100 protein-coding genes, 1 tRNA gene and 1 pseudogene are annotated in these 113,831 nt (G+C 68.5%); 53 read left to right on the top strand and 49 right to left on the bottom strand.

Annotated features, from left to right (window positions below):
- Positions 1–107: 107 nt before the first annotated feature.
- A complete protein-coding gene (locus VGU65_RS08235) occupies positions 108–662 on the bottom strand; it encodes an NADPH-dependent FMN reductase (protein ID WP_327474546.1) in 555 nt (184 codons plus the stop codon).
- Complete coding sequence (gene apbC / locus VGU65_RS08230; protein ID WP_327474544.1) at positions 659–1,753, bottom strand: iron-sulfur cluster carrier protein ApbC; 1,095 nt, start codon at positions 1,751–1,753, stop codon at positions 659–661. Before apbC ends, VGU65_RS08235 begins: the two co-directional genes overlap by 4 nt.
- Before the next feature lie 154 nt (positions 1,754–1,907).
- On the opposite strand from apbC, the gene VGU65_RS08225 reads away from it, so the two are divergent.
- Positions 1,908–2,351 carry a DUF2147 domain-containing protein gene (locus tag VGU65_RS08225; protein WP_327474542.1) on the top strand — a complete coding sequence of 148 codons (444 nt, stop codon included), beginning with the start codon at positions 1,908–1,910 and terminating at the stop codon, positions 2,349–2,351.
- A 43-nt stretch (positions 2,352–2,394) separates the two neighbouring features.
- On the opposite strand, the gene panC is transcribed toward VGU65_RS08225, so the two are convergent.
- The 4 genes from panC to pcnB form a co-directional block, all read right to left on the bottom strand.
- A complete protein-coding gene (gene panC / locus VGU65_RS08220) occupies positions 2,395–3,243 on the bottom strand; it encodes a pantoate--beta-alanine ligase (RefSeq protein ID WP_327474540.1) in 849 nt (282 codons plus the stop codon).
- Between the two features lie 10 nt (positions 3,244–3,253).
- Entirely contained in the window at positions 3,254–4,084 is an 831-nt protein-coding gene (panB, locus tag VGU65_RS08215) for a 3-methyl-2-oxobutanoate hydroxymethyltransferase (protein WP_327474538.1), read from the bottom strand.
- 107 nt (positions 4,085–4,191) lie between these two features.
- On the bottom strand, positions 4,192–4,674 hold the full coding sequence (gene folK / locus VGU65_RS08210) for a 2-amino-4-hydroxy-6-hydroxymethyldihydropteridine diphosphokinase (RefSeq protein ID WP_327474536.1): 483 nt from the start codon (positions 4,672–4,674) through the stop codon (positions 4,192–4,194).
- A gap of 4 nt (positions 4,675–4,678) precedes the next feature.
- Complete coding sequence (gene pcnB, locus VGU65_RS08205) at positions 4,679–6,019, bottom strand: polynucleotide adenylyltransferase PcnB (RefSeq protein WP_327474534.1); 1,341 nt, start codon at positions 6,017–6,019, stop codon at positions 4,679–4,681.
- Positions 6,020–6,197: 178 nt separating this feature from the next.
- On the opposite strand from pcnB, the gene VGU65_RS08200 reads away from it, so the two are divergent.
- Together VGU65_RS08200 and fdxA are read left to right on the top strand one after the other, a co-directional pair.
- A tRNA-Glu gene (locus VGU65_RS08200) sits at positions 6,198–6,273 on the top strand.
- 183 nt (positions 6,274–6,456) lie between these two features.
- Positions 6,457–6,780, top strand: coding sequence for a ferredoxin FdxA (gene fdxA, locus VGU65_RS08195; RefSeq protein WP_327474532.1), 324 nt, complete (start codon positions 6,457–6,459; stop codon positions 6,778–6,780).
- Positions 6,781–6,885: 105 nt separating this feature from the next.
- Here the strand turns inward: fdxA and VGU65_RS08190 are convergent, their stop codons facing one another.
- Both VGU65_RS08190 and dapA read right to left on the bottom strand, forming a co-directional pair.
- Positions 6,886–7,461: a hypothetical protein gene (locus VGU65_RS08190; RefSeq protein ID WP_327474530.1), complete on the bottom strand. Its 576-nt coding sequence runs from the start codon at positions 7,459–7,461 to the stop codon at positions 6,886–6,888.
- Positions 7,462–7,502: 41 nt separating this feature from the next.
- The gene (gene dapA, locus VGU65_RS08185) at positions 7,503–8,396 is read right to left on the bottom strand and encodes a 4-hydroxy-tetrahydrodipicolinate synthase (RefSeq protein ID WP_327474528.1); all 894 of its coding nucleotides are present in this window, start codon (positions 8,394–8,396) and stop codon (positions 7,503–7,505) included.
- A 143-nt stretch (positions 8,397–8,539) separates the two neighbouring features.
- Here dapA and VGU65_RS08180 point away from each other — a divergent pair, with 143 nt between their 5' ends.
- The 5 genes from VGU65_RS08180 to mfd all read left to right on the top strand — a co-directional run bounded on the left by VGU65_RS08180 (position 8,540) and on the right by mfd (position 16,046).
- Positions 8,540–9,139: a glycine cleavage system transcriptional repressor gene (locus VGU65_RS08180; protein ID WP_414655806.1), complete on the top strand. Its 600-nt coding sequence runs from the start codon at positions 8,540–8,542 to the stop codon at positions 9,137–9,139.
- Positions 9,140–9,275: 136 nt separating this feature from the next.
- Complete coding sequence (locus VGU65_RS08175) at positions 9,276–9,737, top strand: peroxiredoxin (RefSeq protein ID WP_327474524.1); 462 nt, start codon at positions 9,276–9,278, stop codon at positions 9,735–9,737.
- Positions 9,738–9,858: 121 nt separating this feature from the next.
- Entirely contained in the window at positions 9,859–11,241 is a 1,383-nt protein-coding gene (locus VGU65_RS08170) for a PhoH family protein (protein WP_327474522.1), read from the top strand.
- 296 nt (positions 11,242–11,537) lie between these two features.
- On the top strand, positions 11,538–12,140 hold the full coding sequence (locus tag VGU65_RS08165; RefSeq protein ID WP_327474896.1) for a GNAT family N-acetyltransferase: 603 nt from the start codon (positions 11,538–11,540) through the stop codon (positions 12,138–12,140).
- 240 nt (positions 12,141–12,380) lie between these two features.
- A complete protein-coding gene (mfd, locus tag VGU65_RS08160; RefSeq protein ID WP_327474520.1) occupies positions 12,381–16,046 on the top strand; it encodes a transcription-repair coupling factor in 3,666 nt (1,221 codons plus the stop codon).
- Positions 16,047–16,198: 152 nt separating this feature from the next.
- Here the strand turns inward: mfd and VGU65_RS08155 are convergent, their stop codons facing one another.
- Positions 16,199–17,206 (bottom strand): integron integrase, encoded by a 1,008-nt coding sequence (locus tag VGU65_RS08155; RefSeq protein WP_327474518.1) that lies wholly within the window; start codon positions 17,204–17,206, stop codon positions 16,199–16,201.
- A 172-nt stretch (positions 17,207–17,378) separates the two neighbouring features.
- Here VGU65_RS08155 and VGU65_RS08150 point away from each other — a divergent pair, with 172 nt between their 5' ends.
- From VGU65_RS08150 to VGU65_RS15635, 9 genes and pseudogenes are all read left to right on the top strand, one after another.
- Positions 17,379–18,107 (top strand): GIY-YIG nuclease family protein, encoded by a 729-nt coding sequence (locus tag VGU65_RS08150; RefSeq protein WP_327474516.1) that lies wholly within the window; start codon positions 17,379–17,381, stop codon positions 18,105–18,107.
- A 115-nt stretch (positions 18,108–18,222) separates the two neighbouring features.
- Positions 18,223–18,432: a hypothetical protein gene (locus tag VGU65_RS08145; protein ID WP_327474514.1), complete on the top strand. Its 210-nt coding sequence runs from the start codon at positions 18,223–18,225 to the stop codon at positions 18,430–18,432.
- A 54-nt stretch (positions 18,433–18,486) separates the two neighbouring features.
- Entirely contained in the window at positions 18,487–18,849 is a 363-nt protein-coding gene (locus VGU65_RS08140) for a hypothetical protein (RefSeq protein ID WP_327474512.1), read from the top strand.
- A 66-nt stretch (positions 18,850–18,915) separates the two neighbouring features.
- Positions 18,916–19,206, top strand: coding sequence for a hypothetical protein (locus tag VGU65_RS08135; RefSeq protein ID WP_327474510.1), 291 nt, complete (start codon positions 18,916–18,918; stop codon positions 19,204–19,206).
- 551 nt (positions 19,207–19,757) lie between these two features.
- Positions 19,758–20,186, top strand: a complete 429-nt coding sequence (locus VGU65_RS08130) for a hypothetical protein (protein WP_327474508.1) — start codon at positions 19,758–19,760, stop codon at positions 20,184–20,186.
- A 1,630-nt stretch (positions 20,187–21,816) separates the two neighbouring features.
- A complete protein-coding gene (locus tag VGU65_RS08125; RefSeq protein WP_327474506.1) occupies positions 21,817–22,113 on the top strand; it encodes a hypothetical protein in 297 nt (98 codons plus the stop codon).
- Positions 22,114–23,358: 1,245 nt separating this feature from the next.
- On the top strand, positions 23,359–23,598 hold the full coding sequence (locus tag VGU65_RS08120; protein ID WP_327474505.1) for a hypothetical protein: 240 nt from the start codon (positions 23,359–23,361) through the stop codon (positions 23,596–23,598).
- Positions 23,599–23,676: 78 nt separating this feature from the next.
- Positions 23,677–24,198, top strand: a complete 522-nt coding sequence (locus VGU65_RS08115; protein WP_327474503.1) for a COG3650 family protein — start codon at positions 23,677–23,679, stop codon at positions 24,196–24,198.
- Positions 24,189–24,416, top strand: a pseudogene (locus VGU65_RS15635) (transposase); the annotation flags it as partial. The gene VGU65_RS08115 and the pseudogene VGU65_RS15635, both read left to right, overlap by 10 nt.
- A gap of 453 nt (positions 24,417–24,869) precedes the next feature.
- Here the strand turns inward: VGU65_RS15635 and VGU65_RS08110 are convergent.
- Positions 24,870–25,862 (bottom strand): LLM class flavin-dependent oxidoreductase, encoded by a 993-nt coding sequence (locus VGU65_RS08110; protein ID WP_327474501.1) that lies wholly within the window; start codon positions 25,860–25,862, stop codon positions 24,870–24,872.
- A 199-nt stretch (positions 25,863–26,061) separates the two neighbouring features.
- Here VGU65_RS08110 and VGU65_RS08105 point away from each other — a divergent pair, with 199 nt between their 5' ends.
- Positions 26,062–27,012: an HDOD domain-containing protein gene (locus tag VGU65_RS08105; protein WP_327474894.1), complete on the top strand. Its 951-nt coding sequence runs from the start codon at positions 26,062–26,064 to the stop codon at positions 27,010–27,012.
- A 7-nt stretch (positions 27,013–27,019) separates the two neighbouring features.
- Here the strand turns inward: VGU65_RS08105 and VGU65_RS08100 are convergent, their stop codons facing one another.
- The 4 genes from VGU65_RS08100 to VGU65_RS08085 form a co-directional block, all read right to left on the bottom strand.
- Entirely contained in the window at positions 27,020–27,544 is a 525-nt protein-coding gene (locus tag VGU65_RS08100; RefSeq protein WP_327474499.1) for a hypothetical protein, read from the bottom strand.
- A gap of 114 nt (positions 27,545–27,658) precedes the next feature.
- On the bottom strand, positions 27,659–28,786 hold the full coding sequence (locus VGU65_RS08095; RefSeq protein WP_327474497.1) for an FAD-dependent oxidoreductase: 1,128 nt from the start codon (positions 28,784–28,786) through the stop codon (positions 27,659–27,661).
- Positions 28,787–28,859: 73 nt separating this feature from the next.
- Entirely contained in the window at positions 28,860–31,160 is a 2,301-nt protein-coding gene (locus VGU65_RS08090) for an EAL domain-containing protein (RefSeq protein ID WP_327474495.1), read from the bottom strand.
- Positions 31,161–31,212: 52 nt separating this feature from the next.
- The gene (locus VGU65_RS08085) at positions 31,213–31,389 is read right to left on the bottom strand and encodes an oxidoreductase-like domain-containing protein (protein ID WP_414655804.1); all 177 of its coding nucleotides are present in this window, start codon (positions 31,387–31,389) and stop codon (positions 31,213–31,215) included.
- Between the two features lie 114 nt (positions 31,390–31,503).
- Between VGU65_RS08085 and VGU65_RS08080 the strand changes: the two genes are divergently transcribed.
- The 9 genes from VGU65_RS08080 (at position 31,504) to VGU65_RS08040 (ending at position 38,525) form a co-directional block, all read left to right on the top strand.
- Positions 31,504–32,001, top strand: a complete 498-nt coding sequence (locus VGU65_RS08080; protein WP_327474491.1) for a hypothetical protein — start codon at positions 31,504–31,506, stop codon at positions 31,999–32,001.
- 144 nt (positions 32,002–32,145) lie between these two features.
- A complete protein-coding gene (locus VGU65_RS08075) occupies positions 32,146–32,565 on the top strand; it encodes a CBS domain-containing protein (RefSeq protein ID WP_327474489.1) in 420 nt (139 codons plus the stop codon).
- A 24-nt stretch (positions 32,566–32,589) separates the two neighbouring features.
- Positions 32,590–32,874, top strand: a complete 285-nt coding sequence (locus VGU65_RS08070) for a hypothetical protein (RefSeq protein WP_327474488.1) — start codon at positions 32,590–32,592, stop codon at positions 32,872–32,874.
- Positions 32,875–33,064: 190 nt separating this feature from the next.
- Entirely contained in the window at positions 33,065–33,847 is a 783-nt protein-coding gene (locus VGU65_RS08065) for a class I SAM-dependent methyltransferase (RefSeq protein ID WP_327474486.1), read from the top strand.
- Between the two features lie 58 nt (positions 33,848–33,905).
- Complete coding sequence (locus VGU65_RS08060; RefSeq protein WP_327474484.1) at positions 33,906–34,628, top strand: DUF72 domain-containing protein; 723 nt, start codon at positions 33,906–33,908, stop codon at positions 34,626–34,628.
- 137 nt (positions 34,629–34,765) lie between these two features.
- Entirely contained in the window at positions 34,766–35,503 is a 738-nt protein-coding gene (locus tag VGU65_RS08055; protein WP_327474482.1) for a DNA-formamidopyrimidine glycosylase family protein, read from the top strand.
- A gap of 3 nt (positions 35,504–35,506) precedes the next feature.
- Entirely contained in the window at positions 35,507–36,466 is a 960-nt protein-coding gene (locus VGU65_RS08050; protein WP_327474480.1) for a cation diffusion facilitator family transporter, read from the top strand.
- A 7-nt stretch (positions 36,467–36,473) separates the two neighbouring features.
- On the top strand, positions 36,474–37,058 hold the full coding sequence (locus VGU65_RS08045) for an alpha-ketoglutarate-dependent dioxygenase AlkB (protein WP_327474479.1): 585 nt from the start codon (positions 36,474–36,476) through the stop codon (positions 37,056–37,058).
- A gap of 93 nt (positions 37,059–37,151) precedes the next feature.
- Positions 37,152–38,525 (top strand): hypothetical protein, encoded by a 1,374-nt coding sequence (locus VGU65_RS08040; RefSeq protein WP_327474478.1) that lies wholly within the window; start codon positions 37,152–37,154, stop codon positions 38,523–38,525.
- A 143-nt stretch (positions 38,526–38,668) separates the two neighbouring features.
- Here the strand turns inward: VGU65_RS08040 and VGU65_RS08035 are convergent, their stop codons facing one another.
- From VGU65_RS08035 to VGU65_RS07990, 10 genes are all read right to left on the bottom strand, one after another.
- Positions 38,669–39,655, bottom strand: a complete 987-nt coding sequence (locus tag VGU65_RS08035) for a malate dehydrogenase (RefSeq protein WP_327474477.1) — start codon at positions 39,653–39,655, stop codon at positions 38,669–38,671.
- Between the two features lie 72 nt (positions 39,656–39,727).
- Positions 39,728–40,927, bottom strand: coding sequence for an aminotransferase class I/II-fold pyridoxal phosphate-dependent enzyme (locus VGU65_RS08030; RefSeq protein WP_327474475.1), 1,200 nt, complete (start codon positions 40,925–40,927; stop codon positions 39,728–39,730).
- Positions 40,928–41,148: 221 nt separating this feature from the next.
- Positions 41,149–41,658 carry a peptidylprolyl isomerase gene (locus VGU65_RS08025; protein WP_327474473.1) on the bottom strand — a complete coding sequence of 170 codons (510 nt, stop codon included), beginning with the start codon at positions 41,656–41,658 and terminating at the stop codon, positions 41,149–41,151.
- Positions 41,659–41,749: 91 nt separating this feature from the next.
- Positions 41,750–43,429 (bottom strand): trehalase family glycosidase, encoded by a 1,680-nt coding sequence (locus VGU65_RS08020; RefSeq protein WP_327474471.1) that lies wholly within the window; start codon positions 43,427–43,429, stop codon positions 41,750–41,752.
- Positions 43,430–43,454: 25 nt separating this feature from the next.
- The gene (locus VGU65_RS08015) at positions 43,455–44,507 is read right to left on the bottom strand and encodes a GCSAG motif subfamily hormone-sensitive lipase (RefSeq protein ID WP_327474469.1); all 1,053 of its coding nucleotides are present in this window, start codon (positions 44,505–44,507) and stop codon (positions 43,455–43,457) included.
- The gene (locus VGU65_RS08010) at positions 44,504–46,810 is read right to left on the bottom strand and encodes a glycoside hydrolase family 65 protein (RefSeq protein ID WP_327474467.1); all 2,307 of its coding nucleotides are present in this window, start codon (positions 46,808–46,810) and stop codon (positions 44,504–44,506) included. Before VGU65_RS08010 ends, VGU65_RS08015 begins: the two co-directional genes overlap by 4 nt.
- Positions 46,807–49,056 (bottom strand): glycosyl hydrolase family 95 catalytic domain-containing protein, encoded by a 2,250-nt coding sequence (locus VGU65_RS08005; protein WP_327474465.1) that lies wholly within the window; start codon positions 49,054–49,056, stop codon positions 46,807–46,809. Before VGU65_RS08005 ends, VGU65_RS08010 begins: the two co-directional genes overlap by 4 nt.
- Positions 49,057–49,133: 77 nt before the next feature.
- Positions 49,134–51,659, bottom strand: coding sequence for a TonB-dependent receptor (locus VGU65_RS08000; protein ID WP_327474463.1), 2,526 nt, complete (start codon positions 51,657–51,659; stop codon positions 49,134–49,136).
- Positions 51,660–51,864: 205 nt separating this feature from the next.
- On the bottom strand, positions 51,865–52,875 hold the full coding sequence (locus tag VGU65_RS07995) for a LacI family DNA-binding transcriptional regulator (protein WP_327474461.1): 1,011 nt from the start codon (positions 52,873–52,875) through the stop codon (positions 51,865–51,867).
- Positions 52,876–52,974: 99 nt separating this feature from the next.
- Positions 52,975–54,810: a 3-hydroxybutyrate oligomer hydrolase family protein gene (locus tag VGU65_RS07990; protein WP_327474459.1), complete on the bottom strand. Its 1,836-nt coding sequence runs from the start codon at positions 54,808–54,810 to the stop codon at positions 52,975–52,977.
- A gap of 113 nt (positions 54,811–54,923) precedes the next feature.
- On the opposite strand from VGU65_RS07990, the gene VGU65_RS07985 reads away from it, so the two are divergent.
- On the top strand, positions 54,924–55,595 hold the full coding sequence (locus VGU65_RS07985; RefSeq protein WP_327474457.1) for a response regulator transcription factor: 672 nt from the start codon (positions 54,924–54,926) through the stop codon (positions 55,593–55,595).
- A 9-nt stretch (positions 55,596–55,604) separates the two neighbouring features.
- Here the strand turns inward: VGU65_RS07985 and VGU65_RS07980 are convergent, their stop codons facing one another.
- Positions 55,605–56,483, bottom strand: a complete 879-nt coding sequence (locus tag VGU65_RS07980; protein WP_327474455.1) for a pseudouridine synthase — start codon at positions 56,481–56,483, stop codon at positions 55,605–55,607.
- Between the two features lie 80 nt (positions 56,484–56,563).
- Between VGU65_RS07980 and VGU65_RS07975 the strand changes: the two genes are divergently transcribed.
- A complete protein-coding gene (locus VGU65_RS07975) occupies positions 56,564–57,118 on the top strand; it encodes a YaeQ family protein (protein ID WP_327474453.1) in 555 nt (184 codons plus the stop codon).
- Positions 57,119–57,139: 21 nt separating this feature from the next.
- On the opposite strand, the gene VGU65_RS07970 is transcribed toward VGU65_RS07975, so the two are convergent.
- The 3 genes from VGU65_RS07970 to VGU65_RS07960 form a co-directional block, all read right to left on the bottom strand.
- On the bottom strand, positions 57,140–60,442 hold the full coding sequence (locus VGU65_RS07970; protein ID WP_327474451.1) for a hybrid sensor histidine kinase/response regulator: 3,303 nt from the start codon (positions 60,440–60,442) through the stop codon (positions 57,140–57,142).
- A 46-nt stretch (positions 60,443–60,488) separates the two neighbouring features.
- Positions 60,489–61,514, bottom strand: a complete 1,026-nt coding sequence (locus VGU65_RS07965; RefSeq protein WP_327474450.1) for an extracellular catalytic domain type 2 short-chain-length polyhydroxyalkanoate depolymerase — start codon at positions 61,512–61,514, stop codon at positions 60,489–60,491.
- A 173-nt stretch (positions 61,515–61,687) separates the two neighbouring features.
- On the bottom strand, positions 61,688–63,910 hold the full coding sequence (locus tag VGU65_RS07960; protein WP_327474448.1) for a TonB-dependent receptor: 2,223 nt from the start codon (positions 63,908–63,910) through the stop codon (positions 61,688–61,690).
- A gap of 262 nt (positions 63,911–64,172) precedes the next feature.
- Between VGU65_RS07960 and VGU65_RS07955 the strand changes: the two genes are divergently transcribed.
- The 3 genes from VGU65_RS07955 (at position 64,173) to VGU65_RS07945 (ending at position 68,129) form a co-directional block, all read left to right on the top strand.
- Entirely contained in the window at positions 64,173–65,570 is a 1,398-nt protein-coding gene (locus tag VGU65_RS07955; protein ID WP_327474446.1) for a GntP family permease, read from the top strand.
- Positions 65,571–65,883: 313 nt separating this feature from the next.
- Positions 65,884–67,713, top strand: a complete 1,830-nt coding sequence (gene typA, locus VGU65_RS07950; RefSeq protein ID WP_327474444.1) for a translational GTPase TypA — start codon at positions 65,884–65,886, stop codon at positions 67,711–67,713.
- Positions 67,714–67,847: 134 nt separating this feature from the next.
- Positions 67,848–68,129 carry a hypothetical protein gene (locus VGU65_RS07945; RefSeq protein ID WP_327474442.1) on the top strand — a complete coding sequence of 94 codons (282 nt, stop codon included), beginning with the start codon at positions 67,848–67,850 and terminating at the stop codon, positions 68,127–68,129.
- A 49-nt stretch (positions 68,130–68,178) separates the two neighbouring features.
- Here VGU65_RS07945 and VGU65_RS07940 read toward each other — a convergent pair whose 3' ends face one another.
- On the bottom strand, positions 68,179–69,231 hold the full coding sequence (locus VGU65_RS07940) for a mechanosensitive ion channel family protein (RefSeq protein ID WP_327474440.1): 1,053 nt from the start codon (positions 69,229–69,231) through the stop codon (positions 68,179–68,181).
- A gap of 202 nt (positions 69,232–69,433) precedes the next feature.
- Here VGU65_RS07940 and VGU65_RS07935 point away from each other — a divergent pair, with 202 nt between their 5' ends.
- The 4 genes from VGU65_RS07935 (at position 69,434) to VGU65_RS07920 (ending at position 75,100) form a co-directional block, all read left to right on the top strand.
- Positions 69,434–70,714, top strand: a complete 1,281-nt coding sequence (locus tag VGU65_RS07935) for a phospholipase D-like domain-containing protein (protein WP_327474892.1) — start codon at positions 69,434–69,436, stop codon at positions 70,712–70,714.
- A 24-nt stretch (positions 70,715–70,738) separates the two neighbouring features.
- Entirely contained in the window at positions 70,739–71,542 is an 804-nt protein-coding gene (gene xth, locus VGU65_RS07930; RefSeq protein WP_327474438.1) for an exodeoxyribonuclease III, read from the top strand.
- A gap of 232 nt (positions 71,543–71,774) precedes the next feature.
- Positions 71,775–74,495: a M14 family zinc carboxypeptidase gene (locus tag VGU65_RS07925; RefSeq protein ID WP_327474436.1), complete on the top strand. Its 2,721-nt coding sequence runs from the start codon at positions 71,775–71,777 to the stop codon at positions 74,493–74,495.
- A gap of 182 nt (positions 74,496–74,677) precedes the next feature.
- Positions 74,678–75,100: a PepSY domain-containing protein gene (locus VGU65_RS07920; RefSeq protein WP_327474434.1), complete on the top strand. Its 423-nt coding sequence runs from the start codon at positions 74,678–74,680 to the stop codon at positions 75,098–75,100.
- A 3-nt stretch (positions 75,101–75,103) separates the two neighbouring features.
- On the opposite strand, the gene VGU65_RS07915 is transcribed toward VGU65_RS07920, so the two are convergent.
- Both VGU65_RS07915 and thpR read right to left on the bottom strand, forming a co-directional pair.
- Positions 75,104–75,283 (bottom strand): hypothetical protein, encoded by a 180-nt coding sequence (locus VGU65_RS07915; protein ID WP_327474432.1) that lies wholly within the window; start codon positions 75,281–75,283, stop codon positions 75,104–75,106.
- Positions 75,284–75,340: 57 nt separating this feature from the next.
- Positions 75,341–75,925, bottom strand: coding sequence for an RNA 2',3'-cyclic phosphodiesterase (thpR, locus tag VGU65_RS07910; RefSeq protein ID WP_327474430.1), 585 nt, complete (start codon positions 75,923–75,925; stop codon positions 75,341–75,343).
- A gap of 117 nt (positions 75,926–76,042) precedes the next feature.
- Here thpR and VGU65_RS07905 point away from each other — a divergent pair, with 117 nt between their 5' ends.
- The gene (locus VGU65_RS07905; RefSeq protein ID WP_327474428.1) at positions 76,043–76,492 is read left to right on the top strand and encodes a cupin domain-containing protein; all 450 of its coding nucleotides are present in this window, start codon (positions 76,043–76,045) and stop codon (positions 76,490–76,492) included.
- Between the two features lie 175 nt (positions 76,493–76,667).
- Here VGU65_RS07905 and VGU65_RS07900 read toward each other — a convergent pair whose 3' ends face one another.
- On the bottom strand, positions 76,668–77,255 hold the full coding sequence (locus VGU65_RS07900) for a YceI family protein (protein ID WP_327474426.1): 588 nt from the start codon (positions 77,253–77,255) through the stop codon (positions 76,668–76,670).
- A 192-nt stretch (positions 77,256–77,447) separates the two neighbouring features.
- Here VGU65_RS07900 and VGU65_RS07895 point away from each other — a divergent pair, with 192 nt between their 5' ends.
- A complete protein-coding gene (locus VGU65_RS07895; protein WP_327474424.1) occupies positions 77,448–80,354 on the top strand; it encodes a PAS domain-containing protein in 2,907 nt (968 codons plus the stop codon).
- Positions 80,355–80,462: 108 nt separating this feature from the next.
- Positions 80,463–82,673, top strand: coding sequence for a putative bifunctional diguanylate cyclase/phosphodiesterase (locus tag VGU65_RS07890; RefSeq protein ID WP_327474422.1), 2,211 nt, complete (start codon positions 80,463–80,465; stop codon positions 82,671–82,673).
- Here the strand turns inward: VGU65_RS07890 and VGU65_RS07885 are convergent.
- Both VGU65_RS07885 and VGU65_RS07880 read right to left on the bottom strand, forming a co-directional pair.
- Positions 82,670–83,932: a diguanylate cyclase domain-containing protein gene (locus VGU65_RS07885; RefSeq protein ID WP_327474420.1), complete on the bottom strand. Its 1,263-nt coding sequence runs from the start codon at positions 83,930–83,932 to the stop codon at positions 82,670–82,672. The genes VGU65_RS07890 and VGU65_RS07885 overlap by 4 nt on opposite strands.
- Before the next feature lie 257 nt (positions 83,933–84,189).
- The gene (locus VGU65_RS07880) at positions 84,190–86,787 is read right to left on the bottom strand and encodes a PAS domain-containing hybrid sensor histidine kinase/response regulator (RefSeq protein WP_327474418.1); all 2,598 of its coding nucleotides are present in this window, start codon (positions 86,785–86,787) and stop codon (positions 84,190–84,192) included.
- Positions 86,788–87,132: 345 nt separating this feature from the next.
- On the opposite strand from VGU65_RS07880, the gene VGU65_RS07875 reads away from it, so the two are divergent.
- Entirely contained in the window at positions 87,133–88,032 is a 900-nt protein-coding gene (locus VGU65_RS07875) for an NAD(P)/FAD-dependent oxidoreductase (protein ID WP_327474416.1), read from the top strand.
- Between the two features lie 29 nt (positions 88,033–88,061).
- On the opposite strand, the gene VGU65_RS07870 is transcribed toward VGU65_RS07875, so the two are convergent.
- The 6 genes from VGU65_RS07870 to VGU65_RS07845 form a co-directional block, all read right to left on the bottom strand.
- The gene (locus tag VGU65_RS07870; RefSeq protein WP_327474414.1) at positions 88,062–88,904 is read right to left on the bottom strand and encodes a DUF3014 domain-containing protein; all 843 of its coding nucleotides are present in this window, start codon (positions 88,902–88,904) and stop codon (positions 88,062–88,064) included.
- 77 nt (positions 88,905–88,981) lie between these two features.
- Positions 88,982–89,680 (bottom strand): VIT1/CCC1 transporter family protein, encoded by a 699-nt coding sequence (locus VGU65_RS07865; RefSeq protein WP_327474412.1) that lies wholly within the window; start codon positions 89,678–89,680, stop codon positions 88,982–88,984.
- Positions 89,681–90,292: 612 nt separating this feature from the next.
- Positions 90,293–90,742, bottom strand: a complete 450-nt coding sequence (gene rplI, locus VGU65_RS07860) for a 50S ribosomal protein L9 (RefSeq protein WP_327474410.1) — start codon at positions 90,740–90,742, stop codon at positions 90,293–90,295.
- Positions 90,743–90,866: 124 nt separating this feature from the next.
- Positions 90,867–91,097, bottom strand: a complete 231-nt coding sequence (gene rpsR, locus VGU65_RS07855) for a 30S ribosomal protein S18 (protein ID WP_008434437.1) — start codon at positions 91,095–91,097, stop codon at positions 90,867–90,869.
- 17 nt (positions 91,098–91,114) lie between these two features.
- Positions 91,115–91,537: a 30S ribosomal protein S6 gene (gene rpsF / locus VGU65_RS07850; RefSeq protein WP_327474403.1), complete on the bottom strand. Its 423-nt coding sequence runs from the start codon at positions 91,535–91,537 to the stop codon at positions 91,115–91,117.
- A 172-nt stretch (positions 91,538–91,709) separates the two neighbouring features.
- Positions 91,710–92,036, bottom strand: coding sequence for a HesB/IscA family protein (locus VGU65_RS07845; RefSeq protein ID WP_327474401.1), 327 nt, complete (start codon positions 92,034–92,036; stop codon positions 91,710–91,712).
- A gap of 124 nt (positions 92,037–92,160) precedes the next feature.
- Between VGU65_RS07845 and asnS the strand changes: the two genes are divergently transcribed.
- The 7 genes from asnS (at position 92,161) to VGU65_RS07810 (ending at position 98,198) form a co-directional block, all read left to right on the top strand.
- A complete protein-coding gene (gene asnS / locus VGU65_RS07840) occupies positions 92,161–93,561 on the top strand; it encodes an asparagine--tRNA ligase (protein ID WP_327474399.1) in 1,401 nt (466 codons plus the stop codon).
- Positions 93,562–93,579: 18 nt separating this feature from the next.
- On the top strand, positions 93,580–94,368 hold the full coding sequence (locus VGU65_RS07835) for a hypothetical protein (protein WP_327474398.1): 789 nt from the start codon (positions 93,580–93,582) through the stop codon (positions 94,366–94,368).
- Positions 94,365–94,697 (top strand): hypothetical protein, encoded by a 333-nt coding sequence (locus VGU65_RS07830; protein ID WP_327474396.1) that lies wholly within the window; start codon positions 94,365–94,367, stop codon positions 94,695–94,697. The genes VGU65_RS07835 and VGU65_RS07830 overlap by 4 nt, the downstream gene beginning before the upstream one ends.
- 36 nt (positions 94,698–94,733) lie before the next feature.
- Positions 94,734–95,522: an SDR family oxidoreductase gene (locus VGU65_RS07825; RefSeq protein ID WP_327474394.1), complete on the top strand. Its 789-nt coding sequence runs from the start codon at positions 94,734–94,736 to the stop codon at positions 95,520–95,522.
- 109 nt (positions 95,523–95,631) lie between these two features.
- The gene (locus tag VGU65_RS07820; protein WP_327474392.1) at positions 95,632–97,098 is read left to right on the top strand and encodes an aldehyde dehydrogenase; all 1,467 of its coding nucleotides are present in this window, start codon (positions 95,632–95,634) and stop codon (positions 97,096–97,098) included.
- Between the two features lie 12 nt (positions 97,099–97,110).
- Positions 97,111–97,779 (top strand): carbonate dehydratase, encoded by a 669-nt coding sequence (gene can / locus VGU65_RS07815; RefSeq protein ID WP_327474390.1) that lies wholly within the window; start codon positions 97,111–97,113, stop codon positions 97,777–97,779.
- Complete coding sequence (locus VGU65_RS07810; protein WP_327474388.1) at positions 97,776–98,198, top strand: RidA family protein; 423 nt, start codon at positions 97,776–97,778, stop codon at positions 98,196–98,198. The genes can and VGU65_RS07810 overlap by 4 nt, the downstream gene beginning before the upstream one ends.
- Positions 98,199–98,270: 72 nt before the next feature.
- Here the strand turns inward: VGU65_RS07810 and VGU65_RS07805 are convergent, their stop codons facing one another.
- The 3 genes from VGU65_RS07805 to VGU65_RS07795 form a co-directional block, all read right to left on the bottom strand.
- The gene (locus tag VGU65_RS07805; protein WP_327474386.1) at positions 98,271–98,546 is read right to left on the bottom strand and encodes a hypothetical protein; all 276 of its coding nucleotides are present in this window, start codon (positions 98,544–98,546) and stop codon (positions 98,271–98,273) included.
- A gap of 183 nt (positions 98,547–98,729) precedes the next feature.
- Positions 98,730–99,512, bottom strand: a complete 783-nt coding sequence (gene hutG / locus VGU65_RS07800) for an N-formylglutamate deformylase (protein WP_327474384.1) — start codon at positions 99,510–99,512, stop codon at positions 98,730–98,732.
- A 125-nt stretch (positions 99,513–99,637) separates the two neighbouring features.
- Complete coding sequence (locus tag VGU65_RS07795; protein ID WP_327474382.1) at positions 99,638–99,772, bottom strand: hypothetical protein; 135 nt, start codon at positions 99,770–99,772, stop codon at positions 99,638–99,640.
- A 148-nt stretch (positions 99,773–99,920) separates the two neighbouring features.
- Between VGU65_RS07795 and VGU65_RS07790 the strand changes: the two genes are divergently transcribed.
- Both VGU65_RS07790 and VGU65_RS07785 read left to right on the top strand, forming a co-directional pair.
- Positions 99,921–101,360: a hypothetical protein gene (locus tag VGU65_RS07790; RefSeq protein ID WP_327474380.1), complete on the top strand. Its 1,440-nt coding sequence runs from the start codon at positions 99,921–99,923 to the stop codon at positions 101,358–101,360.
- Positions 101,361–101,431: 71 nt separating this feature from the next.
- Entirely contained in the window at positions 101,432–101,986 is a 555-nt protein-coding gene (locus tag VGU65_RS07785; protein WP_327474378.1) for a C40 family peptidase, read from the top strand.
- 140 nt (positions 101,987–102,126) lie between these two features.
- Here VGU65_RS07785 and VGU65_RS07780 read toward each other — a convergent pair whose 3' ends face one another.
- Together VGU65_RS07780 and VGU65_RS07775 are read right to left on the bottom strand one after the other, a co-directional pair.
- Positions 102,127–102,612 (bottom strand): FKBP-type peptidyl-prolyl cis-trans isomerase, encoded by a 486-nt coding sequence (locus tag VGU65_RS07780; protein ID WP_327474376.1) that lies wholly within the window; start codon positions 102,610–102,612, stop codon positions 102,127–102,129.
- A 35-nt stretch (positions 102,613–102,647) separates the two neighbouring features.
- The gene (locus tag VGU65_RS07775; protein WP_327474375.1) at positions 102,648–103,877 is read right to left on the bottom strand and encodes an MFS transporter; all 1,230 of its coding nucleotides are present in this window, start codon (positions 103,875–103,877) and stop codon (positions 102,648–102,650) included.
- Between the two features lie 373 nt (positions 103,878–104,250).
- Between VGU65_RS07775 and VGU65_RS07770 the strand changes: the two genes are divergently transcribed.
- Positions 104,251–104,892, top strand: a complete 642-nt coding sequence (locus tag VGU65_RS07770) for a class I SAM-dependent methyltransferase (RefSeq protein ID WP_327474374.1) — start codon at positions 104,251–104,253, stop codon at positions 104,890–104,892.
- A 170-nt stretch (positions 104,893–105,062) separates the two neighbouring features.
- The gene (locus VGU65_RS07765) at positions 105,063–106,370 is read left to right on the top strand and encodes a DEAD/DEAH box helicase (protein WP_327474373.1); all 1,308 of its coding nucleotides are present in this window, start codon (positions 105,063–105,065) and stop codon (positions 106,368–106,370) included.
- 37 nt (positions 106,371–106,407) lie between these two features.
- Here VGU65_RS07765 and VGU65_RS07760 read toward each other — a convergent pair whose 3' ends face one another.
- Positions 106,408–106,956 carry a GNAT family N-acetyltransferase gene (locus tag VGU65_RS07760; protein WP_327474372.1) on the bottom strand — a complete coding sequence of 183 codons (549 nt, stop codon included), beginning with the start codon at positions 106,954–106,956 and terminating at the stop codon, positions 106,408–106,410.
- On the bottom strand, positions 106,953–107,801 hold the full coding sequence (fghA, locus tag VGU65_RS07755; protein WP_327474370.1) for an S-formylglutathione hydrolase: 849 nt from the start codon (positions 107,799–107,801) through the stop codon (positions 106,953–106,955). Before fghA ends, VGU65_RS07760 begins: the two co-directional genes overlap by 4 nt.
- Positions 107,802–107,955: 154 nt before the next feature.
- On the opposite strand from fghA, the gene VGU65_RS07750 reads away from it, so the two are divergent.
- Entirely contained in the window at positions 107,956–109,815 is a 1,860-nt protein-coding gene (locus VGU65_RS07750; RefSeq protein WP_327474368.1) for a DEAD/DEAH box helicase, read from the top strand.
- Between the two features lie 123 nt (positions 109,816–109,938).
- On the opposite strand, the gene cysN is transcribed toward VGU65_RS07750, so the two are convergent.
- Both cysN and cysD read right to left on the bottom strand, forming a co-directional pair.
- Positions 109,939–111,756 carry a sulfate adenylyltransferase subunit CysN gene (gene cysN, locus VGU65_RS07745; protein ID WP_327474366.1) on the bottom strand — a complete coding sequence of 606 codons (1,818 nt, stop codon included), beginning with the start codon at positions 111,754–111,756 and terminating at the stop codon, positions 109,939–109,941.
- A gap of 11 nt (positions 111,757–111,767) precedes the next feature.
- Positions 111,768–112,670 carry a sulfate adenylyltransferase subunit CysD gene (cysD, locus tag VGU65_RS07740; RefSeq protein ID WP_327474364.1) on the bottom strand — a complete coding sequence of 301 codons (903 nt, stop codon included), beginning with the start codon at positions 112,668–112,670 and terminating at the stop codon, positions 111,768–111,770.
- Between the two features lie 324 nt (positions 112,671–112,994).
- Here cysD and VGU65_RS07735 point away from each other — a divergent pair, with 324 nt between their 5' ends.
- Positions 112,995–113,777 (top strand): dioxygenase family protein, encoded by a 783-nt coding sequence (locus VGU65_RS07735; RefSeq protein ID WP_327474362.1) that lies wholly within the window; start codon positions 112,995–112,997, stop codon positions 113,775–113,777.
- Positions 113,778–113,831: the final 54 nt, after the last annotated feature.

Raw genomic sequence — 113,831 nt, 5'->3', positions numbered from 1 at the left:
CAAAGCGGGAAAAATACACGGTACGGCGGTAACGGCGCCAGTTGCCGGGCTGCAATGCGGAACCGCAGGGCAGGCTTCAGCCAACCTGGGCGGCCACCTGCACGGGGCTACCCGGCGGCCTGGGCGGCGAGCGCGCGCTCCAGCGCCCCCAGCAAGGCGCGCAGTTCAGCGCAGCGCTCGGCACTGGCGAGTACCTCCTCGCGGCTGCAGCCGGCGCCCGGCAGCGCCACGGCGCCCGACGCGCCGCCCAGCACGCGCGCCGACATGGTCCGGAGGATTTCCCCCAGCGCATCCTGCGCGTGATACGAGCCGCGACCGGAAGCGTTGAACAGCGCCACCGGCTTGCCCGGAAATTCCAGGCTGCCGACCAGCCAGTCCAGCAGGTTCTTGAAGACGCCAGGCACCCCGTGGGCGTATTCCGGGCAGGCGATCAGCAGTGCATCCGCCTGCCCCACCGCCTCGCGCAGTGCGCACACCGCCGGCGGCACGGCGATGGCCTCCACGTCCGGGTTGAACGGCGGCAGGTCGCCCAGGCCGTCGTAGAGCATCAGTTCGAGCGTCGATGGCGCCAGCGCCTGCGCTGCCTGCAAGGCCGCGGTGTTGGCCGAGCGCTGGCGCAGGCTACCGGAAAGGCACAGCACCCGCCGGCGTGGGTCGTTCATGCCGAAGGCGCGTTCTGCACCACGATCTTGCCCAGCCCCAGCGACTTGTTGCGCGGCTGGCGCGAGAGGCGCCCCGTGGCGTTGCGGGCGATCTCGCGGTAGCGCGCGGCCAGGTCCGAATCGGGCATCGCCGCCACCGTCGGCGTGCCGCCGTCCGCCTGCTCGCGGATGCGGATGTCCAGCGGCAGCGAGCCCAGGTACGGCACCGCGTACTTCTCCGCCATCCGCTCGCCGCCACCGGCACCGAACACGTGTTCCTCGTGGCCGCAGTTAGAGCACACGTGGGTGGACATGTTCTCGACCAGGCCCAGCACCGGCACCTCGACCTTCTCGAACATCTTCAGCGCCTTGATCGCGTCGAGCAGGGCGATGTCCTGCGGCGTGGTCACGATCACCGCACCGGCCACCGGTACCTTCTGCGAGAGCGTGAGCTGGATGTCGCCAGTGCCGGGCGGCAGGTCGACGACAAGGTAGTCCAGCGCGTCCCAGCGGCTGTCGGTCAGCAGTTGCATCATCGCCTGGGTGACCATCGGGCCGCGCCAGATCATCGGCGTCTCCGGGTCGACCAGGAAACCGATCGACATCGCCTGCAGCCCGTGGGCCTGCATCGGGATGATGCTCTTGCCGTCAGGCGATTGCGGCTTGCCCTCGATGCCCAGCATGCGCGGCTGGCTGGGACCGTAGATGTCCGCGTCCAGCACGCCGACGCGCGCGCCCTCGGCCTTGAGCGCCAGCGCAAGGTTCGCCGACACGGTGGACTTGCCTACGCCACCCTTGCCGGAGGCCACCACGATGATGTTCTTGACGTTGGGCAGCGGCGCCAGCACGCCCTGCACCTTGTGCGGCTGGATGCGGCTGGAAACCGACACGCTCGCCGCCTCGATCGCCGGATCGGCTTCCAGCGCCTGGCGTACACGCGCGGTCAGCTGCTCGATCATCGTCGCGGCCGGGTAGCCGAGCTGGATATCGACCGACACCCGCGCACCGTCGACGCCCACCGCGCGCACGGCATCGGCCACCGGGGCGCCGGTGTGGGGATCGGGCAACGCGCCGAGCAGCTGGCGTACGCGCGCTTCGTTCACTTCGGTCATCGGAAGACACTTGGACTCGTGGGCCGCTGATTATGCCAGCGGTGACCCATGCCGGCCTGATGCAGATCAGCGCGGGACGTTGCGCAACGCAGCTTGACGGCCCCGTGGCCGCTCGTCAGGCTCCTACCGTACGCTTTCGTTCGGGGAGGGAAACATGAAGCCACTGTTCTGCCTGGCACTGGCCGCCGGCCTGCTGTTCGGCTCCGCCGCCCATGCCGCCAACGACACCCCGGTCGGCACCTGGAAGACCATCGACGACACCACCGGCAAGCCCAAGTCCATCGTGCAGATCACCGAGCAGGACGGGCAGCTGCAGGGCAAGGTGCTCAAGGTGCTGCAGTCGGACGAAGGCCCGCACCCGGTCTGCCGCAAGTGCGAAGGCGCGCGCAAGGACCAGCCGGTGGAAGGCATGACTATCATGTGGGGCGTCACCCGCGACGGCGACGTCTGGGACGGCGGCAAGATCCTCGACCCGCACAACGGCAAGACCTACAAGGTCAAGCTGAGCATGCTGGACAACGGCAACAAGCTCGACGTACACGGCTACATCGGCTTTGCCCTGCTCGGCCGCAGCCAGGTGTGGGAACGGCAGGAGTGATGCGCCGCTCCGCGCGCGGGCCCGCGCCCGCCGCAGACACGCCTCAGTCGAACGGCAGGTTGTCGATCAGCCGCGTGGCGCCCAGCCGCGCGGCGATCAATGCGACCAGGCCCGCGCGCTCGTCGTCGGCCGGTTCGGCCAGGTCCTCCGCGCGGCGGATCACCGCGTAATCCGGCTGGAAGCCCGCACGCTCCAGCGTCGAGGCAGCCACCTGCTCGATCACCCGTCGCGCGTGCCCTTTCTCCAGCAGCAGCTCGCGCATCTTCAGCAAGGTCTGGTGGATCTGCGGCGCGATCGCGCGCTCGGCCTCCGACAGGTACTGGTTGCGCGAGCTCAGCGCCAGGCCATCGGCGGCGCGCAGGGTCGGCCCCGGCAGCACCTTCACCGGCAGCGACAGGTCGCGCACCATCCGCTCGATCACCTTGAGCTGCTGGAAGTCCTTCTGGCCGAACACCGCCACGTCCGGCTGCACCAGGTTGAACAGCTTGCACACCACGGTGGCGACGCCGTCGAAATGGCCGGGCCGGTGTGCGCCCTCCAGTGTGTCGGTGATGCCCGGCACGTGCACGCTGACGCTCTGCGCAGCGCCGAAGGGATAGATCGTCGTCACGTCCGGGGCGAACAAGAGGTCGCAATCCATCTCGGCCAGGCCGGCCTGGTCCTGCGCCAGGGTGCGCGGATAGCGTTCGAAATCCTCGCCGGGGCCGAACTGGGTCGGGTTGACGAACACGCTGGCAACCACCCGGTCGGCGCGCGCACGCGCGAGTTTCACCAGCGAATGGTGGCCTTCGTGCAGGTTGCCCATGGTGGGCACGAAACCCACCGTCTGGCCCTGGCCGCGCCATCCGCGGATGGCCGCGCGCAAGCCGGCGGCGTCATGAACTGTCTGCATGAGAGGCTCTTCAGTCGAAACAATGTTCCGGCGCCGGGAAGGCGCCGCTGCGCACGTCCTCGGCGAAGGCGGCGATCGCTTCCGCGACGGATCCGCGGCCGGCGAGGAAGTCCTTGCTGAATTTCGGCCGCCGCCCCGGCGTGATGCCCAGCATGTCGTAGATCACCAGCACCTGGCCGTCGCACTGCGGCCCTGCGCCGATGCCGACGACCGGAATCTCCACGGCGCGGGTGATGCGCTCGCCGAGCGCACTGGGCACGCCCTCGAGCACCAGCAGGTCCGCACCCGCGGCCTGCACGGCGAGCGCCTCGGCCAGCATGCGGTCGGCCGCTTCCTGCTCGCGGCCCTGGATGCGGAAACCGCCGAACTTGTGCACCGACTGCGGCGTAAGGCCCAGGTGCGCGCACACCGGCACGGCGCGCGCGGCGAGCGCGCCGATCGCTTCCAGGATGTGCGGGGCCGCGCCCTCGATCTTCACCGCCGCCGCGCCGGCTTCGCCGACCAGCCGCGCGGCCGCCTCCAGCGTGTGCGCCACGTCGCGGTCGGCCAGGAACGGCAGGTCGGCGATCAGCAGCGTGGCATGGAGCCCGCGCGCGACGATGCGCGTGTGATAGACCATGTCCTCCAGCGTCACCGGCAGCGTGCTGCGGCGGCCCTGCACCACCATGCCGAGCGAATCGCCGACCAATGCCACGTCGACGCCCGCCGCCTCCACCTGCGCGGCAAAGCTCGCGTCATAGGCGGTCAGCATCACGATCTTGCGCCCCTGCGCCTTCATGGCACGCAGCCCAGGCACGGTGACCGGCTTGCGGGCGGGAACGCTGGCGTTGTCCACGTACACGGCGGTTCCTTGGGGCTTGGGCGAGCGGCCGATTATCCGGCGCGCCGACCGCCAGGCCAAGCACGCGCACGGGCGGCGGTAGGGTGGGCTTCAGCCCACCGCGGCGGCTACGGTTCGGGGACGCAACCGGAAGTGTCCAGCGCACCCAGCAACTCGTCCACCTGGCCCTGTCCGGGCAGATCGAGGTCAGGCGCCAGTTCGGCCAGGGGCAGCAGCACGAAGGCCCGTCCGGCGATGCGCGGATGCGGCAGCGTAAGGCGATCGTCATGCAGTCGCACGCCATCGATGTGCAGCAGATCCAGATCCAGCGTGCGCGGCCCCCAGCGCTCGCCCTCGCGCACGCGTCCGGCCGCACGCTCGATGCCGAGCAGCGCGTCGAGCAGTTCGTGCGGAGTCAGTGCGGTATCCAGGGCGGCCGCGGCATTGAGGAACGGCGGTTGCTCGAGCATGCCCCAGGGCGGCGTGCGATAGAAGCGCGAGTGGGCCAGCAGCCTGGTCTGCGGCAGTGCCGCCAGCGCCACGAGCGCCTGGCGCAGGGTCGCGTGCATGTCGCCCAGGTTGCCGCCGAGCGCGACGAAAGCCCGCGCCATGAGGTCAGACCAACCCGGACTTGCCCGAAGGCCGGCGCCGCCGGCGCTTGCGCGGCACGCCTGGGGCCGATTCCACCGCGACCGCCATGCTGGCCGGCAACGCCGACGCCAGCACGTCCTGCGGCAACTGCTGGGCGTGTGCCCACCACTGGCCGAGCTCGCGGATGGCCGGCGACTCGGCGGCGCGCAGCAGCAGGAAATCGAATGCCGCACGGAAGCGTGGGTGCGCCATCAGGCGGAACACCCGCTTGCGCTGGATCTGCTCGAAGCGCGGCTGCAGCGACCAGATTTCTTCCATGGTAAGGGTGAAGCGCCGCGGGATCGCCACGCGCTGGCATTGCTCGCCGACCACGTGTGCAGCCGCGCGCGCCCAGGCCTCGTTGCCGTCCACGCCCTTGGCCATCCAGCCGTGCGCCAGGTCGCGCACCTCGCCCCACAGCAGCACCGCGAACAGGAACGCCGGGGTGACCGACTTGCCCTCGGCGATCCGCTGGTCGGTGTTGGCCAGGCCCTGCTCGATCAGCGAGCGCAAGGCCTCGTCGCCGCGCTTGAGCGCACGCGCCGTGGCCGGGAACAGGAACCTGAGCAGGCCGCACTGCTCGAGCATGCGGAAGCTTTTCAGGCCGTTGCCTGCAAGGAACATCTTCAGCGATTCGTCGAACAGGCGCGCGGGCGCGGCGTCGGCCAGCAGCGGCCCGAGCTCCTCGAACGGGGCGGCCGCTTGCGGGTCGATGGTGAACCCGAGCTTGGCCGCCAGCCGCGCGGCACGCAGCATGCGCACCGGGTCTTCGCGGTAGCGCGTGGCCGGGTCGCCGATCAGCCGCAGTACGCGGTTCTCGAGGTCGCGCATGCCACCGACGTAGTCGCGCACCGAGAAGTCGCCGATGTCGTAGTAGAGCGCGTTGACGCGGAAGTCGCGGCGTACCGCGTCCTCTTCGATGGAGCCCCACACGTTGTCGCGCACGATCAGGCCGTCGACGATGTGCCGGTCGCCCTCGCCGCCGTCCTCGTCACCGGTGCCGCGGAACGTGGCCACCTCGATGATCTCCGGCCCGAACACAACGTGCGCCAGGCGGAAGCGCCGGCCGATCAGGCGGCAGTTGCGGAACAGCTTCTTGACCTCGTCGGGCGTGGCGTTGGTGGCCACGTCGAAGTCCTTGGGATGGCCACCGAGCAAAAGGTCGCGCACGGCGCCGCCGACCAGGAAGGCGGCGTAGCCGGCGTCGTGCAGCCGGTAGAGCACGCGCAGCGCGGCCTTGCTGATGTTCTTGCGGGAGATCACGTGCTGCTCGCGCGGAATGAGCGCGGGCACGGGCGTGACGGAAGTCCTTGCTTCTGGATTCAAGCGGTCTGGGTCCTTGGCGGCGCACGGCGCCGGTGCAACAAACGCCGCGCTGTGCGCTGCGGTCCGTCCGGGCGGCATGGCGGCCGCCGGATCTGTTCCGGACGGCGGCACGAGACACCTCGCGCAGGCATTGCCGGGCGAAACAATTTCGCTATACTAGCGCGCCTCGCAGCTCTGCGCTCCCTTCGTCTAGTGGCCTAGGACACCGCCCTCTCAAGGCGGGAACACGAGTTCGAACCTCGTAGGGAGCGCCACTGTTTTTGCGATTCGTCCAGAATCGCCGCTGTTTGGATGGTTGTGGCGAATGGGTGGCCTACGCCGCCGGCCAGATCAGAAGCGGCCATCCATGGCCGCACTCTTCACAAGAGCTGCGCCCTGGCTGGTAGTCTCAGAGCCGCCTGACGTACTTCCCTACTAGCCGATCAAAGTCGCCGCCCATGACCTTTGTCGTCACCGACAACTGCATCAAGTGCAAGTACACCGATTGCGTCGAGGTCTGCCCGGTCGACGCCTTCCACGAAGGCCCGAATTTCCTGGTGATCAATCCGGACGAGTGCATCGACTGCACGCTGTGCGAGCCGGAGTGCCCGATCAACGCGATCTACCCGGAGGACGACGTGCCGGCCGGGCAGGAGGCGTTCGTCGCCATCAATGCCGAGCTGTCCAAAGCCTGGCCGGTGATCACCGAGCGCAAGGACGGCCTGCCCGACGCCAAGGAATGGGAAGGAAAACCGGACAAGCTCCGGCTGCTCGAGCGCTGAGCACAACACGCCGCCTCCGGGCGGCGTTTTTATATGCGAGCTCGCAGGCGTACAGACAAGAACGCCGCCCGAAGGCGGCGTCGCAATGCAACTTCGAACTTGCGATCAGCTTCCGAGCTTGGACTTGAGCGTATCGACCACCTTGGCGACCGCGGCGGCCGGGCCCTGCGCGCGCACTTCGCTGGCGCTCCCGCTGCTGCTGACCGTGACCTGCACTTCGCGCGCGGCCGTGCCGGCTTCATCCGCGTTGCCGTTGCGGTGGAACAAGCGGCCGAAGAAACCACGCTTCTTGGCCGTCCCGGCAACCACGCTAAGCGTGTAGGTGTGCGAGGCATCGTCGCGGGCGGTCACCTTGCCGACGTCGCCGCCATCGAGCACCTGGCCAACGCGCCGATAGGTGTTGTCGACGTTGTCGGACAGCACGAAGCCATCGGCGATCACGCCGCTTGCGCCGCCGACGCTGGCAGTCGCGCCGCTGGCCGTCGGATTGTTGGCGCCCGGCGGCGGGATCACCAGCGCGTCGCTGGCGGCGGGCGTATCCAGGCCCGGCGGGATTTCCAGCGGCGATTCCTGTTTCGCCGCATCCCAGGACTTGTGCGAGCGGAACATGCCGCAACCGGAAAGCAGCAGGCCGCTCAGGACCAGGGCCGGCAGGGCGACGACGAGCGAGGATTTCTTCATGGAGTGGATTTCCAAAGAGGGATCAAGCGGCAGCCAAAAGATCAGGCGACGGCCGCCAAGGATGCCAGAGCGGACAGTGCTTCGTGCAGGCGCGCGCGGTCGGGGCCGTCGGCCAGTTCGAGCAACGGCAAGCGCAACTGCGCCGAACCCAGCCGCAGTGCGGGCAACATGGCCTTCACCGCGATCGGGTTGGGCACGCAGTTGAGCGCCTGCACCAGCGGGTCGAGCCGTTCGTGCGCCCTTGCCGTGGCCTCCCGGTCGCCCGAGGTGGCCGCGTCGCACAACGCACGGAACGCCTGCGGCACCAGGTTCGCCACCACCGACACCGTACCGGCGGCGCCGGCCAGCATGGCCTTGCCCGCGGTGCCGTCGTCGCCGGACAGGTAGACGAAATCCGCGCGCGCAAGTTCCGCAAGCGCGTGAATGCGCTCGCCCGTGGCGACGGCCTCCTTGATGCCGACGATCGCCGGGTGGTCGCGCAGCGGTCGCACCGTGTCCGGCAGCAGGTCGCAGGCCGTGCGCGTGGGCACGTTGTAGAGGATCACCGGCAGGCCGCCGTGTTCGGCCACTTCCAGGAAGTGCCGGCGCAGCCCTTCCTGGGTCGGGCGCACGTAGTAGGGCGCGACCACCAGCGCGGCATCGGCGCCGAGCGCTGCAGCGCGGCGAGTCTGCGCCACGGTGCGCGCCGTGCCCGCTTCGCCGGTGCCGGCGATCACCGGCACGCGGCCGGCCACGCGCTCGACCGCGAAGGCGAGCAGGCGCTCGAATTCGTCCTGCTCGAGCATGTGCGCCTCGCCGGTGGAGCCGGCCACCACCACCGCCTGCGTGCCGCCAGCGAGCTGGTGGTCGAGCAGACGGCCGAACGAGGGCAGGTCGAGCGAGCCGTCGTCGCCGAACGGCGTCGCCAGAGCGCAGATGCTTCCACGAATGTCCAAGACGCGATTCCGGCCTGAAGGCAAGCGAAGGATGTTACTGGCGCCCCGTGCACAGGGGAAGGGACGCATGCGCGGAGCGGCCTGAACCGGCCGCGCGCACCCGGCGGCCTGCGTGACTTGCCCGGAGCATCCCGGGTAAGCTCATCCGGTTCCCGCATCGCGGGACTCCCGAAGGTGGTCTTCCCTTGAATCGTTCCCCCGCGCGCGCCGGCACCGACAACCAGTTGTTGATCCACACGCTCACCCCCGCGCCGCGCGCGCCGCTGCTCACGCTGACCAAGCGCATCGCCGACGCCGGCTGCAGCCTGGTCGATGCGCGCGTCTCGACCATCGGCAACGACACCTCGCTGGTGATGCTCGCCGCCGGCGCCTGGGACGCCATCGCCAAGCTCGAGACGGCGCTGGCCAAGCTCGGCCGCGACGAGGAACTGCGCCTGTCCCATTACCGCACCGGCCCGCGCGAACAGAACGGCACGCTGCTGCCTTACCTGGTCGAAGTGGTAGCGGCCGACCGCCCCGGCATCCTGGTGAAGGTGGTGGAGTTCTTCAGCCGCCACGACATCCGCGTGGAGCAGCTGAGCTCGATGCGCTACCAGGCCATGCAGACCGGCGCGCAGATGTTCCAGGCGCAGATCACCATCGGCATCCCCGCGCAGATCCACCTGGCGACGCTGCGCGACGACTTCCTGGAGCTGTGCGACGGGCTCAACCTCGACGCGATCATGGATCCGGTGAAGTTCTGAGCATCGCGCGTCGCAAGCCGGGCGACAAGCCTTTTGCTTGTCACCTGGAGCGCGCTAGTCTTTCCCCCGAGGGCCGAGGCGACGCCACGCAGGCGCGCTTCGCCAAGCGATTCCTGATCGACCTCGCGGAGACCCCATGCCCGAACTCGGCAAACCGCTTCCCCACCTGATCGGCACCACCGGCGACGACACCGAACTGGAGCTTTCCGAACTCAAGGGCCGCTGGGTGGTGGTGTACTTCTACCCGAAGGACGCCACCCCGGGCTGCACCACCGAGGCGCAGGATTTCCGCGACCTCTACGACGACTTCAGGAAGCGCAACGCCGAGATCGTCGGCGTCTCGCGCGACTCGGTGAACTCGCACGCCAGCTTCGCCGACAAGCAGGCCCTGCCCTTCCCACTGATCGCCGACACCGACGAGACCTGGTGCAAGGCCTTCGACGTGATCCACGAGAAGGTGCTCTACGGCAAGAAGCACATGGGCATCGTGCGCAGCACGTTCCTGATCGATCCCAAGGGCCATCTCGCGCAGGAGTGGCGCGGCGTGAAAGTCCCGGGCCATGCCCAGGCCGTACTGGACGCCATCCCCGCCAAGTGAAGCCCTCCGGCGCATCCGAGCATCCCCTTCGCATGGCATGCAGCCATGCAATCCGGCGGCCCGCGACCTTCACGGTCGGGGCCGCTTTTCTTTTGTCCGACCCAAGCGAGGCCTCTTCCGCATGACCGGAAGCAAGCGTATCTATGCGCTCGACACCAACGTGCTGCTGCATGACCCGACTTCGCTGTTCCGCTTCGAGGAACACGACGTCTTCATCCCGATGACCGTGCTGGAGGAACTGGACGAGAAGAAGAAAGGCGGTTCGGAGGTCTCGCGCAACGGCCGCCAGGTGAGCCGCTTCCTCAACGAACTGATCGAGCGCGGCAACGGCCACGGCATCAGCAACGGGCTGGAGCTGTCCAACCCCAAGGGCGTCAACCTCAAGCGCGGCGGCGCGGTGGGCCGCCTGTACTTCCAGCAGCGCACCACGGCCAACGGGCACAGCAAGGCGGACAACCTGATCCTCGCCGCGGTGATCGAGCTGCGCGACCAGAACCCCGACCGTGCGGTGATCCTGGTCACCAAGGACATCAACCTGCGCATCAAGGCCAAGATCTACGGCATCGATGCGGAGGACTACGAGAACGACCGCGCGCTGGACGATTTCGCGCTGCTCTACACCGGCTCGACCGGGCTGCCCGAGAATTTCTGGGACCGTCATCCGGAAGTGCAGTCCTGGACCGAGCGGGGCCGCACCTTCTACAAGCTCGATCGCCATGACGACGAGGACTGGCATCCCAACCAATGCCTGTTCCTGCCCGGCGACAACAGCGTCGAGCTGCGGGTGCTTAGCCTGGACGAGCGCCAGACGACGCTGGTGCTGCTGGACGACCACAGCCATCCCAACCACAGCGTGTGGGGCATCGCCGCGCGCAACCGCGAACAGAACTTCGCGCTCAACGTGCTGATGGACCCGGACGTGGATTTCGTCACCCTGCTCGGCACCGCCGGCACCGGCAAGACGCTGCTCGCGCTCGCCGCCGGTCTGGCGCAGGTGATGGACCAGCAGCGCTACCGCGAGATCATCATGACCCGTGCCACGGTCTCGGTCGGCGAGGACATCGGCTTCCTGCCCGGCACCGAGGAGGAGAAGATGACGCCGTGGATGGGCGCGCTCACCGACAACCTGGAAGTGCTCGCCAACCCCGAGGAAGGCGGCTCGTGGGGGCGCCAGGCCACCAACGACCTGCTCGCCTCGCGCATCAAGATCCGCTCGCTCAACTTCATGCGCGGCCGCACCTTCCTCAGCCGCTACCTGATCATCGACGAGGCGCAGAACCTCACGCCCAAGCAGATGAAGACGCTGATCACCCGTGCCGGTCCCGGCACCAAGATCATCTGCCTGGGCAACGTGGAGCAGATCGACACGCCCTACCTCACCGAGACCACCTCCGGCCTCACCTACGCGGTGGACCGCTTCAAGGACTGGGAGCATTCGGCGCACATCACGCTGCGCCGCGGCGAGCGTTCGCGGCTGGCCGACTTCGCCTCCGAGGCGCTCTGAGGCAACGGTGGGCGGGCCGCCCGCGGCCCGCCCGGACCTCCGATCGACGATCCTGCCGGTGGCCGGCCTGCCGGCTGCGCATACCGGCATCGCATGAAGCCGCCGGCGCGCGTCCCCGCCGACGACGCTGAAGGGCGCGACCAGGCCCCGCGTCTGCCGCACTGCCGCAAGCCGCACCCCACACACCCGCCTGCCTGTTCACGCCAATTGCGCACCGCCTGGGGGATAAACCGCATCCTCTTGCGCCGCCCGTTCATGCCGCAGCGCACCAAATACGCTAGAGTATGGACATGACTATCCAGCCCGTCGTCGACTTCGCCACGCCCATCCGCAATGCGGCGCTCCCGCCACCGAGCCATCGCCGCTTCGCCCGCGAGGAAGCCGTGCCGCCCGCCGGCGAGCCGGTGACGACCCGCGACGGACGCACGCTGCGCCTGCGCCCGATCGAGCCCGGCGATGCCGAAGCCCTGCGCCGCTGCTTCAAGCGCCTGCCCGCGCAGGACATCCGCCGTCGCTTCATGCACATGCTCACCGAGCTGCCCGAGCCGATGGCCCAGCGTTTGTGCCGCCTGGATCCGGCGACCGAGGTGGCCTACGTGCTGGTCGACGACACGGTCACGCCCGCCGAGGTGCGCGGCGTGGGCCGGATCTTCATCGACGAATCGAGCGACAACGCCGAATTCTCCGTGCTGGTCGAGCGCGACTGGGCACGCGTTGGCCTGGGTGCCTTGCTCATGCACCGCCTGGTCGAGGCCTGCCGCCAGCGTGGCCTCGCCGAGTTGTGGGGCTACGTGCTGGTGGAGAACCGCCCGATGCTTCGCCTGTGCAGCGAGCTGGGTTTCACCTCGCGCATGGTTCCGGACGAGCCCGGGACGGCGCAGATCACCTTGCGGCTGTGACGCGAGCGACAGGCTGAGGCGAAGGCGCCCCATCCGCCTGCCGAGCACCTCCCCTGTGGAAAGTGCGCAGGAATCCATCAAGCTTCCGCGCGGCACCTATCGAGCCATCCCCGCAACGCGGGGAAGTTGCCCGATAGGGCGGATGGAGCGCTCTAGGGCGCGGTCTCCCGCCCTCGCTTATCGCACGCGCTAAACTCCCCCGTTTCACCGCCGCGGCATCCCCGCGCGACGTGCGTGCCCATGTCCCGAGTCCCCCATCCGCCCCTGCCCTCCAGCCCCAAGCAACGCCGCTTCTGGACGCCGCCGCACGGCTCCTCGCGCGCCCTGCTGATCGCCGAAGCGGCACGCGACCACGCCGGCCTGCTGGTGGCGGTCACGCGCGACACCCAGCGCGCCTCGGCACTGGAAGACGAGCTGCGCCTGTTCGCCGGCGATCTGCCGGTGCTGCATTTCCCGGACTGGGAAACGCTGCCCTACGACATCTTCAGCCCGCATCCGGAGATCGTCTCCCAGCGCATCGCCACGCTCTATCGGCTGCCGTCGGTGCAGCGCGGCGTGCTGGTGGTGCCGGTGGCGACGCTGATGCAGCGCATCGCGCCGCGCTCGCACATCACCGGCTCGGGGCTGGTGCTGGCCAAGGGCCAGAAGCTGGACCTGGCCGCCGAGCAGCGCCGGCTGGAAGCGGCCGGCTACCGCCACGTGCCGCAGGTGGCCGAGCCGGGCGACTACGCCGTGCGCGGCGCGCTGATCGACATCTTCCCGATGGGTACCGCCGAGCCCTACCGCGTCGAGCTGTTCGACGACGAAGTGGATTCGATCCGCAGCTTCGATCCGGAGACCCAGCGCTCGCAGCAGCCGGTGGACAAGGTCGAACTGCTGCCCGCACGCGAGTTCCCGCTCACCGAGGACGCGGCCAGGGACTTCCGCAACAACCTGCGCGAGCGCTTCCCGATCGATGTCCGCCGCTGCCCGCTCTACCAGGACATGAAGGAAGGGGTGACGCCCGGCGGCATCGAGTACTACCTGCCGCTGTTCTTTCCTGTGAAGAGTCCGCACATGGATGTGCGGGGTGTTGCGGAGGATCCGCATACAGGTACGGCCACGCTGTTCGACTACCTGGGCGACGGTGCGCTGTTCGTGCTGGGCGAAGGCGCCGGCGAGGCGTCCGAGGCGTTCTGGGCGAACACCGCCGAGCGCTACGAACAGCGCGCGCACGACATCGAGCGCCCGGTGCTGCCGCCGGCCGAGATCTATCTTTCGCCCGAGCAGCTGCGCGAGCAGCTGAACAAGCGCTTGCGCGTGGAAGTGGTGCCTGCGGGACACGAACACGCCGTCGACTCGGGCACCCTGCCCGCGCCCGAGCTGCCGCTCAACCGCAAGGGCGAGGAACCGGGCACCTCGCTGCGGCATTTCCTGGGGAGCTACCCCGGCTGCGTGCTGATCGCCGCCGATTCGGCGGGCCGTCGCGAAGCGTTGGCGGAGACGCTCGCCGCCGCCGGGCTCAGGCCGCAGAACGTCGACGGCTGGTCCGCTTTCCTCGGCAATCATCAAGGCGCCGCCGGATCTGCTCCCTCTCCCCCGGCAGCGCCGGGGGAGAGGGCTGGGGAGAGGGGGGCTCTTGCTTCTCCTTCCGCAGCACACGGACAAGACACAGGCAAAGGCCTCCCCCTCTCCCCAACCCTCTCCCCCGGCGTTGCCGGGGGAGAGGGAGCTGCCTTGCGCTTCGCCATCACCGTCGCGCCGCTGGAGCAGGGCTTTGCCCTCAAACAGCCTGCGCTCACCGTGCTCACCGAGCGCGAGCTCTACGGCGAGCGCGTGCGCACCGAGCGCAGGCGCCGCCGCGGCGCCGCGCGCGATCCCGACGCGATCATCCGCGACCTCACCGAGCTTTCGGTCGGCGCGCCGATCGTGCACGTCGACCACGGCGTGGGCCGCTACCAGGGCCTGGTGTCGATGGAGCTCGGCGGCATGCAAGGCGAGTTCCTGGTGATCGAGTACGCCAAGGGCGACAAGCTCTACGTGCCGGTGGCGCAACTGGGCCTGGTCAGCCGCTACTCCGGCACCGCGCCCGAGCTTGCGCCGCTGCATTCGCTCGGCGGCGACGCCTGGGAGCGCGCGCGCAAGAAGGCCGCCGAGAAGGTGCGCGACGTGGCCGCCGAGCTGCTCGCCATCTACGCCCAGCGTGAGGCGCGCGGCGGCGAGTCGATCAACATCGACCGCGGCATGGTGGAGGAATTCGGCGCCAGCTTCCCGTTCGAGGAGACGCCCGACCAGAGCCAGGCCATCGACGCGGTGCTCGGGGACCTGGCCGCCCCACGCGCCATGGACCGCGTGATCTGCGGCGACGTCGGCTTCGGCAAGACCGAGGTCGCCCTGCGCGCCGCCTTCGCCGCCGCCACCGCCGGCAAGCAGGTGGCCGTGCTGGTGCCGACCACCCTGCTCGCCCAGCAGCACTACCGCAACTTTGCCGACCGCTTCGCCGACTGGCCGGTGAAGGTGGACGTGCTCTCGCGCTTCAAGTCCACCAAGGAAGTGAACGAAGCGCTCAAGCGCCTGGCCGATGGCCAGATCGACGTGATCGTCGGCACCCACAAGCTGCTGCAGTCAGACATCAAGTTCAAGAACTTAGGGCTCGTCGTGGTCGACGAGGAGCAGCGCTTCGGCGTGCGCCAGAAGGAGCAGCTCAAGAAGCTGCGCGCCGAGGTGGACCTGCTCACCATGACCGCCACGCCGATCCCGCGCACGCTGAACATGGCAATGGCCGGCCTGCGCGACCTCTCGCTGATCACTACCCCGCCCGCGCACCGCATGGCGGTGCGCACCTTCATCAGCGCGTGGGATCCGGCGACCATCCGCGAGGCCTTCCAGCGCGAGCTCTCCCGCGGCGGCCAGGTGTACTTCCTGCACAACGAGGTCGACTCGATCGAGCGCACCGCGCGCGAGCTGGAGGAACTCATCCCCGAGGCACGCATCGGCATCGCCCACGGCCAGATGCCCGAGCGCGAGCTCGAACGCGTGATGGCCGACTTCCACCGCCAGCGCTTCAATGTGCTGGTGTGCACGACGATCATCGAAACCGGCATCGACATCCCGACGGCCAACACCATCATCATCGACCGCGCCGACCGCTTCGGCCTGGCCCAGCTGCACCAGCTGCGCGGACGCGTCGGCCGCTCGCACCACCGCGCCTACGCCTACCTGATCGTGCCCGACCGCAAGGCGATCACCGCCGATGCCGAGAAGCGGCTGGAAGCGCTGGCCTCTCTGGAGGAGCTGGGCGCCGGCTTCACCCTGGCCACGCACGACCTGGAAATCCGCGGCGCCGGCGAACTGCTGGGCGAAGAGCAGTCCGGCCAGATCCAGGAGATCGGCTTCGGCCTCTACACCGAGCTGCTCGATCGCGCCGTGCGCGCCCTGAAGAGCGGCAAGGTGCCCGACTTCGACCTGTCTTCCGAGCACGAGACCGAGGTCGAACTGCATCTGCCTGCGCTGATCCCGGACGACTACCTGCCCGACGTGCACACCCGGCTGACCCTCTACAAGCGCATCGCCAGCGCGAGGAACGAGGACCATCTGCGCGACCTGCAGGTGGAGATGATCGACCGCTTCGGCCTGCTGCCGGAACCGACCAAGACGCTGTTTGCGCTGTCCAGCCTCAAGCTGATGGCCACGCCGTTGGGCATCCGCAAGCTCGACCTGGGCGCCAGCGGCGGCCGCATCACCTTCCGCGACAAGCCCGACATCGACCCGATGGCGCTCATCCGCCTGATCCAGGGCCAGCCGCGCGTCTACAAGCTGGACGGCCAGGACAAGCTCAAGATCGCCCTCGACCTCCCCGGCGCCGCCGAGCGCATCCGCGCCGCGCAGGAAGTGCTGGTCCAGCTCGGCGCTCGCCGCCCGGCCTGACGCTGCCAGTTCCCCGCCCCGCCTGGCGCCGAAGCCGATCCTCCCCCGCCTGACCCCGAAGCCGATCCTTCCCCCGCCCCGCGGGGGAAGGTGCCCGAAGGGCGGATGGGTGCACCCGGAGCGCGCACTACACGCACCTCCCCAAAAGCGCCCTACCGATCCAACGGACTGACCACCCCCAACCCACCCCGATTCAACACATGCGTATAGATCTGCGTGGTCGCCACGTCCTTGTGCCCCAGCAGCTCCTGCACGGTACGGATGTCCTGGCCGGCCTCCAGCAGATGCGTGGCAAACGAGTGCCGCAACGTATGCGCGCTCACCGGCTTGGCCACGGCCGCATCCAGGCAAGCGCGCTTGAGTGCCCGCGAGAGCAAGGCATCGTCGAAATGGTGCCGCCGCTCGATGCCATCGCGCGGATCGCGCGAGCGCCGCGGGGCCGGAAACACGTATTGCCAGGCCAGTTCCCGCGGCGCATTCGGATACTTCCTCGCCAGCGCATGCGGCAGCCAAACCGCTCCGAAGCCGGCAGCCAGGTCGGCGAAGTGCAAGGCGGCCGCCCGCTCGACCTCGCGCCGCAGCGGCTCGACTAGCGCGCGCGGCAGCATGGTGTGGCGGTCCTTCCCACCCTTGCCGTCACGAACGGTGATCTCCTTGCGGTCGAAGTCCACGTCCTTCACCCGCAACCGCAGCGCCTCCATCAGTCGCATCCCGGTGCCGTAAAGCAGGCTCGCGAGCAGCCATGGGCGCCCCTCCATGCACGCCAGCACGCGCGTGACTTCCTCGCGCGAAAGCACCGTCGGCACGCGCTGCGGGCGTTTGGCCCGCACCACGCCCTCCATCCATGGAAGCTCGATGCCCAGCACCTGCCGGTAGAGAAACAACAGCGCCGAGAGCGCCTGGTTCTGCGTGCTCGCCGAGACCTTGCCCTGCACCGCCAGCCCCGAAAGAAAACCCTCGACCTCCGCCGCGCCCAGGTCGCGCGGATGGCGACGTCCGTGGGCAAGCACGAAGCGCCTGATCCAGCCGAGGTAGACCTCCTCCGTGCGCAGGCTGTAATGCTTCAGCCGCAACACCCGCCGCACCTCCTCGAACAACCGCGGCGCCGGCCTGCCCTCAACCGTACGGTTTATTCCCCCATTTCCGGGTGGATAAGACATAGGGCCTCGTTCCGTGAGATATGTACCGGCAGCGTGGGCCACGCAGCACGGTCGCGGTAGGAGCCAAACCCCTGATGGCGTGTAGGTTTTTCTTCCTTGACGCGTGCACGACGGCTACCCCACCATCGGCGCATATGCCCCGGTTTGGGGTCTACTTAGCGTTAGGCCTCTTATGAGCTTTACTCGCGATCACATTCTTGCGGAGATCAAACGGACGGCCGCAGCAAATGGCGGGAAGCCGCTTGGTCGCCTGGCTTTCCTTGGGGAGACGGGCATCAGAGAATCCGACTGGCGCGGTCGCTTTTGGGCGCGCTGGAATGAAGTGCTTAAGGACGCTGGCTTCGGCCCCAACAAATTGAACGAAGGCCGCGAAGACTCCGTTCTCCTCGATCGCTTCGCTGGTCTCGCAATTGAGCTCGGTCGCCTTCCTGTATATAGCGAGATTCGCCTACGGAAACGCACCGATCCAACGTTTCCTAACGATAAGACCTATGCGCGTTTTGGCACAAAGGCCCAACTGCTAAGCAAGTTGTATGAGCACTGCTCATCCGATCCGCTCTATGCGACGCTTCTGCCACTTATCGAGGCAGAGCTCAATGTAGAAGACTCAACATTGGGTCAACCACCTCCCGCAACGGAAGCTGTCGAAGGCTTTGTCTACTTGGTGAAAATGGGCAAGCATTTCAAGATCGGCAAGACATTTTCCGTTCCCCGCCGTCACCGCGAGATAGAGCTGCAGCTCCCGGAGAAGCTCAAGCCGGTTCATGTCATTCGCACCGATGATCCAAGTGGCATTGAGGTCTACTGGCACAATCGTTTCAAGGCCAAATGCACAAACGGCGAATGGTTCTCTCTGTCAGCCGAGGATGTGCGCGTTTTCAAGAAGCGAAAGTTCATGTAGAGCGGCCTAACTAGGCGCTCAAGCGGACCGTGCGGGAGGAAGTTTCCCGTGCAATCATGCGTTGCGGCCCGCACGGCCGCTTAGCTTAGACGTTAGACGTCACAGGGAGCTTCAAGTGAATATTGGAATCGCATTGGTGCTCGCAGGCCTTGTACAGAGTTTTTCCGGGTTCATATTTTTCCGCCAACCTGGGGTTTCATTCCTGTTCTTTGGTCCGGTGTGGCGTGCCAGCAAGTACCTCACGCCTCCTGGTGTCGCTCTGTGGGTCGGCGGCTCATCGGTTGGCTTCGTCGGCGTTCTCATCATGGCGCTTCAGCACGTCTAACATTTCGTTCAAGGCGGACGGCTACGCCGCCGCTTAACTCCAGCGTTAGGCATCATGAAATCAGTCTGTCTGGCCTTACTAGTTGCTCTTCTCAGCCTCATTGTGGCGTGCAGTGGCCCAGAGTCGCTCGGCAGTAAAGCCGAGTACGCGGCCTTGCAGGGCGCCGAGGTCACTTATCGAAATCAGCCAATCTCTGGTCCAGAAATCCGCACGATGCAGGGTTATGAACTGTTGGCACTTCCAAGCACCGAAGGACGCACTTGGATCATGCTCAAGGCCAAACATGATCCGTACTGGAAGCAAATGCCTCAAACGGACACCTTCTCTATACCCAAGTCGCTGCTCGACAAACTAGTCCGCGAAAATCGAGCTTCCCCGGACGTGCAAAAAGTGCTTAGCTCCCATGTCACAAAGTAGGCCGCAGCCTAACAACTCGTTCAAGGCGGACGGCTTCGCCGCCGCTTAACTCAGGCGTTAGAGCGCATGAAGCAGACTACGGCGGCAAATCTGGCTTTGGTTCTCGTTGTGGCCGGTTGGCTGCTAGCCTTCTATGGCGTGATGTCGCAACTCGGCGACCCGTCACCATCCGTTCCGCGCGCACAAATCGAAGCTGCTCGGCATCTGTCACTTGCAGTACTTGGCGTCGGTGTTGTGTGTATCCTCGCCGCCCTCTGTCTATCCGGCTTTAGTTTTACTGCAGCCAAAGTTCGTGCAAGTGTTTGCGCAGCGCTCGGCTTCCTGCCTGCAATCGCTGTTATCTTGAGCATGCTGTGAGTGGCAGTGCGCTCTAACTACTCGTTCAAGGCGGACGGCTGCGCCGCCGCTTAACTCAAGCGTTAGGGCCTATGGTGCAATTTGGTCGCTACCTTGCGTATTCACTGCTAGCGACCTTGGCAGGCCTGCCGGTCGGCGCTTTTGCCGGCAGCCTTATCTTCGGCCTCTATGGACAGCTCGAATCGGGCGATGCACAAGCTTTGTGGCCCAGCCTGGGGGCCGCGCTTGGTTTCTCGGTTCCCGCAGTTTTGTTTGGCCTCGTACCGGCCCTGCTTTGGGGGGCTCCCGCCTATGCGGCTCTTGCCATGCAAGGTCGTGCCACCTGGCTCGGGGCTGTCGCAATCGGCGTAGCACCCGGAGCCGTTACTCTAGCCGTCGCAAATGAATGGGGTACTGTGCTAATCATGTTTGGCGCTCCAGTAGCAATTGCAACTCACCTGTTCGCACGCAACCGCGTTCGGGCCCTGCATGGCAGCGGCCCTAACCATTCGTCCAAGCGGACGCGCGAAAAGCCGCGCGCCGCTTAACTCCAGCGTTAGGCACCGAAAAGCATGAGCATCTGGGTAGTAGTGCGGTGGGTCATCATGCTCACGGCGGCAGCCGGCGAGCTTTTTGCACCGCTCCACCCTTTGGCGCACCCACCTATTGGTTGGGTTGCTTTGCTGGCAATCTTTGGCGGGTGCTCTGTCGGCATGGTGCTTGTTCTCGGGCTACAGGCAGCCAATCCCTTTTCGGCAAAGCAATGGTTGCGCCCTTCATGGCGATCGAATCCCCTCAACTTCCGCCAGCCAATGCAGTTCTTCCACTTGGGTGCCTACGTTTGCCTGGCTCAGGGGTTGGTACTTTTGCTTCGCCTCGTGTTCTCGCATGTGCCTTTCTACCTTGAAGCCCTGGTGCCTATGGTCATGGCGCTTGGCATACTCGTAGGGCTCGAACTTGTCAGCTTGTTGTTCCGCGCCAAGGTCGAAAGTCGCGCCTAACAACTCGTTCAAGGCGGACGGCTTCGCCGCCGCTTAACTCCAGCGTTAGGCATCTTTGGCAATGAGCGACGTGTCATCCGTAGAAACAGACATCCCAGTATCCGCATGGCCGGAGTGGAGCTACTTCGATAAGGTTACTGCCGCCTTAGTGAAGTCAGCGAAGCAGCCAAAGACGCTGGCTCTAGCAAAGTTGGCGCGCTCTACCCATTACTCGATTCGATTGAGGAGTCGGTATCCTCTCTACGAACTCTGGCGAGAATACAAGCGCTGCGTGACTCATACGTCATTTCAAGAGTGATCTATGAAACCTCGATAAATGCATGCTTCCTACTTACTTCACCAGCTGAGCTCACAAAACGAGCCAACATTCATGCGAAACAGAAAGCGCTTCGCAACCTTGTGAGACGCATAGAGATAGCGGGCTCTCAACTGTTTGAGTTCAAGGTCTCAGGAGCTGAAGAAATCCTGCAAGATCCAGAGCATAAGCTCTGGATCTTGCAGGATTTACTTCCAAGTCTGGTCGAGAAATAACATCGTGGACACCCGAGAACGTTCAGCAACGCCTTGAGGCCATTTACCAGACATTCGGCAACGAAGCTGCGAAGGGCTTGGCCTTTGGGTTGCTTCTGTATAGACATGCGTCCGAAATCGCTCATGGAACCTTGTACGGAACACTGTTCTCTTGGGGAGCAATGGAGCCAGGCAGGCCATTAAAGTCGCCAGAAGACTTGGCGATCTTCTGAAGAGCAGAACTACGGCATGTTTTGAAACTCATCAGCTTCACGCTTGAATCATTGGTTCACGTATGCGCTCAAGTTCTTTCCTTACAGCCGCTATCTGAGTTGGCAACTAAAGCTCGGGTGAACTATTACGAAAGTAGAGGGAAAAATGCCTAACTGGGGGTTCAACGCGGACGCCAACATGGGCAATGCCTTCGGCATTCTCATGGCCCATGTCGGTACCCTCCGCACTTCGTGCTCCGGCGCCGGTTAACCAAGGCGTTAGCTGCCAAGGATAGCCATGAGGAATGTTGTAGCTCTTGTTTTCGCTGCATTACTGCTCTGCGCCGGATGCGCATCAATTCCACTGTCCACTGCGCTGAGTCTTTCGTCACTCTCGCCAGGTGACCTCGCGCAGGTGGATCCCACGCAGGTGCGAGTGAGGCTCTCCGTTCCTGCGGGCTACGAGCTGAACATCCCCGCAGCCCGGCTCACGCTAAGCCTCTCTGGCCCCGCCGGCGCCCGATCGGCCGCGATGGGGCTTGTGCCACTGCAGGTGGGGCCCGGCACCCGCTCTGGTGGTGTCTTTAGCTCGGACATCCCTGTATTGACCTATATGTTGGCTCTTAGCCCACGTGGCGCACATGAGCTGGCCGCGCTTCAAAGGTTCGTACTTTCGAACAATCCCAAGAGCTTTACCTTTTCGGTCAATGCCCCATTCGCAAAGCTTCCGGCACAAGCACGCGAAGTCACGTTCTGGGCGGATCTCAGGCTGCGACAAAGCGACCCGTTTATGCGGCTCATTGATGGCGCCAGGATCCGATTCGAGGAATCACGTGTTGGTAGCTAACAATTCATTCGAGGCGGACGGCTTCGCCGCCGCTCAATTCCAGCGTTAGGCATCAAAAACCATGCTCAAGCGCGTCCTCGTGGCATTCGTCGTTGGCCTGTTCGCTACGGGCCTGCTCATGGGCTTGTCGTTCGTGGCCGACTCCTTCGGCTTTCCCAAAATCGCGAGCGCCTTGTTCTGGCAAAACACGCTGCTTCAAAGTTACGCCCCACTAGGCAACATAGGCACCGCAGCGCACCCCGTCTACGAGGGCTCACCCCTTAACTTCCTTGCCTTCCTTGCTAGCATCTCCCTTGGGTTCATTGTTTACGGTGTGTTGGCGTATGCAGCACTCACTTGGGCGCGTCGGCGTGCCTAACATCTCGTTCAAGGCGGACGGCTTCGCCGCCGCTTAACTCAGGCGTTAGGCCGCATGACACACGACGAATACGTGCTTTCAGTCCGTCGGCGAGCCACCGAGATCGCGGCGGGCATGCTCGCGGGCGAGGTACCCATTCTTGAAGGCTGCCACTCGCTCACCGCACTTCGCTGGGAGGTCGAGGTCGAAGAGCGTGATCCAGACTTTGTCACGTTTGCCATGATCTCTTCGGAGACTGATGCGCTTCCTGTCGGGTCAGTTCGTGCCCACTGGGCATCCGAGGCGCTGGCAAGGCTGGAGCCAGACATACAATCAGCAACCGCATGGGCAACACCGCAAGCACTTCCAGCATGTCAGTCCTTAGTGCAGCGGTTTGGGGCCTAACCACTCATTCAAGCGGACGGCTTCGCCGCCGCTTAACTCAAGCGTTAGGCCGCATGGGCTGCGTCGACACACTCGAAATCAAGCAGGCGTTAGCGTCACCGCCACGGCTGGTTCTGTACTCGCACCGCCGTGGCACTGAGATCGTCTGCCCGGTGGATGGCGCTTGTTGCGCAGCCTTGGGCATCCTTGTTCGAGAGCCGGAGGCCTCTTTCTGGTTACGGTCCGTTAGCCACACGCTCGTTCCGTTCTTTGTGTTCTGGCGGCGCAGCGGGGACTTCACGCTCGTAGTGCGGGTTAAGCACGGACCATCTCGGCGGGAGGTACGTGTTCCTTGCAGCAGGCAGTCGGGTCGCGTGCTACTTGCGGTGTCACGCGAGGAATGGTCGTATGCGGCCTAACAACTCGTTCAAGGCGGACGGCTTCGCCGCCGCTTGACTCCAGCGTTAGGCGGAAAAAGATGAGATTTGGCAGGTTGGCCATCTTCCTCGGTTGCGCACTGCCTGGCTTTGCTCTGGCTAGTGGATCGCAGCTTAAGAAGCTTCCCGTGCCATCCACGGAGACTGCTTGCGTGGCGCGAGGTGGTGAATGGACCCTCGCTGGCCCGCAGAACGTCACGAAGTACTGTTTCCTCCGAACCACTGACGGCGGCAAGTCCTGCAGGACCTCGCGCGACTGTCAGAGCGAATGCATAGAAGCCCCAAAGGGCAACCAATGCGCCAGCACGTTTAGTGGTTGCTTCGAGCCAACCGGACGCGGCACAGTCACCCAATGCGTAAACTGACTTTGCCTAACAACCCGTTCAAGGCGGACGGCTTCGCCGCCGCTTAACTCCAGCGTTAGGCCAAAAAAGCATTGAGCCGCATGCTCGCCATGATTCCCGGTCACCTGCCCAAGGCTTGGGTCACTGGCCTCTTACTCTGGTGCGTCGAGGCGCTCCTCTTCGTGCCGGGCATTGTTTTTGCCTTGCTTCACTGGCAACCGGCTCTTTTGGCGGTCCTGGCGCTTATGTTTCTCGCCTTTCTCTGCTTCATGGGCTGCATCGTATGGTTTATGGTAGAGCGCATGCTTGGCCGGGTTACTCCTTGGCGTCGGCATGCCTAACTACCCGTTCAAGGCGGACGGCTTCGCCGCCGCTTAACTCCAGCGTTAGGCCAATGAGGGCGTATCTTGCGACGAGCCTTGCTCTCCGTCTTCCTGTCGTTCTTCCTTGTTACCCCGACCCTGGCGTCCGACTGCCTGACGACACCCGCAAGCTTGCAGCAGTTCCTGGGGCAAGGCGGCTGGGGCGTGCCAGGCAGCTATGTGGTTTCGCTCCATGACCTCAACGGTGATGGCATCCAAGAGGCTGTGATCCTGCTTACCGACGCGGGTTGGTGCGGTAGCGGCGGCTGCACCTTGCTGGTCGCTCAACAACGAGGGGAGGCATGGCACATGATCAGCAAAACCACTCTGGTCCATCCACCCGTGGTCGCCCTGGAGCGCAAGCGTTCCGGTTGGCAATCCCTTAGTGTCATCGTAGGCGGGGGCGGCGCGGCCACACATCCGGTCACCCTGGATTTTCGGCAAGGGCGCTACCCCTCCAACCCCACCGTGCTGCCTGCATTGCCCGGCCCATCCCCTTCTTACGGCGAGCCGCTCATCAATGGTCTGCAGTGCCAGCGTGGCACGGCAAGACCTGACTTCTCGTCCAAGTGGACGTGATAGTTCCCACGGTTTGGTTGGCACCCTCATCTAACTTTTCAGGCGTGCCTCCTGCCAAGCCAAGCCCCAGAACGACTACGCGCTACAGCAAGCAATTCATGGCCACGGCCGTGCGCCTCAACCAACTCCCAGGCGTCCATGTGCGAGACGTCGCCGCCTCGCTTTACTTCCATCCCTTCATGCTGTCTCGTTGGCACCAGCAGGCGCGAGGCGCGACTTCGCCGCCTAACACCCACACCAGGGTCAAAGGGGAAATGAAGTGTCGAGCTCCCGGTATTCAAAGCGCAGTGGCTATCTTTTCATCGCGGCAGGCTGCATGTTTTTCCTTGCCGCATACCTCGGCAAGCAAGTGGCGTTTTGCGGTGTGGGCGCGGCTTTCGTCGTCATCGGCGCTTTGTATCTGGCACGCGCCGGGCGTGCTTGACGGCTCTTCCGGGGGCGACATCGACTAAGCGCTGGTCGAAGCCAGGACCCTTGCCCAGCTCGAGGAAGAGCCGAGCGTGAATCCGGCTCCCTGGCACCCGCGAATTCGCCCTCCGCGATCCGGCAGCTACTACGTGGCGGTGAGCTCGCTGGCTGAGGCGGGTCTTTCGTTCGCCGGGCCGAGCCGGCCGCTGGAGTGGGGGCCGAGCGGCGCCGTGCGGCATGCCGCCGGCGCCGTGCACGCTCGATCAGCCGGCCTCGTCACCCCTGGCCTGCATCGCCAGCTCGAAGGAGCGCCGGCGCAGCCCGTGGTCGTAGATATTGGCAGTGAGCATGAGTTCGTCGGGGCGGTGGCGGGCGATGAAATTGGCCAGGCCGGCTCGCACGGTGTCAGGGCCGCCCACAACGGCGCAGGCGAGCGCGCGCTCGACGCCGAGCTTCTCCACGGGCGTCCAGTAGGCCTCGATGTCGTCGATCGGCGGCGGCACCAGCCCGGGCCGGCCGCGGCGCAGGTTGATGAAGCTCTGCTGCTGGGTGGTGAACAGCCGGCGGGCGTCGGCGTCGGTGTCGGCCGCGACCACGTTGAGGCCTAGCATCGCGTAGGGTTGCGCCAGACGGCGCGAGGGCCGGAACTCGCGCCGGTAGATCTGCAAGGCCGTATCCATCGCGTCCGGCGCGAAATGCGAGGCGAAGGCGAAGGGCAGGCCCAGCGCGGCGGCCAGCCGCGCGCTAAAGAGGCTGGAGCCGAGCAGCCATACCGGCACCTCCAGCCCGGCGCCGGGCACCGCGCGCACGGCCTGGCCAGGCTGCGCCGGCTCGAAATAGTGCAGCAGTTCCAGCACGTCGTCGGGAAAGGTCTCGGCAGCGTCGGCATAGCGGCGTAACGCACGCAGGGTGGCCTGGTCGGTGCCGGGGGCGCGGCCCAGGCCCAGGTCGATGCGGCCGGGATGGAGCGCCTCCAGGGTGCCGAACTGCTCGGCCACCTGCAGCGGCGAGTGGTTGGGCAGCATGACGCCGCCGGCGCCGACGCGGATGGTCGAGGTGCCGTCGGCCACGTGGCCGATCAGCACGGCGGTGGCGGCGCTGGCGATCCCCGGCATGTTGTGGTGCTCGGCCAGCCAATAGCGCCGGTAACCCAGGCGCTCGCCCCAGCGGGCCAGGTCGAGGCTGTTGCGGAAGGCCGCCGTGGCATCGCTGCCTTCGGTGATCGGGGCCAGGTCCAGTATCGAGAAGGGGATCATGCGCGGCTCCTTCGGGGAAGCTCTCGATCTGGGGTTGGCGGCACGTCTTTGCCAGCGGTTGCGCTACATTTCCCCCGGGCCAGGCCGATACAGCGCAAAGCACGCAACCGGGATCTGTACCAGGATGAGAGCCTTGTGGCGGCGGCTCTTCGCCGCACGGACAGCACCACCCCGCCCTGCCCCGGCGCCGCCGTTGGCAGTGGTCGCGGCCGCCCCGGCGGCGCGCGATGCGGGGCCGCCGCTGGCCGTGGTGGCCGACCGTTTCCACCGTTTCGTGCTCGGCCTTCCCAAGGCGGCCGACGACGCAGCCACCGCGAGCGCTGCCGAGCAGGCCACCCTGCGGCGGCTGGAAGCCATCGGCGAACGCTTCGACGTGGGCGGCCTGCCGCGCCTGCCCAGCGTGCTGCCGCAACTGCTGCGCGCGCTCAAGAACGACAACCTCGGCGGCAACCAGCTGGCGGCCATGATCGGCCGCGATCCGGTGCTGGTGGGCGAGGTTATGCGCGTGGCCGGCAGCGCGCATTTCCGCACCGCGCAGCCGATCCACAGCCTGCAGCACGCGGTCGTGCTGCTCGGCCGCGACAGCCTGCGCCGGGTGGCCACCCAGCACGTGATGAAGCCGATCCTGCAGGCCAGCGCCGGCATGCACGGGCACATGGCCGGCCCGCTGCTGTGGGAGCACGCCGAACGCTGTGCGCATGCGGCGGCGTTCCTGGGCCGCCATGGCGGCTGCGATCCGTTCGAGGCGTTCCTCGCCGGCATGGTCTGCCATACCGGCACCGGCGCGATCGTGCGCCTGCTCGACCAGGAGGCGCCGCCGTCGCTGGGGCCATTCTCGCCCCCGTTCCTGGCCGGCTGCATGCGCATCGGCGCGCGGCTCTCACTGCGCGCGGTGCGCCACTGGGAGATGCCCTCCAACGTGATCGGCGCTCTGATGGAGCGGGTGGACGAGCAGGCGCCGCCCGCCTCGGCGCTGGGCAAGTCCCTTGCCTGCGCCGATGCGCTGGCCATGGTGCAGATGCTTGCCGAGCGCGGCCTGCTCGATCCGGAGCTGGACTATGCCGGCACCTGGCCGACGCTCTATCCGGCGCCGGTGATGCTGCGCGGACAGCACGACCTGCGCCGGCAGTTCGCGCCGGGGCAGGCCTGAAACCCGATCAACGCCGCTGGATGCCGGCCTGCACGTCGGCGCGCAACTGCGCGGCGATATCGTCCGCGCCGGTGGCCAGCAGCGAGGCGAAGGCCTTGGCGTAGTCGCCGCCGGCCGGCGCCGGCAGCGAGGGCTGCACGTGGTAGGCGTGGTTGGAGACCAGCCCGCGCGCGTTGATGGTGCAGCGCGTGCCCAGCTCCAGCGTGACCTTGGGCGGCGTGGCGTCGGCGTCCACGCGCATCTCGGTGAACACCTGCTCGCAGTGGACCACCAGGTCGGTGAAGTACACCGGTTGCAGCGCATGGCGCAGGCGCGCCTGCAGCACTTCGGACACCGGCGGCGCGGGGGTCAGCGTGATCGATTGGTCCAGGCCGCGCACTTCCACGTCCTTGGCCTGCTGGTCCACCTGCAGCCAGGGCGCCGAGGAGGGCAGCACCAGGTTTCCCAGCGCGACCGGCACACGCACGTCCTGCGAGCCTCCGCAGGCGGCCAGCAACATGGCGCTCCCGGCGACCCATGCGAACTTCTTCATCGCGATTCCCCCTCGACCATGGCAGGCCCCGGGAATCTACAGGGCCGTGCCGGGCCGATCAACGCAAGAGGCGGACAAGTTGCTGGCCAGTGCACGTTTGGACGTCCATCCGCCTCAGCAACGCGTCCGCACCGGGTGATCCAGCCCGCCGGCCACGCGCAGGAATTGCCGCCGCGCCGGCCCGAAGTGCATCAGCCGCGGCACCAGCGCGTTGCGCAGCTCCCGCAGCGCGGCCGGCTGGCCGCGCATCAGGCGGGTCAGCGCCTCGATGCGGCGAACAACTTGCCGATGCACCGGGTGGCGCAGCTGCGCGTAGTTGACCAGGCGCGAGCGCTGCCCGGCCAGCGCGTCGGCGGCGCAGTCGGCGAACACGTAGGCGTCCTCTATCCCCAGGTTCATGCCGCGTGCGCCTAGCGGCGAGTGGATGTGCGCCGCGTCGCCGCCGAGCAGCACGCGGCCCACGCCGGCACGCTCGGCGACCCGATGGGCGATGTGGAAGTGGGACTGCCACGCCACTTCGCCGCAGACGGTGCCGGCCGGCAGCGCGGACAGCGGAGCTGTGCCGTTGCCGATCACGCGCCACAGGTCGCCTTGCACACGCAACGCGAACAGGAAGCCATCGGGCAGCAACATCAGGTGCACGCGATCCGGGTCCAGCGGCGTGGCGAGGCGCAGGTCCCACAGCTGCCAGGGTTCGGGCAGCTCGTCGCCGGGGAAGGCCAGGCCGAGCGCCTGGCGCACCGTGCTGTGCGCGCCATCGGCGCCGAACAGGATCGCCGCCCGCGTCCGCTCGACGCTGCCGTCCGGATGCACCAGCCCCAGGTCCACGGCGTCGTCGGCCTGGGTCAGGCTGTCCAGTTTCACGCCGCGCTCGACCGTCACGCCCTGCCCCTGCAGCACCTCGGCCAGCAGGGCCTCGGTGCGCGATTGCGGCAGCGAGAGCAGCGAGCGGTCGGTATCCAGCAGCGGCGAGAGCGGCACGGCCAGTTCGTCATGCCCGTCCCGGTGGAGGGTGACGCCGCGGACCGCCCAGCCCTCGGCGAGCATGCGCCGGGTGACTCCGCTGTCCTCCAGCAGTTCCTGCGTGCGCGGGTTGACGGCCAGCGCCTTGGACGTGCGGCTTGGCGCCGGCGCCTTGTCGACGATGCGTACCGTCACACCGCGCCGGGCCAGCAGCAGGGCCGCCGCCAGCCCGGTGGGACCGGCACCGGCGATCATCACGGGCAAGGTGCGGGAAGGCATGACGCAAGGCCGGCGGGGGGAACGGCGCAAGCCTGGCAGCCGCGGCGGCAACCGGTTGTGAGGACGCGACCGCCTACGCGCCGTCACCGACCATCCGGAACGCGCCGGCGCCCTGCTGCAGCACCCGGTCGATCGGCGCGGCGCGACCGACGTGGTCGCCCTGCATCCAGTCCACCTGCAGGCCGCGCAGCAGCCCGGCGGTGACCGCATCCTCCACGAACTCGGCCGCGGTCTGCGCGCCGAAGGCGCGGGCCACCTGCACCGAGGCGCGCACCAGCTCCAGGTCGCGCGGCGAGTGGCGCATGTCGCGCACGAAGCTTCCGTCGATCTTGATCAGGTCCGCCGGGATCTGCTTGAGCCGGTCGAAGGACTGGTAGCCCATGCCGAAGTCGTCGATGGCGAGGTGGCAACCGCGCTCGCGCAGTTGCGCGAACAGCCGCGCCGAATCCTGCGCGTGGGTGATCGCCGCGGTCTCGGTGATCTCGAAGCACAGCTGGCGCGCGGGCAGCGCCAGGCCGTCGACCAGCGCCAGCAGCTCGGTGGCGAACCCGCGCGAGGCCAGCGACTGCCCGGCGATGTTGACGCTGAAGTAGCCGATCGGCGGCAGCCGCGCGCGCTGCTCGTCCATCCAGCGGCCGAGCCGGCGCAGCACGGCCAGGTCCAGTTCGGCCATGCGCCCGTCCTCCTGCAGTTCGGGCATGAACTGGCCGGGCAGCAGCAGGCGACCGGCGTCATCGCGCAGGCGGCAGAGCACCTCGCCGCTGAGCGCGCGGGTCAGGCCCGCGGCCAGCGGCGCGATCGGCTGGAACCAGAGCTCGACCTCGCCGGCACGGATGCGCGAGAACACCACGCTCAAGAGCGACAGGCCACGTTGCCGCGAAAGCCGGGCATCGCCGCCCCCGCCGGTTTCCTGCTCCGCGCGCAGCCAGTGCATCTCGCCGCGCTGCTTGGCTTCGATGGCCGCCTGCGAGGCGGCCTGCAGGCGCTCGTCCAGGCTGTCGCCCGCGGCCACCACGCCGAGGTAGGGCAGCACGCGCACGCGCTGGCCGCCCCAGGTGAAGTCGGATTGGTGCAGCCGTTCCAGCGCCTGGTCCCAGTCCACCGTGCCGTGAGGATCGGCGCTGGCCAGCACCAGTTGCCCGGTGCCGATGCAGTAGACCTCGGCCACGCCACGCAGGCGCCCGGCGACCCAGCGCATCAACGCCGCCTGCGCGATCAGGCCCAGGCAGGCGGTGATCTTTTCGGTGCGGTCCAGCAGCAACAGTCCCAGCACGGGCGGTTCGGGCGCGCAGCGGCGGCGCAGCGCCGCCAAGTTGGGCAGGCCGGTGAACGGATCGGTCAGGCTGTCGCGCTCGTGCCGGATGGCGGCCGCCTCGCGCTCGTTGCCGTAGAGCATCACCAGCACCACCAGCAGCTGCAGCACGGCGCACTCCAGCGCGGTGCGCAGCAGGCCGAACTCGTCCGGCAGGCGCACCGTCTCGCTGGCATGCCGCGCCAGGCCGACGGCGAACAGCAGTTGCACCAGCACCAGCAATGGCATGCTCCAGCGCGGGCGCAGGTGCAGAGCCGCCCACACCAGCGCCGCGGCGATCAGCAGGCGGTTGTCCAGCAGCACCCCCGGCAGCATGTCCGGATACGGGCCCATCCGCGGCGCCCACTGCAGCAGGCCCAGCGGCAGCAGCACGCCTACCACCAGCAATCGCCACGGCACGCCCCGCCACCAGAGCGCACGGCCGTTGCCATGCGTGGCGAGCACCAGCATGGGCAGCGCCAGCACCAGCACGCCGAACAGCTCGGCGAACAGCACCTGCAACTGGTCGTTGGCGAGCAGGCGCCAGTCGGGCACCGGCCAGGCCAGCACCGCCTCGAGCAGCAGGTTGCCCACGGCCATCGCCAGGGGCAGCAGCACCAGCCCGTAGAGCACGAAGCCGGACACGTCGGCCACGCCGAACGGCCGGCCGGCGCGCGGCCAGCCCATCCGCCGCGCGGCCAGGCGCAACAGGCCGTAGGTGCCCGCAGCGGAGCACACGCCGAACAGGTAGGCCGCCGGTGGCGGATGCCCGGCCTGCACCACGGCCAGCCACATGCACGCCATGGCCAGCACGCCCAGGCGCAACGGCAGCCGGTCGCGATAGAGCATCGCCAGCGCCAGCAGATAGCCAAAGTGCAGATGAACCAGCGAGGCGTTGACGCGGATGCCGAAGAAGCCCGCGCGGTAGGGGATGTTCACCCAGTAAAGCAGGGCGCACGGCGACGCGAGCAGCAGGCTGCGCGCCCAACGTGTCCCCCGCTCGACCATGCGTCCCCCTTGCAGCCCCCATGCGGCGGCGGTCGCTGCGGCGGCCGCCGTCGCCGCCCGCGAGGGCGGCTCCATGGCTTATCGGTCGCGCGGGCGAAAAATGTAACGGCCGTTGGAATCCACGGGATCAAGCCCGCGGTGCGCCGGGATGGCGCGCCCGCCATGCGGCCAACGCCGCGCGGTAACGCTCCATCGCCGCGTCGTAGCGGTCGAGCACGCAATTGACGCAGCCCTCGCCGCAGCAATCGCCTGGATCCGGTTCCGCGGGCGGCACCGGCGGCGGGTCATCGGGAAACGCGTTCATGGCGGCCATGGTACGGCGCCCCTCACACCATGGACACCCGCAGGCGACGCTCCGCCAACCCGCGCTCCACAACGATTGCGCCGGGCACCGCGCCCGCCGACCGCCAGGAGCGCCATGAAAACCCGCCACGTGTTGAGCACCCCCGACCTGCCGACGGCCAGGGCGGTCATGCAGGCCGCCCGAGCCGCCGGCGTACCCGAGCAGGACATCTCGCTGATCGCCCGCTCGGACATCGAACTGGAAGCAGCGCCGGAGCAGCACAAGGAAGCCGGCAGCGATTTCTACCCCGCCGCCGTACGTGGCGTGATCGGCGGCGGCGCCACCGGGCTGCTGGCCGGGCTGGTGGCGGTGGCGATCCCGCCCGTCGGCATCACCCTGGCAGGCGTGGCAGGACTGGCCATCGCCGGCGCGCTCACCGGCGGCTGGACCAGCGCGATGGTCGGCGCCTCGGTGCCCGATCCGGTGCGGCGCAAGTTCGAGGACGAGATCGAGGCCGGCCGCATCCTGGTCGTGCTCGATGCCGACAAGGAACTGCTCGCGCGCGCCGAGCCGGCGCTCGTTCGCGCCGGCGCCACGCCGCTGCCGTTCGACCAGCCCACCGTGCTGACCTGATTTCCCGGCCGGCGGCCCGCACAGATGAGCATGAGGCAACCCGCACACCAGCCTTGCACGCCTCTTTCATGGTCCACCGACACCGTGTTCAACCGTGCGCGAGGAACATCCCATGCGTTCCCGCCGACCGCCGCCGGAGGCCCCATGGATCTCGACCGCCTGATGACCCGCAATCCCAAGTTCTGCCTGGCCACTTCGCTGCTGGAGGAAGTGGCCCGGGCCATGCGCGACGAGGACGTCGGTGAGCTTCCGGTGGTCGACCTGGACCGGCACCCGATCGGCGTGATCACCGACCGCGACATCGTCGTGCGCACGCTCGCGGCCGGCCGCAATCCGCTGGAAGTGCGCGTGCAGGACTGCATGACCGCGCCACCGGTCACCATCCAGGAAGACGCCACCGTGGAGGAATGCGCCCGGCTGATGCAACGCCAGCAGGTGCGGCGCATCCCGGTGGTCGACGGCAAGGGTGCGCTGTGCGGCATCGTCGCGCTGGCCGACCTTGAGCGTTCGGACGCCCGTTCGCTGCAGAACGACGTCACCCGCAGCGTGTCCCGGCCGCACTGACCCATTACCCCGAAGGAGACTGCCATGAAGATCCGCCTGTTGTGCTGGAGCCTGCTGCTGGCTTCCTCGTTCGCACTGACCGCGTGCAACCGCCACGCCAACGACGAGACTGGCCAGACCGGTGCCGCGACCCCGGCGACTGCGCCAGCCACCACGCCGAGCACCACCCCGGCGACCACGCCGGCCACGACGCCGCCCAGCGGCTCGACCGCCATGACGCCGCCGGCCACCATGCCGCCGCCCTCCTCGACGGCGGCGATGCCGGCCCCGACCTCGACCCGGCCCAACTCCTCGGGCGGCGCGCACTGACGCGCCTGCGGCACCAACAGAAGGCACGGATGCGGGCCGGCCAGGGATGGCCACGGCAGGTGGAACGATCCGAGCCTGGCCCGTGCCGGGCTCGTTCGCGTGATTGGCATATGGCATACCTGCCGAAGGTCACGCCCTCCGCGGTGCCGCGGGGGCGCACAATCGCAGCCCCACCCCGTAGGAGCCTGACATGCGCACACTCGTCCTCGCCGCGACGATAGCCCTCGCTCTGCCCACCGCCTTCGCCCACGCCGCGCCTTCCGCCCGCAACGTCGGGCACCAGGCGCAGCCGCCCTATCTCACCGCGGCCATCGACGATCCGGCGCGTCAGGCCGACCGTACCGACGACGCCCGACGCAAGATCGCGCAGGTGATGGCCTTCGCCCAGGTCAAGCCAGGCGACAAGGTGCTCGAGCTGATTCCCGGCAGCGGCTACTTCACCCGCGTGTTCAGCGGGGTGGTCGGTCCCCATGGCCACGTCTACGCGCTGTGGCCCAACGAGTACGCCGCCGAGTCCGCGTCGGACGTGGCCAACCTGCGCAAGCTCGCCAAGCAGCCGCACTACGCCAACGTCAGCGTGCTCACTCAGCCGGCCGCGCAGCTCAGTGCGCCCGAATCGGTCGACGTGGTGTTCACCTCGCAGAACTACCACGACTACCCGGACAAGTTCATGGGCCACGTCGACCCGGTGGCGCTGGACAAGCAGGTCTTCAGGGCGCTCAAGCCCGGCGGCGTGTTCGTGGTGATCGACCACGTGGCGCCGTCCGGCTCGGGCATGAGCGACACCGACACGCTGCACCGCATCGACCCGGCCATCGTCAAGCAGCAGGTCGAATCGGCGGGCTTCGTGTTCGACGGCCAGAGCAGCGCGCTGCGCAATCCGGCCGATCCGCACACCATCAAGGTGTTCGACAAGTCGATCCGTGGCCACACCGATCAGTTCATGTACCGCTTCCGCAAGCCGGCCAAGTGACACGGCCCGGGAATCGGTGACGTTGGGCAAACCCGTCCATCCCGAGCGTAGGAAGGCGATGGACGGGATCCACGTCGGCAGCGCCGGCTGGTCGGTTCCCAAGGCGCATGCCAGCGCTTTCCCACCCGATGGCAGCTCGCTGGAGCGCTACGCGCAGGTGTTCGACTGCGTGGAGATCAACTCCAGCTTCTACCGGCCGCATCGCCCGGCGACCTGGCGCCGCTGGGCGGACAGCGTACCGGCGCATTTCCGTTTCGCCGCCAAGATGCCCAAGGCGATCAGCCACGAGTGCCGGCTGCGCGACTGCGACGAGGCGGTCGCCGCGTTCCTCGAACAGGTAGGTGAACTGCGCGGCAAGCTCGGCTGGCTGCTGCTGCAGCTGCCTCCCAGCCTGGCCTTCGACTCGTCGGTGGCGCTGCCCTTCTTCGAGCAACTGCGCCGTCGCTACACGGGCGCTCTGGCGTGCGAGCCGCGACATCCGTCCTGGTTCCGCGCGGGCGTCGATCGTGCGTTGCGCCAGCTGCACGTCGCGCGCGTGGCCGCCGACCCTGCGCGCGTGCCGCGTGCCGCGCTGCCCGGCGGCGATCGCAGCCGGGTCTACCTGAGGCTGCACGGCTCGCCGCGGATGTACTACGACGCGTATGCGCCGCAGGTGCTCGAACGGGTGGCCGAGAGGCTGCGGCGAGCACCGGAGGGGTGGTGCATCTTCGACAACACCACGCTGGGGCATGCGACGGGGAACGCGCTTTTGCTGAAGCGGATGTTGGAAGCCGAGGCGTAAGCGACCCCTTTCATCCTGCGGAAGCCTTCTCCGCGTGGAACGGGAAAGACCGGCGTCACGGCGCTAGTTGGCCTCGTTCACCTGCCCATGCCCGGGCCCCGCCCAGAATGCGGCCAGTCAGCCACGACGGACGACCCATGCCCGAAGGCCCTTCGATCGTCATCCTGCGCACGGAGGCGGCGCCCTTCACCGGCCGCACGATTCGCCGCGCGGAAGGGAACGCGAAGATCGACATGGATCGGCTCGCCGGCCAGCAGGTGGCCGCCTTCCGCAGCTTCGGCAAGCAGTTCCTGATCGAGCTGCCCGACGTCACCGTCCGCATCCATCTGCTGATGTTCGGCAGCTACCGCATCGACGAGCGCAAGGATGCCCCGCCACGCCTTCGCCTGGTCTTCGACGAGGGCGAGCTCAACTTCTACACCTGCTCGGTGCGCCTGCTGGAAGGCGACCTGGACGAGCTCTACGACTGGCGCACCGACGTGATGTCCGACGCCTGGGATCCGGCGCTCGCCCGCAAGCGCCTGCGCGCCATGCCCGACACGCTGGCCTGCGACGCGCTGCTGGACCAGACCGTGTTCGCGGGCGTGGGCAACATCATCAAGAACGAGGTGTTGTTCCGCATCCGCACGCATCCGCTTTCCACCATCGGTGCGCTGCCGGCGCGCAAGCTCGGCGAGCTGGTGCAACAGGCGCGCCAGTACAGCTTCGAGTTCCTCCAATGGAAGCGCGCCTTCGTGCTGCGCAAGCACTGGCTGGCGCACAACCGGAGCATCTGCCCGCGCGACCACGTGAAGTTCCACCGCGCCTACCTGGGCCGCACGAACCGGCGCAGCTTCTTCTGCGAGCTGTGCCAGCGGCGCTACGTGGAAGCCTGAGCCGTGGCCTCGTCGAACCCGCGCCGGGTCGTCTATGCCGCGCTGGCCGGCAACCTGGCGATCGCCGTGGCCAAGTTCGTCGCGGCCGACTTTTCCGGCAGCTCGGCGATGCTCAGCGAAGGCGTGCATTCGCTGGTGGACACGGCCAACGAGCTGCTGCTGCTCTACGGCATGCATCGCGCGTCCAAACCGCCGGATGCGATCCATCCGTTCGGCCATGGTCGCGAGCTGTATTTCTGGAGCTTCATCGTGGCCCTGCTGGTGTTCGCGCTGGGCGCGGGCGTGTCGCTGTTCGAAGGCGTGGGCCACCTGCACCGACCCGAGCCGATGAGCGACCCGCTGATCAACTACCTCGTGCTGGGCGTGTCGATGATGTTCGAAGGCGGCTCCTGGTATCTCGCGGTGCGCGAGTTCCGCTCGGTGAAGGGCGCGATGGGCTACTTCGAGGCCTTCCGCAAGAGCAAGGACCCGAGCACCTTCACCGTGCTGCTGGAGGATTCGGCCGCGCTGATCGGCCTGCTGATCGCGTTTGCCGGCGTGGCCTGTGCCCAGGCGCTGGACATGCCCCGGCTCGACGGCGCCGCCTCGATCGGCATCGCCGTGGTGCTGGCGGTGGCCGCGGGCCTGCTCGCGCGCGAGAGCAAGGGCCTGCTCATCGGCGAGCCGGCGCATCCGAAGTTGCGCGATTCGCTGCTGGAGATCGCCGCCGCCGATCCGGGCGTGGGCCACGTCAACGGCGTGCTCACCGTGCAGATGGGGCCGCATACGGTGGTGGCCGCGCTCAGCGCCGAATTCGAGGACGGTTTGACCACGCCGCAGATCGAGGAGTGCATCAACCGCATCGAACAGGCGATCAAGTCGCGGCACGCCGAGGTCACCTCGCTGTTCATCAAGCCGCAGACCACCGAGACCTGGCGCGCCCGGCGCCGCGCGATCGAGCGCGCCAACCTGGAGCCGGACTGAGGCCGCCATGGCGCAGTTCTCACTGTTCGGCCCGGGCCCGCGGGTGTTGTTCGACGACGCGAGCGGCAAGGTCGTCTACACCCCGGAGCTGGTGTCCGCCGCCACCGCGCAGGCTTGGTTCGAGCAACTGTTCGAATCCATCGCCTGGCGCGGCGGGCGCCGCCTGATGTACGAGCGCGAGGTGGACGTGCCGCGGCTGCGCGCGCACTTCGACCTCGACGATCCTGCCCTGCCCGCGCCGTTGCGCGAAGCGCTCGTGGCCGTGCGCGGCGCGGTGGACGCGCCCTTCACCAGCGTGGGCCTGAACCTCTACCGCGACGAGCGCGACAGCGTGGCGCCGCACAACGACAAGCTGGAAGACCTGGTGCAGGGCCAGTCGATCGCGCTGCTCTCGCTGGGCGCCACGCGCGAGATGGTGATCCGCGCCAAGCGCCCTCCCCGGCGCGTGCTGCACCTGGACCTGGAAGCGGGCAGCCTGCTGCTGATGGATTACTCGAGCCAGTTCCACTACGACCACGGCATCCCCAAGCAGCGCGCGCCGATGGGTCCACGGATCAGCCTGGCGTTCCGGGTGCGTCCGCTCGCCCCCTGATGCGGCAGGCCTGACGGCGGGTGACGTCCAGCACGGTTGCACCCGCACCGGATCGGCGCAGACTCCGGCTCGTGCCGCACTGGAGCATCCGCGATGCCTGGTCCCTGGACACCCGTCGTCTGCCTCGCCGCCTGCCTGCTGTCCGGCTGTGCCGCCGGCGCCATGCCCAAGCAGGCGCCGCCGTCGCCCACGCCCGCCCAGTGGCAGGCCATGCAGCTGCGGGCCGCCGACAAGGCCGACGGGATCATGCGCCAGGCCAACACCCACAAGGACATGCTCGGGCGCTACGAAACCATGGTCGCGGCGGCATCGGTCGGCGACGCCAACCCGGCCTTTCACGTGATCATCGGCCAGTACCTGAGCTGGTACGAGACCTTCATCGGCGACTACCCGAACGCGGCGGCCAACTTCTCGATCCAGGAGCTGCTGCAACCGGGCGACAATCCCTCGCCACTGGATGAGCCGGCGCGGCCGCGCCCGGCCATCGACGCGATCGCGGAACTGGCGCGCGGCCGCCAGGCGGTGTTCTTCAACGAGGCGCACCACCTGCCGCTCACCCGCACCCTCACTGTCCAGCTGCTGGCCAGGCTGCGCGCCGAAGGCTTCGATACTTTCGCCGCCGAAACCCTCTACGCCAGCGACGACAAGCTGGCCACGCGCGGCTACCCGGTGGAAGGCACCGGCTTCTACACCGAGGAACCGATCTGCGCGGAGATGGTGCGCACCGCGCTGAAGCTCGGCTATCGCGTGGTCGCCTACGAAGCGCAGCAGGAGGTCGGCGGCGACGCGCGCGAAAGCCGGCAGGCGCACAACCTCTACGAGCGCGTCTTCCAGCGCAATCCGGGGGCGCGGCTGGTGCTCGACGCCGGCTACGGGCACATCCAGGAGAGCGGCGTCTACCTGGGCGGGCGCTCGATGGCCGAGTACTTCCATGAACTCAGCGGCATCGACCCGCTCACGGTCGATCAGGTCGTGCTGGTCCCGCATCCGGACCCGGCGCACGACCATCCGTGGTACGCCGCCGTCATGCACGCGCTTTCGCCCACCCGACCGCTGGTGTTCATGCGCGACGACGGCACACCCTGGACCCTGCGCGCCGGTTACGACGTAAGCGTGTTCTTCCCGCCGCAGGTCGTGCAGCGCGGGAGGCCGACCTGGCTGGACCTGGGCGGTCTGCGCAAGCGCTACGTCGTGCACGGCGACGAGGTCTGCCACGGCACGTATCCGTGCCTGGTCGAGGCGCGCTATGCCGGTGAAGGCGGCGATGCGATCCCTGCCGACCGCCTCGCCCTCGACCCGCGACCGAGCTACGTGCGCGGCGATGCCGGTCTGCGGCCCACCGCTGGCCTGGAAGCCAGTGAACTGTATCTGCGGCCGGGCCGATACCGGCTGGTGGCCAGCGATGCACTCGGGCGCGCGCTGACGCGGCAGAACATCACCGTCGCCGCCGGTGCCGGGGGCCAGTGAACTCACCGGGGAGGCGGGGCTGGGGTGATGGTTCAAGGCTTGCGAGAATCCTGGCCATGCCCGCGTGCGACAGCTCCTGGAAGCAACGCGCGGCCAAGAAAAAGGGCGGCCCCTGGCCGCCCTCTCCGACCATCACAGATGGCTTACTTCTTCGCGAACAGGTGCTCGACGCCGCCGCGCTCTTCGCGCAGTTCCTTGTCGGTGGCATCCATGCGGGTGCGCGAGAAATCGTTGACTTCCAGGCCCTGCACGATCGCGTACTTGCCATCCTTGCAGGTCACGGGGTAACCATAGATCACGCCCGGGGCGATGCCGTAGGAACCGTCCGACGGGATGCCCATCGAGACCCAGTCGCCCTCTGCCGTGCCCAGCGCCCACGAACGCATGTGGTCGATCGCAGCCGAGGCGGCGGAGGCGGCCGACGAGGCGCCGCGGGCCTTGATGATGGCCGCGCCGCGCTGCTGCACGGTCGGGATGAAGTCGTTCTGGTACCAGGTCTGGTCGACCAGCGACAGCGCCGGCTTGCCGTCCACGGTGGCATGGTGCAGGTCCGGATACTGGGTGGAGCTGTGGTTGCCCCAGATGGTGACCTTCTTGATCTGCGTGGTGTGCTTGCCGGTCTTCTCCGCCAGTTGCGAGAGCGCGCGGTTGTGGTCCAGGCGCACCATCGCGGTGAAGCACTTCGGGTCCAGGTCCGGCGCATTCTGCTGGGCGATCAGCGCATTAGTATTGGCCGGGTTGCCGACCACCAGCACCTTCACGTCGCGCTTGGCGTGATCGTTCAGCGCCTTGCCCTGCGGGCCGAAGATGGCGCCGTTGGCCTCCAGCAGGTCCTTGCGCTCCATGCCCGGACCGCGCGGGCGGGCACCGACCAGCAGCGCGAAGTCGACGTCCTTGAAGGCGACGTTGACGTCGTCCGTGGCGACCACGCCGGCGAGCGTCGGGAACGCGCAGTCGTTGAGCTCCATCACCACGCCCTGCAGCGCGGGCAGTGCCGGGGTGATCTCCAGCAGATGCAGGATCACCGGCTGGTCCTTGCCCAGCATGTCGCCGGCGGCGATGCGGAACAGGAGCGCGTAGCCGATCTGGCCAGCGGCGCCGGTGACGGCAACTCGGACGGGGGCTTTCATCATTTGTCTCCGTGATTCGGGATTCGAAATTAGGGATTCGAAATTAGGGATTCGGACGGGCGATTCCCGCTGTTACTGAAGTTCGGCGAAGAATTCCTGGATGCGCTTCAGGCCCGGCTCCAGCTGGGCGGTCGGGCAGGTGTAGGAGATCCGCAGCGAACGCGGCTCGCCGAAGGCCGAGCCCGGCACGCAGGCCACGCCCTTGGCTTCGAGCAATGCCGCGCAGACGTCCACGTCGCTGTGGATCGGCGTGCCGTTGTGGTGCTTGCCGAAGGCGACGGAAATGTCCGGGAACGCGTAGAACGCCCCCTGCGGGCGCGGGCAGACCACGCCGGGAATCGCGCGCAGCGCGGCGATTACCACATCGCGCTTGGCCGCGAACTCGGCGCACTTGGCCTGCGGCACGTCCTGCGGGCCGCTGAAGGCGGCGACCGCCGCGGCGGTGATCACCTCGGGGATGCTCGTGATGTGGTTGGAGTTGAGCGTGGTGACCGCCTTGGCCACCGATTCGGGCCCCGCCAGCAGCCCCACGCGCCAACCCGGCATGCCGTAGGTCTTGGACACCGAATCGACGAACACCAGCCGCTCCCGCAGCTCCGGACGCGCGAACACGAAGTTGTGGTAGCCGATCCCGTCGAACACCATCGAGTTGTAGATGTCGTCGGTGACGATCCAGGTGTCCGGGTAGCGCGCCAGCACGTCGGCCAGCGCGGCGATCTCATCGCGCGTGTAGACCATGCCCGTCGGGTTGGACGGGTTGTTGAACAGGAACACCTTCGGCTTGCGCTTGAGCGCCTCTTCAAGCTGCGCCGGCGCGAGCTTGTAGTTCTGCGTGGATGGGCACGGCAGCACGTTGATCTTCGCGCCGACGATGTCGGCGATGTCGCGGTAGGTGGTCCAGTACGGCGCGGCGAAGCAGATCTCGTCGCCTTCGTCGAGCAGCGCCTCGGCCAGGTTGTACAGCACCTGCTTGGCGCCGATGCCGATGGAGAGGTTCATGCGGCCGTAGCCGGAGAAGCCCAGCGCCTCGATGTGCTTCAGGAAGGCATCCAGCAGCGGCTCGGCGCCGCGGTTGCTGCCGTACTGGCCCGAGTCCCGCTCAAGCGACCCGCGCGCGGCGGCGTAGACGTGCTCGCCGGGCAGGAAGTTGGGCACGCCGATGGAGAAGCTGATGATGTCCCTCCCCTGCGCCTTCAACTGCTTGGCCTTCTCGGCGATGACCATGATCGCGCTGGGTTTGGCGCGGCCGACACGCTGGGCGAGCTGGGGCATGGCTTCCTCGGGGTGTGGGGGTGAGGCAACCGGAGGATTTTAGCACGCGAGCGAAAAGCTCCCTCTCCCCCGGGCGCAGCCCGGGGGAGAGGGTTTGGGTGAGGGGGAGGCCTTGGTTCTTTGCTCTGTTGGCTGCAAGAGCCAAGGCGAACGGCCTCCCCCCTCAGCCCTCTCCCCCGGCAGAGCCGGGGGAGAGGGAGTAGATCAGGCAGGGCTGTCGCTCAGCCGCGCTGGTCGAGCTTCTCGTTCCATTCCTTGACGCGGTCGGCCTGGGCGGCCAGCAGCGCGTCGACGTCGCCCTCGACGGTGACTTTCTCGATGATGTCGCCCTGGCGGATCGCGTTGACCACCTTCTGGTCGTCGCCGCCGACCACCTCGCCGAACACGCTGTGCTTGCCGTCCAGCCACGGGGTCGGGCCGTGGGTGATGAAGAACTGGCTGCCGTTGGTGCGCGGGCCGGCATTGGCCATCGACAGCACGCCCGGCTTGTCGTGGCGCAGCGAGGGATGGAATTCATCCTCGAACTTGTAGCCCGGGCCGCCGGTGCCGGTGCCGAGCGGGCAACCGCCCTGGATCATGAAATCGTTGATCACGCGGTGGAACGACAGCCCGTCGTAGTAGCCCCTGCGTGCGAGATTGACGAAACTCGCGACCGTGACCGGCGCCTTTTCTTCGTGCAGGCGCAGGTGGATCGGGCCGCGGTTGGTGTCGAACGTGACGTTGATGGCCATGGGATTCCTTGGGGTGTCCGGGCGAAAAGGCCGGCAAGGATAACGCAGCCGCCGGCCCTCGCCCGTGAACCCCACGCTCGATACGACACGCTCAATGCGACATGGGCGCCCGGGTGTCCCGCGCCGCGGCGGGCGCCTTCGCCCCCTCCAGCAACTGGTGCAGCTTCAGATAGGCCGCGTTGGTCCAGCCGAAGCCGATCACGTTGGTGGTGTAGCCGGCGGTCACTTTGACGTCCGCGTTGCCCAGCACCATGTTGTATTTCTCGCGGATGGTGCCGTCGTGGGCGAAACCGGTCTCCACGGTGGCCATGAACTTGCGCGCCAGGTGTTGTGCGTCCTGGTGGAAGCCGTAGCTGTCCAGACCGGAGATCGCCAGCCAGTTGGTCGGCGCCCAGCCGAAGGGCTCGTCCCACTGCGCGCCGCTGCTCGCATCGTCCATCGACAGGCCGCCCTTGCGCTCGAACACCGTCAGCTTCCCGGCCAGCGCGGCCGCCTGCTCCTTCGAGGCCAGCCCCGCCCACAGCGGCCAGTAGGTGGTGACGTAGGGCCCGCTCGACGGCTTGCCGGCGACGAAGTCGTAGTCCACGTACATGCCGCGGCCTGGCTGCCACAGATACTTGTCCATCGCCGCCTTGCGACGCGCCGCGGCGTCGGCCCACTGCTGCGCCTCGGCCACCTTGCCCAGCTGCAGGGCAAGATCGTGCAGGTCGCGCTCGTAGCGGTAGAGCAGGCTGTTCAGGCCCACGCCGGCGTAGTGGTGCGTGGCGCCGCCGTAGGGGCCGAAATGGAAGTTGGTGTCGAAGCCCGACTCGCGCATGGCGCGGTCGCCCAGGTAGTAATCGGCGCTCAGCCGGTAGCCCTTGGCCCAGGCGCCTGCACAGACCTCGGATGCGGCGATGTCGCAACTGCCGGCCTTGAGCTTGGCCGCCTCGGCGGCGTCCGGATGCTCGGAGGCCTTGACCAGGTAGCCGGAGCCCTTCCCGGGATGGGCCAGCACCCACTCGATCACGCCACGGTAGTAGGCGCTGCCGTGCATCTCCGGCACCGGCCCCTGCCCCAGGTCGAAATAGCGCGAAAGCCCCGTGTCGCCCGCGAGGTGTTCGGGGCGCGTCCAGATCCGGTAGTTGGACACCACCAGCGGATAGGCATGGACCAGCCAGGCGTGGCGTTCGGCCTCGTCCTTGAAGGCGCCGGGCGCGGCCAGCACGTCGGAGACCATGCGGCTCAGGAACGGTGGCTGCGAACGGGTGAGGTAATAGGTGCGGTTGGCATTGAGCACGCCGCCGTAGTGCTCGACCTCGAACAGCGCGTTGTCGGTCATGTCGCGCGCCAGCGCGTCGCGCTGGTCGGCCAGCAGGCCGAGCTGGATGAAATAGCTGTCCCAGCCGTACATCTCGTTGAACTGGCCGCCGGGCACCACATAGGGCTTGGGCAGGTAGAGCAGCCCTTCGGCCGGAAGCGCCGCGGGCATCAGTTCGCCCAGGCGCGTGATGCGCCGGGGCAGCGTGCGCACCTCGACCTTGCAACGCTGCGCCACCTTGTCGATGCCTTCGGGCCTGGGGAGCCCGGCCGGCAGATAGAGCACCGGGCGCGCGTCCATCTTCGGATCGTGCAGCGCCGAACAGTCGTCCAGCGAACGCGTGAGCGTGTCCCAGGCCTTGTGGATGTAGGCCTGTGTCTTGGCCGGATCGGGTGTCGCGGCGCCGGCAACGGAGGAAAGGACGAGCGCCGTGGCGCCGAGCAGGAAAACGATCCGCGGGCGGGTCTTCATGGATGGGCTTCCTCTTGCGATGGGGCTAGGTGGCGGTCGAAGAACGCCACGATGGTGCGGTAGGCCTGCTGCGATTCGGCAGCTCGGGATCGGAGAAGAACGAGTGCCACATGCCTTCCCAGACGTGCAGCTCGGCCTCCACGCCGGCCTGTGCCAGCAGTGCCTGGCTGTGCACGACCGAGCTCATGGCCATGTCGCGCGTGCCGGTGATCAGCAGGGTTGGCGGGAACCGCCTGAGCAGGTCGGGGGATCGGCCCGGCTGCACCATCGGGTCGTCCGCCTTCGCGCCGCGGAAATACGGAAGCGTCGTCAGGTCGAACGCGTGCGCCGGCACGCCTTGTCCGTTGAGCAGCGGCCCGACGTAGGCGCTGTCGCCGCCGCTGGCGACCAGCGAGGCGCAGAAGGTGCCGATCGCGCCGGGCACCGGCAGCTTGTCCACAATGAAACGGGCCACGGCCTCGCCGGTCAGGGCGCCGCCGGCGGAGCAGCCGTAGATACCGATCTGTTTCGGTTGGTAGCGCTTGAGCAGTTCGCGGTAGACCGCCTCTACGTCTTCGCTGGCCGCGGGAAAGACGTGTTCCGGGGCTTGCCGGTAGTCCAGCGTGATCACCTCGATATGTCCCAGGCTGGCGATCGGGATCGCCTCGACCAGCCCACCGCTGCCCGCGCCCCACAGGAATGCGCCGCCGTGCAGGTTGATCAGCACGCGATGGCGGTTGGCCGCGCTAACGCCTTGCGCAGGCAGCACCACGTCGGCGCCGACGCCGGCGATGGTCTCGTGGCGAACGGTGACCGGATAGAGCTTGCGCATGCGAGCGACGCGATCGCTGTTGAGGCGATCGTAGAAGCGCCGGCTCTGTTCGATCGGCGCATCGATGGGCGGCGCCTTGGCCCCGGCTGCGAGCATCTTGGGGAAGAAGGCCCGCGCCTGCGGCGAGGCCAAGGATGAGTACGGGATCACGACCGAGGAGGCCGTCACCGTGCCGTCGGGTTTTACGCCGGCCTGGCCATGGGCGCCCGATGCCAGGACGGACAGGCAGGCCAGCAGCAAGGGAAACAGCAGGATGCCTCTTTTCATGGCGAGCCTTCCACGGGCCGGCGCGTAAGCACGGCCTTGCCCTCGCGGTCGCGGCCCACGCGGATGTCGTAGTAGGCACCGCGCAAGGCGACGTGCGTCAGCGTGAATGACTGCCACGCGGGCGGCAGCACCGGCGGGTAGGCCTGCACCAGCCCGTCCGGCTGCAGGCGCAGGCCGGTGAAGCCGTAAGCCAGGGTCTGCAGCAGGCCGCCGGCGGCGGTAACGAAATAGCCCGTGTTGTTGTTCGGCGTCTCGGTGCGCACGTTGAACGGCGGCTGCAGCACGCCGGCATTGCGGTTGCGCTGGAACCACGCGTTCGCCGCGGCCGCGTCGCCCATCGTCGCGGCGTAGATCGCCATCGGCGCCAGGCCCATGCTGTTGGGGTCGCGGTGCGACTGCGTGATAGGCGCCATCGCGTAGTCGTAGTCGCGCCGGCGCACGCCGGCGTCCATCGGCAGGTCGAGCGAGGGATAGGCCAGCATCGGCAGCGAACTGCCGCCCCAGGAATCGACGTCGTGCGGCACCGAGGGGTCGAAGTCCAGGTGATGACCGCTCTTCGCATCGAACGGGACGTAGAGCCCGTCCGCGACTTGTGCCCACTTCGGATCGGCCGGCTCGCCGAGCACGGCCGCCGCCTGCGCCGCCAGTCGCAAGGCCTTGCGCGCGGACACGTTGGTGAAGGTGTCGTTGGGCACGTCGTTGTAGTCCTCGTCCACCGAGGTGACGTGCAGGATCTCGTAGCGCTTGTGCACGGGCACCCAGGCGGCGCGGCTGGCCCAGAAATCGGCCGCTGCGCGGATCACCGGCCAGCCGTGCTCGCGCAACCAGGCCTTGTCGCCGCTGGCCAGCCAGTACTGCCATTGCGCGATGGCGACGTCGGCGTCGACGTGGATCTCGCGCTCGCCCAGCACGTAGGCCATGTGCGGCGTCTGCTCGGTGCCCCGCTCGGGGTCTGACTCCCACGGATACATCGCCCCGCGCAGGCCGTGCGCCCTTGCGCGCGCCTCGGCGGCCGGCAGCGTGCGGCTGCGGAAGTCCACCAGCGAGCGCGCCCGCTGCGGATGCAACAGCAGCAAGGCCGGAAACACCCAGGTGTCGTTGTCCCAGAACACGTGCCCCGCGTAACCCGGCGTCAGGCCGCAGGCGCCGCTCGGCCACGCCGTGCCGGGCGTGGTGTTGGACAGCAGGTAGTACAGGTCCGAATGGACGATGCGCTGCATCTGCGGATCGCCCTCGATGCGGATGTCCGAACGCCACAGCGCGTGCCACGCGGCCTCGTGAGCGCCGCGCAGGCGATCGAAGCCGTCCTTGCGCGCAGCCGTCGCGAGCGCCAGGTCGGCCCTGGCATCGCCGCCCCAGCCTTCGCGCGACAGCGCGACGAACTTGCCGAAGGTGTAGGTGCGGCCCTTGCGCAGCTTCACCTTCAGTTCCAGCGAAAGCCGCCACGGGCTGCGATAGACGCGTGCGTCGGTGGGCGTGAGGCCCGCCGGCAGCGCGACCGCGACCGCCTCGCCCATCGCCAGGCCCTGTTCGGCACGCCCGTCCAGCCACAGCGTGAGCGCGTGCGCGTCGCCATCGGCAGCGAGCACGTGGACGTCGCCGTGGTACCACAGCGGCGCGCGGTCCGGCGTGGCCGGGGGAATCGCCTGCAGCTTGAGGTTGTTCGCTGCCACCGCCTCCTGCATCTGCTCGCCGGTGAGCCTGGCGAGTTCGAAGCGCGGCTGGTGCGGCGCCCACAGGTCCAGCGGAAAGGACAGCTCCACCTCGCCGTCGAACTCCGGCGTGATCGACAGCTGCACGGCGGCCAGGTGCGGCGCGGCCTGGCTCACCAGCGAAACGACCTCGATGCGCGTGGCGCGGCCATGGTCGTCGTAGCGGTAGCGCGTGGTGAGCGTGCCGTCGTGCAGGTCGAGGGTCTGCCTGTAGTCCTGGAACACGGCCGGATCGAGCGCGACCTGATTGAGCCAGAAATGCCCAGCCGCCGAGTTGCCTGTGCTGTAGTCGATGCCGCTCCAGCCTGGCACGGCGGCCGGCCGTGAGATGTCGCCCTTGGCGTAATCCATGAAGGCGACCATGTAGGCCAGGTTGCCTTCGGTACCCCGCGGTGCGCTCAGCGTCCCGACGTAGCCGTTGCCCAGCTGGGTGGGGAAATAGTCCGGGAAGTCGCGGGCGGTGGCGGTTAGGAGGAAGCTCGGATCGGTGGCAGGCGCGGATGACGTGGCCGCCGCCGCAGGCATCGCCGCGGCGGCGGCCAGCACCAGGCCGGCCGCCAGATGAGCCAGCCGGCGCCAAGCGGGTTTCATGGCGCCGCCGTGCGCTGCAGGCGGGCCTTGCCGTCGGCAGCGCGCTCGACCCGGATGTCGTAGCGTTGCCCGCGGAAATGCACGCCCTTGAGCGTCAGCCCTTTCCAGCCCGGCGGCAACACTGGAGCGTACTTCTCGCTCAGGCCCTGGTCGTCGATGCGCAGCCCGGTGAGGCCGTACAGCATGCTCTGCAGGAAGCCGGCGGAGGTGGCCAGGATGTAGCCGGCGTTGTTGGCCGCCGTTTCCGTGCGCACGTTGAACGGGGGTTTGAGGAACCCGACCAGATTGCGATTGATCCAGTCGCCAGCCGCCCCGGCGTCGCCGAGCTCCGCGGCGCCGACGGCCAGCATCACCATCATCATCTCGTTCGGATCGTCGCCGTGGCTCTTCAGCGCCTGCAGCTGGAAGTCGAAGTCGTTGCGGCGCACCTGCGGCGTCATCGCCAGGTCCAGGTTGGGATACATCAGCCAGGCCAGCGAGGACCCCATCCAGGTGATCTTGTCGTGCGGCACCGACTTGTCGAAGTCCAGGTGCCGCTGCTCGGCCTCGTCGAAGGGGATGTACATCCTGGACGCGATCTCGCTCCAGCGCGGATCGGCCTGGGCGCCGACCAGGCGCGCGGCCTTCACCGCGATCTCGAGCGCCTTGCGCGCGGCGGCATTGGTGAAGGAGTCGTTCGGCACGTCGTTGTAGGCCTCGTCGGGCGAGGTGACGTGGTGGATCTCGTAGCGGTCGTGCGCCTGGTCGTAGGTGACGCGGCTGGTCCAGAAGGTGGCGATGCCCTGCAGCACCGGCCAGGCCTGCGTCTTCAGCCATTGCGTGTCGCCGGTGGCCAGGTAGTACTGCCATTGCGCGATGGCGATGTCGGCATTGACGTGGACCTCGCGGTAGACCTCCCAGGCGAAGTGCGGCGTGACATCGACGCCGGTCTGCGGATCGGCCTCCCACGGGTACATGGTGCCGGCCACGCCGTACTGGCGCGCGCGGGCGCGGGCCGGTTCGGTGGTACGCGCACGGAACGCCACGATCGGCCTGGCGCGCTCCGGGTGCAACAGCAGCAGCGCGGGGAACACCCAGGAATCGCTGTCCCAGAAGGCGTGCCCGGCGTAGTTGGGGGTGAGCGCGCAGGCGCCCATCGGCCAGGCGGTGCCGACCGTGGAGTTGGACAGCAGGTAGTAGAGATCCGAATGCACGGCCTTCTGCACGGCCGGGTCGCCATCGACCACGATGTCTGACTGCCAGAGCGTGTGCCAGGCGGCCTGGTGCTCGGCCAGCAGGCGGGCGAAGCCGCGCTTGCGCGCGGCGGTCGCCAGCGCGAGCGCGTTCTCGTCGTTCCCCCAGCCGTCGCGCGTGAGCGCCATGTACTTGGTGAAATCGTAGCGCCTCCCTTTCTTCAGGGTGGCGGTGATCTCCAGCGAAAGCTTCGTGGGCGTCCGCTCGAGCTTCACTTCGTCCGGCTCGAGGCCTTCGGGCAGCGCGAGAGCCGCCGCCTCGGCCATGCCCAGGCCCTGTTGTGCCCTGCCCTTGAGCTGCAACGTGAGGGCCTTGGTGTCACCGGCGGTCGAGAGCACCTGCGTATAGCCCGGATACCAGACCGGCGCGCGGTCGGGCGTGGGGACCGGCTTGTTGTCCAGGTTCTGGCCGCTGGCGATCACCGCAGCGATCATCTGCTCGCCTTCCATGCTGCCGATCGGGAAGCGCGGCGCATGTTCGGACCACAGCCTGAGCGGAAAGCTCAGCTGCACCTTGCCGTCGAACTGCGGCGTGATGCTGATGCGTGTCGCGGCAAGGTGCGCGGAAGCCTGGCTGACGAAGCTGACCACCTGGATGTCGCTGGCCTTGTTCGCGTAGGCGAAACGGTAGCGCGTGCTCAGCGTGGCGTCGTGCATGTCCAGCGTCTGCGCGTAGCCCTGGAAGATGCCCGCGTCCAGCCGCGTGCGGTTGAGCCAGCCGCCGCCGGGGTTGTAGTCGATCTCGCTCCAGCCGGGAATGGCCGCCGGACGCGAGATGTCGCCCGGCTTGTAGTCCATGAAGGCGACCATGTACGCGGCATTGGGCTCGGTGCCGCGCGGCGAGGTCATGGTGGAGAAGTAGCCGTTGGCAAGGTAGCTCGGGAAGTAGCTGCCGAAATCCTTCGCCGTGGCGGTGAACTGGAAGCTCGGATCGGCGGCCAGGACCGGGGCCGCGCCCGACGCCAGCAGGAACGCGACCTGGAACAGGAGGACAAGCAGACGGCCGGGCTTCATCGCGCCTCCGACGTGAAGTCAAAAAAAAAAGCGCCTGTGCCCGCCTCGCGGCGGGACACAGGCGATCCGGGTCGAACTCAGAACATGTACTTGACTTGCAGGTTGACCTCACGCCCCTCCAGCGGACGGGCGAGGATCACGCCGGTGGTGCCGGCGGCCGAACCGAAGATGCGCGAATTACTCTCGGTCAGGCCCAGCTCGTTGGTCATGTTGGTGCCCTGCAGGCGGATCTGCCAGTTCTGCTGGACGTTGGCGACCACGCCGAAGTCCCAGGTGTGGTAGCTGCCCAGCTGCTGCAGGCCGGAGATGTCCTGCGTGTGCGGGCCCACGTGGGTGTAGGTGACGAAGGCGAGCACGTCGCCCCAGCTGAACGGGATCTTGTAGCTGGGCGTGAACATGTAGCGCAGCTTCGGCTGGCGCTGCAGCTGCACACCGTCGATCAGCGCGCAACCGTTGCCGGCGACCGGGTTGGTGTAGGGCAGGCACGAGCTGTTGTGCGAGTAGTGGCCGTCCAGGTAGTTGCCGACCAGTTGGAACTTGAGGTTCTCGATCGGGCTCCAGGCCGTGTTGATGTTGACGCCCTTGGAATCGGAACCGTAGGTCCGCTGCGGGCCGTTGGGCACGCCCGCCGCGTCGGTCGGCTGGTAGAGCAGGCCGATGAACTGGCGGTGGTAGGCGCTGATGTCCAGGAACCACTGCTGGCTCTGGTATTTGAAGCCGCCCTCGAAGTTCTGGATCTTCTGCATCGGCGCCGTGTTGCCCGTGGTGTTGCCGCGGATGCCGTTGTCGAAGTCGTCGAAATGAGCGCCCTTGTTGGCACGGATGTACACGCTCATGTTGTCGGCGAGCTCGTAGTTCACGCCGAAGGTCCACGAGGGATGGGTCTTGTCGTAGCGGGTATGCGCGAAGGTGCCGTTGCACACCGGAACGCTGTTGTCGTACTTGGTGTTGGGATTGCCGTCCAGGTTCTGGTTGGTCAGGTTGCAGACGTCGTTGTAGGCGTTCTGGTTCTCGACGCGCCCGGACAGGTCGATCAGCCACTTGCCCGCGCGCCACACGTCGGACAGGTAGAACGCACGGTTGTTGGCGACACCGTGCTGGGCGATGTTGTAGCCGCCGTAGTCGAGGAAGCCCTGGTTGTCGGTCAGGTAGTTGAGGCCGCTGGGGTCGACGTAGGTGACGGTGATCGGCCGCGCGTTGGGCGTGTTGGTCATGAGCATCTGGTTGCCCAGCGCCCACTTGTCGTCCATCGTGTAGTGCGCCAGGTAGACGCCGGCGGTGAGGGTGTTGCCCTCGAAGATTTCCTTGCTCAGGCGGAAATCGTTGTTGATGTTCTTCAGGTGCTTGTGGATGAACCACCAGCCCTGGTGGATCACGCTCTGGTTGGGGTCGACCGCGCCGCCGCCGACGTAGGTGGCGGTGGCCGAGCCCGGCGTCAGGTTGAACGCGCCGATCTGGCTCTGGTTGGTGTAGAGCATGTCGTTGAGACTGCCCGGATTGGTGCCGGAGAACAGCGCATTGGTGTTTACGTCGCCGCCGTCGAGCAGGAACTTGTCCGACAGGTTCCAGCCATTGCCCAGGTCATAATCGAAGTTGCCACCGAAGAAGGCGACCTTGGCGCCGCGGCCGTTGCCGAGGTTGGCATCGTGCCCGCCGCCGGGATAGCCGCGCAGGAACACGTGCTGGATCGCCTTGCCATAGTAGGTGTCGGTGAGCGGATCGAAGCCCGGGTAGGCGCTGAACTGGTCGGTACCGCTCTGGATCAGCGGGATCGGCGTGATGAACTGGTTGCGGTCGTTGAGGTAGCGCGCGTACAGCGTCAGCGTGCCGTTGTCGCTGTCGTGGGTCAGCGTGCCGGTGAGCTGGCCGCCCTTGTCCGCCGCGAACTGCGGATCACGCACTCCCCTGGATGTGCGATAGAAGCCGCCGACGCTGCCGTACCAGTCCTTGGCCACCGGGAAGCCGACGAAGGTGTCGAAGCGCTTGAGGTCTTCGCTGCCGTAGGTCACGCCGACGCTGCCGGAGGGCACCTCGGTGCCCTGCTTGAGGATGAAGTTTTCGCTGGCGCCGATCTGGCCGTCGGCGAACACCACCGAAGGGCCGCCCTGGATGATCTCGACGCGGTCGACGGTGTCGTCCAGGCGGAAGATCGAGGTCTGCTCGAAGAACGACAGCGTGGGCATGCCGTACAGCGGCGAGCCCATCATCTGCACCGTGTTGAACGGCGCGTCGCCGCCGCCGGGGAAGCCGGCGATCTCGATGTTGGCGCCGGTCTGGCCGCCGGTGGATTCGGGCCACAGGCCCGGCGCGATCTTCAGGAGATCGGCCGTGCTCTTTGGATTGGCCATGCGGATCTGCTCGGCCGTAGCCGTCGTCACCGTGTAGCTGGTGTCGATCTTCTTCAGGCCGCCGGTGGCGGTGTTGCCCGTGACCACCACCTGCTCGAGGCTCTTGGCGTTGGCGGCGCTGGGCTGCTGCGCCTTCGCCCTGGATTTGGCAGGCGGCGCGGTGGTCTGCGCCTGGTCGTTTTGCGCCAGCGCAAGGCCAGGCATCAGGCAGGCGGCTATCGCCGCGGATAAGGCCAGTCGCACGTGCTTGTTCATCAGCTTCGCTCCCCAGTGAGGTCGATGTCCGTTCGACGGCGTCAGCTGCCGACAGCAGCTTCGCCGCTTCGCCGTTTTGTTTTGCCCCTACTTTCCCCAGCTCCTGCGACGGTCCGTCGCAGGCGTGGCAATACTTGCCTTGGTGTGACAGCGCTGTCAATTTGCCGTGCAACATGGCCCGGATGACCGTGAAAAGCGCCTCGGTTCAGGCCGCCCGAGCGGTGGATTCGCGCAATTCCAGTGAAAACGGCGCCCGCACCATGGCGCCAGGCCCGCGGCCCCGCAGGCTTTCCATCAGCTGCAGGGCGGCGATGCGCCCCATCTCGCGGCTGGGCTGGTGGATGGTGGTCAGCGCGGGCCAGATTTGGCGCGCGATGGGCGTGTCGTCGAAACCACAGACCGACACGTCGGCGGGCACCGAAAGGCCATGCTCGCCGGCCGCCCAGATCACGCCGGCAGCCATGTCGTCGTTGGCGGCGAACACCGCGGTCGGCCCGCGCCCACGCGGCAGCGAGAACAGCCGCCGCGCTGCCGCCACGCCCGAACCGAAGGAGAAATCGCCCGCCACTTCCAGTGCGGGATCGCACTGCAACCCGGCCTCGGCCAGGGCCTGCCGGTAGCCGGCCAGACGCCACTGGCTGGCGCCATGGTCGGGGTGGCCGATCACGTGGGCGATGCGCCGGTGCCCCAGCGACAGCAGCGTCGCCATCATGCGGCGCACCGCCTCCGGCTCGTCGATGAAGGCACCGATGGTGCCCTTGTGCTCGATCGGCGAAATGCTGGCATACAGCACCCGCCGTTCACGCAGACGCTGCAGCAGGCCGGGATGGTCGGTGATCGGCGGGGTCAGCACCAGGCCATCGGGACGATGGTGGGAGATCAGGCGATCGACGCGTTCGACGAAATCCTCCGCACTGACGTGCAGGGGCCGCAGCATCATGCTGTAGTGGTACAGATCGCAGGCTTCCAGCACGCCCGCCTGGATCTCGGTCAGGTAATTGGACGAGGGGTTATCGTAGAGCGCGGCGATCAGGAACGAACGGTTGCTCGCAAGGCTGCGCGCCGACTGGTGCGGGCGGTAGTCCATCGCCGCCATCGCGGCAAGCACCTTCTCGCGCGTGGGCGCACGCACGTTGGCTTCGTCATTGAGCACGCGCGAGACGGTCTTGGGCGACACCCCCGCGGCGCGTGCCACATCTTCCAGGCGTACCCGCATGCGGATCGGTCCCTGCATCGGCGAATGGCGGTGCTCCCGACTATGCGTGCATTGGCGCACCGGGCACAAGACCGTTGCCGAAGCGATGCGATGCGCGGGTCAGTTCGCTCCCAGGCCGAGCATGGCCGGCGTGAGCGACCGCGCGCCGCGCGGCTGCCCCTTAGGCGTGGATGACTGGGTGGGCCAGGGCGCACCTTCATACAGATGCGCCCACAGCCGATCCAGCGCGGCGTACCCATAGGGCAGCAGCGGCAGGTGTCGCTCGCCGAAGCCCGGCAGCGGCAGGAAGGCGTCGAAGTGCTGCGCGTGCGGCACCTTCCAGTAAAGCGGCCGGCGGCCCTCTGCGCGCAGCCAGGCGACGTAGGGCTCGGAGGTGAAGGCCGTCGGCAGCAGGCCGTCGTCCGCGCCGTGGACCACCCACAGCGGCAGGTCGGTACGCGGCAACCGTGCGGCCGTGGCATCGATGCCGGCACGCAACGCGCGCGAATCGGCGCCGTCGCCGTCCCATAGCGCGCGCAGGCATCGCTCGCCGGCGAGAGTGGGATCGGTCGAAGCATCGGTACCGCCCAACAGACCGATGCCGTTGCCCGGCGGGATTCCCGCGCTGTCCGACCACCAGGCCGCGCGCGTGGCGGTATCGGCGACGCCCGGCTGGCCGTCCGCCTTCATCCCGGCATAGCGGAAGCCGCAGGGCATGTGAGCCGCATCGCGACGCAGGTAGGCCGAGGCGTAGCCCGCGGTGATCGCGCGCCAAAGGTCGAAGGCGGTGGTGGTGGCGGCGACCTGCATCGCGTTGTCGGTCCAGCCTGCGGCGCGCAGGTGCTCGTAGGCTTGCGCCGCCTGGGCGGCGGGTGTGGCGGCCGTGAGCAGACCCTGCGCATGCAGGCTGGCGCAGCGCTGCGGCCAGCCGCGCGTCATCGGTGCGCGGGCGAACGGCGTGGCGTCGAAGCTCGCATCGGTCAGCGCGCAGGGCAGCCAGATCGCCGCCTCGGTAGCGTAGTCGTAGAACGGGCGGCCCTGCCCGGCCAGTTGCACGTTAGGCTCCAGCGCGACGACACCCGCGAGCAGGTGTGCGTCATCCAGCCCCGCCGCTTGCAGCACCGCGCCGCCGCCGTTGGACAGCCCGGTCGCGATGATGTGCGTGTTCTGCGGCGTGAACGGCGCCTGCTCGGGATAGGCGCGGTCGAGCATGGCCAGGCCGAAGCGCGCTGCCTGCAATACATGGCGCCCCCAGTCAGCCTCCGGGTTGTCGCCCGAATGCAGGTGCTTGACCGCGACGCCCGCGCCGGCCGAGAGCGGCGGGGGAGTGAACTCAAGCTCCGCCTCGCCGCGCCTGGCGCGCCGGCCGTCCAGCGCGACGCCGCTGTCGTCGGCGTAGTCGAAGAAACCGCTGCCGGCGCCTTTGTCCGTATAGGCCACCGCGCAGCCGCGCGGCAGGCCCCAGGCGCCGGCCAGCGCGATCGCGCCGTAGATGCCGCGCGAACCGGACGAGGCGGTGACCACCAGGCAGCGCTTCGCCTGGTCGAAGCCGTCCGGCACCTGCAGCAGCACGCGGTGCGGCTGCCTTGCGCCGGGAACCCACGCGAAGGCCTGGTACTCGCGCCCCGGAACCGCCGGCACGGCGCCGTAGGCCTGGCCGTAGCCGCCCAGCGGGCCGAGGTCGGCGATGCCTTTCCAGCTCGCCTGGATCGCGCGTCGGCGCAACTCGGGGGCGGTCGGATGGGCCGGATCGGCGAACGGCACCGGCGTGCCCGCCAGGCCGGCCAGGCCCAGGCCAGCGCTGAGCAGGTCGTCATGGTCGCGGTGCACGGTGACGCGCGGCTCGCCGCGCACGAAGTCGGGACGGGACATGGCAGGCTCCACGGCCGTGCGGGCGCAACCGGTGGCCAGCACCGGCAGCAGCAGGAAGACCAGGCGTTTCGCGGACGCGTTCATCCCCGCACCTTAGCAAGCGCGTTTCGGTCCGCCATCGTACGAAGGTCCAGCCCGCTCCCCGGCGGCCTGCGCGTGATCTCGACGCGAACGCCCCGGCCCGCTACCGTCGCGCCATGCCTGCCCTGCTGATCGCCGACGACCATCCGCTGTTTCGCGCGGCCCTACGCCAGGCCGCGACCTCGGCCGTCGAGGGCTGCGAGGTGCAGGAAGCGGCCGACCTTGGCGGTGTGCTGGCCGCACTGGCGGCCACGCAGGACACCGACCTGGTGCTGCTGGACCTGCACATGCCCGGCAGCCAGGGCCTGTCCGGCCTGGCGGCGCTGCGCGCGCAACACCCGGGCGTGGCGGTGCTGGTGGTGTCCGCGCACGACGAACCGCGCACCGTGCGGCGCGTGCTGGACCACGGCGCCGCCGGCTTCATTCCCAAGAGCGCCAGCCCTGCGCAGATCGGCCAGGCGATCCGTACCGTGCTCGATTGCGGCAGTTGGCTGCCGCGCGACCTCGCCGACGCGGTCGCCGCCCTGGCGCCGGACCCGCAGGACACCGACCTCGCCGCGCGCCTGGCGCGCCTGACCGAGCAGCAATACCGAGTGCTGGCGCTGATCGGCGAGGGCCTGCTCAACAAGCAGATTGCCGACCGGCTGGCGATCCAGGAGCGCACGGTGAAGGCGCACGTGACGGCGATCTTCGAGAAGCTCGGCGTGCGCAACCGCACGCAGGCGGGGTTGTTGTTGCGGTCGCTTGATCTGGGTAAGCCGGCACGGGTGCTATCGGCGCTGGGCTGAGGCAAGGCTTCAGTTCCGCGAGACCAGCACCCGCCCACTACGGAACTCCCTCGCCTGCCCGCTCACCGGATCGACGAACGCCAGCCCGCTCGCCAACAATTGCAGCGGCCGGCTTGGATCGTCTTCGCGGCGCTCCTGCAATTGCGGATAGAAGCGATCGTTGCAGATCGGCGCCCCGAGCGAAGCCATGTGCACGCGCAACTGGTGCTTGCGGCCGGTAAGCGGTTCGAGCGCGTATCGCCATAGCCGCGAGCCGCGCTCGACCACCTCGATGCGCGTCCGGCTGTTCGGTTCACCCGCCACCTCGCGCATGCGGAAGAACGGGTCGCCGACCTCCAGGCGCGAGCGGTGCACACAGGGAAACTCGAGCTGTGGCAGTGGCGGCGCCAGCGCCTCGTAGCGCTTGACGATGCGCCGCTCGCGGAACAGCGAAAGATAGGCATCACGCGTGGCCGGCTGCGCCGAGAACAGCACCAGGCCGGCAGTGTCGCGATCCAGCCGATGCAACGGCACCAGCGCCGGGTTGCCCAGCCGCTGCACCAGCCGCGCGAGCAGGGTCTGCCGCACGTAGCCGCCGGCCGGGATCACCGGCAGGAAGTGCGGCTTGTCGACCACCACCAGGTGCTCGTCCGCATGCAACACGAGCTCCTCGCCGGGAACCGCCGGCTCGTTCGCCACCTCGCGGAAGTACCGCACCGGCATGCCGACGCGGCAGGGCGTGCCTTCATCGATCGGCTGACCGTGGGCGTCGAGTACGCGTCCGCGGCGCATGCGGTCCTGCCAACACGCGCGTTCGATCCGCGGGAAGTGCGAGCACAGGGCATCGAGCACGGTGGCGAAGTCGCCAGGAGGCAAATGCAGGGTGCTGGGCGTATCGGCGCGGATCATGCGCCCAGCTTAGCCGCTGCCCGGCAAGCCCTCGGAACGCGCAGCGTACAATGGCCGATTCCTTTGCGGCAGACCCACCCATGGCCCTCAACGCCACCATCCACAAAGCCGAGCTGTCGATCAGCGACATGGACCGGCACTACTACGCGACCCACGCGCTGACCCTCGCCCGGCACCCGTCCGAAACCGAGGAGCGACTGATGGTGCGGCTGCTGGCGTTCGCGCTCTATGCCGACGAGCGGCTGGAATTCGGCAGGGGCCTCAGCGACGAGGACGAGCCGGCGCTGTGGCGGCGCGCCTACACCGACGAGGTGGAGCAGTGGATCGAGCTCGGCCAGCCGGACGAAGCGCGCCTCCGCAAGGCCTGCGGGCGCGCGCGCCAGGTGGTGGTGATCAACTACGCCGGGCACGCCGCAGATGTCTGGTGGGACAAGGTTGGCGCCGCGCTCGCGCGCAACGACAACCTCACCGTGCTCGACCTGGACGAGGCGACCGTGCGCCAGCTGGCCGCGCTGTGCGACCGCGGCATGCGCCTGCAATGCCTGGTGCAGGACGGCGAGCTGCAGCTGATCAGTGGCGAGACCACGCTCGCGGTGCGCCCGCGCACGCGTATGGGCGAGTACGTCGCGGCCTAGAGCCGCCTCACTAGAGCAGCCTCAGGCTCGCGCGGCGGCCACCCGTTGCAGCAACTGGCGCAGCGCCAGCGGCTTGAGCGGCTTGTAGAGCACGCCGATGCCGACGTCTTGGAGGCGCTGGCGCAGTTCGCCGTCGCGGTCGGCAGTGAGCATTACGGTGGGCACGTCGGGATGGCGGGCACTTAGCGCCTGCCAAACCTCCCAGCCGGTGCGGCCGCCGTCGAGGTGGTAGTCCAGGATGTGCAGGTCCGGCTGCCACGGCGCGGCCATGGCCTGGTCCGCATCGCGCGCGGCGTGCACGTCCCAGCCCCAGGTCGCCAGCAGGCTGCCGAGCGCGGCGAGCGCGGCCGGCTCGTTGTCCAGCACCAGTGCACGGCCGGCCGGCAGCGGCCGGGGTTCCGCGGCGGCGGCCCGCGCCGGTCCCGGGCTGCGCGCCAGCGGCACGCCCAGGTCGAACACGCTGCCGCGGCCGGGCCAGGAGCGCAACCCCAGTGGGTGGCCCAGCAACCCGGCCATGCGCTGGGCGATCGACAGGCCCAGCCCCAGTCCCTGCCCGCCCGCGGCGCTGCCGCGGCGGAACTCCTGGAAGATCATCGCGCGCTCCTCCGGCGCGATGCCCGGGCCGGTGTCCCACACCTCCACGCGCAATCGCGAACCGCTGCGGCGCACGCCCAGCAGCACGCGGCCGCGCTCGGCGTAGCGCAAGGCGTTGGAGAGGAAGTTCTGCAGCACGCGGCGCAGCAGTTGCGGGTCCGAATGCACCCAGGCGCGCGTGCCGACCACGTCCAGCTGCACGCCGCGGTCGCGCGCGATGGCGCGAAATTCGGCAGCGAGCGGGTCGAGCACTTCGGCCAGCGCGAACGTGCGTGGCTGTGGGCGCAGGCGGCCACCTTCCAGCCGCGCGATGTCAAGCAATCCGGCGAGCAGGCCTTCGGTGGCAGCCAGCGCGCCGTTGAGATTGGCGGCGGTGGCCACGTCGGCGCCTTGCTCGGTCAGCGTGTGCGCGAACAGCTGCGCCGCGTGCAGCGGCTGCATCAGGTCGTGCGTCACGGCGGCGAGGAAGCGGCTCTTCGCCTCGTTGGCGCGCTGCGCCTCGGCGCTGGCGGCGGCGAGTGCGCGGGTGCGTTCCTCCACGCGCAGCTCCAGCGTCTCGTTGACCTTCTTCAAGGCCTCCTCGGCCTGGCGGAAGGCGGTGACGTCGGTGAAGGTGGCGACGAAGCCGCCGCCGGGCATCGGGTTGCCGCGGATCTCCACGATGGTGCCGTCGGGAAAGCGCCGTTCGGACAGGTGCCGCGTGCCAGCGCGCATGTGCCTGAGGCGGCGCTGCACGCGCGCCTCCACGTCGCCTTCGCCGATCAGGCCTTCGCCGATGATGAAGCGGCTGAGGTCGGCCACCGGCCGGCCGATCTGCAGCAGGTCGTCCGGGTATTGGAACAGCCGCGCGTAGCAGCGGTTCCAGGCCACCACGCGCAACTCGGCGTCCACCACGCAGATGCCCTGGCTCATGTTCTCCAGGGCCGCCTCCAGCACGCGCTGGTTGAAGCGCAGGTCCTGGGTGGCCTCGCCGACGATGGCGGCGACCGCGTCCAGCTGCGCGCGGCCTTCGCGGTGGACCACCTCCAGCAGCAGCCGCGCCGAGGCCGCGCCGATCACGGCGGCCAGTTCGTGCTCCACCGCATCGACGCGCACGCGTCCGGCCGCGCCCTGCGCCGGCGCCGCGGCGAACAGGTGCACCACGCGCTCTGGCGGCAGGAAGCGTTCGGCCAGCGCACGCAGCTCGGCCACCCCGACGTCGCCCACGCCCGCGGCGCGTGCGGCCTGGCCGTAGCGCGATTGCGCCACCAGCCACATCACTGCCAGGTTCGCCGCCAGGCTGAGCACCACCGCGCGGCCCAGCTGGCTCCATTCGCCCAACCCCAGCAGCCGCCCCGGCGCCAGCCAACTGATCCCGAGTGGCCCCTGCAGCAGCGCCGGCGGCAGCGCAGGCCACAGCGAGGGCAGCACCACGTAGAGCCATACCAGCGTGCCGCTGGCCAGGCCCGCGGTGACCGCGCGCGGCCCGAGCTGCGGCCGGTACACCGCGGCGAGCAGCGCCGGCGCCAGGCCGGCCAGCGCGGAGAACGAAATCGCACCGATGTCGGCCAGCGCCTCGTGGCTGGCCAGCACGCGGCTGTAGCCCCAGGCGAGCAGGATCACCACGACGATCGCCACGCGACGCTGGTTGATCACCTCGCCGCGCAGATCGCCGCGCTCGTCGCGCCCCCAGCCGGCGCGCACGCGCAGCGGGGCGATGAAGTGGTTGACGATCATCAGGCTGAGCGCGAGCGTGGCGACCACCACCATGCTGGTCGCGGCGCTCAAGCCTCCGAGGAAGGCCACCAGCGCCAGGCCGTGCTGCTCGCGCGCCAGCGGCAGCGCGAGCACGTAGAGATCCGACGGCACGCCGCTGGGACCCAGCCAGGCATCGCCCAGCTTCGCCAGCGGCAGGATCGGCAGCGCGATCAGCAACATGTACAGCGGAAACAGCCAGCGCGCGGTGCGCAGGTGATCGCCATCGCGGCACTCGACCACACCGGCGTGGAACTGGTGCGGCAGAGTGAACATCGCCAGCGCGCCGAGCAGGATCAGCGCGGGGAAACCGTTGCTCTCGTGCGGCAGCTGCGGCATCGACGGCAACCCGGCCGGCAGCGGCGCGAACAGCAGCGAGCCCAGCGCCAGCATCGCGCCCAGCTTGAACAGCGACTCGAACGCCATCGCCAGCACCAGCCCGCGGTTGTGCGCGGTGGTGGAGGCGCGGCGGGTGCCGAACAGCATGGCGAACAGCGCCATCAGCAGGGCGATGTAGAGCGCGCTGTCCTGCCACGGTTCCGATTCGGCGAGCTGGCCGTGGCCGAGCAGCATGTAGCTCATCGCCACGGCTTTGAGCTGCAGGGCGATGTACGGGACGATGCCCAGCACCACCACCATGGTGACCAGCGCCGCCAACCCCGAGTGGCGGCCCAGCCGCACCGCGATCAGGTCGGCCAGGGAGCCGGCGTTGTACTGGCGCGCCAGCTCCACCAGCCGGCGCAGCACGCCGATCGCCAGCAGGTACATCAGGATCGCGCCGACGAAGGTCGGCGGCAGCCACCAGCCCGAGCGGCTGGCCTGGGTGACCGTGCCGTAGAAGGTCCAGGAGGTGCAGTGGATCGCCAGCGACAGTGCGTAGACGATCGCCCAGCGCTTCTCGAACAAATGCGGGCGGCGCTCGCCGAGGAGCGCCACGCCGAACAGCAGGCCCAGCCAGCAGGCGGCCGCGAGCGCGATCAGCGTGGGGCTGGGCATGGGGCGCTGCGTCTGCGTCCTCTCCCCGGCGCAGAGAGGGCTGGCATCATCGGCTGGCCGGTAACCCCAGCGCGCGCACGGCATCCACCAGCCAGCGCAGTTGCACGCCCTGGCGGGTGTCGTAGTCCGCTCCGGAGTATCCCCACCAGTCCCAGCATGCTTGCGGATTCAAGGGCGCGAAGCTCGCGCGTGTCTGAGGGTACAGCACCGCCACGTCGTAGGCGTCGGCCCAGCGGTTGAAGCCGGCGTCGCGCACGAAGGCTTCGCCCACCGCGTCGGCGTTCTGCTTGCAACCGTGCAATGCGACCATCAGGCCGCAGGGCTTGCCGGCGAGGCAGGCCGGTGGCAGGTAGACGTAGCCTTCGCTGGCGAGGAAGGCGTCCTTGCCGCCGGGGCGCAGCATGTCCTGGTCGAAGCGGCGCAGTTCACCGCGCGGCGCGGCGGCGGCGTGGGCGGGTTTGCCGAACAGCTCGTGGAAGATCGCGCCAGCTGCGTCGAAGCCGCAATGGCCGAGGAACGGCGCGACCGACTTGCCGCAGTCGTCGCCCTTCTCCGCCACCGGCAGGTTGTGCGCGAAGGCGCGCTGGCCGTCCTCGTGCACCTGCAGGCCCTTAAGGGCTGGCTCGCCGTCGCGCAATGTTTCGAAGAAGCGCGCGCCGGCCTCGGCCACCGACGGGGCGACCAGCGCGTCGTCCTTGCCGTGCAGCAGGTAGATGCGCGCATGGGCGAGGTCCGCCAGCGGGCCGATGCTGCCGTCGGCCGAAAGCTTGCGCGCGCGGGCGACCAGCGCATCGACGTCCGGCGCCGGCGCGCCTTTCATGCAGCTGCCCAGGGCCGTGGCCAGTTGCCCGCCGGCGCAGCCGTACGGGCCGCCGGCCACGATGGCCGCGCCATGGAAGATGTCCGGATAGGCGACTTGCGCCTGGGCCGCCATGTAGGCGCCGGAGGAGAGCCCGGCCACCGTCACGCGGGCCGGATCGAGATTCAACTTGGGTAACCGGGCGGGCGCGTCGCCGGCGTGGACGAGCGTGCTGGCGAGCAGTACGGCCAGCAGGCCGAGGGTCTTGCGCATGTCGATCTCCGGCGCGGATTCGTGGGAGCCCACCGGTGTGCGACGGCGAAACCGCGTCGGCTACCGGATGCGCTGCGACAGGATAGCCGCCCGCCGCCTGCAGGCAGGGAGAGCGCCGTGGCGGCGGGGAGGGCAGCCCGGCCCCTCCCCGCCCGCAGGCGGAAGGCATTGCGTCAGAACTTGTACTTCGCGCTCAGGGTGACCATCCGCGGCGCGCCGTAGAAGCCCGTGTAGATCCCCAGCGCGCCCACGTTGTAGCCGGTGGTGCGGTAGGACTTGTTGGCCAGGTTGGTGCCCTGCAGGCTGAGCGACCAGGGCTGGTTGATCTGCCAGATCACGCCTGCGTTCCACAGGCCGTAGGCGGGCTGGGCGATCAGCGGCGAAAGCGTGGTCTCCGGATACACCATGGTCTGGTAGGTGTAGTTGACCCGCGCCGTGACACTGCCACCGTTGGACAGCGGCGTGGTGTTCTCCAGCGACAGGCCGCCGGACCACTTGGGTGCGTTGGTGAACCGCTGCTTGTCGGCCACGTTGACGCCGCCGCTCATGTACTGCGTGTACTTGGTATGCAGGTAGGCGAAGTTGCCACTGAAGGTCCAGTTCTCCGTCGGCTTCCAGGCGAATTCTTCCTCGAGGCCGTCGATGTGGCCCTTGCCGGCGTTGGTGAAGTCGCCGAAGAAGCCCTGGCTGCCGTTGGGCAGCGTGTAGGAGCTGAACACCGACAGCTGGATGTTGGAGTACACGTTGCGGAAGGCCGCCGTGTTCATCATCAGCGCGCCGTCGAAGAAGGCCATCTTGCTGCCCAGCTCGAACGACTGCACCTTCTCATCGTCGATCGGGCGACAGGAGCTCGGGATCGCCACGCAGTTGGCGCGGATGTTGTAGCCGCCGGAGTGGAAGCCTTCCGAATAGCTGGCGTAGAGCTTGACCTGGTCGCTCATGCTCCAGTCCAGCGAGACCTTGGGCGAGACGTTGTTGGTGGCGTGCGAGCCGCTGAAGTTGGCCAGCGTGGCGATCGGCGTGGTGAAGGTCGCGTCCGAGTAGCCGAAGTTCCGGATCAGCGCGGTCTTGGTCTCGTGGGTGTAGCGCAGGCCCACGTCCAGGCTCCATGCGGGGCTGATGTCCCAGGTGAAGTCGCCGTAGCCGGCGTAGCTCTTGGTGCCCATGCTGCCGCCGGTGCCGCCGTACTGCGACAGGCCCAGCGTGGAGTACGGCGGCGAGCCCAGGAAGATGTTGTGGATATGGCCGTTGGCGCTGCCGTCGAAGTAGTAGGCGCCGAACACGCCATGCAGGATGCCGCCGGCATCGTAGTTGGCCTGGAGTTCCTGGCTGAACTGGTGGTCGCTGTAGACCGCGTTCACGTCCGCGATCTTCTCCGGCAGCGTGTCGAAGTCGATGTTGGTGTCGGTATAGGACCCGCGCACCGCGGTGACCGACTTCAGCGACCAGTTCGGGCTGGCGATCCAGTTCATCGTCAGCGCGGTGCCGTAGAGCTTGGTGTGGTTGACCTGGGCGAAGCCGCTGCGGGTGTCGAAGTCGCTCGCCAGCGGCTGGTAGGCCGGGTCGAGCTTGTTCACCGTGAGCATCTTGGCGCCGCGCGGGTTGGAGTTGTCGCGCACGCCGTCGACCGACAACTGCATGTTGAACTGGTTGGACGGGAAGAAGCCGACCGTGGCGCGCGCCGCGTTGGTGTTCTTGTTGCCGTTGCGGCTGCCGGTGAGGACATCCTTGCCGAAGCCGTCGTTGTGCCCGCTGGCGTAGGCGATGCGGCCGCGCCACACCTGGTCGGTGCTGGCGCCGCCGAGGCTGGCCTTGACGTCCTTCTCGCCGTGCGTGCCGGCAGTCACTTCCGCCGAGCCTTCGGTCTTCACCGGCAGCGGGCTGGAGACGTACTTGATCGCGCCGCCGATGGTGTTCTTGCCGTAGAGCGTGCCCTGCGGGCCGCGCAGCACCTCGATGCGGCTGACGTCGAACACGTCCAGCACCGCACCTTGCGGACGGGCCAGGTACACGTCGTCCAGGTAGATGCCCACGCCCGGGTCGAAGCCCCAGGTCGGGTCGGCCTGGCCGACGCCGCGGATGTAGGCGGTGAGCGTGGTGTTGGAGCCGCGCGCGGCGTAGATCTGCAGCGAGGGCACCTTGCCCTGCAGGTCGGACAGGTTCTGCACGTTCTGCTTTTCCAGCGACTGCGCGGTGAAGGCGCTGACCGCGATCGGCACGTCCTGCAGGGTTTCCTCGCGCTTGCGCGCGGTGACCGTCACCTGGTCGAGCTGCTTGGCATGGATCGGCTTGCCGTCGTCCTGCGGCGTGCCGCCCGACTTCTGTGCCAGCGCCGGCATGGCGAAGGCCAGGCCAATGACCATGCCGATGGCCAGACTCAGATGCGTGCGTTGCATGACTCCCCCTTGAGTTGTGGACGCAACCGCGCAGGTTGCCATGGATGCGATGAATGCCCTTGCGGCCCGCTCCCGGGGACATCGTTCCCGCGAAAGCGGGAATGACGCACAGGGTGGGCGATGCTCCTTGATGCACCGAGCTTAGGCAGCGGGTGGCGGACGGACACTTGTACCTTCGTACAGTGCCGCGCCCCCGGTGCGCTGCCGATACTCGGCTGGCACTCATCCGGGCGCCGCACGCGCCGCAAGGGGACAAGGTTCGATGGCTTTCCTGATCGTTCTGGCGGCGCTGGCCTTCCTGATGGCGGCGGCCTACCGCGGCCACAGCGTGATCCTGTTCGCCCCGATCGCGGCGCTGGGCGCGGTGCTGCTGACCGACCCCGCGCTGGTGGCGCCGATGTTCACCGGCCTGTTCATGGACAGGATGGTGGGCTTCCTCAAGCTCTACTTCCCGGTGTTCATGCTGGGCGCGGTGTTCGGCAAGCTGATCGAGCTGTCGGGTTTCTCCAAGGCGATCGTGGCGGCCACCATCGGCCTGGTCGGGCGCAGCCGCGCGATCCTGTCGATCGTGCTGGTGTGCGCGCTGCTGACCTACGGCGGCGTGTCGCTGTTCGTGGTGGTGTTCGCGGTGTATCCGTTCGCGGCGGAGCTGTTCCGTGCCAGCGACATCCCCAAGCGGCTGATCCCCGGCACCATCGCGCTGGGCGCGTTCACCTTCACGATGGACTCGCTGCCCGGCACGCCGCAGATCCAGAACATCATCCCGACCTCGTTCTTCGGCACCACCGCCTGGGCCGCGCCGTGGCTGGGCACGCTGGGCTCGGTGTTCATACTCGTCGTGGGCCTCGTCTACCTGGAATCGCGCCGGCGCAAGGCCGCCACCGCTGGCGAGGGTTACGGCGCCAACCTCGCCAACGAGCCGGCGCCGTTCGAGCACGGCCGTCTCGCCCATCCGCTCGTCGCGCTGCTGCCGCTGGTGCTGGTGGGCGTGGCCAACAAGCTGTTCACCGACTGGATCCCGCGCGCCTACGGGGCCAGCACGTCGTTCGCCCCCAGCGTGGTGGGCAAGGTAGAACCGGTAGTGCAGGAGGTGTCCAAGCTCGCAGCGATCTGGGCGGTGGAAGGCGCGCTGCTGGCCGGCATCCTGTGTGTGCTGGCGTTCGCCTGGCGACCGGTGGTCGCGCATTTCGCCGAAGGCAGCAAAGCGGCGGTCGGCGGCGCTCTGCTCGCTTCGATGAACACGGCATCGGAGTACGGCTTCGGCGCGGTGATCGCTGCCCTGCCCGGCTTCAAGCGCGTGGCCGACGCACTGCACGCCATCCCCCACCCGCTGGTCAACGAGGCGGTCACCGTCACCGCGCTGGCCGGCATCACCGGCTCGGCCTCCGGCGGCATGGGCATCGCGCTGGCGGCGATGGCGCACACCTTCATCGCCAACGCGCAGGCGGCGGGGATCCCGATGGAGGTGCTGCACCGGGTGGCCGCGATGGCGTCGGGCGGCATGGACACCCTGCCGCACAACGGCGCGGTGATCACCCTGCTGGCGGTGACGGGGCTGACGCACCGGCAGTCGTACCGGGACATCTTCGCCATCACCGTGATCAAGACGGTGGCGGTGTTCGTGGTGATTGCGGCTTACGCGGTGGCCGGGGTGGTTTGAGGCAAGTCCTCTCAACCCGCGTCTTTCATGGGAGCTCGCCCCTTCGGGGGGCCGCCTTGCCGGTCCACCGGCGTTCCTGCGTCGGCAGGTCGGGCACCTTCTCCGTAAACGGGCAAGGGTCCCGCTGATACCCACCCTGGCGAGTTTTCGCCGTTTACCGCGGTGAAAGTCAGGACAAGTGGATGGGGGAAAGCGGAGCGCGCAGCCGTTCATCCCCGGCACGGGCACAGAATCGCGCAAGCCCGTATAATTGCCCGGTTAACCCTCCGAAACTTCACTTGGCGGCTTCTCCAGCGCCGCCCGGGCCTGTGCCATGTCCATCGAAAAACTGCGCAACATCGCCATCGTCGCCCACGTCGACCATGGCAAGACCACGCTCGTCGATCAGCTTCTCAAACAGTCCGGCACGCTCAGCGAGCGCACCGTGCTGGCCGAGCGCGTGATGGACTCCAACGACCAGGAAAAGGAGCGCGGCATCACCATCCTGGCCAAGAACACCGCCATCACCTGGCAGGGCAATCGCATCAATATCGTCGACACCCCCGGCCACGCCGACTTCGGCGGCGAGGTCGAGCGCGTGCTGTCGATGGTCGACACCGTGCTGATCCTGGTCGACGCGATGGACGGCCCGATGCCGCAGACGCGCTTCGTGACGCAGAAGGCGTTCGCGATGGGCTTCAAGCCGATCGTGGTGATCAACAAGATCGATCGTCCCGGTTCGCGCCCCGAATGGGTCGTCGAGCAGGTGTGGGACCTGTTCGACCGCCTGGGCGCCACGCCAGAGCAGATGGACTTCCCGATCGTCTACGCCTCGGCGCTGAACGGCTACGCCTCGCTGGACGAGAACGCCCGCGAAGGCGACATGACGCCGCTGTACGAAGCGATCATGCAGCACGCGCCCAAGCCGGAGGTCGACCCGGAAGGCCCGTTCCAGATGCGCATCAGCCAGCTCGACTACAACAACTTCGTCGGCGTGATCGGCATCGGCCGCATCCAGCGCGGCACGCTGAAGAAGAACATGCCGGTCGCGGTGATCGACCGCCACGGCAAGAAGCGCCAGGGCAAGGTGCTGCAGGTGCTGGGCTTCATGGGCCTGGAGCGCATCGAGCAGGACAGCGCCGAGGCCGGCGACATCGTGGCGATCTCCGGCATCGCCGACCTGACCATCTCCGACACCGTCTGCTCGCTGGACAAGCCCGAGGCGCTGCCGGCGCTGACCGTCGACGAGCCGACCATAAGCATGACCTTCCAGGTGAACAATTCGCCGTTCGCCGGCAACAAGGATCTTTCCGGCGGCAAGTTCCTGACCAGCCGCCAGCTCAAGGACCGCCTCGAGCGCGAGCAGGTGCACAACGTGGCGTTGCGCGTCGAGCAGGGCTCGGACGCCGACAAGTTCCTGGTTTCCGGCCGCGGCGAGCTGCACCTGTCGGTGTTGATCGAGAACATGCGCCGCGAGGGCTACGAGCTCGCCGTGTCGCGCCCGGAAGTGATCATCAAGGAGATCGACGGCCAGAAGATGGAGCCGATCGAACAGCTGGTGGTCGACGTCGAAGAGATCCACCAGGGCCCGGTGATGGAGCGCCTCGGCGTGCGCAAGGGCCAGCTCAAGAACATGGAGCCCGACGGCAAGGGCCGCGTGCGCCTGGAATACATGATCCCGGCGCGGGGCCTGATCGGCTTCCAGAACCAGTTCAAGACCCTGACCCAGGGTTCGGGCCTGCTGTTCCACGTGTTCGACCATTACGGTCCCAAGGAAGAGGGCCAGATCGCCAAGCGCCAGAACGGCGTGATGATCGCCAACGCCGGCGGCACCACCCCCGCCTACTCGCTGGGGCCGCTGCAGGAGCGCGGCAAGCTGTTCGCCGCCGAGGGCGACAACGTTTACGAAGGCCAGTTGGTCGGCATCCACGCCAAGGACAACGACCTGACGGTCAACGCGATCAAGCCCAAGCCGCTGACCAACATGCGCGCCTCGGGCAAGGACGACGCGATCCAGCTCACCCCGGCGATCAAGTTCTCGCTGGAGCAGGCGCTCGACTTCATCGACGATGACGAGCTGGTCGAGGTGACGCCGAAGGAAATCCGCCTGCGCAAGAAGCACTTGACCGAGAACGACCGCAAGAAGGCCTCTCGCGCGGGTTGAACCGGTTGCGTGTCGCAGTCCATGAAAAGGCCGCCTCGGGGCGGCCTTTTCGTTTTCCGTGCACGCGGCGACCACGACCGTGGATGCAACGTTCCGGCGTCCGGCGCGGGGGCGCCGGCCCAGAAGGAAGACCCATGGATATATCCAGCAGCCGCCCGGTGTCCTTCACCCAGGTGGGAAACGAATTGGACGCATTGAAGAACGAAACCGAGGCCATGGCGCTGGTGCTGCGTGCGCTGGTCGAGTCACATCCGGCACCGGCCGAGCTGGTCAAGCGCTGGCGCGCGCTCAGCCACGACGCGATCGAACAGACCCGCCCCAAGGGCTGCCACCCGGGCGTGCTGACCCGGCAGGAGAAGCTCTACCAGACCCTGCAGCGCTGGTCGCACGCCATCCACAGCGCGGAAGTGTCGTAGCCGGCGCGCTTGCGGGCTCCGGCGCGCCCCGAACATCGGGAACAGTCGCTCAGCGGCTGTCTCCCTTGGGAAAACGTACGCGCTCCGGCTGTGCGTTGAGCCGCTCCAGCATCTTGCAGATCAGCCGTGACTTGACGCTGCCCGCCTCGCGCGGATCCACCACGTAGCGCACGATCGCGTCGACCCAGGTATTGGCGTTGACGCGGAACAGCACCGATGGCCGCTCGTTGACCTGCAACTCGTCCACCGGCGTCCTGGCGAGCACTTCTCGAAAGGTGCGCACGCGCTCGATCATCGCCTCGCCCAGTTCCTCCTCGGCCGCCTCGCGCATCACCTGGGCGACGAAGGCGAAGTCGCTGTCGTAGGCGACCTGCAAGTTGATCTCGTTCCAGATGTAGGGAAACACCGGCCAGGAATAGTTGTAGACCGGGCTGGTCAGCACGTTGGCGTTGGGGAACTTGATGATGCGCCCGCTGGGATGGTCGCCGGTGATGTACGAGCCGCCCACTTCCCACAGCGTGGTGTCCAGGTAGGTCACGTCGATCACGTCGCCGGTGGCGTCGCCGATCTGGATGCGATCGCCCACCCGGTAGGGTTCGCGCATGAGGATGTACACCCAGCCGATGAAGCTGGTGATCGGCGTCTGCAGCGCGAAGCCGAGCACCAGCGAAATCAGCCCCAGCGAAGCCACCGCCGCGTACCAGTTGGCGAACAGCACCGACACCGCGATCAGCGCCAGCACCACGCCCATCACCAGCCGCAGGATGCGCCTGAGGTTGTAGCGCGTCACCGCGGTCTGCGCCCGCTCGATCGCGAACGCCTGCACCAGCCGCGATACGGCCAGCGTCAGCACGATCGCCATCGCGCCGACGGTGGCGCGCTGGATCATGCGCAGGTAGCGGCCGAGGAAGCCGAAGAAATCCAGCCGCAGCAGGTAGAACAGCACCGCCAGCGCCACCAGCACCAGCGCGTAGATGCCCAGCCACAACTTGTGCCCCGAGCGCACGGGGCGCTTGTGCTTGTGGTGCGTCGCCGTGCTGTTGGCCAGCGCGCGGCGCACGTCGGCGCGCCGCTCCACCCTGCGTACCGCCTTGTCGGTCATGCCATCTCCCGCGACAGGCCGCGCACAGCAGACAACCGAGCCAGTGCCCGCCAGGTGAAGGCGTTGACCCTGGATGCACGCGCCCGCCGGATGATGAGCTCGCCACCTCGGTGCCCCGCATGGGACGCCCGGGCCCTGAGGAGAAGCGATGCCGGTCGAAACGCCCCGTTGCGACATGCCCGACGACCAGACGCCTCCGGCCATGCGCAGGCGCAGGCGCCTGCTGTGGGCAGGCCTGGGCGCGTTCGCCGGGCTGGTCATCGGCCTGCTGCTGCTCAACCTGTTGCCGCAGGACGAGCAGCTGGTGCACCCGCTGGGCCCGTTGAGCCCGGTGGACAGCCCGCAGTTCCGCCGCGAGATCGGCAACCTGCTGGGACCGGCGATCATCGAGGGCAACGCAGTCGCCGATTTCCAGAACGGCGCCGAGATCTTTCCGGCCATGCTCGAGGCGATCCATTCGGCGCAACACAGCGTCGACATGGAAACCTACATCTACTGGTCGGGCGAGACCTCGCGCCAGTTCGTTGCCGCGCTGACCGAACGCGCACGCGCCGGCGTGCGGGTGCACGTGATCGCCGACTGGGTCGGTTCCTCGCGCATGCATGCGGACGTGGTCGAGGCGCTGCGTGCGGGCGGCGTGCACTTCGAATATTTTCATCCGTTGCGCTGGTACGACGTCGACCGCTTCAACAACCGCACCCACCGCAAGCTGCTGATCGTCGACGGACGCGTGGCCTTCACAGGCGGCGTGGGCATCGCCGATGCCTGGCGCGGCCGCGGCGACCGGCCGGACATCTGGCGCGACATGCAATTCCGCATCACCGGCCCGGGCGCAGCGCAGATGCAGGCGGTGTTCGAGGACAACTGGATCACCGCCACCGGCCAGGCCCTGCTCGGCCCGGAGTACTACCCGCAGGTGGCGCCGGCCGGCGAGGTCGCGGTGCAGACGGTCGCCAGCTCGCCCCAGGGCGGCAGCGAGAACATGCAGCTGATGTACCTGATGGCGATCGACGGCGCGCGCCGCACCATCGACCTGGAAGCGGCCTACTTCGTGCCCGACGGCCTGACCCTGTCCGCGCTGCAGCGCGCCCTCGCGCGCGGCGTGCGCATCCGCCTGGTGGTGCCCGGCCCCTACGTCGACAGCGAGCTGATCAACCACGCCTCGCAGAACAGCTGGGGACAGATGCTGCGCGCCGGCGCGAAGATCTACCGCTTCCAGCCGGCGATGTTCCACAACAAGCTGATGGTGGTGGACAGCTACCTCACGATCGCCGGATCGGCCAACTTCGACAACCGCTCCTTCTCGCTCAACGACGAATCGAACATCAACGTGTACGACCGCGATTTCGCCGCGCACATGGAAGCGGTGATCGAGCGCGACATTTCCCGGTCCAGGGAACTCACCCTCGAGCAATGGCGGCACCGTCCGTGGACGCGCCGCGTGCTGGACTGGCTCTCCGCGCTCGGCCAGGCGCAGTACTAGGAGCGCCCCCAACCAGGAACGCCCATGCCTCCCCGCAAGCTGCTCAAGGTCGCCACCTTCAACATCAACGGCGTGCGCACGCGCCTGGCCTCGCTGTTGGCCTGGCTGGAACGGGAACAGCCCGACGTCGCCTGCCTGCAGGAGCTGAAGGCGCCGGACGAGGCCTTTCCCGTCGAGGCGATCCGCGACGCCGGCTACGGCGCGATATGGCACGGCCAGCGCTCATGGAACGGCGTGGCCATCCTGGCGCGCGGCGCCGAGCCGCTGGAAAGCCGCCGCGACCTGCCGGGCGATCCGAAGGACACGCAGAGCCGCTACCTGGAAGCGGCGGCGCACGGGCTCATCGTCGGCTGCCTGTACCTGCCCAATGGCAACCCGCAACCCGGCCCCAAGTTCGACTACAAACTGGCCTGGTTCGACCGCTTCATCGATTACGCGCAAGGCCTGGTGGGCAGCGAGCATCCGGTGGTGCTGGCCGGCGACTACAACGTGGTGCCCACCGACGAGGACATCTACAACCCGCGCTCCTGGCGCCGCGATGCGCTGCTGCAACCGCAGAGCCGCGAGCGTTATGCCGGCCTGCTGGCGCAGGGCTGGACCGATGCGTTGCGGCAGCAGTACGGCGAGGAACGCGTCTACACCTTCTGGGACTACTTTCGCCAGCACTGGGAGCGCAATTCCGGCCTGCGCATCGACCACCTGCTGCTCAACCACGCGCTGGCGCCCAGGCTCAAGGACGCCGGCGTGGATCGCTGGGTGCGCGCCCTGCCGCACCCGAGCGACCACGCGCCGACCTGGGTCACGCTTGGCCGCAGCACGTCCCGTTGAGCGCGGATATCCGCGGCCCGCGGCGCCCATGGCGCGCTGAGTCATCGGGCGAAAAGAGCGCCAGGCCGGTGGCTCTGGTCTAGAGATCACATGAGGGGAAAACGGCAGTTCGCCCGTCCTCGCTGTCGAGGTACCGCTACGCCTGTGCCCGCAGGTCGCAGGCGATGGGGGCTATCCTCGCGCCGCTCGGCAATGGCAGAGTGGTCCGGTCTTCCGCACTACCGGGGAATCCATGCGCCTCCTGCCCTGCCTCGCCGGCCTCGCGCTCGCCGCCACCTGCCTGGCCAGCCATGCCGCCGACACGTTAGCTGCGAGCGGCTATGCCCGCGATCCCGGCCAGCCGGTCGACCAGGCCTATACCGCGCAGATCGGCAAGTTCACGACCGATCCCAAGTTCAACTCCCCGCTCACCGATTACCTGCCTGCCTCGTCCATCGTGCCGACGCCGCTGAGGGTACTCGGCCACATCGCCGGCGCGGCGGACTGGTTGCCCTACTCGGCGGACGTCTACCGCTATTTCCGCGCGCTGGAGGCGGCCAGCCCGCGCGTGAAGGTGTTCTCCATCGGCAAGACCGAAGAAGGCCGCGAGATGATCGCCGTGGCGGTCGCCGACGAAGCCCTGCTCGCCAACCTCAAGGCCAACGACGCGCGCCTGGCGCAACTGGCCGACCCGCGCACGATCGGCATGGACGACGGCAAGGCCGACGCGCTGATCGCGCAGGCCACGCCGGTCTACTACCTCACCGGCACCATCCACTCCACCGAGACCGGCGCACCCACCGCACTGATGGAACTGGCCTACCGCCTGGCGGTAGACGATGCGCCTTACATCAGGAACATCCGCTCGCACGTGATCACCCTGATCACGCCGATCGTCGAGGTGGACGGGCGTGACCGCATGGTCGACCTCTACAACTGGCACAAGGCGCATCCGGACCAGGACTACCCGCGCCTGCTCTACTGGGGTCACTACGTCGCGCACGACAACAACCGCGACGCCATGGGCATGACCCTCGCGCTCACCCGCAACGTGGCCGACACCTACATCGGCTGGCACGCGCAGGTGCTGCACGACTTGCACGAGTCGGTACCCTTCCTGTACGACAACACGGTCGGCGACGGGCCCTACAACGCCTGGATCGACCCGATCCTCACCGGCGAATGGCAGCAGCTCGGCTGGGACAACGTGCAGAAGATGACCCAGCTGGGCATGCCCGGCGTGTTCACCCACGGCGATTTCGACACCTGGAGCCCCGGCTACCTGATGTTCATCGCCGCCATGCACAACGGCATCAGTCGCCTGTACGAGACCTTCGGCAACGACGGCGCCGACACGCGCAAGCGCATCCTCGAACCTTCCGAATACCAGCGCACCTGGTACCGGCCCAACCCGCCGCTGCCCGAGGTGACCTGGTCACAGCGCGACAACAACAATTACGAGCAGACCGGCGTGCTCACCGCGCTGGACTATTTCGCGCGCAACGGCCAGGCCTTCCTGAAAAACTTCTACCTGAAGGCCAAGCGCTCGATCCAGAAGCCGGGCGAGGCCGGCCCCGCCGCCTACGTACTGCCCGCCGACGAGAAGCGCGGCGGCACCCAGGCCCAGCTGCTGCGCGTGATGGAGCGCCAGCACGTGGAGATCAGCCGCGCCAGCGCCCCCTTCAGCATCCAGTTGCCCACCGCCGATGGCCACGAGCAGCCGCGCACGCGCCGGTTTCCCGCGGGCAGCTACGTGATTCGCATGGACCAGCCCTACTCGCGCATCGCCGACACGCTGCTGGACCGCCAGTACTGGTCGCCCAAGGACCCGCAGCAGCATCCCTACGACGATACCGGCTGGTCGATGGGGGACCTGTTCGACGTGGAGGTGGTGCGCGTCACCGACCCGGACGTGCTGAAGGCGCCCATGTCCAGGCTTGAGAAGCCGGTGGACGTGCCGGCGGGGCTGGCCGGCGTCGATGCGCCGACGGCCCGGATGCCGCGCATCGCGCTTATGCACACCTGGCTGGACACCCAGACCGAAGGCTGGTGGCGCATGGCGCTGGACCAGTTGGGAGTGCGCTACGACTACATCAGCACGCAGGACGTGGCGCACATGGGCGACTTGCGGAACAGGTACGACGCCATCCTGTTCGCCCCGATCGGCGGCGCCACCACGCGCACGATCGTCGACGGCCTGCCGATGTGGGGCAAACCGCAACCGTGGCAGACCACCGCGCTCACGCCCAACCTGGGCCACATCGACAGCACGCCGGACATCCGCCCCGGCCTGGGCGAAGCGGGCCTGGCCAACCTCAAGCACTTCGTTCGCCAAGGCGGCCTGCTGGTCACCGCCGATGACACCGCTCGATTTGCCATCGACACAGGGCTCGCGCCCGGCGTGTTCGTCACCCACACCGCCAAGCTCAAGGTGGTCGGCAGCGTGTTGCAGGCGGACTTCGTCGATCGCGGCAGCCCGATGGCCGCCGGTTACGGCGATCACCTTGCGCTTTACAGCGCGGATGGGCAGTCCTTCACCGTGTCCAACCTGCTGACCGGCGACAGCGGCCTGCCCCGAGCCGGGGATGCCGCACGCCCCACCGGCCGCGGCGGCGCGCATGACCAGGACGTTCCCGAAGGTCGCCCGTTCGCCGCGCCGCCGGCCCTGCCCGATACCAAGCCCTGGCAGGCCATCCCGCTCAATGTCGACCAGGCCTACAACAACCCGTGGCTGCTCCCGCAGGAACTGCGACCGCGAGTGATCCTGCGCTTCGCCGAGGCCAAGCGCCTGCTGGTTTCAGGCCTGCTCGACGGCGGCGCCGAGATGGCCGAGCACGCCGCGTTGGTGGATGCGCGCTACGGCAAGGGCCACGTGCTGCTGTTCGCCGGCAACCCGATCTGGCGCGGCGAGACGCTGGGAAGCTATCCGCTGGTGCTGAACGCACTGACACACTTCGACCGGCTGGATCATTGAGCGCCCGGTCGGACACCTGATCTCGGGTGCGGTGGAGGAACCAGGCCACCACACCCGCCTCGCTGCGCAGCTCCATGAGCGCGCCCGGCCGCTGAACAGCCGCCGCCGGGCTCACGGGTTTTTCATCACCCATTGCCGCTCGCCCTCCAAGACTCGGGCGCCCACCCCGATGGAGAACGGCCATGAAGAAACTTGCAACGACCTTCGCGCTCGCCCTGGCTCTGGGTGCCTCCGGCGTCGTGCTGGCGCAGCAGTCGATGACCGAGGCCCGCGTACGCGAAACGCTGATCCACCAGGGCTACACCAAGATCGACGACGTGAAGTTCGACGACGGGCTGTGGCACGCGAAGGCGCGCAGTGCCGACGGCAGCCATGTGAAGCTGCGCATCGATCCCAAGACCGGCCAGGTGTATCCGGACAAGGAGGTCTCGCACCTGAGCGAGGACGACGTACGCGCCGCGCTGGCCACGCAGGGCTACACCCACGTGCACGATGTCGACTTCGACGAGGGCCTATGGAAGGCCAAGGCGAACGACAAGAACGACCATCGCGTCAAGGTGACCGTCGACCCATCCAGCGGCCGGGTCATCGACAGCGACGATTAGCGCTCAGCGCGCGGGCGCGCCCGCGGCGGGGCCGAGCGCCCCGTCCGGGGGCGCCGCCGTGCGGAACTGCTGGCGCCAGCGCAACGCACCCAGCACCAGCAGCACCAGCAGTGCCACCAGCAGCAGGATCAGTCCGAGCCGGCGCTTGCCCTTCATCGATGCGCTCCACAGGTACGCCCCCACGCTACCAGTCTCTCCGTCGTGTCCGCGTGCGCGCGGCATCGCGCGTGGTCGCTGGAATCACGCGAGCGGCCAGCGCCCCAGCACGCGGTACTCGGTCCGGCCGAGCAGGCTGTGGATGAGCAGGAATTCGTCAGCCTGCCAGTGCAGTGGTTCGACCGGCTGCGTCGGGACCGTCCGCGCGTCGTAGAGCAGCGTCACGTGCGGCACGAAGGCCCGCTCCCGCCGCCCCAGCCCTGCCGCCGCCAGCCGCTCGCCCAGGGCCGCGTGCAGGCCGTGCAGGCCATCCGCTTCGTCGGCGCCGAGCAGCACGAATGGATGCTTGCCGGCGCGGCCAGCGAAGCTGCCCACCCGATCGAAGCGCGCCTGGAAGGCCGCCATCGCCACGGCCGCCGCGGCCACGCGCGCCGCCTCGACCCGTTGCTGCGGCAGGCCGGCGAAGTCGCCCAGGTGATGCAGCGTCACGTGCAGGTGCGTCGTGGGCCGCGGCCGGCCATGCAGCGCGAAGCGCTCGCGCAGTTCCTGCGCGAGCGCCGCCAGCCGCATTGCCGCCGATGCGGGCGGCATCACCGCGAAGAACAGCCGGTCGGTCGGATGCGGCGCGGCGAAGCCGGCCAGCGAGGACTGGTGATGGTCCGAAGGCATGGGGATCTCGCTGTCGGGGCACCATTCTAGGCGAGCGTGCGCCGATGGTCCCGGTGCGTGCGCTCCGCTCACCTGCCGGGACAATAATGCGGCCCTTCATCCGAGCGAGTGCCTGCCATGCCCAAGATCGATCCTTCCATCGTCCCCGAGCGCCGCGGCTCGAGTTATCCGGCGCCTTATGGCGAGGCTGCGCAGCAGCGTGTCAGAAAGGCGCTGGGCGATGCCGGCGGCCTGAGCGACTTTGGTGTCAACCTGACCCGCCTGCCACCTGGCTGCTGGTCCAGCCAGCGCCACTGGCACACGCACGAGGATGAATTCGTCTATGTGTTGTCCGGCGACCTGGTGCTCGTCACCGACGAGGGCGAACAGCCGCTGCGCGCGGGCGAATGCGCCGCGTTTCCCAAGAACGTGGCCAACGGCCACCACCTGATCAATCGCGGCACCGAGACCGCCGTGCTGCTGGAAATCGGCACGCGCTCGGACGAGGACGCCTGCGACTATCCCGACATCGACCTGCATGTCACCGACCGGCAGGGCTATACCCACAAGGACGGTACGCCGTACTAGGCATGCGGGCGATGCGGCGCATCGTGCTTCCTTGCCCTGGCTCGGCCATGGGCCACCGCAGGGGGATTGCGGAGCGCCGGGGTGCCACCACCGGCAAGGGAAGCGCGATGCGCCGACGGATCGGAGCTTGCCTGCGCCATGGTGAAGGCGCCGGCGAGAAAGCGCGCAGCGCGCGTCACTTGTCGCGCACCGCTTCGACCTGGATGCGCAATGCCACCTGCATGTCGAAGCCGTAGTCCTTTCCCGCATCCAGGCCGAACGCACGGCGGTCGAAGCTGCCCAGTGCGTCGGCGCCGCACCAGTCGCGCTTGTACAGCGGGTGCGGCATGCACCTGAAGTGGTCTATGCGCAACGCCAGCGGCAAGGTAACGCCATGCAGGCTCAGCGTGCCTTCCACCCGCGTCGGCGCGCCGTCCACGAAGCCGGCCAGCCGGCCCTTGTAGATCGCACGCGGGTAGCGTGCAACGTCGAAGAAATCCTTGCCACGAGCCCAGGCATTGAGCGGTTCATGCCCGAAGTCGATGCTGTCCAACGCCATGCTCACCTCCACGGTGCCGCTGCCGCCGGCCTTGTCCAGTTCGACCCAACCCTCGCTGTGGTCGAGCTTTCCGCGCCAGGTGGAGAGGCCCATGTGGTCGGCCTCGAAGCTCGGGTAGGTGTGTGCCGGATCGAGCGTGTAGCGCACCGATGCGGCACTGGCGGCGAACGGCAGCAGCGACACGACGAGCGGCAGGAGGCGGCAGACGGAACGGACGATGCGCATGGCGGTTTCCTCGGGTGGCCGGCGCCGGTGGCGCCCTCATACAGGCGTCGTACGGCAACGGTGCAGATCGACAATCCCCGCCTGCACCCGCTGCCCGCGGCGGCTCGCCTCGAGAAAAAAACCTTCCGCGTCAGCTTTTTACGGGCAAGGCATGCTGCCATGATGCCAAGGCGGTCGACCAGGGAGTTCTCCATGGTTCAGAGCACGCGCCACTCATTTTCCTGGCCAGCGGGCCTGGGCGAGATGGCCGAATGTATCCGCCAGCATGACTGGACCACGACCGCGCTCGGGCCCATCGCCGGCTGGCCGCCCCACTTGCGCACGGCGATCGACATCTGCCTCGCCACGCCGACGCCGACCGCCGTCCTGTGGGGCGAACAGCGGCTTCAGCTCTACAACGACGCCTATCGCGCGCTGTCGCCGGACCGGCATCCGGGGATGCTCGGGCGCCCGGTGCTGGAGGGCTGGCCCGCCGCCGCCGACCTGCTCGGCCCGATGCTCGACCGCGTGCTGGCGAGCGGCGAATCCACCCTGGCGGAAGACTGGCCGGTCCGGCTGGCCGACGAGGCCGGCCAGCCGCAGGAACGCTTCTTCACCGTCACCTTTTCGGCCATCCGCGACCGCTACGGGCTGGTGGCGGGGATATGGCACACGGCCGTCGAGAACACCACGCGGCAGCGCGCCGAAGGGCGTCTGCGCGAACTGATGCACGACGCCAGGCTGGGCTCGGATTTCCGCGCGTTGTTCCAGGCGGCGCCGGCGCCCCTGCTGCTGCTCGCACCGCCGGATTTCATCGTGGTGGCCGCCAATGACGCCCTGCTGCGCGCGCGGGCCGGCAGCCACGCGAGTCTGCTGGGTCATCCGGTCTTCGAGCTGTTCGCCAGTTCGCCCGATCGCCCGGTACTGGAAAGGCAGTTGCGCGCCTCGCTCGACCGGGTGCTCGCCCAGCGCATGCCCGACACCGTGCCGGCGGCGATCCGCGACGGCCCTGCCGACGGCCACGGCCTGCGCTGGTGGACCCACATCAACTCGCCCGTGCTCGACCCGCAAGGCGAGGTCGCGCTGATCATCCACCGCTCCGAGGACGTGACCGAACTGCTGCGGTTGCGCAGCGCCGGCGAAGCGCAGGCGCAACTGGACCGCGAGCACCGGGCGCTGATGGCGCAGCTGCGCGAAGCCAGCGCGGCAACCATCACGCTGGAGCAGGCGGCCCCCCCGTCCCCCGCGGCGCTGCTGGACGCCATTTCCGACCACGTCTACGCCTTCGACGCCGGCCATCGGCTCGCCTACGCCAACCGCGCGATGCGAGAGCTGCTGGGTCTGACCACGGACGACCCGCTGGGCAAGACACTCGATCAACTCGGCTACCCACCCGGCCTCGCCCGCCAGCTCGACCGGCACCTGTCCCGCATCTTCGAAACCGGCGAGGCAATCGAGGACGAGATCCGCTTCATCAGTCCCGGCGGCGTGCGCGCCTATTTCCAGTTCGTCTGGGGACCGGTGCGCGACCGCGAGGGCCGCGTCGCACAGGTGGCCGGCGTCTCGCGCGACACCAGCGAGCGCCGCCGCATGGAGGAGCGGCTGCGCCTGGGCGAGGCGCGCCAGTCGTTCCTGCTGCAATTGGACGACCGCGTGCGCGACCTCAACGACGCCGTGCTGACCGTGGCCGCGGTCAGCGACATGGTTGGCCGCCATCTTGGCGTGGGCCGCTGCGGCTACGGCGAGGTGACCCGGTGCGGCCAGTACTTCCAGGTCGAGCGCGACTGGACCGACGGCGCCATGGCCAGCCTGGCGGGCCAGAAGCGGCTGGCCGACTTCGGCGCCGGCGTGCTGGCCCAGTACCGCAGCGGCCAGACGGTGGTGATCGACGATACGCTGGAGGACGCGCGCACGCGCGACGTCGAACATGCCTACGCCGGGGCCGGCCATGTCCGCGCGGGCATCGGCGTGCCGTTGTTCAAGGGTGGCCGTTTCGTCGCCGCGTTCTACGTGCACCAGACGCGGCCGCGGCACTGGCGCGACGAGGAGGTGGCGCTGGTCGGCGCGGTCGCCGAGCGCACCTGGGCGGCCGTGGCTCGAGCGCGGGCCGAGCGCGCCCTGCGCGAAAGCGAACGGCGCTATCGGGCCCTGTTCGATGCCATCGACGAGGGTTTCTGCCTGCTCGAGAAGATCGACACCGCGCCCGGCGAACCCTCGGACTATCGCTACCTGGCCACCAATCCAGCGTTCGTGACGCACACCGGCGCCGGCGGGGTGGTCGGCCAGAGCATGCGCGAGGTGTTTCCCGAGCTCCCGCGGTTCTGGTACGACACGTTCGACAGCGTGATCGGCACCGGCGAGGCCTTCCGCTTCGAGCACGGGCTGGTGACCCACGGCCGCGTGTTCGACGTCTACGCCGGTCGATTGGACGACGGCACGCGCCGCCGCGTGGCGGTGATCTTCAACGATATCACCGAGCAGAAGCGCCACGACGAGCACCAGCGGCTGCTGCTCAACGAACTCAATCATCGCGTCAAGAACACCCTGGCGACGGTGCAGTCGATGGCGATGCAGAGTTTCCGCGCGGGCACCGATCCGGACAACGCGCGCCAGCAGTTCGAGGGCCGGCTGATGGCGCTTTCGCGGGCGCACGACATCCTCACCCGCGAAAGCTGGGGCGGCGCGGCGTTGGAAGACATCGTGCGGGAGGCCATCGCACCCTATCGCGACGATCGACATGACAGGCTGCACGTGCATGGGCCGGCCGCATGGCTGCCGCCGCGCCATGCGCTGGCCTTCGCGATGGCGCTGCACGAGCTGTGCACCAACGCGGTCAAGTACGGTGCGCTGTCGGGGGCCGAAGGCGAGGTGGCGATCGAGTGGAGCATAGAGGGGAGTTTGCTGCGCCTGCTCTGGACCGAGTCCGGTGGGCCGACCGTGGTGCCGCCGGCGCGGCGCGGCTTCGGTTCGCGGCTGATCGAGCGCGGGCTGCGCCACGAGATCGGCGGACGCGTGGAGCTGGCGTTCGACCCGCGCGGCGTGACCTGCACCATCGAGGCCCCGCTCGGCGGTCCCACGGACAGGAACGGGGACGCGCTGCGCGGGAGCAGCGCCACGTGAGGATACAGGCATGCGCAGGCCCGCCACGCCCGGTCGTGGTGGCTGCTGTGCGCACCCTTGCGGTTGGGCTATCGTGCGAACGTAGCCCATGCATGCGAGGGGGGCACCGTGGTTGAGGGATGGCCCATCACATTCGGTTATTTCACCGCCGCGTTGATCGCCACGGCGGGCATCGCGCTCGCCTCCGGCGCGCAGTTCGCCGTTGTCGGCCTGTGGCGCCGCCGCGAGGCGATGTACCTCTCCTACGCCATGCTGTGCCTGTGCATCGCCACCCTGGCCTTCGCCAACGCGCTGCTGCACACCGCCACGCGCGTGGAGGTGGCCACCGCCGCCCTGCGCACCATGATCAGCGCGGCGGCCATCTCCTTCCTGCCCTTCGTGGTGTTCATCCGCGCCTATACCGGAGGCCCGGCGCAGCGGCGGCTGCAGATCGCCGTCGGCGTCGTGGCGGGTTTCTTCACCTGGCTCAACCTCGACCTCCCCGGCACGTTGTTCTTCATGCAGGTGACGCCCGGCTCCGGCATCGCGCTGCCGTGGGGCGAGCGGCTGTATGACCTGGCCGGCACCGCCTCTGCATGGGGCCTGGCCTTCCACGTCCTGACTTACCTCGCCTTCCTGTGGGCGCTGTGGCGCGCGGTGGCGCAGGCACGCGCGGGCGAGCGGCTGCGCGGCATGCTGCTGGCGGTCTGCCTGCTGGCGCAGTTCGCCGCCCTGCTCTGGGGCGACGTGGTGATCGACGCGCTCGGCCACCGCTACCCCTACCTGGATGCTTTCTCGTTCCTGCCGTTCGTGCTGCTGATGGGCCTTTCGCTGGCCGCGCAGCTGCACCAGCGCACGGTGCAGCTGGAACAGGCCACGCTGCGGCTGGAGGCCGAGGCCCACACCCGCCGCGAGGCTGAGTTCAACCTGCGCCACGTCGCCTACCATGACAGCCTCACCGGCCTGCCCAACCGGCTGCGCGCGCTGGATCACCTGGCCGAGCTGCACGCCGAGGCGGCGGCCCGCGGCCAGCATGGCGCGGTGCTGCTGATCGACCTGGACAATTTCAAGACGATCAACGACGCGCTCGGCCATCCCGTGGGCGATCGCATGCTGGAAGCGATCGCCGATCGCCTGCTCGCCGCGGCGCCCGCTGACGCGATGCTCGCGCGGCTGGGCGGCGACGAGTTCGTGCTGGTGCTGGGTCGACTGGCCAACGCGGCTGAAGCCGCCCAGACGCAGGCGCAGCAGGTGGCCGAACGCATGGTCGCGCGGCTGGCCGAGCCGGTGGCGGTGGACAGTCGCATCCTGGCCGTGGGTGCGAGCGTGGGCGTGGCCCTGTTCCCGGCAGGCGAGGAGGGCGTGGCCGACCTGCTGCGTCGCGCCGACATCGCGCTCTACCGGGCCAAGGCCGCGGGCCGCAACACCGTGCGGCTGTTCCTCGCGCCGATGCAGCAGGAGGCCGACACCCGCCTGGCGCTGGAGCGCGGCCTGCGTACCGCGCTGGAGCAGCAACGCATGCCCGCGCAGTTCGCGCTGCACTTCCAGCCGCAGGTCAATCGCCGCGGCGATCTGCTCGGTGCCGAGGCGCTGCTGCGCTGGCACCACCCGCAACTGGGCGAGCTATCGCCCACGGTGTTCATCCCGCTGGCCGAGGAAACCGGCCTGATCCACGCGCTGGGCGCCTGGGTGATCGGCGAGGCCTGCGCGCACATCCGCAGCTGGGACCGCGATGGCGTGGGCTTCGGCGGGCGGCTGGGGGTGAACGTGAGCGCGCGGCAACTCAACCATCCGCGCTTCGCCGCGCAGCTCGAAGCACAGGTGCGCGCCGCCGGCATCGAGCCGTCGCGGCTGACCCTTGAACTGACCGAAAGCGCCCTGCTGCAAGACTTCGACAGTGCCCTGGATACCCTTCGCCAGCTCGCCAACATCGGCTTCTGCCTTGCGCTCGACGATTTCGGCACCGGTTATTCGTCGCTGAGCTACCTGCAGCGGCTGCCGCTGGACGTGCTCAAGGTCGACCGCGCCTTCGTCAGCGAACTGCACCCCAACGCCGCCAACCCATTGGCCGGATTCATCATCGACGTGGCGCACCGGTTGGGCATCGCCGCGGTGGCCGAGGGCGTGGAGACCGTGCCGCAGCGGCTCGCCCTCGAACGCCTCGGCTGCGATGGCCTGCAGGGCTACCTGGTCTGCCGTCCGCTGGACGAAGCCGGCTTCCGCCAGTGGCTGGCCGAGCACCACCAGGCGCGCACGCTGCCGCAGGCGCAGCGCAATACGCCGGACAGCGCGGGCGATATCCCGCAGGTACCGGGTAGTTCCTCGCGCGACTGGAACTAGATCGGTTCGGGGTCGGCCGGTCCCGGCCGCTCGGCAAGCTTGCAGGCGTACATGGCGCGGTCGGCGGCGGCGTACAGGCGCGTCTCGTCAGTGCCGTCCTCCGGATACATCGCCAGGCCGATGCTGGCGCTTATGGAGAGGCGGTGGCCCTGGAACTGCGTGCTCGCCTCGAAGACGCGCGCCAGGCGATCGGCACGCGCCTGTGCCGCCGCGCGGTCGGCCACGTCGGGCAGGATCGCGGCGAACTCGTCACCGCCCAGGCGCGCCAGCGTGTCGCCCGCACGGATGCCCTGCTGCAGGCGCTGCGCCACGAAATGCAGCAGCGCGTCACCGGCCGCATGACCCAGTGTGTCGTTGATGCGCTTGAAGTCGTCGAGGTCGATCACCAGCATGGCGATGCGCCCACCGCCATCGCGCGCACGCTTGAGCGCATGGTCGAGCCGACGCGCGAACACCCGCCGGTTGGGCAAGCCGGTGAGCGCATCATGCAGGGAAGCGTGCTCGGCGTGGCCGATCTGTTCCTCCAGCAGGGTGAAGATCATGCCGGTGGCCACCAGGAACTTGGGCAGGTTCCAGGCCTCGTTCTCGATGCCCCAGGCACCCAGCCACGGGTCGAGCGCCGCGGCAACCGGAAACACGGCCGCCCAGGCGACGAAACTCACCGTGGTGAACACCACGCCAACCGAGGGCGCGAGCGCGCCGCGGTAGAAGCAGAACGCCACGGCCAGGTAGTGCCAGAACAACATCCAGTTAAGCGCGTCGTCGATCGCGCCATGCCATGCGAACCAAGCCTGCAGGGCGTAGGAGCCCACCAGCGCCGGCAGGCTCCAGGCCGGCCGGCGCCGGTCGCGGCGCACCACCCACACGGTCGAGGCCAGGCCCAGCGCCGTGCATGCCAGGTAGGCCAGGGGCACCTGCGCGCCGTAGGAGGCGAGCACGAAAAAGCCCACGTCCGGCGCCGCCGCCAGCAGCGTGACGGAGAGGTCCCGCCACCACGCCGAGCGCGTGTCGGAACCGGCCCAGATGAAGGCGACGCTGGTCAACAGCAGCATCGACAGCGAAACCGCCAGTGCGGCATCCGCCGCCGCGCCCCTGCCAAGGTTGCGCTCGGCCAGCTGCGCGACGATGTGGACCAGGATCATCGCCCAGCCGACCAGCCAGTAGCGCAGCCGCGTCTGCCGGGTGCGCTTGAGCAACGAGCCGAACACCAGCACGAGCCCGCCGATGGCCAGGAAATCGGGAATTACGGACAGGTTCAAGCGCTTCTCTCCGCACCGGCAACGGCGCGTCCGGCAAATAGGACTGCCCGTCGCTTATCGGCCATGCCGCCTGAAGCTTGAATGGGCCATGTGCGCCGCGCCGGCGGACCAACAAGCGCATCCATGCGCGCGCGGATGCTGCAGGCTGGCGCGATCGGCTTTCCGGCGATGCCGGCACAAGGCCGGGAGGCCGCGCCGCGCCGGGCACACGGACGCACCCGTGTGAGGCGCGTGGCCGCCGGACATGCCTGTCGCCCTCATGCCTCCGGCTGCCACCCAATGCCGTCGTGATCCGCGCCGAGCGCGGCCTGCACCTTGCCGAGCAGGTCCTCCTCGCTGAAGGGCTTGCTCACGATGCGCTCGTCCCCTACTTCCTTGAATGCGGCGAAGTCCGCATAGCCGGTAATGAACAGCACCGGCAACGAAGGCCGCTTGGCGTGGGCTTCTCGCGCCACCTCCGAACCGTTCATGCCCGGCATGGCGTAGTCCATCAGCATCAGGTCGACGCCAGCGCCCTCGCGGTTGAGCACGTCGAGAGCCGAACCGCCGCTGCCGGCCTCGATCACCTCGTAGCCCCGCTCGGCGAGGATCGCCGCGGTCACCTCGCGCACGTCGGTATCGTCGTCGACCAACAGTATCCGCTGCCGGCCCGGTCCATGTTCTTCGCGCGCTGCCGCAGGCGAGGCCTCCTGCGCGTAGGAGGCAGCGCTTTCGGCGCGCGGCAGGTAAACCTTGATCGAGCTGCCCTCGCCCAGCCGCGTATCGATCCGCACGCCGCCGCCGGACTGTTTGGCGAAGCCGTACACCTGGGCCAGCCCCAAGCCCGAGCCCTTGCCCACCTCCTTCGTGGTGAAGAACGGCTCGAAGGCGCGCGCCACCACCTCGGGCGTCATGCCGCTGCCGTGATCGGTAACGGCCACCATCACATAGTCGCCCGGACCAGGTTCCTCCGGTCGAGAAGCCGGTTCGCGCAGCGCCACGTTGGCCGTCTCCACGATCAGGTCGCCGCCCACCGGCGAGGCGTCGCGCGCGTTGATCGCCAGGTTGAGTATCACCAGTTCGATCTGGGTCGGATCGACCAGCGCCGGCCACAGCCCCGGGTGCAGCTTCATGGACAACTGCACCGAGCCGCCCATGGAACTCTGCAGCAAGTCGCGCATGCCGGCGACGATGCCGTTGAGATCCACCGCCTTGGCCTCCAGCCGCTGCCGCCGCGAAAAAGCGAGCAGTTGCGCGGTGAGCTTGGCGCCGCGAGTGGCGGCATCCTTCATGTAGGTCAGCCTCTGTCGGACGCGCGGATCGACCTCCATCCTTTCTTCGCACACGCGTTCGAGGATGCCGATATTGCCTGTGATGACGGTCAGCAGGTTGTTGAAATCGTGCGCCACGCCGGAGGTGAGCTGGCCCACCGCTTCCAGCCGTTGCATCTGCCGCAGCGTGGCTTCCACCCGCTCGCGTTCCTCGATCTGCGCCAGCAACTGGCGGTTGGCCGCGGCCAGCTCGGCGGTGCGCTCGGCCACGCCGCGCTCGAGCGCCTCCTGGGTCTGGTGCTCGAGCGTGCGGTCGCGCAACACCTTGAGGTAGCCCAGCAGCCGGCCGCCTCCGTTGCGCAGCGGCATCAGCAGGCCGCTGGCGAAGAAGCGCGAGCCGTCCTTGCGCAGGTGCTGGCGATCGTCCATCGCGCGCCCAGTCTCGGCGGCGCGGCGCATCTCCAGCTGCGGGATGCCGCGCGCCCGCTCCTCGGGCGTGAAGAAGATGGCGGCCGGCTGGCCCAGGACCTCTTCCTCATGCCATCCCATCAACCGCTCGGCGCCCGGGTTCCAAAGGGTGATGCGCCCCTCCAGGTCCATGGTCAGGATGCCGTAACCGGTGGTGCTTTCCAGGATCAGCTTCAGCCGGTTGTTGGTGGCGCGCAGCGCGGCCTCGGCGCGGGCGCGTTCGACCGCCGCCCAGGTGCGCTCGGCCACTTCGCGCGCGACCGCCTCGTCCTCGTCGGTCCAGCGCCGCGGCTTACGCTGCTGCACCGAGAGGAAGGCCGCCAGCCGCCCGCCCTTGACCAGCGGCACGGTCAGGCTGGCACGCAGGCCGCCCAGTGCGTGGTGGGCTTCGGCCGCCTGTCCGCCCACACGCGGGTCTTCGAACGGATCGGTGATGCGCAGGGCGGCTCCGGTCAGCGCCTCGGCGACCAGCTCCGGCCCGAATTCGTCCAGCCGATGGCGCCCCACACCGCTGGGCATGTCGCCGTTGACCCAGTCGCGCTCGACCGTGAAGTACTCGCCGCTCTCGTCGAGCTCGGCGTAGCCCACGCGGTCGGCATGCAGGTGGCGTCCCAGGCGGCATGCGGCGGCCGCCATTACCGCGCGCGGATCGGCGAGGTCGCGCAAGGTATCGCTAAGGCGCGAGCGGAAGCGCTGGCGTCGTTCGGCCAGTACGCGTTGGGTGGTTTCGATGGCCTGGTTGATCAGGCCCGCCACTTCGCCGCTCTCGTCGCGCACCGGGCCGATCCAGTAGTCGAAATAGGCCCGCTCCGGATAACCGTGCCGTTCCAGCATGAAGCGCGCGTCGCGGAAGCAGCTCGGCTTGCCCAGCAACGCCTGCTGGATTACCGGCTCGGTGAGCTTGCGCGCCTCGGGCCAGACGTCGCGGAAGGGCCGGCCCAACGCCTCCGGCCGGCTGCCCAGCAAGGGGCGATAGGCATCGTTGTAGAGGCAGGTGAGTTCGGGGCCCCAGCCCAGGGCGATCGGCAGCTCGCTCTCCAGCATCATCGCCACCAGTGTGCGCAGCGAGCCGGGCCAGCCTTCCAGCGGCCCCAACGGCGTGGCCGTCCAGTCGAAGGCGCGTAGCCGCCCGGCCATTCCCCCGCCACCGGAGAGGAAGGCGTCCCCTGCTGACACTGGCGAGGTGGAGGCTGGCAAGGTCGCTCCTCTGCATCCCTGTCATGCTGGTCATCGTGCAGGCCGCAGCGCGCCCCACGGCCCGTGCAGGTCGCATTGCGCTCCCCCATGCCGGCGCAGGCCCGTCATGCCGGCGGTCGGCAACCCCGTGGGCCTCGTGCGCCACGGTTCGTGACGCGCATCACACTATGCGGGTCCCGCTGTCGGCAACCCGGCAAGGGCTCGTGAGGACCTTGTCGCGCGCGCTGGGCCCGCCGCCTGCTTCACGCCGACGCGACCGGGACTGCCGCTCTATCGCTACGCGGTATGTCCAACACTCCACTCGATTGTCTGATCGTGGGCGCCGGTCCGGCCGGCTTGACCGCGGCCACCTACCTGGCGCGCTTCCGGCGCCACGTGTTGCTGGCCGACGCGGGCGCTAGCCGCGCGCGCTGGATCCCGGCCAGCCACAACTGCCCCGGCTTTCCCTTCGGTGTGGCCGGCAACGAATTGCTGGCGCGCTTCCGGCTGCAGGCACAGGCCTATGGCGTACCGGCGGTGCACACGCGCATCACCCAGCTCGTGCGCCATGCCGACGGCTTCACCGCGGGTGATGGCGAGCGCCACTGGCAGGCGCATACGGTGATCCTGGCCACCGGCGTGATCGACCGCGTACCGGTGCTGGACCACATCGATGACGCCATCGCCGCGGGCACGGTCAGGTTGTGTGCCATCTGCGACGCCTACGAGGCGCGCGATGAGGTGATCGGCGTGCTGGCACCCGCGCAGGCTGCCATCGGCCACGCCGCCTTCCTGCGTACGTTCTCCCGCCAGGTGTGCGCGCTGGCGACGGACTGCGACGCCCCCGATGCGGCGCTGCAGCGCCAGGCAGCCGACGCCGGCGTGCAGCTGTGGCCCGCCCCGCAGCGGCTCGCCCTGGTCGATGGCGCCTGCCAGGCCTACTTCGCCGACGGTCGCCGGCTGCGCCTGGACACGCTCTACCCGGCGCTCGGCGCAGAGGCGCAGTCGGGCCTCGCGTCGACCCTGGGCGCCGCGCTCGATGCCGAAGGCGCCGTGGTGGTGGACGATCATCTGCAGACCAGCGTGCCGGGCCTATATGCCATCGGCGACGTGGTCAGCGCGCTGAACCAGATCAGCGTGGCGGTCGGCCATGCCGCGATCGCGGCAACGACCGTGCACCGGCGCCTGCCGGCCAACTATTGCTGAGCCCGCCGCTACAGCCCCGGAGCGCTCCTTCAGTGCACCGAAGCCTCCGCCGGCAAGCCCGAGCCGGTGAGCAGCCCACGCAGCACGCGCAGTTCCGACTTGACCTGCGCCTCGTCGGCAGGACCCAGGCGCATCAACATCTTTTGCCCGGCCGAACGTGCTTCCAGGTCGGCGTCGGCATAGCGGTAGAACACCTTCGGCTGTACCAGTTGCACCGGGACCTGCGGTGTCGGCGCAGCGAGCATGTCGTCGATGGCGACCACCAGGCGGTCGTTGAAATAACCCTTCGGATAGCCGAGGTCACGATAGGCCTGCTGGAACAGCGGGTAATGGCGCACGTACCAGGCCACCAGCGCCTTCGGGTCTACGCTCCTGAGCACCCGCAGGTAGGGCGCATAGCGCTCGGCGTTGCGGGTGCTCGGCGTGATGCCGCCGTCGGCCCGTTCGACCAGGAACGCGCCCCTGGGCGTACGCACCGGCAGGATCTCGCTGGCCACGCTCTGGCGCGGCAGAGCGTCCACCGTCGCCACGATGCGGCGGATGACCTGGTCGCGTTGCAGCAGGCCGTCCAGCGCACCATCGCCGGCGAGGGCCAGCAAGGCGGCCACCGCGTCGGCGTCGCTGGCATCCAGCGCCGGCAACGGCGCGGTCGTGGCAGGTGCAGGCGTGGCCTTGGCGATCGGGTGGCGGATCGTGCTGGCGGCGGCAGCGGGCTCCGGCGTGCTCGCCCGCGGCGGGGCTACCGGCGTGCCTTCATGGGGCGGCCGCATCGCCGTCCGCCAGATCACGACGGCCACGGCGACCGCGCCGATGGCTATGGCGGCCGACAGCAACCACGGCCCGGTCGAGGAGCGCTTTTTCTTCAAGGGCATCACCTGTGCCTGCGATGGGGAGCCCTGCATAACGCCCGCGTGAGCAGGATGCAACCCGTCATCGGCCGAGCTTGCGCTCAACCGGCTGTGGCGGTGCCGAACAGATGCCCTATGCCGGCCGTCGCCAGCATGGCCAGCAAGCTCCAGAAGGCGATGCGCAAGGCGCCGGTGGCCATGCTGGCGCCGCCCATCCGCGCGGCGGCGGCGCCGAGCAGCACAAGGCAAACCAGGCATGCGACGCCGGTCAGGGCGAGCAGCATGCCCAGCGGCGCGAACGTGGCCACAAGCAAGGGCAAGGCCGAACCCACCGCGAAGCTTGCCGCCGATGCCGCAGCCGCCTGCATCGGACGCGCCCGGAACACGTCGGTGATGCCCAGTTCGTCACGCGCATGCGCATCGAGCGCATCGTGTGCCATCAACTGCTCGGCGACCTGGCGCGCCAGCGCCGGGTCCAGCCCGCGGCCGACATAGATCGACGCCAGTTCGCGATGCTCGGCATCCGTGTCGGTTGCCAGTTCCTCGCGTTCGCGGGCCAGCTCCGCCTCCTCGCTATCCCGCTGCGAGTGCACCGAGACGTATTCGCCGGCCGCCATCGACATGGCGCCGGCCACCAGCGCGGAGACGCCGGCGAGCAGGATCGCGTGGCGATCGGTATGGGCGGCGGCCACGCCCATCACCAGGCTTGCGGTGGAGACGATGCCGTCGTTGGCACCGAGCACGGCGGCGCGCAGCCAGCCCGTGTGCTCGGTGCGGTGTCCTTCTCGATGGCGTCGCATGGCTTTTTTCCTTGATCTGGGCCTACGCGAGGATAACCCCACCGCCGAGCGCCTGCGCCGTCGCCGGCCGCGCACGCGGTGATCATTGCAGCGTTCAATGCTTTACGGCATGGCCACCGCGACCGGATCAGGATGGCGGCATGCCGTGGGAGCGCCACAATGTTTGACGTCCCCGATCTCCGGGAGTTGTGCGCCATGACGCCTTCCTCCGCCACACCTGCTGGCCCCGGCACTTCCGGCGATCCGGCCGTCAGCGGCATGGGCGCGGGCGACGCCGCCGCCGAGACGTGGTCGGCGGGGTGCAGGCCGGTACGGTCAGCGACGCTGCACGAGGTTCGCGCTCTGGCGACGCGGGCGATCCCAGCCTAGGCACCGGCGCGGCCGTACCCAAACCGGCAACCGCATTGGGCGATGCCGCCACGGCTGGCGCGCACGGGCGTCGCTACCGGCTTGGGTGCGGTGCCTATCGAACCGCTCGAATTGCCCTTCCAGGTGATCGCGGCCGAGTCTCGACCGGTGAAAACGCGGTTGATGCCCATACCGCCCTCGCGCGGCTGAGCAAAAAAAAACGGGCGCCGAGGCGCCCGTTTTCGCTACGGCGGAGGCGGGCGATTACTTCTCGCCGACCACGATCACCTTGACCTGCGTCTGCACGTCGGCGTGCAGGCTGATCACGACTTCGTATTCGCCGGTGTTGCGGATCGGGCCCTCGCCCTGGATCACTTCGCCCTTGCCCACCTTCTGGCCGGCCGCTTCCAGCGCGTCAGCGATCTCGCGCGGGCCGACCGAGCCGTACAGCTTGCCCTCGGGGCTGGCATGCGCGGCGATGGTGACTTCGGTGCCTTCGAGCTTGGCCTTGCGCGACTGGGCCTCGGACAGCAGGTTGTTGGCCTTGGCCTCGTACTCGGCGCGGCGCTTCTCGAACGCTTCGAGGTTGGCGGCGGTCACCGGCACGGCCTTGCCCTGCGGCAGGAGGTAGTTGCGGCCGTAACCGGGCTTGACCTTGACCTTGTCGCCCAGGTTGCCGAGGTTGCGGACTTTCTCGAGAAGAATCAGTTCCATGGTTTTTTCCTTTCGTTAGCACCGGAAAGCCGGTGCAGCCGCGGACGGTTGTCCGAAGAGCGGGAACGGGAAACGGACAGTCCGGCGGGGCGCCGACCCCTGTTTCCTGTTCCCGGATGACGCCTTAGACGTCGTGGTTGTCGGTGTACGGCAGCAGCGACAGGAAGCGGGCGCGCTTGATCGCGGTCGCCAGCTGGCGCTGGTAGCGCGCCTTGGTCCCGGTGATGCGGCTGGGCACGATCTTGCCGTTCTCGGTGACGTACTGGCGCAGCGTGTTGAGATCCTTGTAGTCGATCTCCTTCACGTTTTCGGCCGTGAAGCGGCAGAACTTGCGGCGGCGGAAGAACTTGGACATGGCTTGAGTGCTCCTGATCAGTCGTCGCTGTCGCGATCGTTGTCGCGGCCGCCGCGGCGGTCGTCGCCGTCACCGTCGTCGTCGCGGCGACGCGAGGACTTGGCGTCGTCCTTTTCCTTGGACTTCAGGATGAAGGACGGCTCGGTGTCGGCTTCGTCGCGCTTGATGACGAGGTGGCGCAGCACGGCGTCGTTGAAGCGGAAGCCCGACTCCAGCTCGTTCAGCGCGTTCTGGCCCACTTCGATGTTGAGCAGGACGTAATGCGCCTTGGCCAGGTTCTCGATCGGGTAGGCCAGCTGGCGGCGGCCCCAGTCCTCCAGGCGGTGGATCTTGCCGCCGTCGGCCTCGATCAGCGCCTTGTAGCGGTCGATCATGGCCGGGACCTGCTCGCTCTGGTCAGGGTGGACCAGGAACACGATTTCGTAATGACGCATGGTCATTGTGGTGTTGGCTCCTTGTGGATGCGGCCCCGAAGGGCCTCGCAGCCTCCCGCCGGTGCGGTGAGGCAAGTGCCCATCCACGCCGGTCGGGCGCGGACAGAAGCGGAAGTCTAGCGTGGCCAGTGCCGCCGCGTAAAGCCGGCGTGCACACGTCGCTTATGGACCAGGCCGCTCAGCCGACGGTGAAGCTCTCCCCGCACCCGCATTCGCCGGTGGCGTTGGGGTTGTGGAAGACGAAGCTGGCGTTGAGGCCCTGTCGGCGGAAATCGATCACCGTACCCTCCACCATAGGCAGGCTCCTGTCGTCCACGATCAGTGATATGCCCTCCACGTCGAGGGTGTGGTCGCCCGGCTGTACGGCGTCGGCCAGGTCCACCACGTAGGCGAAGCCCGAGCAGCCGGTGCGCTTGACGCCGAAGCGCACGCCCGCCGCACCGGGGGTCTGGGCCAGGAACTGGTGGATGCGTTCGCGGGCGGGGGGAGTGATCGAGATGCTCATGGGCGCGAAGGTGAAGTAGGCCTCGGGCCTACATTATCATGCGGGTTTGCCCGACGCGCCGCAGCCGGCGCGCATCGAACATGACAGCGCCCAGATGCGGCGCGTGCGCAGGAGTTTCAATCCCATGGCGGTAGTGAGTGTGAAGCAGGCCCTTTCCGGCGCCATCGAGGCCGGCAGCGCGGTGACCGTGCGCGGCTGGGTGCGCACGCGGCGCGATTCCAAGGCCGGGCTGTCCTTCGTCAACGTCAGCGACGGCTCATGCTTCGACCCGATCCAGGCAGTGGTGCCGGCCACGCTGCCCAACTACGAAAGCGAGATCCGGCACTTGACCGCCGGCGCCGGCGTGATCGTCACCGGCACGCTGGTGCCCTCGCAGGGCAAGGGCCAGGCCTTCGAGATCCAGGCGACCGGCGTGGAAGTCACCGGCCTGGTCGACGATCCGGAAACCTACCCGATCCAGCCCAAGCAGCACTCGATGGAGTTCCTGCGCGAGGTCGCGCACCTGCGCCCGCGCACCAACCTGTTCGGCGCGGTCACCCGCGTGCGCCACACGATGATGATGGCGATCCATCGCCACCTGACCGCAGAGGGCTTCTTCTGGGTCAACACGCCGATCATCACCACCTCGGATGCCGAGGGCGCCGGCGACATGTTCCGCCTGTCCACGCTGGACCTGGCCAACCTGCCGCGCACCGACGAGGGCAAGGTCGACTACCGCAAGGATTTCTTCGGCCGCGAGGCGTTCCTCACGGTGTCCGGCCAGCTCAACGTGGAGGCCTACTGCCTGGCGATGAGCAAGGTCTACACCTTCGGCCCGACCTTCCGTGCGGAGAACTCCAACACGCCGCGCCATCTGGCCGAGTTCTGGATGATCGAGCCGGAGATCGCCTTCGCCGATCTGTCCGCCGACGCCGACTGCGCCGAGCGCTTCCTCAAGGCGATCTTCAAGGCGGTGCTGGATGAGCGCGCCGACGACATGGCGTTCTTCGCCGAACGCGTTCTGCCCGAAGCCGTCACGCGGCTGGAGAACTTCATCGCCCAGCCGTTCGAGCGCATCGACTACACCGACGCGATCGAAATCCTGAAGAATTCCGGCCAGAAATTCGAATACCCGGTCGCCTGGGGCATCGACCTGCAGACCGAGCACGAGCGCTACCTCGCCGAGAAGCACGTCGGCCGCCCGGTGGTGGTGATGAACTACCCGGAAGCGATCAAGGCCTTCTACATGCGCCTGAACGACGACGAGAAGACGGTCGCGGCGATGGACGTGCTCGCTCCGGGCATCGGCGAGATCATCGGCGGCAGCCAGCGCGAGGAGCGCCTTGAGTACCTGGACCGGCGCATGCAGAAGTTCGGGTTGGACCTGACCACCTACGCCTGGTACCGCGACCTGCGCCGCTACGGCACGGTCCCGCACGCCGGCTTCGGTCTGGGTTTCGAGCGGCTGCTGTGCTATGTGTGCGGCCTGTCGAACATCCGCGACGCGATCCCCTACCCGCGCGCCGCCGGATCCGCCCTCTTCTGATCCGTGGTCCCGTCCGCCATGCTCCGTTTCTCGCTGAAAACCCTGCTGGTCGCCCTCTCCCTCCTGCTGGGCGCCTGCCACAGCGTCAAGGTGCTGGTGCCGCCCAACCTGCGCGCGCCGACCGACACCAGCAACGCGCTGGAGCAGGCCAAGCAGCGCCTCGAACAGGCCACGCCCTGCTGCGGCAGCTTCGCGGACTTCTCCTACCAGACCCCGTTGCCCTGGCAGCCGAAGAAATTCGAGCTTGGCCCCGGCAGCATGGTCGCCAACCTCAATGGCGTACGCAGCTATTTCCTGGCGTTCCACCTGCCGACGGACGCGAAGCTGCCCTACAGCGTGGCGCTCAAGTCGGACTTGAACGGCCGCTGGCTCCACGCGAGCTATCTGTTCGCGCCCACCACGGTGTTGCTGGATGGGGCCTTCCAGCCGATCGATTCGCATGACGTGCAGCTGTGCGAGTACATGGGGTGGAGCAGCGCCACCACCGGCGCCTTCGGCTCGGTCAAGATCACCAGCGACAAGGCACGCTACCTGGTGATCTACAGCTCGGCCGACCAGCAGGCCGGCAACACCTACTGGGAACAGTCGCCGGCCACGTTCTCCGCCGAGGCGCCCGTGAAGATGGCGTCCAACGGCAGTTTCCGCATCCCGCACGGCCCGGACGGCACCATCTGGGTCGGCCTGATGAACGAGAGCTACCAGAAGGCGGTGGACAACGGGATCTGCGACAAGGCCCCGCAGGGCAAGGGCGTGCTCAACACCTTGCGCACCGCCCTGCCCACGCACTGGAGTGGAGGCGGTACGTGAACCTCCTGGTGATGCTGTACCTGCTGTTGCTCGCCGGCGGCATCGTCTGGTTCGTGCTGTATTACCTGGCGCAGTTCCGTATCGCCAGCCTGCTACGTACCCATCACCCGCAGCAGTGGAGGATCATCGCCGATCCGGAAGGCGGCCGGCCCAGCGCCATGCGCACCTGGATGCGCATGCAGCGCGTGCTGCGACTGACCCGCCCGCGCCTGCCCGAGCTGTTGCAGGACGCAGCGATCACCCGCTGGTTCCGGCTGTGGCGCCTCGCACCGTGGCTGGCCTGGGCCTGCTGGTTCGCGGCAGTGTTCCTGCAATGGAAGGCGCGCTGAAGCAGGCGGCCCTCGAACCCACCTGAGGAGAAACCGATGCGACTGGATCTGAGCGGCCGCCATGCACTGGTTTGCGGCGCATCGCAGGGCATCGGCCGGGCCAGCGCCATCGAACTGGCGGAACTTGGCGCCACCATCACCCTGCTCTCGCGTTCGCCCCAGCCGCTGGAGGAACTGGCCGGCCGCCTGCCGTGCCCCCGCGGCCAGGAACATCGCTGGCAGGCGGTGGACATGCTGGACACCACGCGGCTGCAGGGCGTCGTCACCGACATCGCCGCGGCCGAACCGGTGCACATCCTCATCAACAACACCGGCGGTCCGCCGGGGGGCCCGGCGCACACCGCCGACCCGGCCGCCTTCGAGGCCGCCTTCCGCCAGCACCTGATCGCCGGCCAGGCGATGGTGCAGGCCTTGTTGCCGGGCATGCGCCAGGCCAACTACGGACGCATCGTCAACGTCATTTCCACTTCGGTGAAGGAGCCGATCCCGAACCTGGGCGTCTCCAACACCGTGCGCGCTGCGGTGGCGGCCTGGGCCAAGACGCTCTCCGGCGAGCTGGCCGCCGATGGCATCACCGTCAACAACGTCCTGCCCGGCTACACGCGCACCGGGCGGCTGGACAGCCTGCTCGGTGCGCAAGCCGCCAGCAGCGGCCGCAGCGAGAACGACATCGCGCGCGACCTGATGGCGACCATTCCGGCACGCCGCTTCGGTGAACCGGCCGAAGTGGCGGCCGTGATCGCCTTCCTCTGCACGCCCGCTGCCGCCTATGTCAACGGCGTCAGCATCGCGGTCGACGGCGGCCGCACGCGCGCGTTGAGCTAACGCCGCCCATCGCGATGGCGGAGCCGCCTCGCGGCACCGAACTTCGATTCACGCCGGCATACGCCGGCGTCCGGTGCAATCGCCGGCCCCAGGTCGTAAGCTTGTACGGATGCCTTCCCTGCGCCTCGCCAATCTGATCGACGGTCGCCTGGTGGCTCCGCGCGCGGACCGCTGGCTCGAGGTGTACGAACCGGCCACCGGCGAGGTCTTCGCACATTGTCCCGATTCCGACCGCGAGGACGTGGACGATGCGGTGGCTGCCGCCCATCGTGCCGCCGCGACCTGGTCGCACACGCCGATCGAGCAGCGCGCAGGCCTGCTCGGGCGCCTCGCCGACCTCATCGAGCAGGACCTGGACGCTTTCGCCGCGCTCGAATCGCGCGACAGCGGCAAGCCGCTTGCGCTCGCGCGCAGCCTCGACATCCCGCGCGCGGTGAGCAACCTGCGCTATTTCGCCGCCGCCATCCAGGGCTGGGGCAGCGAGTCGCACGCGATGGCGCTCGGGTGGCCCGATGCCGGCGCGATCAACTACACCCTGCGCCAGCCGCTGGGCGTGGTCGGCTGCATCAGTCCGTGGAACCTGCCGCTGTACCTGTTCACCTGGAAGATCGCGCCGGCGCTCGCCGCCGGCAACGCGGTCGTGGCCAAGCCCTCCGAGGTCACCCCGTGCACCGCCGCGCGGCTGGCCGAGCTGAGCATCCAGGCCGGCTTTCCGCCGGGCGTGCTCAACATCGTGCTGGGCCGGGGCCTGGATGTCGGACAGCCGCTGGTCGAACACCCGCAGGTCAAGGCGATCTCCTTCACCGGCAGCACCGCCACCGGCACGGCCATCGCTGCGGCCGCGGCACCGCGGTTCAAGAAGGTGTCGCTGGAGATGGGTGGCAAGAACCCGGCGATCGTGTTTTCCGATGCCGATCTCTGCGACGCCAACCTCGATACCATCGTGCGCTCGGGCTTCGCCAACCAGGGCGAGATCTGCCTGTGCGGTTCGCGCCTGCTGGTGCAGCGATCGATCTATGAGCGCTTCCGCGGGCGCTACCTGGAGCGTGTGCAGCGGCTGGTGGTCGGCGACCCCGACCAGCCGTCGACCCAGCTCGGCGCTCTGGTCTCCCGGCCCCACTTCGACAAGGTCATGGGCTGTATCGCCCAGGCCCGCGCCGACGGTGCGACCGTGCTGTGCGGCGGCGAGGCGGTGCACCTTTCCGGCCGCTGCGCCAACGGCTGGTTCGTCGCGCCCACCGTGCTCGAGGGACTGCCCAACGCCGCGCCCACCAATCAGACCGAGATCTTCGGCCCGGTGGTAAGCCTGATCCCGTTCACGGACGAGGACGAGGCCGTGGCACTGGCCAACGCCAGCGCCTACGGCCTGGCCGCCTCACTGTGGACGCAGGATCTCTCCCGCGCTCACCGGGTCGCTGCCGCGCTCGACTTCGGCATCGTCTGGACCAACTGCTGGCTGCTGCGCGATCTGCGCACGCCGTTCGGCGGCGTGAAGCAGTCGGGCCTGGGCCGCGAGGGCGGCACCGAGGCGCTGGCCTTCTTCACCGAGCCGAAAAACATTTGTATCCGCTACTGAACTGGAACCGCCATGCCGCACACCCTGAAAGAGCTGCTCGCCAACAACCGCCGCTGGGCCGCCAACGTTACCGCCGCCGACCCGCACTTCTTCGAGCAGCTGTCGCGGCAGCAGGCGCCCAAGTACCTATGGATCGGCTGCTCCGACTCGCGCGTGCCGGCCACGCAGATCGTCGACCTCCCGCCGGGCGAGATCTTCGTCCATCGCAACGTGGCCAACGTGGTGGTGCACACCGACCTCAACGCGCTCAGCACGATCCAGTTCGCGGTGGACGTGCTCAAGGTCGAGCACATCCTGGTGGTGGGCCACTACGGCTGCGGCGGCGTGGGCGCGGTCCTGCGCGAGGACAAGCTCGGCCTGATCGACAACTGGCTGCGCCACGTGAAGGACGTGGCGTTCAAGCACGAAGACGCGCTGCGCGCGAACGTGCCCTTTGCGGCGCGCCACGACCGCCTGTGCGAGCTCAACGCCATCGAGCAGGCGCTCAACGTATGCGGCACCAGCATCGTGCGGGACGCCTGGGAACGCGGCCAGAAGCTGGCCGTGCACGCCTGGGTGTACGGCCTCACCGACGGCCACATGCACGACCTGGGGCTGGTGGTCACCGGCCGCGACGACATCGGCGACGCCTACCGCCGTGCGCTCGACGGGATGGCCGAACGCTGGCAGGCGCAGGCATGAGCGGAGGCATCCGCACCGACGCCGCGCCCGCGCCGGTAGGTGCGTACCCGCACGCGCGCCGCGTGGGCAACCTGCTGTTCCTCTCCGGCGTGGGCCCGCGCGAACCGGGCAGCGACAAGGTGCCGGGAAACGTCTACGACCACGACGGCAGCCTGGCCGCCTACGACATCGAGGCGCAGTGCCGCCAGGTGTTCGCCAACGTGCGCGCGGTACTCGAGGCCAGCGGCGCCCGCTGGGAAGACCTGGTCGACGTGACGGTGTTCCTCACCGACATGGCGCGCGATTTCCCGGTCTACAACAGGATCTATGCCGAGTACTTCGCCGGCGTGGACGCCTGCCGCACCACGCTGGGAATCAGCGCGCTGCCGACTCCCATCGCGATCGAACTCAAGTGCGTGGCGGCCCTGGCCGGCGCCTGAAGAAAAGGGCGCCTGGAGAAAAGAAAGCCCCGCCAGCTGGCTGGCGGGGCCGAAGGATCAGGCCGGATCTTCCTACTTGGCGCCGGAGCCCGTATCGGCCGCCTTCTTGGCCTTGTGAGAGTGATGATGGTGATGATGATGGTGGTGCCCCATCGTCTTCTTGGGGGCCGGAGCCGTGGTCGACGCGTCCTTGGTCGCGGGGGTGGCGCTCTGCTCGGTCTTGGTCGCAGGAGTGGCGCTCTGCTCGGTCTTGGTCGCTGCTGCCTTTGGGGCAGTGTCCTGGGCCAGCACAACACCGGAAAGAGCCACACCCGCCACGAGCAGGGAAGCGATCACAAGCTTGCGCATGATGGAAAACCTCGCTGGGAACGCCGCGGACCCGGCCGGAACCCGGCACCACGGGCGGCGCGGCGAAACGACGATGTGCCTGCGGCGAGATATGGCAACTGAATAACCGGGCCGTCGGACCTACGTGCCTGCCATCGGGCTCTTGACTTGACGAACGCCGCCGCTTTCGCGCAGAAACTTGCGTCAGTCCAGGCAGGCGCGCAGCAGCGGCTCGATCGCCCGGCGCAGTTGCGTGGCCTTTGCCTCATCCCAGGCAAAACTCGTCTCGTCCATGTAATTGCACTGCGCAAGCTCCAGCTGTACGGCTTCGATCCCGACGTCAGGACGTCCGTAGTGGCGCGTGATGTAGCCGCCCTTGAACCGGCCGTCGACCACGAAGCTGTATGCTTCCTGCCCATCGAGCACCGACTGCAGGCGCCGCCGCAGCGCAGGCGAGCAGCTGGCGCCGTCGGCCGTGCCCAGGTTCAGATCGGGTAGGCGTCCGTCGAACAGCATGGGCACCATGCTGCGGATCGAGTGGCCCTCCCACAGCACCACGCGGCCGTGCTGCGCCTTCAGTCTCGCAAGTTCCTGCTGGAGCGCCTCGTGGTAAGGCCGCCAATAACCGTTCACGCGGCGTTGAACTTCAGCCGCATCCGGCTCGCCGTCCGCCGCCAGATAAAGTGGTTCCCCATCGAAGCCGATGGTCGGGACCAGTCCGGTTTCGCGCCGGCCCGGATACAGCGCGTGGCCGTCGGCCGGGCGGTTGAGGTCGATCACGTAGCGCGAGGCCAGCGGGCGCAGCACGCTCGCGCCCAGCGCCTGCGCGAGCGGCTCGTAAAGTCGGGCCACGTGCCAATCGGTATCACGCGAGCGCCGCGCCGACGGCCGCACGCGCGCGGCGATCTCATCGGGGATGTGGCTGCCGTCGTGCGGCAGGCTGATCAGCAGGGGTGCGACACCGGCTTCGAGGCGATAGATGTCCATCCATGCAGTGTAGCGGCTAGCGCATCAGCAACAGTTCCTCCGACAAGGTCGGATGGATCGCCCCACCGGCGCAGCGCAGCTCGCGGCGCGTAAGCCCTTTGAGCATGGCCAACGGCTAAGCCGCATCACTGCGGAAAGAGCGTGACCGGCGTACGCAGCAGGCAGGCGAATTTCACCGCCATGTAGCTGCCGCCGACGATGCCGATCGAGCGCGGGGCGGCACGCGAAGCGGGACGGGCCGCCGGGCCGATCCAGCGCACGCTTACCTCGTCCAGGCGCGGCGCGCAGCGCTGGCGGATGCCCCTCGATGTAGCGCTCGCGCAGGCCGCGGAAACGGGCGTGAATGGCCCTTGCCCGGATGGTGGCCAAAATCTAGTCTGGCCCGGGGCAGCCCGGGAGAGTCGTTGCATGAGGTCACGCCGTTTCGTCGCCATGGCCTGCGTCCTGGCTGCCGCGTCGCTGCACGCCGCCGCGGCCGGCAAGGTCTCCACCGGGCAACTGTTCGAGGCCATGCGCAACCCGAACGAGCTGGGGCGCTACTGCTATCTGCTGCAGACCTTGCCCCAGCTGGCACCGGCCGATGCGATGGTCGCGCGTCAGTACCTGGCCTTCAGCGAGAGCGAGCTTGGCCTCTATGGCGAAGCCGTACGGGATTTCCCATTGAAGTCACGCCTGCCGGACGACATCGCGGCGCCCACGCCGCCCAACTGGGAAGCCACCGATGCGGTCGAGGCCATTGCCGGCCTCGCCGCGTCGCACCGGGTGGTGATGGTCAACGAGGCGCACCACGATGCGCACACCCGACTGCTCACGCTCGAACTGCTGCCCCGCCTGCGCGCGATCGGCTACACCCATCTGGCGATCGAAGCGCTGGTCGAGGACGGCGACAGCCTGCGCAAGCGCGGCTACCCGGTGGCGGCCAGCGGCACCGAATACCTGCGCGAGCCGGTGTACGGCCAGATCGTGCGCGAAGCCCTGCGCCTTGGCTACGTACTGGTTCCCTACGATCCGGCACAAAGCAGCCCGCAGGAACGCGAGCAGTCGCAGGCCCGCACACTCTACGAAAAGGTGCTGTCCGGCGATCCGCAGGCGAAGCTGCTGGTGCATGCCGGATACGCCCACATCGACAAGGCGCCCGGGCGCCTGGGACCGGTCCAGCCGATGGCCGAACGCCTGCACCGGCTCTCCGGCCTGGACATCCTCAGCGTCGATATGACCGACGTACACGAGGACGAGCCCTACAACGAGCTGCAGGCATCCCGTGCGGTGGTCAACGCCGTGCGCAACGACGAGGCGCTGCGCGGCAAGCCTGAAACCTTGCTTACCCCGACCAGGGACTCGCGCCGCCCGCTGCGCGACGCCTACAACCAGATCGTGGCGCAGTTCCATCCACGCGGACCGATCGTGCTGCGCAATGCGGGGGACGGCAGCTTGTGGAGCGCCCGGCCGCGGCTGTACGACGTCAACGTGATCCTGCCGCCGGCCAGCGACCGGATCAGCTCCTATGCGCGCGACCGGGTGGTATCGATCAATGTTGGCGGCGGGTCCGTCGTCGCCTTGCCGCCGGCCGCCGACGGCCACCGCCCGGGTTGGATGACACTGGACGGGCGGCGCGTGCCCGTGGCGATAGGCCCCGAGATCTGCGGCCAGCGATTCCCCTGCCTGGTCGAGGCCCGCCTGGCTGCCGAATCCGACGATGCCGTGGCGGCGGACCGCTACGTCTTCCTGGAGCGCGGCCCGGCCAATGTGCTGTGGCTGCAACCGGGCGCGTACCGCGTGCGCGGCGTCGGCCCCGAGGGGAAAGTGCTGAGCGAGCGGGCATTGCAGGTCGCGGCGAGGGCGAACTAAGCCACTGTCTCAGCAACTTGACGCAAGCCATTGATTGGCTAAGCTCAAGAAAAACAAAAGCCGAGGTCGCCATGACTGCCGCCGCCCGCCTTCGCGCCAGGACGCCCGTGCGCCTCGTGGCGATCGCGGCAACCCTGCTGCTCGCTGCCTGTGCCAGCCACCCGCGCCGGCCGGAACCCACCTTCCGCGAGTCGCATTCCTCGCTGGCGAACCTGCCCGCACGCGCGCCCTCGGCGGCCAGCGCAGCCACCGCCAACGACGTGCTGTTCCGTGCGATCGCGCTGGTCGGCACGCCTTACCACTGGGGCGGCAACACGCCCGAAGGCGGCTTCGACTGCAGCGGCCTGGTCGACTACATCTACCGCCAGGCAGCGGACATCCTGCTGCCACACGCCTCGCGCGAGATGGCGCGCGTGGACGGCCGCAAGGTCAAGCGCATGACCGACCTTGCCAGCGGCGATCTGGTGTTCTTCGACATTGGCGGCGCCATCAGCCACGTCGGCGTGTACGTGGGCAAGGGGCGCTTCGTGCACGCGCCCAACAGCGGCGGCACGGTGCGCATGGACGACATCGACGGGCCTTACTGGCGCGACCACTTCGCGTTCGGCAAGCGGCTACTGGATTAAAGAGAAAAGCTGAACGCCGCGGGATGGGCTCCTCGACCTTCTACCCGCAGTAGAGGGCCAAAAGCGGGCTGGGGAGAGGGGGCAAAGAAAACGGCGCCCAAGGGCGCCGCTTTGGTTATCGTCCTGAAACCCTGGACGCTTCAGTGCGCTTCCTGGCCCGGCGGATGCGCGTGCCCGTGCTTGATCTCGTCCTCGGTGGCGTCGCGCACTTCCTCGATCGCCACGTCGAAGTGCAGCGTCTTGCCGGCCATCGGATGATTGACGTCCACGTCGACGGTGCTCATGCCGACCTTGTGCACGGTAACCGCGCGGTGGCCGCCTTCCTTGAGCGCCAGCACCGTGGTCATGCCGGGCTTGAGCCTGGCCGCCTGCTGGAAGTACTTCTTCGGCACGCGCTGGATGCGGCCCTCCTCGCGCTCGCCGTAACCCTCGGCCGGCGCGATGTCCACGGCCAGCGTCTCGCCCGCCTCGTGACCGTCCAGCGCCTTCTCCAGGCCGCTGATGAGCTGCCCGTGGCCGAGCAGGATCCACAACGGCTCGCCGTTGTCGCGCGAGCTCTCCACCTTCTCGCCGTCCACCGTGAGCGTGTAGTGGAACGCGATGACCTTGTCCTTGCCTGCCTTCATTGCCTGTCTCGCTGGGTGCAAAGACCGCGATTCTATCAGTCCCGTGCCCGGCCAAAGCCCACGCCGCGCGCTTCGGGCCCGAGCCAGGCCAGCAGCGCCAGCAGCACCGCCACCACCGCGATCCAGGTCGACATGGCGAAGGCGAAGTCGCCGCCGTGCGCCCTGGCGATCCATGCCTGCGCGGTGGCCGTTACGGCGGCCAGCAGGTTGCCGGCCTGGTAGGCGAAGCCCGGCAGCGTGCCGCGCACGTGATCGGGCGAAAGCTCGTTGAGGTGCGTGGGCACCACGCCCCAGGCGCCCTGCACCATCACCTGGATCAGGAACGCCCCGGCGCCGTAGAGCACCAGCGTGCCGCCGTACATCCACAACGGGATCACCGGTATCGACAGCAGTGCGGCGATCACGATCGCCCGCCGCCGGCCGATGCGCTCGGACAGCGCGCCGAAGAACAGCCCGCCGAACAGCGCGCCCAGGTTCAACAGCGCCACCAGCACGAAGGCCGCGGCCGACCCTGTCGGCAGGTGCAGGTCCACCTCCTCGAAGGTGTGGTAGAGATCCTGCGAGCCGTGACTGAACATGTTGAACGCGGTCATCAGCAGCATCAGGTAGAACGCCAGCTTCCAGTGACCGCGCATGGCCTCGCGCACGCCGCGCCGTGGCGCATGCCCTTGCTGCTGCCACACCGGCGACTCGGGCACCTTGCGACGGATGTACAGCACCAGCAAAGCCGGCGCCGCGCCGACCACGAACAAGCCGCGCCAGCCGACGTGGTCGATCAGCAGCCAGTTGGCCAGCGCGGCCAGGAAGAAGCCGCAGGGATAGCCGCTCTGCAGCAGGCCCGAGACGATGCCGCGCGCCTTCGGCGGAATCGATTCCATGGCGAGCGAGGCGCCGATGCCCCATTCGCCGCCCATCGCGATGCCGAACAGGAAACGCAGCGCCAGCAGCATGGCGAGCGAGGTGGAAAAAGCGGTCGCCAGTTCGAACAGCGAGAACAGCACCACGTCCAGCATCAGGATCGGCCGGCGCCCGTAGCGGTCGGCCAGCCGCCCGAAGACCAGCGCGCCCAGCGGGCGCGCCGCGAGCGTGAGCAGCAGCGCGAGAGTCACCTGGGCCTTGTCCACGCCGAACTCGCGCGCCACACCGACGATCACGAAGGTCAGCAGGAAATAGTCGAAGGCGTCCAGCGTCCAGCCCAGGAAACTGGCCAGCACCGTGTGGCGCTGGTCGCGGTCCAGCTCACGCAACGTGGACACAACACTCATGCAGCGGCTCCCGGCATCGACCAGCGATCGTCAGGCTAGCATGCACTCCCGTGGGGACTGCCGCCCACATGCTGCGCGGCAGGATGGCCGCTTGCCCCGACGCCCATCGTCGTACCTGGCGCGTCGCCGCCGGGGAAAACGTGGCCTCTACAGCAAGCAAGGCGCGTCGCGCATGCGGGGCCCGCGTCCCGGCCTGCGCATGCATCCCCTGCACATCCATACGCTGGCAGCCGCCTATACTGGCGTCCCGTCCTCGGAGCAAGAGCATGCTGCGATCGTTCCTTCGACGTATGGCCCGCACTCCGGCGCCTGCGGCCACCCGGCCAAGGCCCTCGCCTTGACGGTGCGGCCAGGCTATCGCCTGGAGCGGTCGATGCGGGCCACGCTGACCGCCCGCTTCCCCCATTTCAACCAGCGCCAGTACGTGCGCGGCAAGCTGGCCGGCGATCCGGTCTACGCGGCGGTGGCGCGGCTGTTGCAGGAATCCTCGCCCTTCCCGCTGCTGGACGTGGGGTGCGGCATGGGGCTGCTGGGCCATTACCTGCACGGTTGCGGCGTGCTGCGCGGCTACGTCGGCATCGACCACGACGAGCGCAAGATCGCCGCGGGCCGGCAGGCGGCCGCATCGATCGAGGATGCGCTGGACCTGCGCTGCGCGGACGTCGCCGACCTGCCCGCCTTCCGCGGGCACGTCTGCCTGCTGGACGTGCTGCACTACCTGCCGGCCGACCGTCAGCCCGTGCTGCTCACCCAGCTCGCCGGCCACGTCGCGCCCGGCGCGCAACTGATGATCCGCAACGTGCTGCGCGAGAAGCACTGGCGTTTCCACGCCACCGTACTGGAGGAGCACGTGCTGCATGCCGCCGGCTGGATGCGCGTGGGAGCCGACCACTATCCGACCGCGCGGGAGATCACCGAGCCGCTCGAGCAGGCCGGCCTCACCACCACGCTCTCGCCGTTGTGGGGTCGCACGCCGTTCAACAGCTATCTGATCGTCGCGCAACGGCCTCGCTGAGCGACCACCAATCATGCCGCCGCGGCAAAGCCCCACAGCCGTGCCCGGGAGCGAACCGTACGCATGCTATACTGCGCGCACGGCTTCCTGCCGTTGCGGCACTTGCCGCCCCTTCCCATCTATCGCAACGCGGTTCTGACAGACGCTCCGGGTTGCACAGGAGTGTTCTCATGTCTTTCGAATCGCTGGGCCTAGCGCCCGCGTTGCTGCGCGCGCTCGTCGAGCAGGGCTACACGCAGCCCACCCCGATCCAGGCCGGCGCCATCCCGCTGGTGCTGGAAGGTCACGACCTGCTGGCCGCCGCGCAGACCGGCACCGGCAAGACCGCCGCCTTCGCGCTGCCGCTGCTGCAGCACCTCTCCACTGCCGGTGCCACGCAGACCCGCCGCCCGCGCGCGCTGGTGCTGACCCCGACCCGCGAGCTGGCCGCCCAGGTGCACGACAACCTGCGCGACTACGGCAAGCACCTGCGCGTCTCCAGCACCACGATCTTCGGCGGCGTCGGGATGGGGCCGCAGATGCAGGCGCTGCGCCGCGGCGTGGACGTGGTGATCGCCACTCCCGGCCGTCTGATCGACCACATGCAGCAGCGTTCGGTGGACCTGTCCGGCGTCGAGGTGCTGGTGCTGGACGAGGCCGACCGCATGCTGGACATGGGCTTCCTGCCGGCGATCAAGCGCATCCTCACCGCGCTGCCCAAGCAGCGCCAGACGCTGCTGTTCTCGGCCACCTTCGCCGAGCCGATCAAGGCGCTGGCCATGCAATTCATGCGCTCGCCGCGCGAGGTCTCGGTGACGCCGCCCAATACCGTGGCGACCACCGTGAGCCATCACGTGCACCCGGTCGACGTCGCGCGCAAGCGCGACCTGCTGCTGCACGTGCTCTCGCAGGACAGCCGCCGCCAGAGCCTGGTGTTCAGCCGCACCAAGCACGGCGCCGACAAGCTGGTGAAGTTCCTGGAGGCCTCCGGCCTGCGCGCCGCGGCGATCCACGGCAACAAGAGCCAGAACGCACGCACCAAGGCGCTGGGCGACTTCAAGAACGGCCGCGTCACCGTGCTGGTGGCTACCGACATCGCCGCCCGCGGCATCGACATCGACCAGTTGCCCATGGTGATCAACCACGACCTGCCGATGGTGGCGGAGGACTACGTGCATCGCATCGGCCGCACCGGTCGAGCCGGCTCCGAAGGCATGGCGGTATCGCTGGTCAGCCACGATGAATCGGGCCTGCTGCGCGACATCCGCAAGCTGCTCAAGCAGGAGATCGCGATCACCGACGTGCCCGGCTTCGAGCCGTCCGCCCCGCTGCGGCTGGACGCCGGTGCGCCCCGCCCGGTGCAGGGCCAGCGCCAGCAGCGCCCGACACGCCCGCAGGCGCATCGCCAGCAGCACGGCGCCCAGTCGCACGCCGGCGAGCGTCCCGCCGAAGGCAACCGCAAGCGCCAGCGGCGCCGCCGGCCGGCAGCCAAGGCCTGAGCCATGTGCGGACCGGCGCTTGCGCCGGTCCGCAGTCTCAATCGGCGCGCAGCTTCGCCGTGAGCACATGGTCCTCCCACACGCCGGCGATCTTGAGGTGCCTCGGCGCGTAGCCTTCGCGCTGGAAACCCAGGCCCGCCAGCAGCCGCGCGCTGCGAGCGTTGCGCGGCATGTAGTTGGCCATCACCCGGTGCAGGCCCAGCTCGCCGAAGGCCCAGGCCAGGGCTGCGCCCAGCGCCTCGGCCATCAGGCCTTTTCCCTGCTCGCGTGCATCGATGCTGTAGCCCAGGTGGCACGCTTGAAAGGCGCCACGCACCACATTGGCGAAGTTGAAACAGGCCAGCAGCCTGGTTTCGTCCGGCGCCAGCACGGCAAACGGGTAACCCTGGTCCGCACGCGCCAGTGCGTGGGCTTCACCGATGCGGGCAAGGCACGCTTCCAGGGTGAAGTACGCCTCCTCGCGCAAGGGTTCCCACGGCGCCAGGTGCGTCCGGTTCCGGCAGCGATACTCGAGCAGCCGCGACGCATCGCCCGCCTCGAACGGACGGATGAGCGCGCGCGGCGTATGCAGGCATGCCCCGTTCACGCCAGCCCCAGCGCACGCGCGTGATGGCGCAGGTGATCGTCGATGAAGCTGCTGACGAACCAGTAGCTGTGGTCGTAGCCGGCCTGCCGTCGCAATAGCAGCGGCTGCCCGGCTTCGGCGCAGGCCTGCTCGAACAGCTCCGGACGCAATTGCTCGATCAGGAAGCGATCCGCCTCTCCCTGGTCGATCAGGATCGTGCCGGGAAACGGCTGCCGGCAGACCAGCGCACAGGCGTCGTAGTCCACCCACGCCGCACGATCGTCGCCCAGGTAGCGTGCGAACGCCTTGTGTCCCCAAGGCACTTGCGAAGGCGCCACGATGGGCGCGAAGGCGGACACCGAGCGGTAGCGCTGCGGGAAGGCCAGCGCCAGGGTGAGCGCGCCATGGCTGCCCATCGAGTGGCCGCACACGCCCGCGCGGGTGGTGTCGACCGCGAACCGCCCGGCCAGCAAGGCGGGCAGCTCGTCGGCCACGTAGCTGCGCATGCGGAAGCGCGACGTCCATGGCGCCTGCGTCGCATCCAGGTAGAAGCCCGCGCCTTCGCCGAACTCCCAGTCGCCGGTGGCGCCCTCGTAGGCGGTGTCGCGCGGGCTGGTGTCGGGCATCACCAAGGCCAGGCCCAGCTCGGCGGCCAGGCGCTGCGCGCCGGCCTTGATGGCGGCCGTCTCTTCGGTACAGGTCAGTCCGGCGAGGAAGTACAGCACCGGGCAGCGCCGGTGTGCCGCCTGCGGTGGCAAGTACAGCGCAAAGCGCATCGGTCCGCCGCAGGCCTGCGAGTCGTGCCGGTAGAAACCCTGCATGCCGCCGTGGCAACGCTGTTCGGAGATCGTCTCGACCATGGCCACGCACCGGCTCCCATCCACCCAAGCGGCCGATCATAACCACGAGCTGCCCACGCATCGTGTACCCGGCGCCGACGCCGCAACGGCGAGGCTGCTAGAATGCCGCGCCCGCGCGGTGCCGTCTCTCGTTCGCCGCCGCCCAGATCCTGAGGTTCCCATGTCATCCCCCGTTCCAGGTCACACGCCGGCCGAGCCCGATCCGGCGCCGGCCGGTTTTGCCGCGCTCGCGCTGCGTCCCGAAGTCCAGCAGGCGCTCGCCGACGTCGGCTATGAATCCCCCTCCCCGATCCAGGCGGCGACCATCCCGTCGCTGCTGGAAGGCCGCGACGTGCTCGGCCAGGCCCAGACCGGCACCGGCAAGACCGCCGCGTTCGCGCTGCCGATCCTCTCGCGCATCGAGGCGAAGCCCGGCAAGCCGCAGGCGCTGGTGCTGGCGCCCACGCGCGAGCTGGCCATCCAGGTAGCCGAAGCGTTCCAGCGCTACGCCGCGCACATCGGCGGCTTCCAGGTACTGCCGATCTACGGCGGGCAGAGCTACGGCCCGCAGCTGCACGCGCTGCGCCGCGGCGTGCACGTCGTGGTGGGCACGCCCGGCCGGGTGATAGACCACCTGGACAAGGGCACGCTGGATCTTTCCGACCTCAAGTACCTGGTGCTCGACGAGGCCGACGAGATGCTGCGCATGGGCTTCATCGACGACGTCGAGAAGGTGCTCGAAGCCACGCCGCCGCAGCGCCAGGTCGCGCTGTTCTCGGCCACCATGCCCGCGCCGATCCGCAAGATCGCCCAGGCGCACCTGAAGGATCCGGTCGAGGTCACGATCAAGGCCAAGACCACCACCGCCGCCAACATTCGCCAGCGCTACTGGTTCGTCAGCGGCATGCACAAGCTCGATGCGCTGACCCGCATCCTGGAGGCCGAGCCGTTCGACGCGATGATCGTCTTCGCGCGCACCAAGCAGGCCACCGAGGAACTGGCCGAGAAGCTCACCGCGCGCGGCCTGGCCGCAGCGGCGATCAACGGCGACATCGCCCAGCCGCAGCGCGAGCGGGTGATCCAGCAGCTCAAGGACGGCAAGCTCGACATCCTGGTCGCCACCGACGTGGCCGCGCGCGGCCTGGACGTCGAGCGCATCAGCCACGTGTTCAACTACGACATCCCCTACGACACCGAGAGCTACGTCCACCGCATCGGCCGCACCGGCCGCGCGGGGCGCAGCGGCGAAGCGATCCTCTTTGTTACCCCGCGGGAAAAGGGCATGCTGCGCGCGATCGAGCGCGCCACCCGCCAGCCGATCGAAGAGATGAAGCTGCCTACAGTCGAGGCGGTGAACGACGTGCGCATCGCGCGCTTCAAGCAGCGCATCAGCGATACCCTCGCGCAGGATGACCTGGGTCAGTTCCAGCAGCTCATCGAGCAATACGAGCAGGAGCACGACGTGCCGGCGATCGAGATCGCCGCGGCTCTGGCGCGCCTGGCCCAGGGCGACCGCCCGCTCCTGCTGACCCCGCCGCCCAAGCGCGAATACGAGCGCCGCGAGCACGCGCCCCGCGAGAACGAGCGCCGCGACCACGCACCCCGCGAAGCGCGCGAGCACGACGGCGAGCGGCACGAGCGCAAGCCCCGCGAAGCACGGGAGCCTCGCAGTTTCGATGGCCGCCCGCCGCGTCCGCACAATGCACCGGAGCCCGGCAAGCGCACCTACCGCATCGAGGTCGGCCACGAGCATGGCGTCAAGCCGGGCAACATCGTCGGCGCGATCGCCAACGAGGCCGGCCTGGAGAGCCAGTTCATCGGCCGCGTCAGCATCCGCGGCGACTACAGCCTGATCGACCTGCCCGAAGGCATGCCCAAGGAGGTGTTCGAGCATCTCAAGAAGGTCTGGGTCAGCCAGCAGCAGCTGCGCATCAGCGAGTGGGACGGCGCCGAGGAACAGGCGGGCGCGGCGCCTCCGCGTCGGCCGCGGCCGGAAGGATTCAAGCCACGGGCAGGCGGCAAGCCGCCACGGCGGAAGTAGCCGGTCGGCCGCCGCAGGCCTACGACTGCGGCCTGCGGCCTGCGCTCAGGCGGACGCTCCCAGGGGCTCGTTCGCGCTGGGCGCAGCCTGCCCTGCAAGCGCAGTCGAAGCGACGCCGGGTGCCTACCCCAAGCGCCCCTGCAGATACGCCAGCACCTGCTCGGCCAGCTGCTCCGCGCGCTGGCCTTCGGCATGCAGGTGCAGTTCCGGCGCAGCCGGCCGCTCGTAGGGCGAATCGATGCCGGTGAAGTTGCTGATCTGCCCGGCCCGCGCCTTGGCGTAGAGGCCCTTCGGGTCGCGCTGCTCGCACTCGGCCAGCGGCGTGTCCACGAACACCTCGACGAACTCGCCGTCGGCGAAACGTCCGCGCGCGAACTCGCGCTCGCCGGCGAACGGCGAGATCACGCACACCAGCACCACCAGCCCGGCGTCGACCATCAGCTGCGCCACCTCGGCCACGCGGCGTACGTTCTCCACGCGCGCCTCGGCGGTGAAGCCCAGATCCACATTGAGCCCCAGGCGCAGGTTGTCGCCGTCCAGCAGGTAGGTGTGATAGCCCTGCGCGGCCAGGCGACGCTCGACCAGGTTGGCGATGGTCGACTTGCCCGCGCCGGAGAGGCCGGTGAACCACAGGCACAGCGGGTGCTGGCCCTTGGCCAGCGCACGGGTGGCCTTGTCCACGTCGGTGTGCTGCCAGTGGATGTTCGCCGCACGGTGCAGCGCGAAGTCGAGCATGCCGCAGGCGACCGTCGCGTTGCTCTGGCGGTCGATCAGGATGAAGCCGCCCAGCGTGCGGTTGTCGGCGTAGCGCTCGAACGCCACCGGACGGTCCAGGTCGATGTTGCAATAGCCGACCTCGTTGAGTTCCAGCCGCCGCGCCGCCAGCGGCGCCTGCGTGTTGACGTCGACTTTGTGCTTGATCGCGGTCACGCGCGCGTTGACCGTCGCGGTACCCAGGCGCAGCAGGTAGCTGCGGTTGGGCAGCAGCGGCGCGTCGCCGAACCAGACCAGGTGGCATCCGAACTGGTCGGCCACCGGCACCGGCTGCGCCGCGGCGGCGATCACGTCGCCGCGGCTGATGTCGAGCTCGCGGTCCAGGCACAGCGTGACCGCCTGCCCGCTGGTGGCCTCCGTCAGGTCGCCGGACGGGCCGACGATGCGTTCGATCTGCGCACCCTGGCCACCGGGCAGCACCAGCACCTGGTCACCGATCGCCACGCGCCCGCCGCAGACCGTGCCGGCGTAGCCGCGGAAATGCTGGTCGGGCCGGTTGACCCACTGCACCGGCAAGCGGAACTGCGGCGGCGGCGGCGCCTCCGCATCCAGCGTCTCCAGCAGCTCGATCAGGCTGGGCCCCTGGTACCAGGGCATGCGGCCGGAGCGCAGACCCACGTTGTCGCCGTCCGTCGACACCACCGGCAAAGCGTTCACCGACTCGATGCCCAACGAAGCGGCCAGCGCGCGATAGGGCTCGACGATGGACGCGTAGATGTCCGCATCCAGCCCGACCAGGTCCATCTTGTTCACCGCCAGAATCACCCGGCGGATGCCCAGCAGCGCGCAGATGTAGGTGTGCCGGCGCGTCTGCGGCAGGAGCCCCTTGCGTGCGTCGACCAGCACCACCGCCAGGTCTACCTGCGACGCCCCGGTGGCCATGTTGCGCGTGTACTGCTCGTGGCCGGGGCAGTCGCCCACGATGAAACTGCGCCGCGCAGTGTGGAAGTAGCGCCAGGCCACGTCGATGGTGATGCCCTGCTCGCGCTCGGCGTCCAGCCCATCGGTGACCAGGGCGAAATCCAGCGCATCGCCGCCGCGCTTGCGGCTGTCGCGACGCAGCGCGTCGAGCTGGTCGTCGGCGAGCATGCCGGCGTCGTACAGCAGGCGGCCCAGCAGCGTGCTCTTGCCGTCGTCCACGCTGCCGCAGGTTATGAAGCGAAGCATGCCGGCGGCCATCAGAAATAGCCCTCCTGCTTCTTCTTCTCCATCGAACTGGCGCCGTCGTGGTCGATGATGCGGCCCTGTCGCTCGGAACTGCGCGAGGCACGCATCTCCTCGATGATCGCGTCCAGCGTATCGGCCCGCGAATCGATCGCGCCGGTGAGCGGATAGCAGCCGAGCGTGCGGAAGCGCACGCGCCGCTGCTCGATGCGCTCGCCTTCGCGCAGCACGAAGCGTTCGTCGTCGACCATGATCAGGGCGCCGTCGCGCATCACTACCGGGCGTTCCTTGGCGAAGTACAGCGGCACCACCTCGATCTTCTCGCGGCGGATGTATTCCCACACGTCCAGCTCGGTCCAGTTGGACAGCGGGAACACGCGCACGCTCTCCCCTTCCCGGATGCGCGTGTTCCACGCCTGCCAGAGCTCGGGACGCTGCTGCTTGGGATCCCATCGGTGCTGCGCGCTGCGGAAGGAGAACACGCGTTCCTTGGCGCGCGACTTCTCCTCGTCCCGGCGTGCGCCGCCGATGGCCGCGTCGAACTTGTACTTGTCCAGCGCCTGCTTGAGGCCCTGCGTCTTCATCACGTCGGTGTGCACCGCCGAGCCGTGGGTCAGCGGCGAGATGCCCTGACGCACGCCGTCCTGGTTGACGTGCACCAGCATCTGCACGTCGCCCTCGGCCGCCACCCGGTCGCGGAAGGCGATCATCTCGCGGAACTTCCAGGTGGTGTCCACGTGCAGCAGCGGCAATGGCGGCCGCGCCGGCCGGCTGGCCTTGCGCAGCAGGTGCAGCAGCACGGTGGAGTCCTTGCCGATGGAATACAGCATCACCGGGCGACGGAAACAGGCGAACACTTCACGCAGGATCTGGATGCTTTCCGCTTCCAGATCGTCGAGATGGGACAAGCCTTGCATGGACAGACGCGTTCCTGGCCCGCGGGCGCGGGTGAAATGCGCACGCTAGCAGACTTGCGCCAGCCGGGCGTACTGCGGCAGATCCGAACCCGCGACCCGCCTGCCCTGGACGTATCATGCGCATTCCATCCAGCGAGACCCCGCATGCCTCCCTCCGGGCGCCGGCCCGAGCATCCGACCTGACGGCCCGCACCGCAGGCCTGCCGCCCGAAATTGCGCCGGCTGGAGGCGCCGGCCAGGGCGATCCGCGATGGGGCGCTGGCCGCAGCCCCGTAACCGCGCCACGCGCCACCGTCGCAGCACAGCCAGTCCAGGAGCACCGGCATGGTCACCCTTCCCAGCCTCTATATCTCCCACGGTTCGCCGATGACGGCGCTGCAACCGGGCCTGGTGCAAGAGCGCCTGTCCGCACTGGCGGCGACACTGCCGCGACCGCGGGCCATCGTGATCGCCACGGCGCACTGGCTTTCCGCCCAGCCGCAGGTCGGCGGCGCGCAGGCGCCGGAGACGGTGCACGATTTCTTCGGCTTTCCACCGGCGCTCTACGAGATCCGCTACCCGGCGCCGGGCGCCCCCACGCTGGCCGCGCGGGTGCTGGAACTGATGTCCCAGGCCGGCCTGGCCGCGACGCTCGACTCACGGCACGGGCTGGACCACGGCGCCTGGGTGCCGTTGCGCCTGCTCTACCCGGAGGCCGACATTCCCGTGGTGCCGATCTCGATCCAGCACGCGCAAGGTCCCGCGCATCATCTGGCCGTGGGCCGTGCGCTGGCGCCGCTGCGCGAGGGGGGCGTGCTGGTGATCGGCTCGGGCAGCATCACCCACAACCTGGGCGACCTGCGGATGGGCTACGGCGCCGAGCGTGAGGCGCCCTACGTGCGCCCGTTCATCGACTGGGTGGAGCAGCGCCTGGCTGCCGGCGACGTGGCGGCGCTGCTCGACTACCGCCGCCAGGCGCCGTTCGCCCAGCGCGCCCACCCGACCGACGAGCATTTGCTGCCGCTGTTCGTGGCGCTGGGCGCCGCGGGGGAGGATGCGCACGCCCAGCGCATCGATGCCGGCGTCGACCACGGCATCCTGGCGATGGACATCTACCGCTTCGGCTGAAGCCGGGCAGCCGTTGACCCGCGCGGACGGCTCTTGCCAGCCGGCGCGGCACCG

Source organism: Frateuria sp., from assembly GCF_035943815.1.
GTDB lineage: Bacteria > Pseudomonadota > Gammaproteobacteria > Xanthomonadales > Rhodanobacteraceae > Frateuria_A.
Note: the sequence above shows the minus strand (reverse complement) of the source record. Positions and strands in the feature narration are given on the sequence as shown.

Bases quoted from the DNA above. Each gene is read 5' to 3' on its own strand.
- VGU65_RS08235 (WP_327474546.1), bottom strand. From the start codon at position 662: ATGAACGACCCACGCCGGCGGGTGCTGTGCCTTTCCGGTAGCCTGCGC.
- apbC (WP_327474544.1), bottom strand. From the start codon at position 1,753: ATGACCGAAGTGAACGAAGCGCGCGTACGCCAGCTGCTCGGCGCGTTG.
- VGU65_RS08225 (WP_327474542.1), top strand. From the start codon at position 1,908: ATGAAGCCACTGTTCTGCCTGGCACTGGCCGCCGGCCTGCTGTTCGGC.
- panC (WP_327474540.1), bottom strand. From the start codon at position 3,243: ATGCAGACAGTTCATGACGCCGCCGGCTTGCGCGCGGCCATCCGCGGA.
- folK (WP_327474536.1), bottom strand. From the start codon at position 4,674: ATGGCGCGGGCTTTCGTCGCGCTCGGCGGCAACCTGGGCGACATGCAC.
- fdxA (WP_327474532.1), top strand. From the start codon at position 6,457: ATGACCTTTGTCGTCACCGACAACTGCATCAAGTGCAAGTACACCGAT.
- VGU65_RS08190 (WP_327474530.1), bottom strand. From the start codon at position 7,461: ATGAAGAAATCCTCGCTCGTCGTCGCCCTGCCGGCCCTGGTCCTGAGC.
- VGU65_RS08175 (WP_327474524.1), top strand. From the start codon at position 9,276: ATGCCCGAACTCGGCAAACCGCTTCCCCACCTGATCGGCACCACCGGC.
- VGU65_RS08170 (WP_327474522.1), top strand. From the start codon at position 9,859: ATGACCGGAAGCAAGCGTATCTATGCGCTCGACACCAACGTGCTGCTG.
- mfd (WP_327474520.1), top strand. From the start codon at position 12,381: ATGTCCCGAGTCCCCCATCCGCCCCTGCCCTCCAGCCCCAAGCAACGC.
- VGU65_RS08155 (WP_327474518.1), bottom strand. From the start codon at position 17,206: ATGTCTTATCCACCCGGAAATGGGGGAATAAACCGTACGGTTGAGGGC.
- VGU65_RS08150 (WP_327474516.1), top strand. From the start codon at position 17,379: ATGAGCTTTACTCGCGATCACATTCTTGCGGAGATCAAACGGACGGCC.
- VGU65_RS08140 (WP_327474512.1), top strand. From the start codon at position 18,487: ATGAAATCAGTCTGTCTGGCCTTACTAGTTGCTCTTCTCAGCCTCATT.
- VGU65_RS08135 (WP_327474510.1), top strand. From the start codon at position 18,916: ATGAAGCAGACTACGGCGGCAAATCTGGCTTTGGTTCTCGTTGTGGCC.
- VGU65_RS08130 (WP_327474508.1), top strand. From the start codon at position 19,758: ATGAGCATCTGGGTAGTAGTGCGGTGGGTCATCATGCTCACGGCGGCA.
- VGU65_RS08125 (WP_327474506.1), top strand. From the start codon at position 21,817: ATGCTCAAGCGCGTCCTCGTGGCATTCGTCGTTGGCCTGTTCGCTACG.
- VGU65_RS08120 (WP_327474505.1), top strand. From the start codon at position 23,359: ATGCTCGCCATGATTCCCGGTCACCTGCCCAAGGCTTGGGTCACTGGC.
- VGU65_RS08110 (WP_327474501.1), bottom strand. From the start codon at position 25,862: ATGATCCCCTTCTCGATACTGGACCTGGCCCCGATCACCGAAGGCAGC.
- VGU65_RS08100 (WP_327474499.1), bottom strand. From the start codon at position 27,544: ATGAAGAAGTTCGCATGGGTCGCCGGGAGCGCCATGTTGCTGGCCGCC.
- VGU65_RS08095 (WP_327474497.1), bottom strand. From the start codon at position 28,786: ATGCCTTCCCGCACCTTGCCCGTGATGATCGCCGGTGCCGGTCCCACC.
- VGU65_RS08090 (WP_327474495.1), bottom strand. From the start codon at position 31,160: ATGGAGCCGCCCTCGCGGGCGGCGACGGCGGCCGCCGCAGCGACCGCC.
- VGU65_RS08085 (WP_414655804.1), bottom strand. From the start codon at position 31,389: ATGAACGCGTTTCCCGATGACCCGCCGCCGGTGCCGCCCGCGGAACCG.
- VGU65_RS08080 (WP_327474491.1), top strand. From the start codon at position 31,504: ATGAAAACCCGCCACGTGTTGAGCACCCCCGACCTGCCGACGGCCAGG.
- VGU65_RS08075 (WP_327474489.1), top strand. From the start codon at position 32,146: ATGGATCTCGACCGCCTGATGACCCGCAATCCCAAGTTCTGCCTGGCC.
- VGU65_RS08070 (WP_327474488.1), top strand. From the start codon at position 32,590: ATGAAGATCCGCCTGTTGTGCTGGAGCCTGCTGCTGGCTTCCTCGTTC.
- VGU65_RS08065 (WP_327474486.1), top strand. From the start codon at position 33,065: ATGCGCACACTCGTCCTCGCCGCGACGATAGCCCTCGCTCTGCCCACC.
- VGU65_RS08060 (WP_327474484.1), top strand. From the start codon at position 33,906: ATGGACGGGATCCACGTCGGCAGCGCCGGCTGGTCGGTTCCCAAGGCG.
- VGU65_RS08055 (WP_327474482.1), top strand. From the start codon at position 34,766: ATGCCCGAAGGCCCTTCGATCGTCATCCTGCGCACGGAGGCGGCGCCC.
- VGU65_RS08045 (WP_327474479.1), top strand. From the start codon at position 36,474: ATGGCGCAGTTCTCACTGTTCGGCCCGGGCCCGCGGGTGTTGTTCGAC.
- VGU65_RS08040 (WP_327474478.1), top strand. From the start codon at position 37,152: ATGCCTGGTCCCTGGACACCCGTCGTCTGCCTCGCCGCCTGCCTGCTG.
- VGU65_RS08035 (WP_327474477.1), bottom strand. From the start codon at position 39,655: ATGAAAGCCCCCGTCCGAGTTGCCGTCACCGGCGCCGCTGGCCAGATC.
- VGU65_RS08030 (WP_327474475.1), bottom strand. From the start codon at position 40,927: ATGCCCCAGCTCGCCCAGCGTGTCGGCCGCGCCAAACCCAGCGCGATC.
- VGU65_RS08025 (WP_327474473.1), bottom strand. From the start codon at position 41,658: ATGGCCATCAACGTCACGTTCGACACCAACCGCGGCCCGATCCACCTG.
- VGU65_RS08020 (WP_327474471.1), bottom strand. From the start codon at position 43,429: ATGAAGACCCGCCCGCGGATCGTTTTCCTGCTCGGCGCCACGGCGCTC.
- VGU65_RS08015 (WP_327474469.1), bottom strand. From the start codon at position 44,507: ATGAAAAGAGGCATCCTGCTGTTTCCCTTGCTGCTGGCCTGCCTGTCC.
- VGU65_RS08010 (WP_327474467.1), bottom strand. From the start codon at position 46,810: ATGAAACCCGCTTGGCGCCGGCTGGCTCATCTGGCGGCCGGCCTGGTG.
- VGU65_RS08005 (WP_327474465.1), bottom strand. From the start codon at position 49,056: ATGAAGCCCGGCCGTCTGCTTGTCCTCCTGTTCCAGGTCGCGTTCCTG.
- VGU65_RS08000 (WP_327474463.1), bottom strand. From the start codon at position 51,659: ATGAACAAGCACGTGCGACTGGCCTTATCCGCGGCGATAGCCGCCTGC.
- VGU65_RS07995 (WP_327474461.1), bottom strand. From the start codon at position 52,875: ATGCGGGTACGCCTGGAAGATGTGGCACGCGCCGCGGGGGTGTCGCCC.
- VGU65_RS07990 (WP_327474459.1), bottom strand. From the start codon at position 54,810: ATGAACGCGTCCGCGAAACGCCTGGTCTTCCTGCTGCTGCCGGTGCTG.
- VGU65_RS07985 (WP_327474457.1), top strand. From the start codon at position 54,924: ATGCCTGCCCTGCTGATCGCCGACGACCATCCGCTGTTTCGCGCGGCC.
- VGU65_RS07980 (WP_327474455.1), bottom strand. From the start codon at position 56,483: ATGATCCGCGCCGATACGCCCAGCACCCTGCATTTGCCTCCTGGCGAC.
- VGU65_RS07975 (WP_327474453.1), top strand. From the start codon at position 56,564: ATGGCCCTCAACGCCACCATCCACAAAGCCGAGCTGTCGATCAGCGAC.
- VGU65_RS07970 (WP_327474451.1), bottom strand. From the start codon at position 60,442: ATGCCCAGCCCCACGCTGATCGCGCTCGCGGCCGCCTGCTGGCTGGGC.
- VGU65_RS07965 (WP_327474450.1), bottom strand. From the start codon at position 61,514: ATGCGCAAGACCCTCGGCCTGCTGGCCGTACTGCTCGCCAGCACGCTC.
- VGU65_RS07960 (WP_327474448.1), bottom strand. From the start codon at position 63,910: ATGCAACGCACGCATCTGAGTCTGGCCATCGGCATGGTCATTGGCCTG.
- VGU65_RS07955 (WP_327474446.1), top strand. From the start codon at position 64,173: ATGGCTTTCCTGATCGTTCTGGCGGCGCTGGCCTTCCTGATGGCGGCG.
- typA (WP_327474444.1), top strand. From the start codon at position 65,884: ATGTCCATCGAAAAACTGCGCAACATCGCCATCGTCGCCCACGTCGAC.
- VGU65_RS07945 (WP_327474442.1), top strand. From the start codon at position 67,848: ATGGATATATCCAGCAGCCGCCCGGTGTCCTTCACCCAGGTGGGAAAC.
- VGU65_RS07940 (WP_327474440.1), bottom strand. From the start codon at position 69,231: ATGACCGACAAGGCGGTACGCAGGGTGGAGCGGCGCGCCGACGTGCGC.
- VGU65_RS07935 (WP_327474892.1), top strand. From the start codon at position 69,434: ATGCGCAGGCGCAGGCGCCTGCTGTGGGCAGGCCTGGGCGCGTTCGCC.
- xth (WP_327474438.1), top strand. From the start codon at position 70,739: ATGCCTCCCCGCAAGCTGCTCAAGGTCGCCACCTTCAACATCAACGGC.
- VGU65_RS07925 (WP_327474436.1), top strand. From the start codon at position 71,775: ATGCGCCTCCTGCCCTGCCTCGCCGGCCTCGCGCTCGCCGCCACCTGC.
- VGU65_RS07920 (WP_327474434.1), top strand. From the start codon at position 74,678: ATGAAGAAACTTGCAACGACCTTCGCGCTCGCCCTGGCTCTGGGTGCC.
- thpR (WP_327474430.1), bottom strand. From the start codon at position 75,925: ATGCCTTCGGACCATCACCAGTCCTCGCTGGCCGGCTTCGCCGCGCCG.
- VGU65_RS07905 (WP_327474428.1), top strand. From the start codon at position 76,043: ATGCCCAAGATCGATCCTTCCATCGTCCCCGAGCGCCGCGGCTCGAGT.
- VGU65_RS07900 (WP_327474426.1), bottom strand. From the start codon at position 77,255: ATGCGCATCGTCCGTTCCGTCTGCCGCCTCCTGCCGCTCGTCGTGTCG.
- VGU65_RS07895 (WP_327474424.1), top strand. From the start codon at position 77,448: ATGGTTCAGAGCACGCGCCACTCATTTTCCTGGCCAGCGGGCCTGGGC.
- VGU65_RS07880 (WP_327474418.1), bottom strand. From the start codon at position 86,787: ATGGCCGGGCGGCTACGCGCCTTCGACTGGACGGCCACGCCGTTGGGG.
- VGU65_RS07875 (WP_327474416.1), top strand. From the start codon at position 87,133: ATGTCCAACACTCCACTCGATTGTCTGATCGTGGGCGCCGGTCCGGCC.
- VGU65_RS07870 (WP_327474414.1), bottom strand. From the start codon at position 88,904: ATGCCCTTGAAGAAAAAGCGCTCCTCGACCGGGCCGTGGTTGCTGTCG.
- VGU65_RS07865 (WP_327474412.1), bottom strand. From the start codon at position 89,680: ATGCGACGCCATCGAGAAGGACACCGCACCGAGCACACGGGCTGGCTG.
- rplI (WP_327474410.1), bottom strand. From the start codon at position 90,742: ATGGAACTGATTCTTCTCGAGAAAGTCCGCAACCTCGGCAACCTGGGC.
- rpsR (WP_008434437.1), bottom strand. From the start codon at position 91,097: ATGTCCAAGTTCTTCCGCCGCCGCAAGTTCTGCCGCTTCACGGCCGAA.
- rpsF (WP_327474403.1), bottom strand. From the start codon at position 91,537: ATGACCATGCGTCATTACGAAATCGTGTTCCTGGTCCACCCTGACCAG.
- VGU65_RS07845 (WP_327474401.1), bottom strand. From the start codon at position 92,036: ATGAGCATCTCGATCACTCCCCCCGCCCGCGAACGCATCCACCAGTTC.
- asnS (WP_327474399.1), top strand. From the start codon at position 92,161: ATGGCGGTAGTGAGTGTGAAGCAGGCCCTTTCCGGCGCCATCGAGGCC.
- VGU65_RS07835 (WP_327474398.1), top strand. From the start codon at position 93,580: ATGCTCCGTTTCTCGCTGAAAACCCTGCTGGTCGCCCTCTCCCTCCTG.
- VGU65_RS07825 (WP_327474394.1), top strand. From the start codon at position 94,734: ATGCGACTGGATCTGAGCGGCCGCCATGCACTGGTTTGCGGCGCATCG.
- VGU65_RS07820 (WP_327474392.1), top strand. From the start codon at position 95,632: ATGCCTTCCCTGCGCCTCGCCAATCTGATCGACGGTCGCCTGGTGGCT.
- can (WP_327474390.1), top strand. From the start codon at position 97,111: ATGCCGCACACCCTGAAAGAGCTGCTCGCCAACAACCGCCGCTGGGCC.
- VGU65_RS07810 (WP_327474388.1), top strand. From the start codon at position 97,776: ATGAGCGGAGGCATCCGCACCGACGCCGCGCCCGCGCCGGTAGGTGCG.
- VGU65_RS07805 (WP_327474386.1), bottom strand. From the start codon at position 98,546: ATGCGCAAGCTTGTGATCGCTTCCCTGCTCGTGGCGGGTGTGGCTCTT.
- hutG (WP_327474384.1), bottom strand. From the start codon at position 99,512: ATGGACATCTATCGCCTCGAAGCCGGTGTCGCACCCCTGCTGATCAGC.
- VGU65_RS07790 (WP_327474380.1), top strand. From the start codon at position 99,921: ATGAGGTCACGCCGTTTCGTCGCCATGGCCTGCGTCCTGGCTGCCGCG.
- VGU65_RS07785 (WP_327474378.1), top strand. From the start codon at position 101,432: ATGACTGCCGCCGCCCGCCTTCGCGCCAGGACGCCCGTGCGCCTCGTG.
- VGU65_RS07780 (WP_327474376.1), bottom strand. From the start codon at position 102,612: ATGAAGGCAGGCAAGGACAAGGTCATCGCGTTCCACTACACGCTCACG.
- VGU65_RS07775 (WP_327474375.1), bottom strand. From the start codon at position 103,877: ATGAGTGTTGTGTCCACGTTGCGTGAGCTGGACCGCGACCAGCGCCAC.
- VGU65_RS07770 (WP_327474374.1), top strand. From the start codon at position 104,251: ATGCGGGCCACGCTGACCGCCCGCTTCCCCCATTTCAACCAGCGCCAG.
- VGU65_RS07765 (WP_327474373.1), top strand. From the start codon at position 105,063: ATGTCTTTCGAATCGCTGGGCCTAGCGCCCGCGTTGCTGCGCGCGCTC.
- VGU65_RS07750 (WP_327474368.1), top strand. From the start codon at position 107,956: ATGTCATCCCCCGTTCCAGGTCACACGCCGGCCGAGCCCGATCCGGCG.
- cysN (WP_327474366.1), bottom strand. From the start codon at position 111,756: ATGCTTCGCTTCATAACCTGCGGCAGCGTGGACGACGGCAAGAGCACG.
- cysD (WP_327474364.1), bottom strand. From the start codon at position 112,670: ATGCAAGGCTTGTCCCATCTCGACGATCTGGAAGCGGAAAGCATCCAG.
- VGU65_RS07735 (WP_327474362.1), top strand. From the start codon at position 112,995: ATGGTCACCCTTCCCAGCCTCTATATCTCCCACGGTTCGCCGATGACG.